The 111,823-nt window shown below is 73.8% G+C and carries 112 protein-coding genes and 1 riboswitch (2 of these 113 running past the window's edge); of the genes, 37 read left to right on the top strand and 75 right to left on the bottom strand.

The window, feature by feature from the left end:
* The 7 genes from LN652_RS16005 to LN652_RS15975 form a co-directional block, all read right to left on the bottom strand.
* Positions 1–865, bottom strand: partial view of a bifunctional uroporphyrinogen-III C-methyltransferase/uroporphyrinogen-III synthase gene (locus LN652_RS16005; protein ID WP_230441602.1) — the 5' portion only. Its footprint begins 797 nt before the window's first position; 865 of the gene's 1,662 nt are visible here — the first part of the coding sequence; it begins with the start codon at positions 863–865; the stop codon falls past the left edge of the window.
* Positions 862–1,827, bottom strand: a complete 966-nt coding sequence (hemC, locus tag LN652_RS16000) for a hydroxymethylbilane synthase (RefSeq protein WP_230441601.1) — start codon at positions 1,825–1,827, stop codon at positions 862–864. The genes LN652_RS16005 and hemC overlap by 4 nt, the downstream gene beginning before the upstream one ends.
* Positions 1,824–3,110: a glutamyl-tRNA reductase gene (locus LN652_RS15995; RefSeq protein WP_230441600.1), complete on the bottom strand. Its 1,287-nt coding sequence runs from the start codon at positions 3,108–3,110 to the stop codon at positions 1,824–1,826. Before LN652_RS15995 ends, hemC begins: the two co-directional genes overlap by 4 nt.
* A complete protein-coding gene (locus LN652_RS15990; RefSeq protein ID WP_230441599.1) occupies positions 3,107–3,781 on the bottom strand; it encodes a redox-sensing transcriptional repressor Rex in 675 nt (224 codons plus the stop codon). Before LN652_RS15990 ends, LN652_RS15995 begins: the two co-directional genes overlap by 4 nt.
* Before the next feature lie 179 nt (positions 3,782–3,960).
* Complete coding sequence (locus tag LN652_RS15985) at positions 3,961–4,929, bottom strand: MsnO8 family LLM class oxidoreductase (protein WP_230441598.1); 969 nt, start codon at positions 4,927–4,929, stop codon at positions 3,961–3,963.
* 68 nt (positions 4,930–4,997) lie between these two features.
* Positions 4,998–5,237, bottom strand: coding sequence for a glutaredoxin family protein (locus tag LN652_RS15980; protein WP_230441597.1), 240 nt, complete (start codon positions 5,235–5,237; stop codon positions 4,998–5,000).
* Positions 5,234–6,781: a class I adenylate-forming enzyme family protein gene (locus LN652_RS15975; RefSeq protein WP_230441596.1), complete on the bottom strand. Its 1,548-nt coding sequence runs from the start codon at positions 6,779–6,781 to the stop codon at positions 5,234–5,236. The genes LN652_RS15980 and LN652_RS15975 overlap by 4 nt, the downstream gene beginning before the upstream one ends.
* Before the next feature lie 31 nt (positions 6,782–6,812).
* On the opposite strand from LN652_RS15975, the gene LN652_RS15970 reads away from it, so the two are divergent.
* The 3 genes from LN652_RS15970 (at position 6,813) to LN652_RS15960 (ending at position 9,875) form a co-directional block, all read left to right on the top strand.
* Positions 6,813–7,706, top strand: a complete 894-nt coding sequence (locus LN652_RS15970; RefSeq protein ID WP_230441595.1) for an HAD family hydrolase — start codon at positions 6,813–6,815, stop codon at positions 7,704–7,706.
* Positions 7,707–7,783: 77 nt separating this feature from the next.
* Positions 7,784–8,536: a sigma-70 family RNA polymerase sigma factor gene (locus tag LN652_RS15965; protein ID WP_230441594.1), complete on the top strand. Its 753-nt coding sequence runs from the start codon at positions 7,784–7,786 to the stop codon at positions 8,534–8,536.
* A gap of 85 nt (positions 8,537–8,621) precedes the next feature.
* A complete protein-coding gene (locus LN652_RS15960; protein WP_230441593.1) occupies positions 8,622–9,875 on the top strand; it encodes a DUF5667 domain-containing protein in 1,254 nt (417 codons plus the stop codon).
* Positions 9,876–9,884: 9 nt separating this feature from the next.
* Here the strand turns inward: LN652_RS15960 and LN652_RS15955 are convergent, their stop codons facing one another.
* The 12 genes from LN652_RS15955 to LN652_RS15895 all read right to left on the bottom strand — a co-directional run bounded on the left by LN652_RS15955 (position 9,885) and on the right by LN652_RS15895 (position 19,670).
* The gene (locus tag LN652_RS15955; protein ID WP_230441592.1) at positions 9,885–11,021 is read right to left on the bottom strand and encodes a lysophospholipid acyltransferase family protein; all 1,137 of its coding nucleotides are present in this window, start codon (positions 11,019–11,021) and stop codon (positions 9,885–9,887) included.
* On the bottom strand, positions 11,014–12,009 hold the full coding sequence (locus tag LN652_RS15950) for an SDR family oxidoreductase (RefSeq protein ID WP_230441591.1): 996 nt from the start codon (positions 12,007–12,009) through the stop codon (positions 11,014–11,016). Before LN652_RS15950 ends, LN652_RS15955 begins: the two co-directional genes overlap by 8 nt.
* 13 nt (positions 12,010–12,022) lie before the next feature.
* Positions 12,023–12,124, bottom strand: a complete 102-nt coding sequence (locus LN652_RS15945; protein WP_008356322.1) for a 30S ribosomal protein bS22 — start codon at positions 12,122–12,124, stop codon at positions 12,023–12,025.
* 101 nt (positions 12,125–12,225) lie between these two features.
* Positions 12,226–12,432, bottom strand: coding sequence for a helix-turn-helix domain-containing protein (locus LN652_RS15940; RefSeq protein WP_211733653.1), 207 nt, complete (start codon positions 12,430–12,432; stop codon positions 12,226–12,228).
* A 169-nt stretch (positions 12,433–12,601) separates the two neighbouring features.
* A complete protein-coding gene (locus LN652_RS15935) occupies positions 12,602–13,783 on the bottom strand; it encodes an acetoin utilization protein AcuC (RefSeq protein WP_230441590.1) in 1,182 nt (393 codons plus the stop codon).
* 57 nt (positions 13,784–13,840) lie between these two features.
* Positions 13,841–14,641 carry a pyrroline-5-carboxylate reductase gene (gene proC / locus LN652_RS15930; protein WP_230441589.1) on the bottom strand — a complete coding sequence of 267 codons (801 nt, stop codon included), beginning with the start codon at positions 14,639–14,641 and terminating at the stop codon, positions 13,841–13,843.
* A 29-nt stretch (positions 14,642–14,670) separates the two neighbouring features.
* The gene (locus LN652_RS15925) at positions 14,671–15,606 is read right to left on the bottom strand and encodes a proline dehydrogenase family protein (RefSeq protein ID WP_230441588.1); all 936 of its coding nucleotides are present in this window, start codon (positions 15,604–15,606) and stop codon (positions 14,671–14,673) included.
* A 47-nt stretch (positions 15,607–15,653) separates the two neighbouring features.
* Positions 15,654–16,391, bottom strand: coding sequence for an ABC transporter permease (locus tag LN652_RS15920; RefSeq protein WP_230441587.1), 738 nt, complete (start codon positions 16,389–16,391; stop codon positions 15,654–15,656).
* Positions 16,388–17,104 (bottom strand): ABC transporter ATP-binding protein, encoded by a 717-nt coding sequence (locus tag LN652_RS15915; protein WP_230441586.1) that lies wholly within the window; start codon positions 17,102–17,104, stop codon positions 16,388–16,390. Before LN652_RS15915 ends, LN652_RS15920 begins: the two co-directional genes overlap by 4 nt.
* 218 nt (positions 17,105–17,322) lie before the next feature.
* A complete protein-coding gene (locus LN652_RS21955) occupies positions 17,323–17,925 on the bottom strand; it encodes a TetR/AcrR family transcriptional regulator (RefSeq protein ID WP_329958435.1) in 603 nt (200 codons plus the stop codon).
* Positions 17,922–18,722, bottom strand: coding sequence for a sugar phosphate isomerase/epimerase family protein (locus LN652_RS15900; protein WP_230441585.1), 801 nt, complete (start codon positions 18,720–18,722; stop codon positions 17,922–17,924). Before LN652_RS15900 ends, LN652_RS21955 begins: the two co-directional genes overlap by 4 nt.
* 3 nt (positions 18,723–18,725) lie before the next feature.
* Positions 18,726–19,670 (bottom strand): Ppx/GppA phosphatase family protein, encoded by a 945-nt coding sequence (locus tag LN652_RS15895; RefSeq protein ID WP_230441584.1) that lies wholly within the window; start codon positions 19,668–19,670, stop codon positions 18,726–18,728.
* 26 nt (positions 19,671–19,696) lie between these two features.
* Between LN652_RS15895 and LN652_RS15890 the strand changes: the two genes are divergently transcribed.
* The 3 genes from LN652_RS15890 (at position 19,697) to LN652_RS15880 (ending at position 21,988) form a co-directional block, all read left to right on the top strand.
* Positions 19,697–20,473 (top strand): hypothetical protein, encoded by a 777-nt coding sequence (locus tag LN652_RS15890; RefSeq protein WP_230441583.1) that lies wholly within the window; start codon positions 19,697–19,699, stop codon positions 20,471–20,473.
* Positions 20,474–20,565: 92 nt separating this feature from the next.
* On the top strand, positions 20,566–21,204 hold the full coding sequence (locus LN652_RS15885) for a VOC family protein (RefSeq protein ID WP_230441582.1): 639 nt from the start codon (positions 20,566–20,568) through the stop codon (positions 21,202–21,204).
* 82 nt (positions 21,205–21,286) lie between these two features.
* On the top strand, positions 21,287–21,988 hold the full coding sequence (locus LN652_RS15880) for a class I SAM-dependent methyltransferase (RefSeq protein WP_230441581.1): 702 nt from the start codon (positions 21,287–21,289) through the stop codon (positions 21,986–21,988).
* 3 nt (positions 21,989–21,991) lie between these two features.
* On the opposite strand, the gene LN652_RS15875 is transcribed toward LN652_RS15880, so the two are convergent.
* From LN652_RS15875 to LN652_RS15865, 3 genes are all read right to left on the bottom strand, one after another.
* On the bottom strand, positions 21,992–23,245 hold the full coding sequence (locus LN652_RS15875) for a hypothetical protein (RefSeq protein ID WP_230441580.1): 1,254 nt from the start codon (positions 23,243–23,245) through the stop codon (positions 21,992–21,994).
* Positions 23,242–23,754, bottom strand: a complete 513-nt coding sequence (locus tag LN652_RS15870; RefSeq protein WP_230441579.1) for a SigE family RNA polymerase sigma factor — start codon at positions 23,752–23,754, stop codon at positions 23,242–23,244. Before LN652_RS15870 ends, LN652_RS15875 begins: the two co-directional genes overlap by 4 nt.
* Positions 23,755–23,818: 64 nt before the next feature.
* Positions 23,819–24,862, bottom strand: a complete 1,044-nt coding sequence (locus LN652_RS15865; protein ID WP_230441578.1) for a LacI family DNA-binding transcriptional regulator — start codon at positions 24,860–24,862, stop codon at positions 23,819–23,821.
* A gap of 407 nt (positions 24,863–25,269) precedes the next feature.
* Here LN652_RS15865 and LN652_RS15860 point away from each other — a divergent pair, with 407 nt between their 5' ends.
* The 3 genes from LN652_RS15860 (at position 25,270) to disA (ending at position 28,504) form a co-directional block, all read left to right on the top strand.
* Positions 25,270–25,899: an ankyrin repeat domain-containing protein gene (locus LN652_RS15860; protein WP_230441577.1), complete on the top strand. Its 630-nt coding sequence runs from the start codon at positions 25,270–25,272 to the stop codon at positions 25,897–25,899.
* Between the two features lie 54 nt (positions 25,900–25,953).
* A complete protein-coding gene (gene radA, locus LN652_RS15855; protein WP_230441576.1) occupies positions 25,954–27,348 on the top strand; it encodes a DNA repair protein RadA in 1,395 nt (464 codons plus the stop codon).
* A gap of 73 nt (positions 27,349–27,421) precedes the next feature.
* Positions 27,422–28,504: a DNA integrity scanning diadenylate cyclase DisA gene (gene disA, locus LN652_RS15850; RefSeq protein ID WP_230441575.1), complete on the top strand. Its 1,083-nt coding sequence runs from the start codon at positions 27,422–27,424 to the stop codon at positions 28,502–28,504.
* Between the two features lie 468 nt (positions 28,505–28,972).
* Here disA and LN652_RS15845 read toward each other — a convergent pair whose 3' ends face one another.
* The gene (locus LN652_RS15845) at positions 28,973–29,746 is read right to left on the bottom strand and encodes a hypothetical protein (RefSeq protein ID WP_230441574.1); all 774 of its coding nucleotides are present in this window, start codon (positions 29,744–29,746) and stop codon (positions 28,973–28,975) included.
* Between the two features lie 68 nt (positions 29,747–29,814).
* On the opposite strand from LN652_RS15845, the gene LN652_RS15840 reads away from it, so the two are divergent.
* Positions 29,815–30,696, top strand: coding sequence for an HhH-GPD family protein (locus LN652_RS15840; RefSeq protein ID WP_230441573.1), 882 nt, complete (start codon positions 29,815–29,817; stop codon positions 30,694–30,696).
* Positions 30,697–30,713: 17 nt separating this feature from the next.
* Here LN652_RS15840 and LN652_RS15835 read toward each other — a convergent pair whose 3' ends face one another.
* The 9 genes from LN652_RS15835 to LN652_RS15795 all read right to left on the bottom strand — a co-directional run bounded on the left by LN652_RS15835 (position 30,714) and on the right by LN652_RS15795 (position 40,094).
* Complete coding sequence (locus tag LN652_RS15835) at positions 30,714–33,311, bottom strand: ATP-dependent Clp protease ATP-binding subunit (RefSeq protein ID WP_230441572.1); 2,598 nt, start codon at positions 33,309–33,311, stop codon at positions 30,714–30,716.
* 155 nt (positions 33,312–33,466) lie between these two features.
* The gene (locus LN652_RS15830) at positions 33,467–34,012 is read right to left on the bottom strand and encodes a basic secretory family protein (RefSeq protein WP_230441571.1); all 546 of its coding nucleotides are present in this window, start codon (positions 34,010–34,012) and stop codon (positions 33,467–33,469) included.
* A 14-nt stretch (positions 34,013–34,026) separates the two neighbouring features.
* Positions 34,027–34,359 (bottom strand): histone-like nucleoid-structuring protein Lsr2, encoded by a 333-nt coding sequence (locus LN652_RS15825; RefSeq protein WP_230441570.1) that lies wholly within the window; start codon positions 34,357–34,359, stop codon positions 34,027–34,029.
* Positions 34,360–34,456: 97 nt separating this feature from the next.
* Positions 34,457–35,227, bottom strand: a complete 771-nt coding sequence (locus LN652_RS15820; RefSeq protein ID WP_230441569.1) for a type III pantothenate kinase — start codon at positions 35,225–35,227, stop codon at positions 34,457–34,459.
* Between the two features lie 27 nt (positions 35,228–35,254).
* Positions 35,255–36,160, bottom strand: coding sequence for a carboxylating nicotinate-nucleotide diphosphorylase (nadC, locus tag LN652_RS15815; RefSeq protein ID WP_230441568.1), 906 nt, complete (start codon positions 36,158–36,160; stop codon positions 35,255–35,257).
* A complete protein-coding gene (locus LN652_RS15810; protein ID WP_230441567.1) occupies positions 36,157–37,824 on the bottom strand; it encodes an L-aspartate oxidase in 1,668 nt (555 codons plus the stop codon). The genes nadC and LN652_RS15810 overlap by 4 nt, the downstream gene beginning before the upstream one ends.
* Positions 37,825–37,833: 9 nt before the next feature.
* Positions 37,834–38,250, bottom strand: a complete 417-nt coding sequence (gene panD / locus LN652_RS15805) for an aspartate 1-decarboxylase (protein WP_230441566.1) — start codon at positions 38,248–38,250, stop codon at positions 37,834–37,836.
* 12 nt (positions 38,251–38,262) lie between these two features.
* Positions 38,263–39,189, bottom strand: coding sequence for a pantoate--beta-alanine ligase (gene panC / locus LN652_RS15800; protein WP_230441565.1), 927 nt, complete (start codon positions 39,187–39,189; stop codon positions 38,263–38,265).
* Complete coding sequence (locus LN652_RS15795) at positions 39,186–40,094, bottom strand: Rossmann-like and DUF2520 domain-containing protein (RefSeq protein WP_230441564.1); 909 nt, start codon at positions 40,092–40,094, stop codon at positions 39,186–39,188. Before LN652_RS15795 ends, panC begins: the two co-directional genes overlap by 4 nt.
* A 166-nt stretch (positions 40,095–40,260) precedes the next feature.
* On the opposite strand from LN652_RS15795, the gene LN652_RS15790 reads away from it, so the two are divergent.
* A complete protein-coding gene (locus LN652_RS15790; protein WP_329958434.1) occupies positions 40,261–40,638 on the top strand; it encodes a PadR family transcriptional regulator in 378 nt (125 codons plus the stop codon).
* Positions 40,638–41,363: a hypothetical protein gene (locus LN652_RS15785; protein ID WP_230441563.1), complete on the top strand. Its 726-nt coding sequence runs from the start codon at positions 40,638–40,640 to the stop codon at positions 41,361–41,363. The genes LN652_RS15790 and LN652_RS15785 overlap by 1 nt, the downstream gene beginning before the upstream one ends.
* 12 nt (positions 41,364–41,375) lie before the next feature.
* On the opposite strand, the gene LN652_RS15780 is transcribed toward LN652_RS15785, so the two are convergent.
* From LN652_RS15780 to LN652_RS15760, 5 genes are all read right to left on the bottom strand, one after another.
* On the bottom strand, positions 41,376–42,041 hold the full coding sequence (locus tag LN652_RS15780; RefSeq protein WP_230441562.1) for a methionine ABC transporter permease: 666 nt from the start codon (positions 42,039–42,041) through the stop codon (positions 41,376–41,378).
* Complete coding sequence (locus LN652_RS15775; RefSeq protein WP_230441561.1) at positions 42,038–43,066, bottom strand: methionine ABC transporter ATP-binding protein; 1,029 nt, start codon at positions 43,064–43,066, stop codon at positions 42,038–42,040. Before LN652_RS15775 ends, LN652_RS15780 begins: the two co-directional genes overlap by 4 nt.
* Positions 43,067–43,107: 41 nt before the next feature.
* Positions 43,108–44,046, bottom strand: a complete 939-nt coding sequence (locus tag LN652_RS15770; RefSeq protein ID WP_230441560.1) for a MetQ/NlpA family ABC transporter substrate-binding protein — start codon at positions 44,044–44,046, stop codon at positions 43,108–43,110.
* A 193-nt stretch (positions 44,047–44,239) separates the two neighbouring features.
* Positions 44,240–45,202: a glycosyltransferase gene (locus LN652_RS15765; protein ID WP_230441559.1), complete on the bottom strand. Its 963-nt coding sequence runs from the start codon at positions 45,200–45,202 to the stop codon at positions 44,240–44,242.
* Complete coding sequence (locus LN652_RS15760; RefSeq protein WP_230441558.1) at positions 45,199–46,314, bottom strand: sulfotransferase family protein; 1,116 nt, start codon at positions 46,312–46,314, stop codon at positions 45,199–45,201. Before LN652_RS15760 ends, LN652_RS15765 begins: the two co-directional genes overlap by 4 nt.
* Before the next feature lie 67 nt (positions 46,315–46,381).
* Between LN652_RS15760 and LN652_RS15755 the strand changes: the two genes are divergently transcribed.
* Positions 46,382–47,494, top strand: a complete 1,113-nt coding sequence (locus LN652_RS15755) for a glycosyltransferase family 2 protein (protein WP_230441557.1) — start codon at positions 46,382–46,384, stop codon at positions 47,492–47,494.
* A 3-nt stretch (positions 47,495–47,497) separates the two neighbouring features.
* Here the strand turns inward: LN652_RS15755 and LN652_RS15750 are convergent, their stop codons facing one another.
* From LN652_RS15750 to LN652_RS15740, 3 genes are read right to left on the bottom strand one after another with little or no spacing between them, the layout of a single operon-like run.
* On the bottom strand, positions 47,498–48,451 hold the full coding sequence (locus LN652_RS15750; protein WP_230441556.1) for an ABC transporter substrate-binding protein: 954 nt from the start codon (positions 48,449–48,451) through the stop codon (positions 47,498–47,500).
* A 52-nt stretch (positions 48,452–48,503) separates the two neighbouring features.
* Complete coding sequence (locus LN652_RS15745) at positions 48,504–49,268, bottom strand: ABC transporter permease (RefSeq protein WP_230441555.1); 765 nt, start codon at positions 49,266–49,268, stop codon at positions 48,504–48,506.
* A complete protein-coding gene (locus LN652_RS15740; RefSeq protein ID WP_230441554.1) occupies positions 49,265–49,963 on the bottom strand; it encodes an ABC transporter permease in 699 nt (232 codons plus the stop codon). The genes LN652_RS15745 and LN652_RS15740 overlap by 4 nt, the downstream gene beginning before the upstream one ends.
* A 3-nt stretch (positions 49,964–49,966) precedes the next feature.
* Between LN652_RS15740 and LN652_RS15735 the strand changes: the two genes are divergently transcribed.
* Positions 49,967–50,950 (top strand): ABC transporter ATP-binding protein, encoded by a 984-nt coding sequence (locus LN652_RS15735; RefSeq protein ID WP_230441553.1) that lies wholly within the window; start codon positions 49,967–49,969, stop codon positions 50,948–50,950.
* A gap of 13 nt (positions 50,951–50,963) precedes the next feature.
* On the opposite strand, the gene LN652_RS15730 is transcribed toward LN652_RS15735, so the two are convergent.
* The 12 genes from LN652_RS15730 to dacB form a co-directional block, all read right to left on the bottom strand.
* Complete coding sequence (locus LN652_RS15730) at positions 50,964–52,052, bottom strand: GNAT family N-acetyltransferase (RefSeq protein WP_230441552.1); 1,089 nt, start codon at positions 52,050–52,052, stop codon at positions 50,964–50,966.
* A gap of 183 nt (positions 52,053–52,235) precedes the next feature.
* Entirely contained in the window at positions 52,236–52,853 is a 618-nt protein-coding gene (locus tag LN652_RS15725) for a hypothetical protein (protein ID WP_230441551.1), read from the bottom strand.
* Between the two features lie 9 nt (positions 52,854–52,862).
* Positions 52,863–53,357: a DUF3180 domain-containing protein gene (locus tag LN652_RS15720; RefSeq protein ID WP_230441550.1), complete on the bottom strand. Its 495-nt coding sequence runs from the start codon at positions 53,355–53,357 to the stop codon at positions 52,863–52,865.
* On the bottom strand, positions 53,354–53,923 hold the full coding sequence (folK, locus tag LN652_RS15715) for a 2-amino-4-hydroxy-6-hydroxymethyldihydropteridine diphosphokinase (protein WP_230441549.1): 570 nt from the start codon (positions 53,921–53,923) through the stop codon (positions 53,354–53,356). Before folK ends, LN652_RS15720 begins: the two co-directional genes overlap by 4 nt.
* Positions 53,920–54,288 carry a dihydroneopterin aldolase gene (gene folB / locus LN652_RS15710; protein ID WP_230441548.1) on the bottom strand — a complete coding sequence of 123 codons (369 nt, stop codon included), beginning with the start codon at positions 54,286–54,288 and terminating at the stop codon, positions 53,920–53,922. The genes folK and folB overlap by 4 nt, the downstream gene beginning before the upstream one ends.
* The gene (gene folP, locus LN652_RS15705) at positions 54,285–55,160 is read right to left on the bottom strand and encodes a dihydropteroate synthase (protein ID WP_230441547.1); all 876 of its coding nucleotides are present in this window, start codon (positions 55,158–55,160) and stop codon (positions 54,285–54,287) included. Before folP ends, folB begins: the two co-directional genes overlap by 4 nt.
* A 41-nt stretch (positions 55,161–55,201) precedes the next feature.
* A complete protein-coding gene (gene folE, locus LN652_RS15700) occupies positions 55,202–55,804 on the bottom strand; it encodes a GTP cyclohydrolase I FolE (protein ID WP_268932274.1) in 603 nt (200 codons plus the stop codon).
* Positions 55,805–55,818: 14 nt separating this feature from the next.
* Positions 55,819–57,876, bottom strand: coding sequence for an ATP-dependent zinc metalloprotease FtsH (gene ftsH / locus LN652_RS15695; protein ID WP_230441545.1), 2,058 nt, complete (start codon positions 57,874–57,876; stop codon positions 55,819–55,821).
* Positions 57,877–57,990: 114 nt separating this feature from the next.
* Entirely contained in the window at positions 57,991–58,542 is a 552-nt protein-coding gene (gene hpt, locus LN652_RS15690; protein ID WP_211733696.1) for a hypoxanthine phosphoribosyltransferase, read from the bottom strand.
* A gap of 18 nt (positions 58,543–58,560) precedes the next feature.
* Positions 58,561–59,547: a tRNA lysidine(34) synthetase TilS gene (tilS, locus tag LN652_RS15685; protein ID WP_230441544.1), complete on the bottom strand. Its 987-nt coding sequence runs from the start codon at positions 59,545–59,547 to the stop codon at positions 58,561–58,563.
* Complete coding sequence (locus tag LN652_RS15680; RefSeq protein ID WP_230441543.1) at positions 59,544–60,557, bottom strand: zinc-dependent metalloprotease; 1,014 nt, start codon at positions 60,555–60,557, stop codon at positions 59,544–59,546. The genes tilS and LN652_RS15680 overlap by 4 nt, the downstream gene beginning before the upstream one ends.
* Positions 60,558–60,679: 122 nt before the next feature.
* Complete coding sequence (gene dacB, locus LN652_RS15675) at positions 60,680–62,158, bottom strand: D-alanyl-D-alanine carboxypeptidase/D-alanyl-D-alanine endopeptidase (RefSeq protein WP_230441542.1); 1,479 nt, start codon at positions 62,156–62,158, stop codon at positions 60,680–60,682.
* Positions 62,159–62,220: 62 nt separating this feature from the next.
* Between dacB and LN652_RS15670 the strand changes: the two genes are divergently transcribed.
* Complete coding sequence (locus LN652_RS15670; protein WP_456238068.1) at positions 62,221–62,799, top strand: inorganic diphosphatase; 579 nt, start codon at positions 62,221–62,223, stop codon at positions 62,797–62,799.
* 131 nt (positions 62,800–62,930) lie between these two features.
* Here the strand turns inward: LN652_RS15670 and lon are convergent, their stop codons facing one another.
* The 7 genes from lon to LN652_RS15635 form a co-directional block, all read right to left on the bottom strand.
* Positions 62,931–65,312: an endopeptidase La gene (gene lon / locus LN652_RS15665; protein ID WP_230441541.1), complete on the bottom strand. Its 2,382-nt coding sequence runs from the start codon at positions 65,310–65,312 to the stop codon at positions 62,931–62,933.
* Between the two features lie 78 nt (positions 65,313–65,390).
* A complete protein-coding gene (locus LN652_RS15660) occupies positions 65,391–66,260 on the bottom strand; it encodes an RNA polymerase sigma-70 factor (protein ID WP_230441540.1) in 870 nt (289 codons plus the stop codon).
* The gene (locus tag LN652_RS15655; RefSeq protein WP_230441539.1) at positions 66,257–66,838 is read right to left on the bottom strand and encodes a carboxymuconolactone decarboxylase family protein; all 582 of its coding nucleotides are present in this window, start codon (positions 66,836–66,838) and stop codon (positions 66,257–66,259) included. Before LN652_RS15655 ends, LN652_RS15660 begins: the two co-directional genes overlap by 4 nt.
* Positions 66,839–66,913: 75 nt before the next feature.
* Positions 66,914–67,438, bottom strand: a complete 525-nt coding sequence (locus LN652_RS15650; RefSeq protein ID WP_230441538.1) for a hypothetical protein — start codon at positions 67,436–67,438, stop codon at positions 66,914–66,916.
* A gap of 9 nt (positions 67,439–67,447) precedes the next feature.
* Entirely contained in the window at positions 67,448–68,131 is a 684-nt protein-coding gene (locus tag LN652_RS15645) for a class I SAM-dependent methyltransferase (protein ID WP_230441537.1), read from the bottom strand.
* A 3-nt stretch (positions 68,132–68,134) separates the two neighbouring features.
* Entirely contained in the window at positions 68,135–68,719 is a 585-nt protein-coding gene (locus tag LN652_RS15640) for an alpha/beta hydrolase (RefSeq protein ID WP_230441536.1), read from the bottom strand.
* Positions 68,716–70,719: an acyl-CoA dehydrogenase family protein gene (locus tag LN652_RS15635; RefSeq protein ID WP_230441535.1), complete on the bottom strand. Its 2,004-nt coding sequence runs from the start codon at positions 70,717–70,719 to the stop codon at positions 68,716–68,718. The genes LN652_RS15640 and LN652_RS15635 overlap by 4 nt, the downstream gene beginning before the upstream one ends.
* A 35-nt stretch (positions 70,720–70,754) precedes the next feature.
* Here LN652_RS15635 and LN652_RS15630 point away from each other — a divergent pair, with 35 nt between their 5' ends.
* Positions 70,755–71,621, top strand: coding sequence for a sulfotransferase domain-containing protein (locus tag LN652_RS15630; protein ID WP_230441534.1), 867 nt, complete (start codon positions 70,755–70,757; stop codon positions 71,619–71,621).
* Between the two features lie 12 nt (positions 71,622–71,633).
* Here the strand turns inward: LN652_RS15630 and LN652_RS15625 are convergent, their stop codons facing one another.
* Positions 71,634–72,962: a C40 family peptidase gene (locus LN652_RS15625; protein ID WP_230441533.1), complete on the bottom strand. Its 1,329-nt coding sequence runs from the start codon at positions 72,960–72,962 to the stop codon at positions 71,634–71,636.
* Positions 72,963–73,289: 327 nt separating this feature from the next.
* Between LN652_RS15625 and LN652_RS15620 the strand changes: the two genes are divergently transcribed.
* Complete coding sequence (locus LN652_RS15620) at positions 73,290–74,252, top strand: hypothetical protein (protein WP_230441532.1); 963 nt, start codon at positions 73,290–73,292, stop codon at positions 74,250–74,252.
* A gap of 95 nt (positions 74,253–74,347) precedes the next feature.
* On the opposite strand, the gene LN652_RS15615 is transcribed toward LN652_RS15620, so the two are convergent.
* The 4 genes from LN652_RS15615 to LN652_RS15600 form a co-directional block, all read right to left on the bottom strand.
* A complete protein-coding gene (locus LN652_RS15615) occupies positions 74,348–75,394 on the bottom strand; it encodes a phosphatase PAP2 family protein (protein WP_230441531.1) in 1,047 nt (348 codons plus the stop codon).
* A gap of 21 nt (positions 75,395–75,415) precedes the next feature.
* Positions 75,416–76,417, bottom strand: a complete 1,002-nt coding sequence (locus LN652_RS15610) for an ABC transporter ATP-binding protein (protein ID WP_230441530.1) — start codon at positions 76,415–76,417, stop codon at positions 75,416–75,418.
* 2 nt (positions 76,418–76,419) lie between these two features.
* A complete protein-coding gene (locus tag LN652_RS15605) occupies positions 76,420–78,081 on the bottom strand; it encodes an ABC transporter permease (protein ID WP_230441529.1) in 1,662 nt (553 codons plus the stop codon).
* Positions 78,078–79,160, bottom strand: a complete 1,083-nt coding sequence (locus LN652_RS15600; RefSeq protein WP_230441528.1) for a thiamine ABC transporter substrate-binding protein — start codon at positions 79,158–79,160, stop codon at positions 78,078–78,080. The genes LN652_RS15605 and LN652_RS15600 overlap by 4 nt, the downstream gene beginning before the upstream one ends.
* Positions 79,150–79,259: riboswitch (TPP riboswitch) on the bottom strand. Its footprint overlaps the gene before it by 11 nt.
* Positions 79,260–79,292: 33 nt before the next feature.
* Between LN652_RS15600 and LN652_RS15595 the strand changes: the two genes are divergently transcribed.
* From LN652_RS15595 to LN652_RS15585, 3 genes are all read left to right on the top strand, one after another.
* A complete protein-coding gene (locus LN652_RS15595) occupies positions 79,293–80,195 on the top strand; it encodes an alpha/beta hydrolase (protein ID WP_230441527.1) in 903 nt (300 codons plus the stop codon).
* Positions 80,196–80,328: 133 nt separating this feature from the next.
* Positions 80,329–82,902, top strand: coding sequence for an Ig-like domain-containing protein (locus tag LN652_RS15590; RefSeq protein WP_230441526.1), 2,574 nt, complete (start codon positions 80,329–80,331; stop codon positions 82,900–82,902).
* An 85-nt stretch (positions 82,903–82,987) separates the two neighbouring features.
* The gene (locus LN652_RS15585) at positions 82,988–83,425 is read left to right on the top strand and encodes a GNAT family N-acetyltransferase (RefSeq protein WP_230441525.1); all 438 of its coding nucleotides are present in this window, start codon (positions 82,988–82,990) and stop codon (positions 83,423–83,425) included.
* Here LN652_RS15585 and LN652_RS15580 read toward each other — a convergent pair.
* Positions 83,391–84,524, bottom strand: coding sequence for an aldehyde dehydrogenase family protein (locus LN652_RS15580; protein ID WP_230441524.1), 1,134 nt, complete (start codon positions 84,522–84,524; stop codon positions 83,391–83,393). The genes LN652_RS15585 and LN652_RS15580 overlap by 35 nt on opposite strands.
* Positions 84,525–84,590: 66 nt before the next feature.
* On the opposite strand from LN652_RS15580, the gene LN652_RS15575 reads away from it, so the two are divergent.
* Genes LN652_RS15575 through icmF form a run of 3 tightly spaced genes read left to right on the top strand, consistent with a single transcriptional unit; the run spans position 84,591 to position 89,104 of the window.
* On the top strand, positions 84,591–85,334 hold the full coding sequence (locus LN652_RS15575; protein WP_230441523.1) for a helical backbone metal receptor: 744 nt from the start codon (positions 84,591–84,593) through the stop codon (positions 85,332–85,334).
* Between the two features lie 9 nt (positions 85,335–85,343).
* Positions 85,344–85,835, top strand: a complete 492-nt coding sequence (locus tag LN652_RS15570) for a MarR family winged helix-turn-helix transcriptional regulator (protein ID WP_230441522.1) — start codon at positions 85,344–85,346, stop codon at positions 85,833–85,835.
* Between the two features lie 44 nt (positions 85,836–85,879).
* Positions 85,880–89,104 carry a fused isobutyryl-CoA mutase/GTPase IcmF gene (icmF, locus tag LN652_RS15565; RefSeq protein WP_230441521.1) on the top strand — a complete coding sequence of 1,075 codons (3,225 nt, stop codon included), beginning with the start codon at positions 85,880–85,882 and terminating at the stop codon, positions 89,102–89,104.
* A 317-nt stretch (positions 89,105–89,421) separates the two neighbouring features.
* Here the strand turns inward: icmF and LN652_RS15560 are convergent, their stop codons facing one another.
* The 3 genes from LN652_RS15560 to LN652_RS15550 are packed head-to-tail and all read right to left on the bottom strand — an operon-like array spanning position 89,422 to position 92,716.
* Entirely contained in the window at positions 89,422–91,449 is a 2,028-nt protein-coding gene (locus LN652_RS15560; protein ID WP_230441520.1) for an ATP-binding protein, read from the bottom strand.
* Positions 91,450–91,482: 33 nt separating this feature from the next.
* Positions 91,483–92,268, bottom strand: coding sequence for a SurA N-terminal domain-containing protein (locus LN652_RS15555; RefSeq protein ID WP_230441519.1), 786 nt, complete (start codon positions 92,266–92,268; stop codon positions 91,483–91,485).
* Positions 92,269–92,326: 58 nt separating this feature from the next.
* Positions 92,327–92,716: a hypothetical protein gene (locus tag LN652_RS15550; protein ID WP_230441518.1), complete on the bottom strand. Its 390-nt coding sequence runs from the start codon at positions 92,714–92,716 to the stop codon at positions 92,327–92,329.
* 119 nt (positions 92,717–92,835) lie between these two features.
* Between LN652_RS15550 and LN652_RS15545 the strand changes: the two genes are divergently transcribed.
* The 3 genes from LN652_RS15545 to LN652_RS15535 all read left to right on the top strand — a co-directional run bounded on the left by LN652_RS15545 (position 92,836) and on the right by LN652_RS15535 (position 93,843).
* Positions 92,836–93,009 (top strand): CsbD family protein, encoded by a 174-nt coding sequence (locus tag LN652_RS15545; protein WP_230441517.1) that lies wholly within the window; start codon positions 92,836–92,838, stop codon positions 93,007–93,009.
* A gap of 95 nt (positions 93,010–93,104) precedes the next feature.
* Positions 93,105–93,248 (top strand): hypothetical protein, encoded by a 144-nt coding sequence (locus LN652_RS15540; protein WP_230441516.1) that lies wholly within the window; start codon positions 93,105–93,107, stop codon positions 93,246–93,248.
* A 31-nt stretch (positions 93,249–93,279) separates the two neighbouring features.
* The gene (locus LN652_RS15535) at positions 93,280–93,843 is read left to right on the top strand and encodes a carboxymuconolactone decarboxylase family protein (RefSeq protein WP_230441515.1); all 564 of its coding nucleotides are present in this window, start codon (positions 93,280–93,282) and stop codon (positions 93,841–93,843) included.
* 16 nt (positions 93,844–93,859) lie between these two features.
* On the opposite strand, the gene LN652_RS15530 is transcribed toward LN652_RS15535, so the two are convergent.
* On the bottom strand, positions 93,860–94,234 hold the full coding sequence (locus tag LN652_RS15530; RefSeq protein ID WP_230441514.1) for a DoxX family protein: 375 nt from the start codon (positions 94,232–94,234) through the stop codon (positions 93,860–93,862).
* Positions 94,235–94,328: 94 nt separating this feature from the next.
* On the opposite strand from LN652_RS15530, the gene LN652_RS15525 reads away from it, so the two are divergent.
* Complete coding sequence (locus LN652_RS15525; RefSeq protein ID WP_230441513.1) at positions 94,329–94,835, top strand: MarR family winged helix-turn-helix transcriptional regulator; 507 nt, start codon at positions 94,329–94,331, stop codon at positions 94,833–94,835.
* 1 nt (position 94,836) lies between these two features.
* On the opposite strand, the gene LN652_RS15520 is transcribed toward LN652_RS15525, so the two are convergent.
* From LN652_RS15520 to LN652_RS15510, 3 genes are all read right to left on the bottom strand, one after another.
* Positions 94,837–96,264, bottom strand: a complete 1,428-nt coding sequence (locus LN652_RS15520) for a gamma-aminobutyraldehyde dehydrogenase (RefSeq protein ID WP_230441512.1) — start codon at positions 96,262–96,264, stop codon at positions 94,837–94,839.
* Between the two features lie 23 nt (positions 96,265–96,287).
* Complete coding sequence (locus LN652_RS15515) at positions 96,288–96,506, bottom strand: cupin domain-containing protein (RefSeq protein ID WP_230441511.1); 219 nt, start codon at positions 96,504–96,506, stop codon at positions 96,288–96,290.
* Positions 96,507–96,753: 247 nt separating this feature from the next.
* A complete protein-coding gene (locus LN652_RS15510; protein ID WP_230441510.1) occupies positions 96,754–98,382 on the bottom strand; it encodes a PucR family transcriptional regulator in 1,629 nt (542 codons plus the stop codon).
* 105 nt (positions 98,383–98,487) lie between these two features.
* Here LN652_RS15510 and LN652_RS15505 point away from each other — a divergent pair, with 105 nt between their 5' ends.
* From LN652_RS15505 to LN652_RS15495, 3 genes are read left to right on the top strand one after another with little or no spacing between them, the layout of a single operon-like run.
* The gene (locus LN652_RS15505) at positions 98,488–100,017 is read left to right on the top strand and encodes a CoA-acylating methylmalonate-semialdehyde dehydrogenase (RefSeq protein ID WP_230441509.1); all 1,530 of its coding nucleotides are present in this window, start codon (positions 98,488–98,490) and stop codon (positions 100,015–100,017) included.
* Positions 100,010–101,365 carry an aspartate aminotransferase family protein gene (locus tag LN652_RS15500; RefSeq protein ID WP_230441508.1) on the top strand — a complete coding sequence of 452 codons (1,356 nt, stop codon included), beginning with the start codon at positions 100,010–100,012 and terminating at the stop codon, positions 101,363–101,365. The genes LN652_RS15505 and LN652_RS15500 overlap by 8 nt, the downstream gene beginning before the upstream one ends.
* Positions 101,366–101,369: 4 nt before the next feature.
* Positions 101,370–102,776, top strand: a complete 1,407-nt coding sequence (locus LN652_RS15495; RefSeq protein WP_230441507.1) for an NAD(P)/FAD-dependent oxidoreductase — start codon at positions 101,370–101,372, stop codon at positions 102,774–102,776.
* Position 102,777: 1 nt separating this feature from the next.
* On the opposite strand, the gene LN652_RS15490 is transcribed toward LN652_RS15495, so the two are convergent.
* Complete coding sequence (locus LN652_RS15490; RefSeq protein ID WP_230441506.1) at positions 102,778–103,509, bottom strand: sigma-70 family RNA polymerase sigma factor; 732 nt, start codon at positions 103,507–103,509, stop codon at positions 102,778–102,780.
* A gap of 107 nt (positions 103,510–103,616) precedes the next feature.
* Positions 103,617–104,585, bottom strand: coding sequence for an AraC family transcriptional regulator (locus LN652_RS15485; protein ID WP_230444757.1), 969 nt, complete (start codon positions 104,583–104,585; stop codon positions 103,617–103,619).
* A gap of 209 nt (positions 104,586–104,794) precedes the next feature.
* On the opposite strand from LN652_RS15485, the gene LN652_RS15480 reads away from it, so the two are divergent.
* Together LN652_RS15480 and LN652_RS15475 are read left to right on the top strand one after the other, a co-directional pair.
* The gene (locus LN652_RS15480; RefSeq protein ID WP_230441505.1) at positions 104,795–105,139 is read left to right on the top strand and encodes an ANTAR domain-containing protein; all 345 of its coding nucleotides are present in this window, start codon (positions 104,795–104,797) and stop codon (positions 105,137–105,139) included.
* The gene (locus tag LN652_RS15475) at positions 105,136–105,846 is read left to right on the top strand and encodes a GAF and ANTAR domain-containing protein (protein ID WP_230441504.1); all 711 of its coding nucleotides are present in this window, start codon (positions 105,136–105,138) and stop codon (positions 105,844–105,846) included. Before LN652_RS15480 ends, LN652_RS15475 begins: the two co-directional genes overlap by 4 nt.
* Positions 105,847–105,873: 27 nt before the next feature.
* Here LN652_RS15475 and LN652_RS15470 read toward each other — a convergent pair whose 3' ends face one another.
* Positions 105,874–106,584 (bottom strand): GAF and ANTAR domain-containing protein, encoded by a 711-nt coding sequence (locus LN652_RS15470; protein WP_230441503.1) that lies wholly within the window; start codon positions 106,582–106,584, stop codon positions 105,874–105,876.
* Positions 106,585–106,737: 153 nt separating this feature from the next.
* On the opposite strand from LN652_RS15470, the gene LN652_RS15465 reads away from it, so the two are divergent.
* The 5 genes in view from LN652_RS15465 to LN652_RS15445 are tightly spaced (each overlapping or abutting the next) and all read left to right on the top strand, a layout consistent with a single transcriptional unit that may run on beyond the window.
* Complete coding sequence (locus LN652_RS15465; protein ID WP_230441502.1) at positions 106,738–107,886, top strand: glycosyltransferase; 1,149 nt, start codon at positions 106,738–106,740, stop codon at positions 107,884–107,886.
* Entirely contained in the window at positions 107,883–108,950 is a 1,068-nt protein-coding gene (locus tag LN652_RS15460) for a glycosyltransferase (protein WP_230441501.1), read from the top strand. Before LN652_RS15465 ends, LN652_RS15460 begins: the two co-directional genes overlap by 4 nt.
* Entirely contained in the window at positions 108,947–109,969 is a 1,023-nt protein-coding gene (locus tag LN652_RS15455) for a hypothetical protein (protein WP_230441500.1), read from the top strand. Before LN652_RS15460 ends, LN652_RS15455 begins: the two co-directional genes overlap by 4 nt.
* A complete protein-coding gene (locus LN652_RS15450) occupies positions 109,966–110,793 on the top strand; it encodes a glycosyltransferase family 2 protein (protein ID WP_230441499.1) in 828 nt (275 codons plus the stop codon). Before LN652_RS15455 ends, LN652_RS15450 begins: the two co-directional genes overlap by 4 nt.
* Positions 110,790–111,823, top strand: partial view of a phytoene desaturase family protein gene (locus tag LN652_RS15445; protein WP_230441498.1) — the 5' portion only. It continues 574 nt past the right edge of the window; only the first 1,034 of its 1,608 coding nucleotides appear in the window; its start codon is at positions 110,790–110,792; its stop codon lies beyond the right edge, outside the window. Before LN652_RS15450 ends, LN652_RS15445 begins: the two co-directional genes overlap by 4 nt.

Genomic DNA, 111,823 nt, shown 5'->3' with positions numbered 1-111,823 from the left:
GGCGGCGCGAGAGCGAGCCGGCCTGCTCCTTGGTGCGCGGGACGAGCGCGCGCCAGCCGAAGAGCGGCTTGGTCTCGAACCAGGACAGGGTCTCGCGGAGGTCGACCACGTCACCGATCACCGTGATCGCCGGCGGCGCGATGCGTGCGGCGCGGGCGTCGGCGGCGACGTTGGCGAGGGTGGAGATGAGCGTCTGCTGCTCGGTGGTGGTGCCGACGCGGGTCATCGCGACCGGCGTCTCCGGCGAGCGGCCGGCCTCGATGAGGGCGGCGGAGGTCTCGCCGATGCTCCCCACCCCGGAGAGCAGGACGAGGGTGCGGTCGTCGGCGTAGGCGCTCCAGTCGACCTTCTCGCCACAGGTGACGACGGCCATCTCCTTGTGCCGCTTGGTGGTCAGCGGGATGCCGGCGTAGGCCGGGACCGCGCTCACCGACGAGACGCCCGGGACGACCTCGAAGCCGACGCCGGCCTTCACGCAGGCCTGCGCCTCCTCGGGGCCCGAGGCGTAGAGGAACGGGTCGCCGGTCATCAGCCGCACCACGCGCTGCTTCTTGCCGTGGCGGACGACCACCTTGGCGCGGGCGGCGTGGGTGAGCGGCTGGCCGTCCTCGCCGAAGCCACCGTCGACGACCTCCGGGCCGTCCCACTCGCCGTCCGGGCCCTCGGTGAGGCCGAGGACCGAGCGGACCAGGTCGACGTGCTCCGGGGCCTCGGTGACGACGACCTCGGCGGCCTGGAGCAGCTCGACGGCGCGCAGCGTCAGCAGGCCCGGGTCACCGGGTCCGCTGCCGACGAACGACACCCAGCCCGGGGCCGCCGCCTTGGCGTCGGTGGTGCTGGCCTGCGGGTTCTGTACTCGCGTCATGCGTGCTGCTTCCTCACTGGTGGTCCCTGCTGTGGTGCTTCCATCAGGTCTGCTGCTCCCTCGGCGAGCATGTCGCTCGCGAGGCGTGTCCCGAGCCCGGCCGCGTCCGCGACCGGCCCGGAGAGGCTCATCCGTACGGTCAGGCCGCCGTCCGCGGAGAGGGCCACGGCCCGGAGCCACAGCTCCTCGCCGTCCTCGCCCTCGACCACGTCGGCGAGCGCACCCAGCGGGGCCGAGCAGCCGGCCTCGAGGGTGGACAGGACCGCGCGCTCGGCGGTGACCGCGGCGCGGGTGGCGGGGTCGTCGAGCCGGGCGAGCAGCTCGACGAGGTCGGTGTCGGCCGAGCGGCACTCGATCGCCAGCGCGCCCTGGCCGGGGGCCGGGAGCATCTGGAGCGGGTCGAGCACCTCGGTCGCCTCGTCGAGGCGACCCAGCCGGGCCAGGCCGGCGCGGGCCAGGACGACCGCGTCGACCTCGCCGTCGCGCACCTTGCGGATGCGGGTGTCGACGTTGCCGCGGATGTCCTGGAGCTCGAGGCCGAGGCCGAGCGCGGCGAGCTGGCTCACCCGTCGCGGGGAGCCGGTGCCGACGCGGCTGCCGACGGGCAGCTCGCCGAGGGTGAGCCCGTCGCGGGCGACCACGACGTCGCGCGGGTCCTCGCGCGGCGGGACCGCGGGGAGCGCGATGCCGTCGGCCGGGTAGGTCGGGAGGTCCTTGAGCGAGTGGACGGCGAGGTCGACCCGGCCGTCGAGGAGCGCGTCGCGCAGGGCGCTGACGAACACGCCGGTGCCGCCCATGCTCGCGAGCGGCGCGCGGTTGACGTCGCCCTCGGTGGAGACCTCGACGAGCTCGACCTCGCGGCCCAGGCGCTCGCGGACCAGGTCGGCGACGTGGCCGGACTGGGTCGTGGCGAGCGCGGAGGCGCGGGTGCCGAGGCGCAGGGGTGCGTGGGGGGCGCTCATGACTGGCCCTCCACCCGGGAGATCGCGTCGACCGCGTCCGGCGAGAGCCGGAACAGCTCGGCGAGCGCGGCGCTGTAGGAGCTGGCGGGCTCGGCGTCCGCGAGCTCCTTGACCCGGACGGTGGGCTCGTGGAGGAGCTTGTCGGCGACGCGACGCACGGTGTGCAGGACCTCCGCGCGGGTGGCCTCGTCGAGGTCCGGCAGGCGGACGGCGAGCCGCTCCATCTCGGCGTCGACGACGGACGTGGCCATCGAGCGCAGCGCGACCACGGTCGGGGTGACGCTGGCCTGGCGGCGCACGGCGAGGAAGGCCGCGATCTCCTGGCCCACGATGCTGCGTACGTCCTCGACGCCCGCGGTGGCCTCGAGGCCGCGGAGCTCCTCGGCGAGGCCGGCGAGGCTGATCAGCTGCACGCCCGGCAGCTCGCCGACGGCGGGGTCGACGTCGTGCGGGAGGGCGAGGTCGACGATGGTGATCGGGCGGTCGTCGCCGCCGCGGGCGGTCACCACCTCGGCGAGGCGTACGACGGTGCCCCGCGCGCCGGTGCACGAGATCACCAGGTCGGCGGTGCGCAGCTCGTCGTGGAGGTCCGCGAACGGCACGGCGGTGGCCGCGTAGTCGGCGGCGAGGCGCTCGGCCTTGGCGGCGGTGCGGTTGATCACCGCGATCCGCTCGGCACCGCCGCGGGCGAGGTGGGCGACAGCGAGGGACGCCATCGCGCCGGCGCCGACGACGACGGCGCGCGATCCCGCGACCGGTGCGCCGCTGCGGGCGAGGGCCGCGGTGACCAGCGACGGCGCCGCGCGGTCGATGTCGGTCTCGGCGTGCGCGCGCTTGCCGACGCGCAGCGCCTGCTGGAAGAGGGTGTTGAGGGCGGGTCCGACGGTGCCGTGCTCCTGGCCGATCCGCAGCGCGTCGCGGGTCTGGCCGAGGATCTGGCCCTCGCCGACGACCATCGAGTCGAGGCCCGACGCGACCTGGAAGAGGTGGGAGACCGCGCCTTCGTCGTAGTGGACGTAGAGGTGCGGCAGCAGCGCCTCGGTCGACTCGCCGGCGCGGGCGACCAGCAGGCCGGAGACGTCCTCGACGCTGCCGTGGAAGCGGTCGACCTCGGCGTAGACCTCGAGCCGGTTGCAGGTCACGATCGCCGTCGCCTCGGACACGTGCTCGCCGCCCACGACGTCGGCGATCAGCTTCGTGGTGCCGTCGGCGTCGAGCGCGAGCCGCTCGAGCACCTCGACGGGCGCGGACTTGTGGGAGATCCCGACGACCAGGACGCTCACCTCGCCACCTCCTCGGCGGGGACCACCGACTTGCGCTGCTCGTGGTAGGCGAGGATCTGCAGCTCGATCGACAGGTCGACCTTGCGCACGTCCACGCCCTCCGGGACCGCGAGCACGGTCGGCGCGAAGTTCAGGATGCTGGTGATGCCGGCGGCGACCATCCGGTCGGCGACGGCCTGGGCGGCGACCGCGGGGGTGGCGATGACACCGATCGACACGGCGTGCTCGCCGACGATCGACTCGAGGTCCTCGAACGAGCGCACGTCGAGGCCTGCCACGACCTCCTCGTGGCGCGCCGGGTCGGCGTCGAGGAGCGCCACGACCCGGAAGCCGCGGCTGCGGAAGCCGGAGTAGTTGGCGAGCGCGTGGCCGAGGTTTCCGATGCCCACGATGACCACGGGCCAGTCCTGGGTCAGGCCGATCTCGCGGGCGATCTGGTAGCGGAGGTACTCCACGTCGTAGCCCACGCCCCGGGTGCCGTAGGACCCCAGGTGGGACAGGTCCTTGCGCAGCTTGGCGCTGTTGACCCCGGCCGCCGCCGCGAGCTCCTCGCTCGAGCAGGTGGTCGTGCCGTCGTCCGCCAGGCTGGTCAGGGCACGCAGGTACACGGGTAGCCGCGCGACGGTCGCCTCGGGGATGTCCCGGGCGGAGTCGGGGGTCCGTGCGGTCACAGCGAGCTTCTCTCCAGCCAGGTGACGGGGATCGCCTGGCTCAGCCACTGTAGGAGTTTGTGAACGGGAGAACAAAACGCGGACGGAGCGGGCTAGCACATGTGAGAAGACCCACCTCAGCCGGGGTGTCCTGAACTTGCGCGACCGCCTCCCGAGGGGCTAACAGAGGGCGCGCGACCTCAGCCGACGAGCTCGCGCAGCGCCCGGTCGGAGGCGAGCAGCGCGTCGCGGTCGTGGGTCGAGCTGCTCGCGAGCAGCTCGTCGGCACCGGTGCGCTCCGCGAGCTCCTCGAGCCGGCGCCGGACCGTGGCGGGCGACCCGGCCACCGCGCGGTCGAGCGAGGCCTCCACCCGGCGCCGCACCTGGTCCGGCCACGGCTGGTCGCGGACTGCCTTCGCGCTCTCCAGGGGCGGGAACTCCCCCGTCCGGCGCGAGCGGGCCATCGCCCACGCCTCGGGGAGCGCGAGCTCGCGGGCGGTCGCGTCGTCGTCGGCGACGAGGACGTCGAGCGAGACCGTCACCCGCGCCTCGCTGCCGAGGTGCGGGCGCAAGTCGCGGCGGTACGCCGTCAGCGCCGGGGCGAGGTCGTCGGAGTCGAGGACCGGTCCGCCCACCACGACGGGGAGTCCGAGCCGGGCGGCGAGCCCGATGCCGCGTCTCGTGGCCAGCAGGTGCATGGGGACCGGTGACGGCGACGCCGGACGAGCGGTGACGTCGGCCGTGCCGGCGAGGTGCCCGCGCAGCTCGACCAGGTCGGACTCGAAGGTGTCCGGCGCGTCGAGGTCGCGGCGCAGCGCGCGGCGCACCGGGGCGGTGAAGCCGAGCGAGCGGCCGAGCCCGAGGTCGACCCGTCCCGGGTGCAGCGCCTCGAGCACGAGGAACTGCTCGGCGACGACGAGCGGCTGGTGCAACGGCAGCATCACGCCGCCGGAGCCGATCCTGATCCGCGACGTGCGGGCGCCGACCGCGGCCAGCACCACCGCCGGGCTGCCGGACGCGATGCCGGGCACCGCGTGGTGCTCGGCCACCCAGAAGCGCTCGTAGCCGACCTCCTCGGCGTGCACGGCGCGCGCGACCGTCGCGCGTACGCCGTCCGCGTCGCTCGTGTCGGCGCGGGTGCGGGACCGGTCGAGGAGGGAGAGCTTCACACCCGGTCCAACGCGGTGGGCCGGGCGGAGCATCCCGTCCGGCGTGTGGCGCTCAGCCCGACAAGGGTTCAGGCCAGGGCGGTGCGCAGGCGGGTCTCGTCGACGCGCCAGAAGTCGTGCTGGCGACCGTCGACGAACGTCACCGGGATCTCCTCGCCGAACCGGTCCTCGAGGTCGGGGTCGGTGGTGATGTCGACCTCGTCGTAGGCCTCGCCCAGGTCGGCGCACACCCGCTCGACGACCGCCCGGGCGTCGTCGCACAGGTGGCACCCGGGCCGGGTGTAGAGCGTGACGCGCGTCGTGCTCACTCCAGCAGTCCCAGCTGCCGGCGTCGCTCCAGGCCGCGCAGCCGACCCTTCTGGACCTTGCCGGTGACGGTGAGCGGGAGCGCGTCGACGACCTCGACGCGGGTGGGCTGCTTGAAGCGGGCCAGGCGCTCACCGCAGTGGGCGCGCACCGCGTCGGCCACCGCGGCTGGGTCGGCGCCGGGGGCGACGACGTAGGCCACCACGGCCTCGCCGGTCTCCTCGTCGGGCGCACCGACGACGGCCGCCTCCGTGACGCCCTCGACCTCGCGCACCACGTCCTCGACCTCGGTCGGGTAGACGTTGAAGCCGCTGACGATGACCAGCTCCTTGACCCGGTCGACGAGGTAGAGGTCGCCCGACGCGTCGAGGAACCCGACGTCGCCGGTGGCGTACCACCCGTCCTCGCGCGGGCCGTCGTCCCCGTCGGGCCAGTAGCCGCTGAAGAGGTTGTCGCCACGCACCTCGATCCGGCCGGCGTCCTCGCCGCCGGTCGGCCCGCCCGTCTCGTCGACGAGCCGCAGCTCGATGCCCGGGAGCGCCGCACCCACCGACCCGGGGCGCAGCTCGCTGCTGCACAGCGTCGAGGTGACCACCGGGGCCGCCTCGGTGAGGCCGTAGCCCTGGTGCACCGGGATGTCGGTCAGGGCGGTGAACTGCTCGACCACCTCCGGCTCCAGCGGCGCCGAGCCCGACAGCACCAGCCGCACCGGGCCGAGGCGCTCGCGCAGGTGCTCGTCGGGGAGCCAGTGGCGGAACGCCGCGGGCGCGACGGGCACGACGCTGCAGGCCTCGTCGTCGATCAGGTCCAGCACCGCCTGCGGCTCGAACTGCTCGACGAGCAGCAGCCGCGCGCGGTGGCGCAGCACCCCGCCGAGCACGGCGTTGAGGCCGTAGACGTGGAAGAGCGGCAGCACCCCGAGCACCACGTCGTCGCCGTGCATCATCGGCGGCTCGACCGCAGCGACCTGCTCGATGTTGGCCAGCAGCGCACGGTGGGTGAGCATCGCGGCGCGGGGCGTCCCGGAGGTGCCGCTCGTGTAGAGCAGGGCGGCCAGCTTCTCCGGGTCGGGCAGCGGCGGCACCGGGCGTACGACGTCGGCGCGCAGGACCGCGAACGGCAGCTCCGCGCCGTCCGGCTCCGCCCCGACCACCACGACCGGCGGCGCGGCCTCGCCGAGCTCGGCGACCGCCGCCCGCACCACGTCGAGCGACCCGGCGTCGGCGACGACCAGGCGCGTGCCGGAGTCGAGGACCATCCGGGCCACCTCGCCGGGCGCGGAGCGCGGGTTGACCGGCACGGCGACGACCTGGGCGCGCAGCACGCCGAGGTAGGTCGTGACGAACTCGATCCGGTTGCCGAGGGCGATCATCACGCGCTGGCCGGCACGGATCCCCTGCTGCCCCAGACCGGTGGCGACGCGAGCGACCTCGTCCTCGAGCACGGCCCAGGTCATCGACCGGCCCGCCGCCTCGACGAGGGCCTGGCGGTCGGGCACCTCGGCGGCTGCGTCGGCCACGAGTGCGGAGACGTCGGAGCGCGGCATGCCGCGATCCTTCCACAGCTACGCTGCACGGGTGACCCCGTCCGAGCGTCCCCGTCGGCTCAACCTCCAGCAGCGCTCGGTGCTCGCCGGCGAGGCCGCGGCCGCCTCCGCCGAGGTCGAGACCGCGCTCTCCACGCCGAGCGACACGGCCGCCGCGGCGTTCTTCGACGTCGACAACACGATCATGCAGGGCGCCAGCATCTTCCACCTCGCGCGCGGGCTGCACCGCCGCCAGTTCTTCACCACCCGCGAGATCGCGTCGGCGGCGTGGAAGCAGGCGTACTTCCGCGTGGTCGGGGTCGAGGACCCCGAGCACGTCGCCGAGGCCCGCTCGTCGGCGCTCTCCTTCATCGCCGGTCACACCACCACCGAGCTCGAGGAGCTCACCGAGGAGATCTTCGACGAGGCGATGGCCCACCGGATCTGGCCCGGCACCCGCGCGCTGGCCCAGCTGCACCTCGACGAGGGCCAGCGGGTGTGGCTGGTCACCGCGGCCCCGATCGAGATCGCCGCGGTCATCGCCCGCCGCCTCGGCCTCACCGGCGCGATGGGCACCGTCGCCGAGCACGTCGACGGCGTCTACACCGGCCGTCTCGTCGGTGACCTCCTGCACGGGCCCGCCAAGGCCGAGGCGATCAAGGCGCTGGCCGCCCGCGAGGGACTCGACCTCGCGCTGTGCTCGGCCTACTCCGACTCCAGCAACGACCTGCCGATGCTGGAGCTCGTCGGCGACCCCTGCGCGATCAACCCCGACGCCCGCCTGCGCGCCCACGCCCGCGCCCAGGGCTGGCGGGTCCGCGACTACCGCACCGGGCGCAAGGCGGCCCGCGCCGGGCTGACCGCCGCCGCCGTGGCGGGCGCGGTCTCCGGTGCCGTGGCGGCCGGCCTCGGCGTCCGCGCGGCCCGCCGCCCGAACGATGCGTAACTCGTAGTTACTCACGGGTTCACAAGAGCGGTCCGGCCGCTTATCGTGGAGGGCACGTCACTGGGAGGGGGCGAGGGATGCCACGGGAGCAGGCACGGGAGCGGACGCTCGCGGAGGGGCTCGAGGAGCTCCGCCGCGCCGTCGCCGCCGCGCTGGCACCGCAGGTGCTGCTCATGGCCACCGCCCAGGTCCCGACCGGCGGCGCCGGCACCGGGGGCGGACCCGGGCCGTACGGCGACGAGGACCGCGCCGCGTCGTCAGAGGGCGACCAGGCCGAGCGCGACCGGCTGATCGCCCTCGTCGAGCTGGCCCGCTCCGGCGACACGGAGGCCTTCGGCCAGCTCTACGACCACTACCACCTGTCGGTCTACCGCTTCCTGCACCACCGCACCCGGTCGCAGACGCTGGCCGAGGACCTCACCTCGGAGACGTTCTTCCGGGCGCTGCGCAGCATGAACGGCTTCCGCTGGCAGGGCAAGGACTTCGGCGCCTGGCTGATGACCATCGCGCGCAACCTCACCACCGACCACTTCAAGGCCGGGCGGACGCGGCTCGAGATGTCCACCGAGGACATGACGCCGCACGACGACGCGACCGAGGGACCCGAGGACGCGGTGATCGCGGGCCTGACCAACGAGGTGCTGCTGCAGGCGCTCACGGAGCTCCCGACCGAGCAGCGCGAGTGCCTGGTCATGCGGTTCCTGCAGGGGCTGTCGATCGCCGAGACCGCCCGCGCCCTCGAGCGCAGCGACGGCGCCGTCAAGCAGCTCCAGCTGCGCGGCGTCCGCAACCTCGCCAAGCTCCTCCCGGAGGGGTTGAGAGACGCGTGACACATCCCGTAACCCCTGCCACTCCTGCCTCGTTCGTCCGGGTGGGAGGAACGGCCAGCACCACCCGTGAGACAGGACGAGCGCGATGACACCCGCCTTCTCGGCACGCCGACGTGCCGACGAGTTCGAGGCACTCCTCTCCCGAGGACCCGGGGCGGACCTCACCGACCGTGAGGCCGAGCGCTTCGCGGCGCTGCTCGCGGTGGTCGCCGACCTGCGAGCGGTCCCGGACCCCGAGCCGAGGCCGGAGTTCGTCAGCGACCTGCGCGCGCGCCTGATGGCCGAGGCCGACACCGTCCTGGTCCGCCGGCCCGCCGCCCCCGAGCGGCTCGCCATGCCCGTCACGTCGCGTCCGCGCCAGCGCCGCCTCGGCGCGCTGCTGGGCGGCGTCGCGGTGGTCGGTGCGGCTGCGACCATGGCGGTCGCCTCCCAGGGCTCCCTGCCCGGGGAGTCGCTCTACGGCGTCAAGCGCGGCATCGAGTCGGCCCAGGTGCGCCTGGCCGGTGACGACGCGGCTCGCGGCCGGACCCTGCTCGCCCAGGCCGACACCCGGCTCGACGAGCTCGAGCAGCTCGCCGCCGTCGACCGCGGCGAGGAGCGCGCGGTGCCCGACACCCTCGACGCGTTCACCCGCCAGTCGAGCGAGGGCGTGCGCAGCCTCCTCACCGCCTACGACGCCAGCGGCACGACGGCCGACGCCCAGCACGTCCGCGACTTCACCTCCACCAGCCTCGAGCGCCTCGACGCGCTGGAGCCGTCGATCCCGGAGAGCGCCCGCGACCAGCTCGTGGCCGCCGGGCAGATGCTCGCCGACCTCGACCAGGAGGCCAGCGCGGCGTGCCTGAGCTGCACGGGCGGCGTCGTCGAGACGCCCCCGTTCCTGCTCACCGGTGCGGCCGTCCCGGACCTGCTCGCCGGTCTCGACGCCGACCAGCTCCAGCTCGAGGCGGCGCCGGTGCCCGGCCAGGACCTCACCGGCATCACGGTCCCGCCGGCCCTGCAGCCGTCGGCCGCGTCCCCCACCCCCACCGCGCAGCCCACCGGCCAGCCGACGGCGGCGCCGACCCCGCCCACGCCCCTCCCGCCGGTCCCGACCGCCAGCCCGACGAAGCCCGGCCGCGGCACGATCACCGACGTGACCGAGGGCCTCACCGGCACGGTCACCGGCACCACGTCGGGCATCACCCAGGGCATCGACGGCCTCACCGGCGGCGCGGTCGGCGGGTTGACCGGCTCGGTCGACGACGCGACCGGCGGCCTGATCAGCGAGGTCACCGGCACGGTCGACGGGCTCACGGGCCACACGCTGGACGACGCGACCGGCGGGCTCCTCCCCTGACCGGGGGCGTCAGCCGAAGGCGCCGCCGCGCTCGTCGAGCAGGTCGAACAGCGTGTGCTGGATGGTCTCGCGGACCTGGTCGGTGACGTTGAAGACCAGCATCGGGTCCTCCGCCTCGCTCGCGTCGTAGGAGTCGGTGCGGATCGGCTCACCGAACTCGAGGATCCACTTCGACGGCAGCGGCACCATCCCGAGCGGACCGAGCCACGGGAAGAACGGCGTGATCGGGATGTACGGCACGCCCAGCAGCCGGGCCAGCGAGGGCACGTTGCCGACGAGCGGGTAGATCTCCTCGGCGCCGACCACAGACAGCGGGATGATCGGGACGCCGGTGCGCAGGGCGGCCGACACGAAGCCGCCGCGGCCGAAGCGCTGCAGCTTGTAGCGCTCGCTGAACGGCTTGCCGATCCCCTTGAAGCCCTCGGGCCACACGCCGACGAGCTCGCCGCCCGACAGCATCCGCTCGGCGTCCTCGTTGCAGGCGAGGGTGGCGCCGCTCTTGCGGGCGAGCGAGCTGACGAGGGGCAGCTTGAAGACCAGGTCGGCACCCAGCGGGCGCAGGAACCGGCCGGCGTGGTCGTGCACCGTGAGCATCGTCATCAGGCCGTCGAGCGGCACCGTCCCGGAGTGGTTCGACACGACCAGCGCGCCGCCCTCGGCGGGGATGTTCTCCAGCCCGCGCACCTCGAGGCGGAACCACTTCTCCGCGATCGGGCGCAGCGCCGTCATGAAGAAGCGCTCGGTCAGCTCGCGGTCGAAGCCGTAGTCGTCGACCTCGTAGTCGCCCTCGAGGCGACGCCGGGCGAAGGCCATCAGCTCGGCGAGCCGGCGCTCCCAGTCGTCGCCGAAGACCTCGTGGGCGGCGCCCTGCAGCGCGGCCAGCCACTCGCCGACGGGGATGCCGGTGTCGGGAGCAGGTCCCTCGGCGGGTGCCGCGGGGGCGGGCGCGGGGACCTCCGCCTCCGGCTCCGGGCGCGGCTCGGGCCGCGCCTTCCGGCGCGGTGCGCTCCTCGCCGCACCGGGCGCGAGGTCGCGGGCGGCGGACGAGGGGCGTGAGCGACCGGTGCCGCGGCCGGGGCGGCCGCCGGTGCCGATCGGGATGACGACGGCGTCCTCCCGGGCGCGGGCGCCGGCGTCGTCAGCCACGGACCGCCTCCTCACGGCGCTGCGGCACCATCGAGCGCTGCGGCGCGATCGAGCGGCAGAAGTCCGCGAACGCCTCGGCGGTCGTGAACTCCGGCTCGAAGCCGAGCTCGGTGCGCATCCGGGTGGTGTCCACACCTCGACCGTAGGTCAGGAACCCCAGCTGCTCCGGCGAGAAGTCCGACAGGCGGGCCTGGCGCATGGTCGCGCCGAGGCGCCCGACCGCGAACCGCGGCAGCGAGACCGACGGCGTGCCGAGACGGCGTACGGCCTGGCTCAGGGTCAGCAGCCCGTCGCCGGCGACGTTGAAGGTGCCGGTCGCGCCGGTGGTGGCGGCGTGGCGCAGGACCCGCATCAGGTCGTCCTCGTGGAGGAACTGCAGGCGGGGGTCGAAGCCGAGCACCCGCGGGATGACCGGGAGCCGGAAGTAGTTCGTCAGCGGGCTCGACACGTGCGGGCCGATGACGTTGGCGGCGCGCACCAGCGTCACGTCGACGTCGGGACGCCGGCGGGCGAACCCGCGGACGTAGCCCTCGATCTCGAAGACGTCCTTGGCGTAGCCCGAGGACGGCAGCCGCTTGGGGCCCATGTCCTCGGTGAACATCGCCGGGTCGCGCGGGCCGGAGCCATAGACGGTGGTCGTCGACTTCACGACCAGGCGCTGGACGGTCGCCGACTTCTGACACGCAGCGAGCAGCTGCATGGAGCCGATGACGTTGAGCTCCTTCATCGTCCCGCGCCCGCCCGCCGAGCCCGGCGTGGCGATCACGCTCATGTGGACGACGGTGTCGACGTCCTCCTTGGCGAGGACCTTGGCGATGACCGGGCTGCGGATGTCCGCACGGACGAACGACACGTCGCCGATGTCGCCCCGCGGGGGGACGACGTCGACCCCGATGACTCGCTCGATGGACGGGTCGCCGGCCGCGGCGCGCGCGAATCGTCGCCCGATGTCCCGGGAGATCCCGGTGACCAGCACGACCCGTCCCATGGGCGAGGGGGTGTTACTTGCCGAGCTTGCGGCGCTGGACGCGCGTCTTCTTGAGCAGCTTGCGGTGCTTCTTCTTGGCCATGCGCTTGCGCCGCTTCTTGATGACAGAACCCACGGTGAGACCTTTCCTTTCGGCCGACGCTCGTCGGCCGGACCCGCACACCCTAACGGGGACGCGTGCGGAGGGTGGAATCGCGTCTCGCCGCGACCGCCGGGTCAGCCGGCGTTGTAGAAGCTCTTGCGCAGGTAGTCGTTGACGTCGTCCTCGGTGACCCGGAACGAACGGCCGACGCGCACGGCGGGCAGCTCGCCGCCGTGGACGAGCCGGTAGACCGTCATCTTCGAGACGCGCATCTTCGACGCGACCTCGGCGATCGTCAGGAAGTGGGCCTCGGACATGTCGCCGGGGGTGTTCTCAGCCATGGGGCACCGATCCTTCTCGAGCGGTGACGGCGCCGGCTTCCCCACCGGCGTCACAGGCGTACCGCTCCTCGTGAGAATAGGGCTCGCGTGACGCGTGGGGAAGAGGAATGCCAGAGAAACTTGTGGGACGACGGCGTGTCGGCTTGCCTCCCGCCCCGGACCACCCGGATCAGGGCAGCGGGTCGAGCCCGTGGAGCGGGAAGACCTCCATGCGGGTGGCGTGGATCGCCCGGTCCAGCCAGGTTTCCGGGTCGTAGCCGCCGGACCAGTCGCGGTAGGCGGGCGTGCGGCCGTCGGTCATCCGGTGCGGCGGCGTGGCGCCCAGGACGTGCTCGACGTGCTCGCGCCAGGCCGGGGGCGTCGCGGTGGTCGGGTCCAGGGGACGACCGGACGCGATGGCGAGCAGGTGGGTCCACGCCCGCGGGACCACGTCGACCACCGAGTAGCCGCCGCCGCCGGTGACGACCCAGCGGCCACCCGCGACCTCGTGGGCGAGGTCGTGGAGGGCTAGGTACGCCGCGCGCTGGCCGTCGACGCTCAGCATCATGTGCGCGAGCGGGTCGTTCATGTGCGAGTCGCACCCGTGCTGGGTGACCAGCACCTGCGGCTCGAACGCGCGCAGCACCGGCGGGACCACGGCGTGGAAGGCGCGCAGCCAGCCGGCGTCGGCCGTGCCCGGGGGCAGGGCGACGTTGACCGCGGTCCCCTCGGCGCCCGGACCGCCGCTGTCGCTCGGGAAGCCCGTGCCGGGGAACAGCATCTGGCCGGTCTCGTGCAGCGACACCGTCAGCACCCGCGGGTCGTCGTAGAAGATCTTCTCGACGCCGTCGCCGTGGTGGACGTCGATGTCGACGTAGGCCACCCGCTCGGCGCCCTCGTCGAGCAGTCGCCGGATGCCGACGGCGACGTCGTTGTAGATGCAGAAGCCGCTGGCCCGGTCGGGCATCGCGTGGTGCAGCCCGCCGGAGATGTTGACCGCGTGGAGCGACTCGCCGCTCCAGACCCGCCTGACGGCCTCGAGCGTCGCGCCCACGACGTGGGCGCTGGCGCGGTGCATGTCGGCGAAGACCGGGTCGTCCTCGGTGCCGAGGCCGCGCGCGGCGTCCTCGTAGCCCGGCGTCGCGCCGGCGCGGGTGACGGCCTCGATCAGCGCGGGGTCGTGGACGGTGGCGATCTGCTCGTCGGTCGCGACCGGTGCGTCCACGCGCTCGATCCCCTCCAGCACGCCGAGCTCGGCGGCCAGGCGCATGGTCAGGTCGACGCGCACCGGGGACATCGGGTGGGTGGGGCCGAAGTCGTACTCGCAGAGCGACTGGTCGAACACGACCGACGTGGGCCCCTCGCACTCCATGTGGCGGACGTTACTCCGACCGCACCCCCGCGCCGCGCAGCGGGCGGGGCGCGAGACTCACGTCCCCTCGGCGAGCTCGCGCGAGCGGTTGCGCGCGGCCTCCATCGCGGCGAGGAACGCGGCGCGCACGCGGTGGATCTCGAGCTCGCGCAGGGCCGACGCGGTGGTGCCGCTGGGCGAGGTGACCTGCTCGCGGAGCACGACGGGGTGGGTGCCGGTCTCGCGCAGCATCGCGGCCGAGCCGACCAGCGTCTGCACGACCAGGTCGGTGGCGGTGGCGCGGGGCAGGCCGAGGTGGACGCCGGCCTCGATCATCGACTCGACCACGAAGAAGATGTAGGCGGGGCCGGAGCCCGAGATCGCGGTGACCGCGTCCATCTGCTTCTCGGGGATGCGCAGCACCTTGCCGGTCGAGGCCATGAGCGACTCCACCTCCGCGAGGTGCGAGTCGTCGCAGTGGGAGCCGGGCGCGATCGCGGCCATCCCCTCGTCGACGAGCGCCGGGGTGTTGGGCATGACCCGCACGACGGCCACGCCCTCGGGGACGCGCGCCTCGATGAACGCGGTGGTGATGCCGGCGGCGAGCGAGACGACGAGCTGGCCCGCGCGCAGCTCGGGCGCGATCTCCTCGAGCACGTCGCCCATGTCCTGCGGCTTGACGACCAGCGCGACCGTGTCGGCCCTCGCGGCGGCCTCGCGGTTGGACACCACCGCGACGCCGTAGCGCTCCTCGAGCTCGCGGGCGCGCTCGGCGCGCTTCTCCCCGACGAGCAGCTGGTCGACGCGGCGCCCGGCCCGGACCAGCCCGGAGAGCAGGGTCTCCCCCATCACGCCGGCGCCGATGATCGCAGTGCTCATGGAGCCAATCTAGTGGGGCCCGGCAGGACTCACTTCTTGCTGATCAAGGACCGGGCGAAGAAGGCGAGGTTCTGCGGCTTCTCGGCCAGGCGGCGCATGAGGTAGCCGTACCACTCGGTGCCGTAGGGGACGTAGACCCGGACGGTCTCGCCGGCCGCGGCGAGCCGCTTCTGCTCCTCGGGGCGGATGCCGTAGAGCATCTGGAACTCGTAGGTCCCGGCGTGCCGGCCGAAGCGGCTGGCGAGCGAGGAGGCGATCTGCACCATCCGCGGGTCGTGGGTGGCGATCATCGGGTAGCCCTGGCCGCCGAGGAGCACCTTGAGGCAGCGCACGTAGGACTTGTCGATCTCGAGGCGGTCCTGGAAGGCGACGGCCTCCGGCTCCATGTAGGCGCCCTTGCACAGCCGCACGCGCGAGCCCTCATAGGCCAGCGTGCGGCAGTCGGCCTCGGTGCGGTGCAGCATCGCCTGGAGCACGGCGCCGGTCTCGGGGAAGTCCTTGCGCAGCTCGCGCAGGATCGACAGCGTCGAGTCGGTGGTGGTGTGGTCCTCCATGTCGAGGGTCACCGTGGTGCCGGCGTTGCGGGCGGCGCGGCAGATGTCGCGGGCGTTCTCCAGCGCGACCTTGTGGCCGTTCTCCGGCAGGAACTGCCCGATCGCGCTGAGCTTGACCGAGACCTCGGCCTGCCCGGACAGGCCGCGGGCCGAGAGGTCGGCGAGCAGCTCCTTGTAGGCCGCGACGGTCGCCTCGGCCTGGGCGAGGTCGGTGGTGTCCTCGCCGAGGTAGTCGAGCGTGACCCGCAGGCCGTCCTCGACGAGCCCCGCGGTGGCCGCGACGGCGTCGGGGGTGGCCTCGCCGGGGACGTAGCTGGTGACGATGCCGCTCGAGACGGGCATCGTGGAGACGAGCTTCTTCACCGCCTGGCTGCGGGCGAGCAGGAGGATCGGCTGGCGGAGCAACTGCATGGCCCGAAGGCTACGCCGGACCGGCGCGCTCCTCACATCCGAGGAGGTCAGGGCGTACGCCGCCGCAGGGTGGCGGCGCCGAGCGCCAGCGCGGCGAGCGCGAAGCACGCGACGATCCCCACCGACTGCCAGATCGCGCCCGTGTCGGCGGCGCCGGTGAGCTCCTGCATCGCGTCGACCGCGTACGACAGGGGCAGCACGTCGCTGATCGCCTCCAGCACGCCCGGCATCGCCTCGCGCGGGACGAACAGGCCGCACAGCAGCACCTGGGGCAGCACGAACGCCGGCATGAACTGGACCGCCTGGAACTCGGTGGTCGCGAACGCGCTCACCAGCAGCCCGAGGGCGGTGCCGAGCACCGCGTCGGCCACCGCGACCACCCCGAGCAGCCAGACCGAGCCCTGCACCTCGAGGCCGAGCAGCCCGACGCTGACCGCGACCGCGAGCGCGGACTGCAGCGCGGCCAGCAGGCCGAAGGCGAGGGCGTAGCCGAGCAGGAAGTCGAGCCTGGCCATCGGCATCGTCAGCAGTCGCTCCAGGGTGCCGGACGAGCGCTCGCGCAGCGTGGTCACGCTGGTCACGAGGAACATCACGATGAACGGGAACATCGCCAGCAGGCCGGGGCCGAAGCGGTCGAACAGGTCTCCGGGCAGGTCCTCGAACATCCACCACAGCAGGCTGATGAGCACGCACGGGACGACCATCAGCATCGCCAGCGTGCGGTGGTCGCGCCGGACCTGGCGCAGCACGCGGCCGGCCACGGCGAGGGTGACGCGGGCGTTCACCTCGACACCCCCTGCTCGACCAGCTGGAGGAAGGCGCCCTCGATGTCGGCGGCGCCCGTGCGGGCCCGGACCTGCTCGGGCGAGCCGTCGGCGATGATCCGCCCCTCGCGCATGAGCAGCAGCCGGTGGCACCGCTCGGCCTCGTCCATCACGTGGCTGGAGACCAGCACGGCCGCGCCGGCGTCGGCGATCCGGTGGAACAGCGCCCAGAGGTCGCGCCGCAGCACCGGGTCGAGGCCGACGGTCGGCTCGTCGAGCACGAGCAGGTCGGGGCTGCCGAGGAGCGCCACGGCGAGCCCGGCGCGGCTGCGCTGGCCACCGGAGAGCCGGCCCACCACCTGGTCGCGGTGGTCGCCGAGCGACACCGCGTCGATCGCCTCGTCGACCGCCGGGCGCCCGACGCCGAGCACGCGCGCGAAGAAGGCGAGGTTCTCCGCGACCGTGAGGTCGTCGTAGACGCTCGCCGCCTGCGTGACGTAGCCGATCCGGGTGCGCAGCGGCGCACTGCCGGCCGGCTCCCCCAGCACCCGTACGTCCCCGGACCGCACCTGCTGCGCGCCGACGAGGCAGCGCAGCAGGGTGGTCTTGCCGCAGCCGCTCGGCCCGAGCAGCCCGGTGACCCCGGGAGCAACGTCCAGCGAGATGCCCGGCAGCACCTCGCGCGCACCTCGCACGACGACGAGGTCACGGACCTCCACGACGTTTTTCATCATGTGTTGAATTGTGCGCTCGCGGGCGTGCGCCGTCAACCCCCGCCGAGCGGTGCGTGACCCACATTTCCGGGCACAGGAACGTGGGTGGGACACCGCTCCCAGCGGCGCGCGAGGTGCTTGGCGTACGAGCGGTGGCTGACCCACATTCCCGACCGCAGGAATGTGGGTGGGTCACCGCTCCCGGGGCAGGCAGGCGTTCGGCGGCGGAGGTACGCGCCTCAGGCGAGGTCGCCGGTGAGGTAGTGCTGCAGCACCGGCGCCATCCGCGCGACGAGGTCGTCGGCGGGCATCGCGGCCATCGGGGGCAGCGCGACGACGTAGCGGGTGACGATCAGGCCGACGACCTGGCTGGCGACGAGCGGCACCCGGACCTCCGGGCGGTCGGCGACGACCTGGGCGAGCACCGGCCCGACGACGACCGGGATGAAGCCCTCCTTGAGCAGGGCGCCCCCGTCCTCGGAGAGCACCGAGCGCGCCACCGCGAGCAGCCGGACCTGCATCTCCGGGTCGTCCCAGACCGAGAGGAAGGTCCGCAGGAAGCGTTCGCCCGCGCCGTCGGGCCCCTGTGCCACCACGGGCGCGAGCACCTCGCGCGGGTCGACGGGCAGCTCGAGCGCGGCGAGGAAGAGGTCGTCCTTGGAGCCGAAGTAGTGGTGCACCAGCGCCGGGTCGACGCCCGCGGCGGCGGCGACGGCGCGGATCGTGGTGCCGCGGAAGCCCTTGCCGGCGAACGACTCGCGGGCGGCGGCGAGCACCTCGGCGCGCGTGTCGGGCGCGCCGGGACGCCGACCCCGGGCGGAGCGCGTACGCCCCGCGCTCACGGCGTTCCGACGCCGAGGTGGGCGCGGGCGAACTCCAGCGACTCGACCAGGTCGGCCTCGCGCTCGGCGCGGTCGGCGCACCGACGCGTGTTGATCTCCAGCACGACGTGGCCGCTGAAGCCGGTGCCGGCCAGGTGGTTGAGGAAGCCGGCGGCGCCCATCACGCCGCGGCCGGGCACCAGGTGCTCGTCCTTGGCCGAGCCGGTGCCGTCGGTGAGGTGGACGTGGCGCAGCCGGTCGCCGAGCCGCTGCGCCATCTCGACGACGTCGGCGCGCGCGATGGCGGCGTGGGACAGGTCGATGGTGGCGTTGGCGTAGGCCTCGTCGGAGGGATCCATGCCCGGGAGGTACATCTCCATCCCCCGGCGCGACGACGCCCGCCACGGATACATGTTCTCGACCGCGAAGGCGATCCCCGTGCGCCCCTCCAGCGAGGCGATGCCCTCGACGAAGCCCGCGGCGTAGTCCTTCTGCCACCGGAACGGCGGGTGCACCACGACCACGTCCGCGCCGACCGCCTGCGCCATCTCCGCGGAGCGCTCGAGCTTGCCCCACGGATCGGTGCCCCAGACCCGCTGGGTGAACAGCAGGCAGGGCGCGTGGACCGCGCAGATCGGCACCTGGTGGTGCTCGGAGAGCTTCTGCACCGCGTCGACCTGCTGGCTGAGCGCGTCGATGCCGACCATCACCTCGACCGCGTCGTAGCCCAGGCTCGCCGCCCACGCGAAGGCGTGGGCGGTCGACTCGGGGTAGACCGAGGCGGTCGAGAGCGCGACCAGCGGCGTCGTGGCGGGCACGGGTCAGCCGCGTCCGGCGACGATCGAGATCTGGTCGAGGCGCGCGAGGATCACGCCCTCGCGCAGCGCCCACGGGCAGATCTCGAGGGCGGGCAGGTCGAAGATGTCCATGCACGCCTCGGCGACCAGCGCGCCCGGCACGATCTGGTGGGTGCGGCTGGGCGAGACGCCGGGAAGGTCGGCGAGCTCCTCGGGCGACATCTCCATCAGCTTGGGGATCCAGCCCGACAGCGTCTCCAGCTCGAGCACGCGCGGCACCAGCGGGCCCTCGCCGCTGGGCGCGGCGCCGCAGATCCGGGCCAGCGAGCGGAACGTCTTGGACGTCGCCGCCGCGGTGTCCGGCACCCCGGGTCGCAGCAGGTGGCCGGCGTCGCGGGCGATGTCGGCGCGCACCTGCCGGCGCAGCTCGCGCACCTCGTCCTCCGAGGGCCGGGCCCCGCCGAAGAACGACCGCGCCATCCGCGCCGCACCCAGCGGCAGCGACCACGCGACGTCGGGGCCCTCGTCGGTGCCGCCGGCGATCTCGAGCGAGCCGCCGCCGATGTCGAAGACGGCCAGCCGGCCGGCCGACCAGCCGAACCAGCGGCGTACGGCGAGGAACGTCAGCCGCGCCTCGTCCTCACCGGAGAGCACCTCGAGGCGGACGCCGCTGTGCTGCTCGACGTGGGCCAGGACCTCGTCGGAGTTCACCGCGTCGCGCACCGCCGACGTGGCGAAGCCGAGCATCTCCTCGCAGCCCTTGTCCTCGGCGATCCGGGTCGCGGAGGCGCAGAAGTCGGTGAGCGCCGCGATGCCCTGGTCGGTGACGGCGCCGTCCTCGTCGAGGTGCTCGGCGAGCCGCAGCGGCTGCTTGTGCGACGACGCCGGGAGCGGGGCCGCGCCGCCGTGCGCGTCCACCACCAGCAGGTGGCCGGTGTTGGATCCGATGTCGAGGACGCCCAGGCGCATGCCTGCCACGCTACTAGGGTTGCGGAGTGCCCGAAGTCGACCTCGTCTTTCCCCGCGCCTTCGTCGAGTTCGCCGACCCGGCGGACGACACGCAGGTCTTCCGCTGCGACCTGACCTGGCTGACGTCCTCCTACACGTGCATCTTCGGGCAGGGCTGCCAGGGCATCTACGCCGACGCACCCGACGTCGGGTGCTGCACGCTGGGCGCCCACTTCGCCGACAAGGGCGACGAGCAGCGGGTCGCCGGGTTCGTCGCCCAGCTCACCCCCGACGACTGGCAGCTGCACCCCGGGCGCACGGTCAAGCGGGCCGACTGGGTCGAGACCGACGACGACGGCGAGCGCAAGACCCTCGCCGTGGTGGTCGACGACCAGCAGGCGTGCGTGTTCCACAACCGCACCGACTTCGCCCCGGCCGGCGGGGGTGGCGGCGCCGGGTGCGCGCTGCACGGCCTCGCGCTGCGCCAGGGCCGCAACCCGCTGGAGACCAAGCCCGACGTGTGCTGGCAGCTGCCGATCCGCCGGCAGTTCCGCGAGGTCGAGCGCCAGGACGGCACGGCCTACACCGAGGTGTCGATCGGCGAGTACGACCGCCGCGGCTGGGGACCCGGCGGCCACGACCTGGACTGGTACTGCTCGGGCAACACCGAGGCGCACGTCGCGCCGGAGCCGGTCTACGTCACCCACGAGGCCGAGCTGGTCGAGCTGATGGGGGCCGCGGCGTACGCCGAGCTGGTGCGGCATGCGGACGCCCACGTCCGGTCCCGCTCCGCGCTCGCGCTCCACCCGGCCGACCCGCGCTGACCCCACGGGATCCGCAGGCCGGATTTCGCTCGACGTCAAGAGAATCGGACCCCGGTGTCAAGCCCGCCATGCGGGCGACACAGAATCTGGTCATGCGCCTGGACCACGTCAGCTTCGCCGCCGGACCTGATGGACTTGCCAGCACCGCCCAGCGCATCGGGGGGCTGCTCGGCACGGAGTTCGTCGACGGTGGGGTACACCCCCGATTCGGCACCCGCAACATGATCCTGCCCCTCGGCGGCGGGACCTACATGGAGATCGTCGAGGTGCTGGACCACCCGGCCAGCGACAAGGCTCCCTTCGGACAGGCCGTGCGCGCGCGCTCGGTGCTCGGCGGCGGCTGGATGGGCTGGGTCGTCGCGGTCGACGACCTCACCCCCGTCGAGACGCGGCTCGGCCGCGAGGCCGTCAAGGGCAACCGGCACCGCCCCGACGGCACCGAGCTGCTGTGGAAGCAGATCGGCGTCAACGGCCTGCTCTCCGACCCCCAGCTCCCGTTCTTCATCCACTGGGACTCCGCGCCCGACATGCACCCGAGCAACGGTGCGACCGGCGACTTCTCGCTGGCGTGCCTGGAGATCGCCGGCGACCCGCAGCGGGTCAGCGAGTGGCTCGGCGAGACGGTCGAGGCCCCGCTGGAGGACGTGAAGGTCGAGTGGGTCGCCCCCAACGGCACCCCCGGCATCGTCGCCGTGCAGATCCAGACCCCGAACGGGCTCGTCCGGATTTGAGACGAGCAGCGTCGAGCGAGGAACGAGCTCGGCGCGTGGGCTCGGCCAGATCGAGCAAGCCCCACGACCGAGGGACGAGGTCGTGACGGGCGCGTCGAGATCAAGGGCACGCCCCTCCCCCAACATCTGGAACACCCCGGAGCTCTACGAGCTGGAGAACCGGGCGGCCGACCCCCACGGTCGGATCCTCGCTGCCATGCGCGAGATCGGCGACTGGTCCGGGCGCACCGTGCTGGACGTCGGCTGCGGCAGCGGCTTCCACCTGCCCACCTGGGCGGAGGCCGCGCAACGGGTGGTCGGCGTGGAGCCGCACCCGCCGCTCGCCGCGCTCGCCCGACGACGTACGCGCCGGCTCGCGCACGTCACCGTCCTCGACGGCCTCGCCCAGGCGCTGCCGCTGCCGGACGCGTCGGTCGACGTCGTCCACGCCCGCTGGGCGTACTTCTTCGGCCCCGGCTCCGAGCCGGGCCTCGCCGAGCTCGACCGGGTCGTACGCCGTGGCGGCACGGCGTTCGTGATCGACAACGACCCGACCCGCTCGACGTTCGGCGGGTGGTTCCGCCGGGGCTTCCCGGAGGTCGACCCGGTCGCGGTCGAGCGGTTCTGGTCGGTGCGCGGCTGGCGGCGCCGGCCGATCGACATGGGCTGGTCGTTCACGACCCGCGAGGACCTCGAGGCCGTGGTGCGCATCGAGCTGCCGCACGACGCGGCCGAGGAGGCGCTCGCCTCCCACACCGGCACCACGGTCGACTACGCCGTCAACCTGTGGTGGCGGCACTTCTGAGGGTCAGGGCCGGGCGAACCTCAGCTCGGTGGTGCCCGACATCGTCGTGGTGGCGGTGACGTGCTGCTCCTCGCCCGCGCGCTCGCACGCGCCCGTGCTCATCGTGCAGCGCACCACCTGCACGTCGTGGTCGTAGGACCTCCCGATCGGCACCGCCGGGTCCCAGCGGTCCGAGACGGGGAGCAGGAAGCTGTCCCCGCCCTCCCACACGACGCCGCCCATCTGGGCATCCATCTGCTGCTTGCCGACGCCGGCGGGCATGTCGACGCGGCCCCAGCGGCCCTCCTCGAGGTCCCACACCTCCGGCAGGTCGTCGGTGAGCAGCCAGCGACGGTCGGGCGACACCGCCAGCGCCTCGCCGAGGTAGCGGCCCATGCAGGCGACCGGCAGGCGCTCGCGCCACATCAGGTCGTCCAGGACGTAGGACCTGACGCAGGTGTCGGAGTCGACGGCGGCGTAGTCGAACCCCACGGCGACGTCCGCCGGGCTGCCGTCGGGGACGTGCGCCCCGCGGGGCTCGCGGAACGGCTGCGCGGTGCCGTCGTCGCGCAGCTCCCAGGTCGTGCCGAGGCCCTTCTCGAACGGCGCTCCCTCGTAGACCAGGCCCGAGTCGGTCCAGCCGATCATCCGCACCTCGGTGACGTAGCCGCCGGACTCCTCGCTGTCGGGGGCGTGCGGGACGGTCGACCACTCCATCGTGGTCAGGTCCACGACGACGTCGCGGAAGGCGACCTGCCGCCCGTCGCCGGAGACTTCGACCGCCTCGGCACCGTAGGACGCCGGAGCGACCGGGAGGTCGCGCAGCGACCCGTCGGGCGCCAGCACCGCGAGGCCGGTCGGCCGGTCTCCCTCGCCGGTCGCGACCAGCCATCCGCCGTCGACCGCGCGGGGTGCGACCGTGCGGTCGACCTCGGCGGGCACGTCGTACCGCGTGCCGTCGCTCCACAGCCCGCCCTCGCCGAAGAACGGCAGCGCAGGGGCCTCGCCCTCCGGCAGCGAGCGCGCCCAGGCCAGCGCGGCCGTCGCGTCGACCGTGGCGGGCTCGGCGATGCGGTCGCCGTCGGCGGACCGTCCGCCGCCCGGCAGGAGCAGCGCGCTCCCCGCGACCACGGCAGCCGTGAGCGCGACCGCGGCGGCCGCGCGCCGGCGGCGACGTCGTCGACCGCCGGCGAGCGCGGCGCGGGCCAGCCCGGGCGGGACGGTGGTGTCCACGACGGCGGTGGTGAGTCGGGCGCGGAGCTGGGTGTCGGTCGTCATCGCCGCACTCCTGACAGGTCGGTGTGGTCGGAGCCGGACAGCTCCCGGAGGGTGGCCAGCGCACGCGAGGCGTGCGACTTCACCGCGCCGGCGCTGCACCCGAGCGCGTCGGCGATCTGGGCCTCGGAGAGGTCGTCGTAGTAGCGCAGCACCATCACCGCGCGCTGGCGCGGCGTGAGCGCGGCGAGCAGCGCGAAGACGTGGTCGCGGTCCTCCGGGCCCGCCTGGTGCACCGGCACGTCGGGGACCTCGTCGGTCACCACCTCGCCGCGGCGGGTGCGCTGCCGGGTCCGGTCGATCGCGGCGCGCGTCATGATCGAGCGGACGTACGCCTCCTCCGCGCCCTTGCGGCGGATCCTCGGCCACGCGACGTACGCCCTCTCGAGCGCGGTCTGCAGCAGGTCCTCCGCCGCGTGCTGGTCACCCGCGGTCAGCAGCCGGGCGCTGCGCAGCAGCGCGCCGGACCGGGCGTCCACGAAGGCGACGAAGTCGTCGTCGCGTCGGGCCACGGGCATCTCCTCGGGTCGGGTGGGCTCTCACGAGGAAGGACGACGACCGACCCGGTCCGGTTGACTAGCTGGACTCGCGGATCGCCAGCGTCGGCTCGAGCAGCACGCCCCGCTCGGCGACCGGCTGGTGCGACAGCAGGGAGCGCAGCGCCTTCACGACCTCGACCGCGACGTCCTCGAGCGGCTGGCGCACCGACGTCAGGCCGACCGGGTAGACCTGGGCCACCTGCGAGTCGTCGAAGCCGACCACGGCGACGTCCTGGCCGGGGGCGAGCTGGCGGATCCAGAGGGTGTGGAGCACGCCCATCGCCAGGGTGTCGGAGGCGCACACGAAGGCCGTCGGGGCGGACTCGTCGAGCAGCACGGCGGCCGCCTCGGCGCCGCTGTGCACCACGTCCTCGACCCGCGACGCCAGGCCCGTGGTGGGCAGGCCGTGGGCGTGCATGGTCCGCAGCCAGCCCGAGCGCCGGTCCTCCCCGATCGGGGAGTCCTTGCGCCAGCCGATCCAGGCGATGCGGGTGTGGCCGCGCTCGATGAGGTGCTCGGTGGCGAGGGCGGTGCCGGCGGCGCCGTCGACGTCGACCCACACGTGGCGCGCGGCCTCGTCGTCCCACGGCCGGCCGAACGCGACGAACGGCGCCCGCTGCTGGCTCAGCCACGCCGCCTGCGGGTTGCCGAGGTAGGTGTCGGTGACCACGAAGGCGTCGACCGCGGTGGAGCGCAGCAGGTTGTCGTAGCCGCCGACCGGGTCCTCGTCGTCGCCGGGGAACAGCAGCACGTGGTAGCCGACCTCCTCGCTGGCCTCGACCAGGGAGTGGACGAACCGGTCCATCGCGGCGTTGGCGGTGCCTTCCTGGGCCGGCGCGAAGCGCAGCCCGATCAGCGAGGACGTGCGGGTGCGGAGGTTGCGGGCCGCGCGGTTGGGCGAGTAGCCCAGCTCGGCGATGGTCTGCCGGACCCGCTCGAGCGTGTCGGGACGCAGCAGGTCCGGGTTGTTGACCGCGTTCGACACGGTCTGGCGCGAGACGCCCGCGCGCTCGGCCACGTCGGCGAGGGTCGGCGGGGTGACCGGCAGGTTGCTGCCGCGTCGCTGGTCGCTGCGACCCATGGCCCATCCCCCCTTGATCGATCCAACTCGAGGTGAGCATAAGCCTTCGCCGCCGTGCGGCCGACCCCACGACGGGTGGGAGGATCGGGGCGTGTCCCGACCGGTCGTCCTGCGCTGCGCGCGCGTCGTCGCCGCGAGCTGCGTGCTGCTGCTGACCGCGTGCTCCGGACAGTCGTCCGGGCAGTCCCCGGCGTCGGGCCCCTCGACCACCCCCACCGACCCGACGGAGTCCGCGACCGTGCCCGAGCCCACCGCCACGCCCACCCCCGCGACCCCGCTGCACGGTGCGGTCGCGACGACGGGGGCCGATCTCACCGAGGTCCGGGTGCTGCTCGCCCGCGGCGCCGACGTCACCGCGACCGACGCGGCGGGGGCGACGCCCGCGCAGGTCGCGCGCACGCGCGGGCGTGACGACGTCGTCCGGCTGCTGCGGCCGCCGACCGGCGGTCCCGCGCCGGCGGAGGCGCTGCTCGCCGCCGCGTCGGGCGGGCGACGCCGACGCGGCCGCGCTGGCCCTGCGCGCCGGGGCGGACGTCGACGTGCGCGACGAGCGACGGCGTACGCCCCTCCTGCTCGCGGTCATCGACGACCGCCTCGAGGTGGCCGCGCTGCTGGCCCGGCTCGGCGCGGACCCCGACGCCGTCGACGTCCAGCGCGACACCCCGTGGCTGGTGACCGGCGTGACCGGCTCGGTCGCGATGGGCCAGCTGCTGCTGCCGCTCGACCCCGACGTCACGCTGCGCAACCGCTACGGCGGCGTCTCGATCATCCCCGCCTCGGAGCGGGGTCACGTCGCCTACGTCCGCTGGGCGCTGCAGCACACCCGCATCGACGTCGACCACGTCAACGACCTCGGCTGGACCGCGCTGCTCGAGGCGGTGGTCCTGGGCGAGGGCACCGAGCGCTGGCAGCGGATCGTGCAGGTCCTGCTGGCCCACGGCGCCGACCGCTCCCTCCCCGACCGCGACGGCGTGACCGCGCTGGAGCACGCCCGGGCCCGGGGCTTCGACGAGATCGCGGCGCTGCTCGAGGGCTGACCCGGCGGCCGGGCGTCCCGCGGCCTGTCGGTGGCCTCGCCTAGCGTGGGGACCATGTCGACGAAGGCCAAGGCCCGCCCCTCCTACCGCTGCTCCGAGTGCGGCTGGGAGACCGCGAAGTGGGTCGGCCGCTGCGGGGAGTGCCAGGCGTGGGGGTCGGTCGCGGAGGCCGGGGCGCCGACGATGCGGGCCAGCGCGGGACCGGTCACCTCCCCCGCCGTGCCGATCGGGCAGGTGCCGATCACCGAGTCGGTCGCCCGCACCAGCGGCGTGCCCGAGCTCGACCGGGTGCTCGGCGGCGGGCTGGTGCCCGGCGCCGCGATCCTGCTCGCGGGTGAGCCCGGCGTCGGCAAGAGCACGCTGCTGCTCGAGGTCGCGGCCCAGACGGCCCGGGTGCGCCAGCGCACCCTCTACGTCACCGGCGAGGAGTCGGCCGCCCAGGTCCGGCTGCGCGCCGACCGCACCGGCGGCGTCCACGACGAGCTGTTCCTCGCCGCCGAGACCGACCTCGGCGCCGTGCTCACCCACATCGAGCAGGTGCGACCGACGCTGCTCGTCGTCGACTCGATCCAGACCATCGGCGCCTCCGGGATCGACGGCGTCCCCGGCGGGGTCACCCAGGTCAAGGAGGTCGCGGCCGCGCTGATCCGCGTCGCGAAGACCCGCAACATCACCACGGTGATCGTCGGCCACGTCACCAAGGACGGCTCGATCGCCGGCCCGCGCGTCCTCGAGCACCTCGTCGACGTCGTGCTCCACTTCGAGGGCGAGCGCAACTCGCGCTTCCGGATGGTGCGGGCGATGAAGAACCGCTACGGCCCGATCGACGAGGTCGGCTGCTTCGACCTGTCGTCCGAGGGCATCGCCGCGGTCGCCGACCCGACCGGCCTGTTCGTCGAGCACCACACCCAGGACGTCTCCGGCACCTGCGTCGCGGTCACGATGGAGGGCCGGCGGCCGCTGCTCGCCGAGGTCCAGGCGCTGCTCACCCCCTCCCCGCTGGAGCGGCCCCGCCGCACCGTGTCGGGGGTGGAGTCCTCCCGGGTCGACATCGCCCTCGCCGTGCTCCAGCGCCACGCCCGCCTCCGGATCGCGGGGAGCGACACGTTCGTGGCCACGGTCGGCGGCGCCAAGCTCCACGACCCGGCGGCCGACCTCGCGATCGCCGTCGCGGTCGCCAGCTCCCACCTCAGCGTCCCGCCGCCGCGCGGGGCGGTGGCGATCGGCGAGATCGGCCTGGCCGGCGAGCTGCGGCGCGTGCGCGACCTGCCCCAGCGGCTCGCCGAGGCCGCGCGGCTGGGCTTCAAGGTGGCCGTCGTGCCGCGCGGGCGGGCCCTGCCCGGAGAGCGCGGCATCCCCAGCCACCGGATGGTCGACGGGCTGAAGGTGGTGGAGGTGGACGACATCGTCGGCGCGCTCCTCACCCTCGGGCTCACGCCTCCGCTCTGAGATCAGGCTCCCGCGCCCCTACACTTCACCCGACGGCGCCGGGGGCGCCCCGACACAGCAGGTGGAGGATCCGGTGGCAGAGCGCATCGACGAGCAGCTGCGCCTGCGCGCGACCCTGGCCTCGATCGCGCCGGGCACCCCGCTGCGCGACGGCCTCGAGCGGATCCTGCGCGGACGCACGGGTGCCCTGATCGTCCTCGGCCAGGACAAGCTCGTCGACTCGATCTCCACCGGCGGCTTCACCCTCGACGTCCCGTTCACCGCGACCGGGCTCCGCGAGCTGGCCAAGATGGACGGCGCGATCGTGGTCGACAAGGACATCACCCGCATCCAGCGGGCCGCGGTGCACCTGATGCCGGACCACACGATCCCCTCGGAGGAGACCGGCACCCGGCACCGCACGGCCGAGCGCGTCGCGAAGCAGACCGGCCACCCGGTCATCTCGGTGTCGCAGTCGATGCAGATCATCGCCGCCTACGTCGGCGACATCCGCCACGTGCTGGAGGACTCCGGCAAGATCCTCTCCCGCGCCAACCAGGCGCTCGCCACCCTCGAGCGCTACAAGCTGCGCCTCGACGAGGTCTCCGCGACCCTGTCGGCGCTGGAGATCGAGGACCTGGTCACGGTGCGCGACGTCGCCGTCGTGGCCCAGCGCCTGGAGATGGTGATCCGGATCGCCCGCGAGATCGAGGACTACGTCCTCGAGCTCGGCACGGACGGCCGGCTGCTCTCGCTCCAGCTCGAGGAGCTGGTGACCGGCGTCGACGCCGAGCGCGAGCTGGTCGTGCGCGACTACCTCCCCGGCAGCCGCCGCCGCAGCTCCACCCCCGAGGCACACCTCGCCGACCTCGAGGCGCTCTCGTCCACCGAGCTCGTCGACCCGGCCGCCGTCGCCCGCGCGATCGGCCTCGGCGGCGCCGAGCACCTCGACGGCGCCGTCGCGCCCCGCGGCTACCGCCTGCTCGCCAAGGTGCCGCGCCTGCCCGCCGCGGTCGTCGACCGGCTGGTCGAGCACTTCGGCGGCCTGCAGCAGCTGCTCTCGGCGGGGGTCGACGACCTCCAGGCCGTCGACGGCGTCGGCGAGCTGCGCGCCCGCAGCGTCCGCGAGGGCCTCTCCCGCCTCGCCGAGTCGAGCATCACCGAGCGCTACATCTGAGACACGCAGCGGCGACCGAGGAACGAGGTCGACGCGGGCGGCCACGGCCGGGAAGAACTGCGGCCGCGCGACCGCACGGGACGTCCGCGGCGCGTCGTACGGCCGCAGTTCTCCGACGACACACCTCCGGACCCGCGGACCCACGCCTCCGTCCGCACCCCGACGACCACCTCGCGCCAGCGGTGCCCCACCCACACTCCGGCCGCGCAGAACGTGGCTCAGCCACCGCCCGTACGCGCGGCCGCGCCTGAGGTCCCCGGATATCCGGGGACTTCCGAGGGAGCGTGGAACATCCGAGCCACCAGGTGACCCCGGAGCTCCACGATCTTCGGGGACCACCGCCGGCACGATCACTCCGACCTTGGCGGTGAGTGAGGGGGACTTCGCACGCCCAGAACCCCCCTCACGCACCGCTCCGGGACGGCAGCCGGCGGCAGGCCCACCCACACCGTGCGCGCAGACGGAGCCTCAGCCCTCGGGGTTGCCCTGGACGTCCGGGGCGCCGTCGCGCTTCTTCTTGCCCTTGCCGTCCTGCTGCTGCGGCTGGGCGGTCTCGGTGACCACGCCCGGCTGCGGGGCGACCAGCTCGAACTGCACGTCGGTGCCGTCGCCGCCCAGCGCGGCGGTCTCGACGTGGTAGAAGCCCGGGAGCGCCCAGTCGGTGCGGCCCGAGCAGGTGTCGTCGGAGCGCTTGGCGCCCTTCCAGGTGACCACGACCGGGGTGTCGACGGCCTGGCGGACCACGACGTCCTGCGGGGTGATCGACGCCGGGCACTGGCGGGTGCTCCAGATGAAGTCGTCGCCCGAGGTGATGGTGACCGTCAGCGTCTGCGGCGACACCTGCCAGGTGCAGGCGGCGGCGTCGAGGGTGCGGAGGTTGATCGTGATCGGGACGTCCGCACCGCCGGTCGCGGAGACGAGCGTCGGCGTGGCGACGATGTCGGCGTCGGAGCAGGGCCCGCTCGGCTCGGCCAGCACCGGCTCGGGCGGCACGGTCTCCTGCCCCTTCTTGCCTGCGGGCACTTGCGCGGTGGGTCCGGCGGTGGGGCCCACCGGGGGCGCCTGCACCTCGGCGCCGGCCTGCCGGGCGGCGCCGGTCGCGCCGTCCGAGCCGTCGGAGGAGCCGGTCAGCACCCGTGCGAGCACCACGACCAGGAGCAGCGGGACCGCGAGCACGACCAGGCGGCGGCGCCAGTAGACGCGCGACGGGAGCGGTCCCCGGGGTCGCACCTTCGTCGCCATGGGGTCAGGTTAGGGAGGTGAGGGCCCATCGCGGCGGAGGCGCACCGGCCTCACCTACGATCACCGCGATGGAAGCCGCCACGACCGCCGCCCTGCACGCGTGCGTGCTCGACTGGTACGACGACCACGCGCGCGAGCTGCCCTGGCGGGGCCCGGAAGCGACGCCCTGGTCGGTCATGGTCAGCGAGTTCATGCTGCAGCAGACGCCGGTGGCGCGGGTGCTGCCGGTGCACGAGGCGTGGCTGGAGCGCTGGCCCACGCCCGCGGACCTCGCCGCCGAGCCGACCGGCGAGGCGGTGCGGATGTGGGGCCGGCTGGGCTACCCGCGCCGCGCGCTGCGCCTGCACGCCGCCGCCGCCGCGATCGTCGAGCGGCACGGCGGCGAGGTGCCCGCGTCGTACGACGACCTGCTGGCGCTGCCGGGCGTCGGTGACTACACCGCGTCGGCGATCGCCAGCTTCGCCTTCGGGCAGCGCCACGTCGTGCTCGACACCAACGTGCGCCGGGTGCTGGCGCGGGTGGTGTCGGGCGTCGAGTTCCCCGCCACCGCGGTGACCCGCGCCGAGCGTGACGTCGCGACCGCCCTGCTGCCCGACGACGACGCGACCGCCGCGACGTGGGCGGTGGCGACGATGGAGCTCGGCGCGCTGGTGTGCACCGCGCGCCAGCCGGCTTGCGGGGCCTGCCCGGTCGCCGACCTGTGCGCGTGGCGCGGCGCCGGCTTCCCGGCGTACGACGGCCCGCCCCGCCGCGGCCAGGCGTGGGCCGGCACCGACCGGCAGTGTCGCGGCCGGATCATGGCGCTGGCGCGCGAGGCCGACTCGGTCGGCGCCGCCCAGGTCGAGGCCGCGTGGCCGCAGGCGGAGCAGCGCGAGCGCTGCCTGGCCGGCCTGGTCACGGACGGCCTCCTGACGCAGATCACCCCGGGGCGCTGGGCGCTCCCGGGGTGATCTGGTGACTCAGCGGGTCAGGACGGGTCGCGGGGCACGTCGACCGGCCCCTCGGTGTCGTCCGGCCCCTCGAGGTTGCCCTCGTCGTCGCGCTGCGGCTCGAGCGCCAGGTCGGCGGTCTCCAGCGGCGGCATGTCCGGCACGGCCGAGTTCTTCTGCCCGCGGAAGGTGAACGTCGCCGTCGGGCCCTCGCCCTCGACGTCGACCAGGACGATCTGTCCCGGGCCGACCTCGCCGAAGAGCATCTTCTCGGCGAGCACGTCCTCGATCTCGCGCTGCACCGTGCGGCGCAGCGGACGGGCACCGAGGACCGGGTCGAAGCCGCGCTCGGCCAGCAGGTCCTTGGCGGGCTGCGTCAGCTCCAGCGACATGTCGCGGTCCTTCAGGCGCAGCTCGACCGCGGCGATCATGTTGTCGACCATCGCGATGATCTGCTCGCGCGACAGCGGCGGGAAGACCACGATCTCGTCGACGCGGTTGAGGAACTCGGGACGGAAGTGCTGCTTGAGCTCCTCCGACACCTTGCTCTTCATCCGCTCGTAGGAGCCCGCCGGGTCCGCACCGACGGCACCGAAGCCGAGGTTCACGCTCTTGGCGATGTCACGCGAGCCGAGGTTCGTGGTCATGATGATGACGGTGTTCTTGAAGTCCACCACCCGGCCCTGCGAGTCGGTCAGGCGACCCTCCTCGAGGATCTGCAGCAGGCTGTTGAAGATGTCGGGGTGGGCCTTCTCGACCTCGTCGAAGAGCACCACCGAGAACGGCTTGCGCCGCACCTTCTCGGTGAGCTGGCCGCCCTCCTCGTAGCCGACGTAGCCGGGGGGCGAGCCGAAGAGGCGCGAGACGGTGTGCTTCTCGGAGAACTCGCTCATGTCGAGCTGGATGAGCGCGTCCTCGTCGCCGAAGAGGAACTCCGCGAGCGTCTTGGACAGCCACGTCTTCCCGACGCCGGACGGGCCGGCGAAGATGAACGAGCCACCGGGGCGCTTGGGGTCCTTGAGCCCGGCGCGCGTACGACGGATGGCGCGGCTGAGCGCCTTGACGGCGTCCTCCTGGCCGATGACGCGCTTGTGCAGCTCGTCCTCCATCTTGAGCAGCCGGGTCGACTCCTCCTCGGAGAGCTTGACGATCGGGATGCCCGTGGCGACGGCCAGGACCTCGGCGATCAGCTCCTCGTCGACCTCGGCGATCTCGTCGAGGTCACCGGCGCGCCACTGCTTCTCGCGCTCGGCACGCTTCGCGGCGAGCTGCTTCTCCTCGTCGCGCAGGCGGGCCGCGGCCTCGAAGTCCTGCCCGTCGATCGCGGCCTCCTTGCGCTGGCGCACGTCGCCGATCTTCTCGTCGTACTCGCGCAGGTCCGGCGGCGCGGTCATCCGGCGGATCCGCAGGCGGGAGCCGGCCTCGTCGATCAGGTCGATCGCCTTGTCCGGCAGGAACCGGTCGGAGATGTAGCGGTCGGCCAGCGTCGCGGCCGAGACGAGCGCCTCGTCGGTGATGGTCACCCGGTGGTGCGCCTCGTAGCGGTCGCGCAGGCCCTTGAGCATCTCGATGGTGTGCGCGATCGACGGCTCCTGCACCTGGATCGGCTGGAAGCGGCGCTCGAGCGCGGCGTCCTTCTCGAGGTACTTGCGGTACTCGTCGAGGGTGGTGGCGCCGATGGTCTGCAGCTCGCCGCGGGCCAGCATCGGCTTGAGGATGCTGGCGGCGTCGATCGCGCCCTCGGCCGCGCCGGCGCCGACGAGGGTGTGGATCTCGTCGATGAACAGCACGATGTCGCCGCGGGTGCGGATCTCCTTGAGCACCTTCTTCAGGCGCTCCTCGAAGTCACCTCGGTAGCGCGAGCCGGCGACCAGCGCACCCAGGTCGAGGGTGTAGATCTGCTTGTCCTTGAGCGTCTCGGGCACGTTGCCCTTGACGATGTCCTGCGCGAGGCCGGCCACGATCGTGGTCTTGCCGACGCCGGGCTCGCCGATCAGGACGGGGTTGTTCTTCGTGCGGCGCGACAGGATCTGCATCACGCGCTCGATCTCCTGCTCGCGCCCGATCACCGGGTCAAGCTTGCCCTCGCGAGCGGCCTGGGTGAGGTTCTGGCCGAACTGGTCGAGCACCAGCGAGCTCGAGGGGGCCTCGCCGCCGGAGCCGGCGGCCTGGGCGCCGGCCGTGGTCGACTCCTTGCCCTGGAAGCCGCTGAGCAGCTGGATGACCTGCTGGCGGACCCGGTTGAGGTCGGCGCCGAGCTTCTGCAGCACCTGCGCCGCCACGCCCTCGCCCTCGCGGATCAGGCCGAGCAGGATGTGCTCGGTCCCGATGTAGGAGTGCCCGAGCTGGAGCGCCTCACGCAGGGAGAGCTCGAGCACCTTCTTGGCACGCGGGGTGAACGGGATGTGGCCGGACGGGGCCTGCTGGCCCTGGCCGATGATCTCCTCGACCTGGGCGCGCACGGCCTCCAGGGAGATGTCGAGGGACTCGAGGGCCTTGGCTGCGACGCCCTCGCCCTCGTGGATGAGGCCGAGCAGGATGTGCTCGGTCCCGATGTAGTTGTGGGAGAGCATGCGGGCCTCTTCCTGGGCCAGCACGACAACTCGCCGGGCTCGGTCGGTGAACCGCTCGAACATGTGCGCTCCTCTACGTCTGCGTGGTCCGCTCGCCTCCCGCGGGGACGGGAGAGCGGACACTGGGCTCAACGCCCGAGATCAGCCTACGTGTTCCCGCTCCGCTCACCAGAGCGTCCGCTGACAGCGAACGGGCGACGCCGCCACCGACGGGGCTCTCACCCGGCCTGCGCCGCCTCGTAGTCCGCCACGACGTCCGCCAGCGCCCGCCCGTCGGGCGTGAACCGCTGCTCGTCGTGACGACCGCGGCGGGCCTGCTCCACCGCGTGGGCGACCGTGCCCGGCGACCGTTCCTCCAGCCAGGCCAGGAAGTGGGCGGTGGTCTGGTAGCCGGCCGTCGCGGCGCCCGGCTCGTGGTGCGGCGCGGACCAGGGGGCGTGCAGCCCCACGTGGTTGCGCGCGAGGTCGGCGACGCCCTCGAGCAGCCACGACGTGCCGGGCGGGATCCGGGTGAGCGCCAGGAGCGCGTGGGAGAGCTCGTGGACCACGGCCCCCGCGTCGTCGGGGTGCTCGGCGAACCACGGCTCGGACAGCAGCACGTGGTTGCGCACGCAGTACGCCGCGACGTCCGCGCGCCGCACCACGTGCACGCGCACGCGGGGCAGCGGTTCCCGCAACCCCATCAGCCCGGCCACCGCCGGCGTGTGCTCACGGACGACGTCGCGGCCCCACGCGCGCATCGCGGCGCGCCGCCGGAAGCCCACGGGGTCGGCAGTGATCAGTGCGCGGCGTCGTAGGCCTGCTGCACGTCCGCGGAGATCCGGCCGCGCTCGGAGACCTCCATGCCCTGCGCCTTGGCCCACTCGCGCACGTCCTTGGTGTTCGACGACGAGGACGAGGAGCCGCCCGACGAGCGACGGGTGCGGCGCGCGCCGCCGGTCACCTTGCGCGCGTGGCCGACGTAGCCGCTGAGCGCCTCGCGCAGGGCCGCCGCGTTGGCGTCGTTGAGGTCGATCTCGTAGGAGGTGCCGTCGAGCCCGAACGTCACCGTCTCGGTGGCCTCGGTGCCGTCGAGGTCGTCGACGAGAACGATGTTGACCTTTTGAGCCATGGCGAATTCCTTTGCTTTTCACAATTGCGGACGAAAAGCAGTGTGGCAGCAAACAAGCGCGCGCACAAAAGGGTCAGGAAAGACCTGACAAGGCAATTCAGGAATTGCGCTCGAATACCAGTCGTAAACCCTGGAGCGTGAGCCACGGGGAATGGTCGGTGAAACACCCGCAATCGTCGACGACGAGGGGCGCGAGGTGCCCGGTGGAAATGACCGAGACGTCGGCGACAGGCTCCGCGAGCTCGGCGATCATGCGCGCCACCAGGCCCTCCACCTGCGCGGCGACGCCGAAGACCATGCCGCTCTGCAGCGCCTCGACGGTGTTCTTCGCGATCACCGACCGCGGTCGCGCGAGCTCCACCTTGCGCAGCTGGGCGCCGCGGCGGCCGAGCGCCTCGAGGGAGATCTCGATCCCCGGGGAAATCGCCCCGCCGACGTACTGACCGCGGCGGTTCACGACGTCGAAGGTGGTCGCGGTGCCGAAGTCGACGACGATCGCCGGACCCCCGTGGAGGGTGGCGGCGGCGAGCGAGTTGACGATGCGGTCGGTGCCGACCTCGCGCGGGTTGTCCATCAGGACGGGGATCCCGGTCCGGATCCCGGGCTCGACCACGATCGCGCGGACGTGGGAGAGGTGGCGCTCGATCATCTCGCGCCACTCGTGCAGGACCGCGGGGACGGTCGCGCACACCGCGATGCCGTCGACGGAGTCGAGGGCCGGGCCGAGCAGGCCCCGGATCAGCACCGACCACTCGTCGGCGGTGCGGCGCTCGTCGGTCGCGACCCGCCAGTGGGCGGTGACCTCCTCGCCGTCGAGCACGCCGAGGAACGTGTGGCTGTTGCCGATGTCGGCGGCGAGGAGCGTCATGTCAGTGACTCCTGGTGGGTGCGGTGCTCATTCGACGAGGTCGAGGCCGAGGTCGAGGACGACGACGGAGTGGGTGAGGGCGCCGACCGAGACGAAGTCGACGCCGGTGGCCCCGATCCGCGCGGCCCGCTCGAGGGTGATGCCGCCGCTGGCCTCGAGCGGCACCCGACCCGCGGTCCGGCGCACCGCCTCGGTCATGGTCGCGTCGTCCATGTTGTCGAGCAGCACCCGCTCGGGCACCTCGGGCAGCGCGAGCAGCTCGTCGAGCTGGTCGAGGGTGGTCACCTCGACCTCGACGGGCAGCCCGGGGTAGCCGGCGCGGATCGCGGCCAGCGCCGGCACCACCCCACCCGCGGCGATCACGTGGTTGTCCTTGACCATCGCCATGTCGGTGAGGCCGAAGCGGTGGTTGACCCCGCCCCCGCAGCGCACCGCGTACTTCTGCAGCGCGCGCAGGCCGGGCAGCGTCTTGCGGGTGTCGAGGACCCGGGTCGGCGACCCCGCGAGCGCCTCGACCCAGCGAGCGGTCGCGGTGGCGATGCCGGACAGGTGGCTGGCGAGGTTGAGGGCGGTGCGCTCGGCGACGAGCAGCTGGCGGGTCGGTCCGGCGACGCGCAGCACCACGTCGCCGCGCTCGACGCGGGTGCCGTCTGGCAGCCGGTGGGTGACGTCGGTGCCGAGGAGGTGGAAGACGAGGGCCGCGACCGCGAGCCCCGCCACGACGCCCGGCTCGCGGGCCGCGAGGACGGCCTCTGCGGTGGCGTCCTCCGCGATCGTGGCCCAGCTGGTGGGGTCGGGCGGACCGTCGGGGAGGTCCTCGGCCAGGGCTCGGCGGACGACGTCGCGGACGTACGCCTCGTCGAGCCCGGCCGCGGCCAGGTCGGCGCGGACGTCGGCCGGGAGCGCGGCCGTGGTGTCGAAGGGGGTGCTCATGCCGGGGCCTCCGTCGTGGTCGGGTCGGTCGAGGGTGCGTGCGACCACTCGACGCGGACCGTGCCGTCGGGTTCGAGCCACGCGTCGACGTGCCCGGCGCGGGTGTCGTCGCGGTCGGGGAAGTCCTCGCGCCAGTGCGAGCCGCGGGTCTCGGTGCGGAGCGAGGCGGCCTCGGTGAGGGCGGTGCTGACCGTGACCAGGTTGGTGGTCTCCCAGGCGGGCGTGCCGACCACGGGGTCGCCGTGCTCGAGGGCCGCGAGGACGTCGAGGGCCTCGGCGAGGCCGTCGGCCTGGCGCAGCACCCCCACCCGTGCGGTCATCACCTCCTGGAGCGCGCGGCGCCGGTCGCCCGAGACCAGCCCGACGGGTCGCGCGTCGTCGGCGGGCTCGGCCCAGGGCCGCAGCTCGGTGGGCAGCACGTCGGCGATCCTGCGGGAGAAGACCAGCCCCTCGAGCAGCGAGTTCGAGGCCAGCCGGTTGGCGCCGTGGACCCCCGAGCAGGCGACCTCGCCGGTGGCGTAGAGCCCGGCGACGCTGGTGCGGCCCCACAGGTCGGTGGCGACGCCGCCCGAGGCGTAGTGCTGCGCGGGCGCCACCGGGATCAGCTCGGTCACCGGGTCGACGCCGTGCTCGCGGCAGACGCGGAGGATGGTGGGGAACCGGCGCTCCCAGAACGCGGCTCCGAGGTGGCGGGCGTCGAGCCACATGTGCGGCCGGCCGGTCTCGAGCATCCGGCGGGTGATCGCCTTGGCGACGACGTCGCGAGGTGCGAGGTCGGCCAGCTCGTGCTGGCCCTGCATGAAGCGGGTGCCCTCGAAGTCGACGAGGAACGCGCCCTCGCCGCGCACCGCCTCCGAGATGAGCGGCTGCTGGCCCTGCGACTCGGGACCCAGCCACATCACCGTCGGGTGGAACTGGACGAACTCGAGGTCGCGCACCCGCGCGCCCGCGCGGAGCGCGAGCGCCATCCCGTCGCCGGTCGACACGCTCGGGTTGGTGGACTGGCTGAACACCTGCCCCAGTCCGCCGGAGGCGAGCACGACCGCCCGGCAGTGGACGGCGCCGACGCCGTCGTGCTGCCCCTCCCCGAGCACGTGCAGGGTCAGCCCGGCCACCCCTCCGTCGGGGGCCGTCAGCAGGTCGACGGCGAGCGCGTGCTGCACGACCTCGATCGCGGGCGCGCGCTCGACCGCGGCGATCAGCGCGCGCTGGATCTCGGCGCCCGTGGCGTCGCCCCCGGCGTGGGCGATCCGGTCGCGGTGGTGCCCGCCCTCGCGGGTCAGGGACAGCTCGCCGTCGGGGTGGTGGTCGAACTGGGTGCCGAGCGCGATCAGCTCGCGCACGGCGTCGGGCCCCTCGGTCACCAGCACCCGCACGGCCTCGACGTCGCAGGCCCCGGCGCCGGCCACCAGCGTGTCGCGCTCGTGCTGCTCGGGGGTGTCGCCCGGACCCAGCGCGGCTGCGATCCCACCCTGGGCCCACTGCGTCGAGCCGGCGGCGAGCACGTCCTTGGTGACGACCAGCAGTCGCAGGTCGGGGTCGGCCGCGTGGATGCGCAGCGCGGCCGTCAGCCCGGCGATGCCGGACCCCACCACGACGACGTCGGCCCGGGTCGTCCACCCGGGGGCCGGCGCGCGCAGGCGACCGGGCAGGCTCTCGCTCATCCCGGCAACCTATCGAGCCAGCGCGTCGCCCCGCCGCAGGGTCTCGTCGTCGAACGTCTCGGCCGGGTCGAAGCCGGTGCCCATGATCGCGTTGTCGGCGTCGACGAACACCACGTGCGGCTGGTGCTCGCGCGCCTCCTCGGTGGTCATCTGGCCGTAGGCGATGAGGATCACCACGTCGCCGGGGTGCACGAGGCGTGCGGCGGCGCCGTTGATCCCGATCACGCCGGAGCCGCGCTCGCCGGCGATCGTGTACGTCTCCAGGCGGGCGCCGTTGGTGACGTCGACGATGTGCACGAGCTCGCCGGGCAGCAGGTCGGCGGCGTCGAGCAGGTCCTGGTCGACGGTCACCGAGCCGACGTAGTGCAGGTCGGCCTGGGTGACGGTGGCCCGGTGGATCTTGGACGTCATCATGGTGCGCAGCATCAGCCGCTCCTCTCAGGGTGTGGTCGAGGCCGCAGGTGCGGTCCCCGCCTGTCTCGCATCGGGGGCGATGCGGTCGAACACGATCGGCAGGTTGTCGATCAGTCGCGTGCTGCCGAGCCGGGCGGCGACGAGGATCCGGCCCTCGCCGGTCTCCGGCGGCTCCCCGAGGTCGACCGAGGTGAGCGCGAGGTAGTCGAGCTCGAGCGACGGCTCGTCCTTGAGCACCGACATCGCCGCCCATCGCGCGGCGGGCACGCCGTAGGCCGCGCGGTCCTGCGCGGCACGCAGCGCCCGGGACAGCACGACAGCGGCGCGGCGCTGGTCGGCGTCGAGGTAGGCGTTGCGGCTCGACAGCGCGAGGCCGTCGGCCTCGCGGACCGTCTCGGCGCCCACGACCTCGATGCCCAGGCACAGGTCCTGCACCATCCGTCGCACCAGGACGAGCTGCTGGTAGTCCTTCTGGCCGAAGACCGCGACGTCCGGGCGGACCAGCCCGAAGAGCTTGGCCACCACGGTGAGCACGCCGTCGAAGTGTCCCGGCCGCGACTCCCCGTCGAGGATCGTCGCGAGCGCGCCGGGCGCGACGGTGACGCCGTCGTGCGCGGAGTCGTGGCGGAAGCCGCCGGCGTACATCTCCTCGACGGCGGGCGCGAAGACGACGTCGACGCCCTCGGCGGCGCACACCTCGAGGTCGGCGTCGAGGGTGCGGGGGTAGCGGTCGAGGTCCTCGGTCGGGGAGAACTGCATCGGGTTGACGAAGATGCTGACCACGACCGGTCCGTCGGTCGCGGCGCGGGCGGTGCGCATCAGGCTGGCGTGCCCCGCGTGCAGGGCGCCCATGGTCGGGACGAACGCGACCCGTCGTCCGTCGCGACGGGCGTCGGCGAGCAGCGCGGCGAGCTCCTCGCGGGTGCGCGCGAGGACGGGCGTCGAGGTCACCGCCGGTCGGTGCCCGCGGCCACGAACGCCTCGGCGGCGTCGAGGACCTGGGCCATCTTGGCGGCGCGGATCGGCAGCAGCCGACCGTCGGTGGCGGCCCGGCCGAGCGTCGCGTGGGCGAGCGCGAGGTAGGACGGCAGCGTCTGCGGCGCGTTGGCGAGGAGGTCGGCGAGGTGGGCCCGGACGGTCTCCACGTCGCCGCGCACGATCGGACCGGTGAGGGCGGCGTCGCCGTGGCCGAGGGCGTTGTCGAGGGCCGCGGTCAGCAGCGGGCGGAGCGTGGCGGCCGGGTCGTCGGCGCCGGCGGCGGAGAGGATCTCCATCGCCTCCGAGACGAGGGTGACGAGGTGGTTGGCGCCGTGCGCCAGACCGGCGTGGTAGAGCGTGCGACGGTCCTCGGGGACCCACATCGGACGGCCGCCCAGGTCCGCGACGAGGCGCTCGGTCAGCTCCCGGTCGGCGTCGTCCGCCGTCACGCCGAACACGCAGCCGGTCAGGCGCGGCAGGTCGACCGCGGTGCCGGTGAAGGTCATCGCCGGGTGCATCGCGACGGTCGGGGCGCCGAGCGCACGGGCCGGCTCGAGCACCGCGAGGCCGTGCCGGCCGCTGGTGTGCACCACGACCTGGCCCGCCCGGATGGCGCCGCTGTCGCTGAGCACGCGCACCACGTTGGCGAGCATGTCGTCGGGCACCGTGAGCAGCAGCAAGTCGCTGGCGCGCGCGACCTCGGTGGGCTTGGCGCCCTCCACCCCGGGGAGCAGCGCCTCGATCCGCCCGCGGGAGGCGTCGGACTCGCCGGCGGCCGCGACCACGTCGTGGCCGGCGTCGCGGAGCACCCGGGCGAGGACGGCGCCGACACGGCCGGCTCCGATCACGCCCACCCGGAAGGCAGGGTCATGCGTCATGGTGTGACCTCTTCGTTTCAGTCCCTCGCGGGTACCGATCTACTGCGATCAACACCGAGCCTACGCCCGCCGATTCCGGGCGGTAACCCGCCGCAGGGGTGACGCACGCCACGCCGACGGGCCGCAGAGGGTTGACGCGCCGACTAGTTGGCGTGACGATCTAGTCATGGCGACAACCTACTCCAGCGAGACCAGCTGGCCGACGGAGTGGCTCCGGGGTGCGCTCAGCGTCTGCGTGCTCCACGTGATCGCCGACGGACCGACCTACGGCTACGCGGTGGCCAGCACGCTGGCCGACGCCGGCCTCGGCACCATCAAGGGCGGCACGCTCTACCCGCTGCTCGGACGCCTCGAGGAGGCCGGCCTGGTCTCCGTCGAGTGGCGCGCCGGCGACGGCGGCCCGGGGCGGAAGTTCTACTCGCTCACCGACGCCGGACGCGCGGAGCACGAGCGCCAGGCCGAGCACTGGCGGGCCTTCGCCGACTTGACCACCTCGTTCCTCGACAGCCCTGCGCACGCCGCGCCGACCCGGAAGGCTCCCTGATGACGATCGACACCCGTACGCCCCACGTCGAGACCGACTGGTCCGAGGCCTTCCTGCTCGAGCTGCGCCTGCGCGGCGTCGACGGCCGACGGATCGGAGCCGCCCTCGCCGAGGTCGAGGCGCACTGCGCCGAGAGCGGCGAATCCGCGCGATCGGCGTTCGGCGACCCGGTGACCTACGCCGACGACCTCGACCTCGCTCCGGCAGCCCCGTCCTCCGACCTGGCGCGCGAGGTTGCGACCACCGGGCTGGGACTGGTCTCGATGCTGCTCACGCTCGGCGCGGTGGCGGCCTGGCGCACGGGCGACGACCTCGAGCTCACCACGGGGCTGGTCGCGGTCGTGGCGCTGGCCGCCGCCGGGTCCGCTCTGCTCGTCCGGTTCGCAGAGGCGCTGCTGCGTGCCCTCGTGCGCCGCTGGTGGGTGGCACTGGTGGGGTGCATCGCGCCGATCGCGCTGTTCGTCGCCGTCCTCGTCCTCGCCCGGCAGACCCTGCTCACGGTGCCGGCGGTCCCCGCTCTGGGAGCGGGCGTCGCCCTCTTGGCCGTGCACACCGCACTGGCCCTGCGCGGTCCCGACCTCTCCGACCCCGTGATCGGCCCGGACGAGGCCGGCGGCGCGGGCACGATGCGCGAGGACGCGGCGTCGCGCGGACTCGATCGACTGGGCCCGTGGCTGACACTCGTGCTCACCGTCGTCATGGCGCTGCCGCTGCTCCTGCTCTGAAGCGAACGGGGCTCAGCGGCGCAGGATCCGCCGCGCCGCGGTGTTGCCGGCAAGCTGGCCGACCTGCACGAGCGCCACGATCACCACGACGGCGGTCCAGGTGACGACGGTGTCGAACTGGCGGAAGCCGTACTGCAGGGCGAAGTTGCCGAGCCCGCCGCCACCGATCACGCCGGCGATCGCGGTCATGTCGACGATCGCCACGAACACGAAGGTGTAGCCGAGCACGAGCGGGCCGAGCGCCTCGGGGATGACCACCGTGCGCACGATCCGGGCCCGGCTGGCCCCGACCGAGCGGGCCGCCTCGATGACGCCGGGGTCGACGGTCACCAGGTTCTGCTCGACGATCCGGCTGATGCCGAACATCGCCGCGACGGTCAGGCCGAAGACGATCGCCGGGTTGCCGATGCCGGTGCCGACGACGACCCGGGCGAGCGGCTGCACGGCCGCGATGAAGATGACGAACGGGATCGGCCGGAAGAAGTTGACCAGCACGTTGAGCACCGCGTTGACCGGGCGGCTGGCGTAGAGACCGCCGCTGCGGGTGACGTAGAGCGCGAGCCCGAGGAGCAGCCCGAGCAGGCCGCCCATGGTCAGGGTGAGGGCGACCATGTAGAGGGTCTCCCAGGCCGCGGTCCAGAAGAGCGGCCAGAGCTGGCCGATGTTGCTGTCGCTCATCGCTGGAGCTCCTTCACCGGGACGAGTGCCCGTACGTCGTCGAGGGCGGCGTCCACCGCCCCGTGCTCGCCGTCGAGGGCGAGGGTCAGGTTGCCGAATGTGTCGCCCTGCACCTCCTCGATCCCGCCGTAGACGAGCTCGAAGCGCACGCCGTGCTTCAGCAGCAGCGCGAACACGTCGCTCTGGCGCACCTCGTCGCCGCGGAAGGCGAGCTTGACGAAGCGGCCGGGGTGGCGCGCGTGCAGCGCGGCCAGCGCCTCCGCGTCGGGCTCGTCGTCGACGATGGTGCCCACGAAGCGGCGGGTGACGGGCTGCTGCGGGTCGGACATCACCTGCAGGACCGGCCCCTCCTCCACGATCCGCCCCGCCTCCATCACGACGACGCGGTGGGCCAGGCTGCGGACCACGTCCATCTCGTGGGTGATCACCACGATGGTGATGCCGAGCTCGCGGTTGACCCGGCGCAGCAGCGCCAGCACCTCCTGGGTGGTCTCCGGGTCGAGGGCGCTCGTCGACTCGTCGGCCAGCAGCAGCTTCGGGCTGGTGGCAAGCGCGCGGGCGATGCCGACGCGCTGCTTCTGCCCGCCCGAGAGCTCCTCGACGTGGGCGTGCGCCTTGTCGGCGAGGCCGACGAAGTGGAGCAGGTCGGAGATCCGCTTGTCCCGCTCGGGCTTCGCGACGCCCGCCACCTCCAGCGGGTAGGCGACGTTGCCCCACACCGTCCGGGAGCGGAACAGGTTGAACTGCTGGAAGATCATCCCGATCCCGAGGCGCACCTCGCGCAGCTCGCGCTCCTTGAGGCCGGTGATCTCGCGGCCGGCGATCCGCACGCTCCCCGAGGTCGTGGTCTCGAGGGCGTTGACCAGCCGCACCAGCGTCGACTTGCCGGCGCCGGAGTAGCCCACGATGCCGACGATCTCGCCCTCCTCGACGCTCAGGTCGACCCCGCGGATGGCCTCGACCGGCGCGCGGCCGCGACCTCCCGGGAACGTCTTGTGCACGTCGGTCAGCTCGACGAGCGGCATCGTGGACTCCTCCTGTGGTTCTGCTCGGACTGCTGGACGGGCTACTGCTGGGCCGCGGTGTCGGCCTCGACCTTGTCGAGGGCCGTCTGCAGCTCGTCCTGCGGGACCTTCACCAGCTCGGCGGTGCCGCCGGAGACGTCCTGCACGCCGTCGAGCACGGCCTGGGTGTCCTGGTAGATCTCGACGAGCTTGAGCAGCGTCGGGTCGTCACGGTCCTCGGCGCGGACCGCGAAGACGTTGACGTAGGGCAGCGCGTTGGGGTCCGAGGCGTCGTCGGTGGCGAGGGCGTCCTCGAACTCCAGCCCGGCCTTCTCCACGAAGTCGTTGTTGACGATCGCGGCGGCGACGTCGGGCAGCGAGGTCGGGGTCAGGTCGGCCTTGATCGCCTTGACCTCGACGCGGGAGGCGTCCTCGTCGATGTCGGCGAGGGTGGAGTAGATCGTGCCGCCGTCCTTCAGCGTGATGAGCCCGGCGGACTGCAGGATCAGCAGGCCGCGGGCCTGGTTGCTGTCGTCGTCGGGCACGACGACGGTGTCGCCGTCCTGGATCTCCTCGACCGAGTCGTACTGCGTCGAGTAGAGGCCGAGCGGGTAGATCGCCGTCGAGCCGAGCGGCACGATGTCGCCGTCGTTGGCGGTGTTGTACTCGGCCATGTAGACGAGGTGCTGGAACTGGTTCACGTCCAGCTCGCCCTCGGTCAGCGCCGGGTTGGGCTGGGTGTAGTCGGCGAAGTCGCGGACCTCGAGGTCGATGCCCTCCTCGGCGGCGGCGTCGGCGAAGGTCTGCCAGTACGGGTCGCTGGCGCCGACCGTGCCGAGCACGACCTTGCGGTTCTCGGCGCCGGCGGTCGCACCGGCGTCGTCGCCGCGGGTGAGGAACACCGCCGCCACGACGGCGAGGACCACCACGACGGCGGCGCCCACCAGGAGCGGGGTGCGACGCGAGGAGGGCGGCGCGATCTGCGGGAGGTTCTCGGACATGGCGGTGAGCCTTTCGTCGTACGTCGTCGAGTGCGGGGCGTCAGGCGTCGGGAGACGTGCCCGGGCCGTCGCAGACACAACACTAAGTCAATCGACTAACAACAGTTGAATCGCGACGGCCGCCAACCGGTGGAACCGGCGGGCGGCGCGGGGCTATCCCGATGCGGGTGTGAACCGCCTCACGGAGCGCGGGTCAGGCGCGCAGGTGCAGCCTGGCGTGGTCGGGGTCGTCGACGACGAACGGGCGCGGCGCGCGCGGCAGCCAGGTGTGGGTGACGTGGTCGACGACGTGGACGCCCTCGGGGGCGACGATCTCCACCACGCCCTCGGGCACCTGGCCGTCGTGGAGCGCGTTCCAGACCAGCCACTCGCGGCGCTTGCGCCGGTTGCGGATCGAGGTCGCGAACGACTCGGGGTTGGTCCAGTGGGCGAACTCGTCGCCGTCGAGCCACTTGAGCTCGACGCACAGCCCCTGCGGGAGCGCGAACATCTCGATCCGGTCCGGCGTGGTGCGGATCTCCCACTCCGGTGCCTTGGCGTAGACGTAGTCGGGGCTCATCGGGAAGCCCCACTCCTCGATGTTGCGCAGCCCCAGGTCGAGGAACGCGCGGCGGTCAGACTCGATGTAGAGGCCGTGGCGCGGGAAGCGGATCACGGCCTCGGCCATCCCGACCTGCCAGGACAGGTCGGACATCGACACCTCGCCCTCGGTCGTCAGCACCATGTCGCCGTCCCACTTCCAGGAGTAGCGGGTGCGGACGTGGGAGAAGCACCAGTTGTAGAAGTAGGCCAGCGAGTGCACCGAGCGCTCGTTGACCGCGAGGTGCTCGGCACCGGCGCGGGCGACCGCGAAGGGGTACTCCTTGAGCGTGAACCGGTCCGACAGACCGTGCTCGGCGGCGACGCGCAGGGCCTCCTCGCCGGTCCCGTCGTCGGAGCCGTTGTCGACCAGCAGCACGTGGTCGCAGGCGCGCAGCAGCGGCGGCAGCACGAACCGCAGGCCGGGGGCCTCGTTCTTCACCCGCAGCACCGCGGTGGCGCCACGCCGCAGCGCGCCGGGCCCACCGCGCTCGTCGGCCCAGGGCCAGACGATGTCGTAGTCGGCGTGGCCCTCGAGGTTGGTGATCCCCCGGCCGGCGCCGACGGGGACGCTCACTGCTCGTTCCCCGTCCCCGCAGCGTCCCGCTCGCGGCCGAGCGCCTTGCGCACGCCGCGGCGCACGCCCGGGGGGATCGCGGCGCGCACGTCGTGGGGCACCCGGTCGGCGAGCGACCTCGACGGCGCCTCGGCCGCGGCCTCGGCGGACGCCTGGCGGCGGCCCTGGAGGCGGGCGTGGACGGCCGACGAGCGGCTGATCGCCGCCGCCTCGTCGTAGAGGTCGACGTACTCGTCGCGCAGCTGGTCGAAGGTCGCGTGCGCGGCCGGGGTGTCGCCGCCCTCGTCGGCGAGCTTGTTGAGCTCGTCCCACGTGGTCGCGGTCAGCTCGTGGAGGCGTCGCGGCAGCCCGAGGTCGTCGAGCGTCGAGGTCACCCGCCGCAGCGTCGGGTCGATGAAGCGGTGCACCTCGCGGATCTGGTCGCTGCGGGTGTGGATGATCGTCTGCAGGTCCAGCGCGTGGCCGAGCCCGGTCACCGTCCGCACCCAGTCGCTCAGCAGGTCCTCGTAGCGCACGAAGACGCGGCCGCCGTCGCCCTCGGCGGGCCGCGTGGCGCGCTCGGTGTGGAGCAGCATGTTGACCCAGCTCGCCGCGAGGTGGGCCGAGCCGAGCTTGTTGGCGTAGTACTTCTGCTTCGACCCGACCACCTCGGCCGGCGGCCGCAGCATGGTGGCGAAGACCGGCGTGGCGCCGGTCCGGATCGCGGCGACCCGCCACAGGCCGAGGAACCAGCTCAGCCGCGGGTCCTTCACGACCAGCTCGGGGTGCTCGGCGAAGTGCGGCTCGAGCCACTCGCTGACCCGGATCCGCGCGGGCTCGCGGCTGCAGATGCGGCCGGTGTCGAACCACGCGTTCGGGCGTGCGTCGCTGACCTGGACCAGCGCCTCGGCGAGCCACTCGTCGTGGACGTCCACGACCCACTGCGGCTCGCTGAAGCCGCGCGGGTTGGAGTCGTCCGGCGGGACCTCCGGCAGCGGCACGTGCATGCCCAGCTTGGACACGATGCCCGCCAGCGTGCTGGTGCCGCTGCGTCCGGCGCCGGCGACGAAGAGGACCTTGCGGGACACTCCGTCGGGGTTCATCTCGTCGATCGCTCTGGGCTGCTCGGTCACGGCGGGCAGCCTACCGGCGCCACGCCCGGCGCCCGGTGCCCGCGGCGGTCCCCTAGGGTCGTCGGTCATGAAGCGGCTGTTCTCCCGGGCCCCGCTGCTCGGGGTGGTGATCCCTGCGTGGGGGGTCGAGGACTACCTCGACGACTGCGTGCGCTCGCTGCTCGCGCAGACCCACACCCGCTGGCAGGCGGTCATCGTCGACGACGGCTCGACCGACCGCTCCGGCGACCTGGCCGAGGCCTGGGCGGCCCGCGACCACCGGATCACGGTGGTGCACCAGGCCAACGCGGGACTCGGGGCGGCCCGCAACACCGGCGTCGCCCACGTGCGCGGCGACTACGTCGCCTTCCTCGACTCCGACGACGTGCTGCCCCGCACCGCGTACGCCGACCTGGTCGGGTCGCTGCAGGAGTCGGGCTCCGACCTCGCGACCGGGTCGGTCGTGCGCTGGGAGCACGGCGCGCTCACCGAGCCGCCGTGGATGCGGCGCCTGCACCGCCCGCTGCGGGGCGCGCGGGTGGAGGACCGGCCCGAGATCCTCGGCGACGTGTTCGCGTGGAACAAGGTCTGGCGCCGGTCGGCCTGGGACGCCGCGGGGCTGACCTGGCCGGAGGGGGTGCGCTACGAGGACCAGCCGACGACCACCCGCGCCTTCCTCGACGGCACCTTCGACGTGCTCGAGGAGGTCGTCTACCACTGGCGGATCCGCGCCGGGTCGATCACCCAGACCCGCGCGTCGTCGGTGGCCGACCTCACCGACCGGTGGGAGACCAAGCGGATGGCGCTGTCGTCGGTGCAGGCGCACGGCGACGCCGAGGTGGAGCGGGTCTTCCGCGACCGGGTGCTGGCCGGCGACCTGTGGCGCTACTTCCTGCTCGTGCCCGGGTGCACGCCCGACTGGTGGCGGCTGCTGCGCTCCGGCGTGCTGGAGCTGTGGGGCCGCCGCTCGCTCGTGCACAGCGGGCTGCCGCCGGTGCACCGCCTCGCCGGCTGGCTGGTCGAGCAGGACCGCCGCGCCGACGTCACGGCGCTGATGGGGTGGGTCGCGACGCTCGACGGGCCGGCCCCCCGGGCCCAGGACATCGCGACCGGCGCCTGGCGGCTCTCGATCCCGCCGTCGGTCCTCGACGAGACGACCGTGGCCCCGGAGGCCTTGGCACTCCGGGACCACGAGGTCTGACGATCAGCCGAGCAGGCCCTCCGAGGTGAGGAAGTCGTTGGCGACGTCCTCGGGCTTGGCACGGTCGACGGCCATCTGGCCGTTCATCTCGGTGAGGTTCTCGGTGGTGAGCGCGGCCATCAGCGGGTTGAGGATGTCGGCCACGTCGGGGTGGTCGGCGAGGAACTCGGCGGAGACGGCCGGCACCAGGTTCTGGGCGGGCTGGATCTCCTTGTCGTCCTCGAGGACGACGAGGCCCTGCGACTCCAGGGTGCCGTCGGTGGTGGAGGTCTCACCGAGCTGGGACTCGCCGCTGAGCACCGACTGGTAGGTCTGGTCGGAGGCGTAGCCGAGCTCCAGCACCTTGGTGACGTCGATGCCGTACTGGTCGGACAGGCCGCCCTCGCAGTCGAGGCGACCCTCGCAGTCGGGCGCCGCGGCGAGCACGACGCTCGTGCCCTCGAGGTCGGAGAGCGTGGTGACGCCCTCGGACTCGGAGTACTCCTGGGTGACGAAGAAGGCATTGGTGTCGGTGGCCGGCGAGATGTCGAGGAGCTCGATCCCGGCGTCCTCGAGGAGGCTGGCTCCGTCGTCGGCGAGCTGCTGGCCGTCACCGGCCTCGAACGGCTCGGCCTGGTCGCCGTTGGCCTGGGTGTTGAGGAAGTTGACGATGCCGCCGACGTACTCCGGGACGATGTCGACGTCGCCGGGGAAGGTCGGCATGTAGGCGTCGCGCGAGTCGACGAGCTTGGTCTCGACGGTGTAGCCGGCGTCCTCGAGCAGCTGCTCGTACATCGACGCGACGAGGGTGGCCTCGGGGAAGTTCTGACCGGCGATGGTCAGCGAGCCCTTGTCGGCGGAGCCGGAGGTCGCGTCGGAGCCGGAGTCGGTGTCGCTGGACAGGTCGTCGCCGGCACAGCCGGTGAGCGTGAGGGCGCTGGCCGCGAGGACCGCGGCGAGCGAACGAACCAGGTGCATGGTGATCCTTCTGTGTCCCGCAGCGTCGCTGCGCGTGTCCGGAGGTGGGTCGTCAGCCGACGGATTCGGCGGGCTGGTCCACGGTAGCCGGGTTCACCGACAGCGCGTCCTTCCGACCACGGGGCGGCGCACCCCTGCGGGTGGGGTCCGCGGCGCGCTGGACGAGCGCGGCGAGCAGCTCGAGCACCAATGCGACCACGGCCACCACGAGGGCGCCGGCGATGCCCTTGCCGTAGTTGGAGCGGAAGAACCCGTCGGTGATCACCTGGCCCAGCCCCGGGCCGGCGACGAGCGCGGCGATGGTCGCGGTCGCCCACACCTGCACCAGCGCCAGCCGAAGGCCGGACACGACCAGCGGCAGGCCGAGCGGCAGCTCGACGCGCCAGAACCGCTGGGTCCCCGTCATGCCCATCCCCCGGGCGGCCTCGCGCACCTCGGCCGGGACCTCGCGCATGGCGACGTAGGCGTTGGTGATGATCGGCGGCAGGGCGAAGAGCGTGAGCGCGATCAGGGTGGCGAGCCCGGCGCGGCCGTACGGGCCCAGGCCGTCGGTGCCCGGCCACGGCGCCACGACCAGGAGACCGAGGAGCGCGAAGGTCGGGATCGCCCGGCCCACGTTGGAGATGTTGATGGCGAGGAACCCGCCCCGCCCGAGGTGACCGAGCCACAGCGCGAGCGGCAGCCCGACGACCATCGCCATCAGCAGGGCGGTCACGGTCAGCAGCAGCTGCTGGCCGAGCAGCGCGGCGATCCCGTCGCTCCCCGACCAGCTCGCGCCGTCGGAGAGGTATGCCCACATGTCGCTGAAGACCCTCATGCGCGCGCTCCCCTCGTCCACGGCGTCAGCGCTCGCTGCGCCAGCACCAGGACCACGTCGAGGAGCACCGCCAGGACCACGCACAGCACCGAGGCGGTGAACAGCTCGGCGCGGAAGTTGGTGAGCACGCCGTCCTTGATCAGGTTGCCGAGCCCGCCGTAGGCCACCAGCGAGCCGACCGTCGTCAGCGCGACCGTCGACACCGTCGCGACCCGGAGCCCGGCCATCACGACGGGCAGCGCGAGCGGCAGCTCGACCTTGAGCAGCAGGCCGCCGCGGCCGTAGCCGAGGCCGGTGGCCGACTCCCGCACGTCGGCGGGCACCGCGCGCAGGCCCTCCAGCAGGCTGCGGACCAGGATCGTGAGGGCGTAGAGCGCCAGCCCGATGACGACCGTCGTGGCGGTCAGCCCGGTGAACGGCACCAGCAGCGGGAACAGCGCGAGCGAGGGGACGGTGTAGATGCCGGTCGTGATCGCCAGGACGGTCGACTCCAGGCGCGGCAGCCGCCGCGCGAGCAGCGCGAGGGGGAAGGCGATGACCAGCCCGAGGAGCACCGACACGACCGTGATCCCGAGGTGCTGGAGGGTCGCGTCGACGATCTCGGAGCGCCGGTCGGCGACGTAGTCCGCGCAGATCCAGTCGTTGACGAGGCGGCTGTAGCAGCTCGGGTCGTCGGCCACCCCCAGTAAGGTCACCGCATGGACGCTACACGGAGCGGCGAACCGATGATCCGGCTCGAGGGCGTGGGCAAGACCTATCCGGACGGGACCGTGGCCGTCCACGAGCTCGACCTCGACGTCGGTCGGGGCGAGATGGTCTGCCTCGTCGGTCCGTCGGGCTGTGGCAAGTCGACGACGTTGAAGATGATCAACCGGCTGATCGAGCCGACCGCCGGCCGGATCTGGCTCGACGGCCAGGACGTCACCGACGCCGACCCGGTGGAGCTGCGCCGCGGCATCGGCTACGTCATCCAGCAGATCGGCCTGTTCCCCCACCAGCGCATCGAGCAGAACGTCATGACGGTGCCGCTGCTCTACGGCGAGTCACGGCGGACCGCCCGCGAGCGCGCCCACGAGCTGCTCGCGACCGTCGGCCTCGAGCCCGCGCAGTACTCCCGCAAGTACCCCCACGAGCTCTCCGGCGGCCAGCGCCAGCGCGTCGGCGTCGCCCGCGCGCTCGCCGCGAACCCGCCCGTGCTGCTGATGGACGAGCCGTTCGGCGCCGTCGACCCGATCGTGCGCGGGCGCCTGCAGGACGAGTTCCGCCGGCTCCAGGACGAGCTCGACAAGACCGTGGTGCTCGTGACCCACGACATCGACGAGGCGATCCGGATGGGCGACCGCGTCGCGGTCTTCGCCACCGGCGGCCGGCTCCTGCAGTACGCCACGCCCGCCGAGCTGCTGGCCCATCCCGCCGACGAGCAGGTGGCCGACTTCGTCGGCGCCGGCGGGCTGCGCACGCTCACCGTCACCCGCCTGCGCGAGGAGCACCTCGAGCCGCTCGACGGCGTCGCGACCGGTGACCTGGGGGCCGCCATCGACCTCGACTCCTCCCTCGAGGAGGCGCTGACGGCGATGCTGCGCGACGACCGGCCGATGATCGGCGTGCGCCGCGGGGCGCAGTTCGTCGGCGTCCTCACCCCCGGCGGCGTGCACCGCGCGCTGCGGGAGTCCCTGCGCTAGCGGCGACGCCCGCTCATGGGGCCACGGTCACGTCGCGGTGCCAGGACTCCGTGACGTACTTGGTGCCCCAGCCCATCGAGGTGTAGAGCCCGTCGGCGCCGGTCGGTGAGTCGGCGTCCACCTCGAGGCCCACGCGGTCGCGGCCGCGCGCGGCGGCGTCGGCGACGATGGTGCGCAGCAGTCCCGTCGCCACGCCGCGCCCGCGCGCGGACGCGAGGACGCCGAGGTAGGAGACGTACGACCCGTCGGGGCCGGTGGCGGACTCGCTGACCGTGCCGACGAGCGCGCCGGCCGGCTCGGGGTCGCCGTCGCCGTCGACGATCTCGGCGAGCCACCAGTGGTCCCAGCGGTGGCCGGGGTCCTCGCGGAGGCGGTGGATGAACTCCTGGAAGGTCTCCTCCGCGGAGTTGAAGTGGTCGGTGAAGGCACCCTCGAGCACCTCGTGCACCGCGCGCAGGTCGGCGACGTCGGGCATCCCGTCCTCGGAGCGTCCGACCAGCCGGAACACCACGCCCTGCCGCTCCCAGCGCGCCGGGTCGGGCACCAGCTCGGCCTCGGCGGCCTCCACCGAGCGGCTCATCTGCCACCAGGTGCGGACCCGGTCGAAGCCGGCGTCGGCCAGCCAGGCGTGCTGCCGCTCGTCGTCGGCGAAGGCGCCCGTGTCGATCTGCTGCACGGCCAGGCCGCGGGCCGCGCCGACGGACCGGGCCTGGGCCTCGGCCCACTCGAACAGCACGTCGCTGCACCGGTCGGCCAGCCGCTCGTCGACCTCGCGGTCGACGATGTGGACGAAGAGCATCCGCCCCTCGGCGCGGTCGTGCACGCTCCCCCAGGCCCGGATCACGCCGTCGGGGTCGCGGACGACCAGGTTCTCGCGCATCGCCAGGCCGTGCTCGGAGACCTCGACGAGGACCTCCTCCTCGCCCGAGCCGGCCCATCCGCGGCCGGCGCGCTCGTGCCCGCGCAGCAGCGCGGTGAGCCGCTCGACGGTGGCGGCGTCGGTCCCGTCGGGGGCCTCGGCGCTCCAGCCTCCCGGCAGTCCGGGATCCTCCGGGAGGGCGTCGGTGGGGTCGCTCTCGAACCTGTTGTCCTCGGGGATCACGCCCCCATCCTTCCGCATCGCCCCGGCCCGCCGCCCGAGCGGTGCGTGAGGGGGATTCCCGAGACGCGAAATCCCCCTCACTCACCGCTGGCCGGCGGCGTACGACCGGGGCGGTGGGTGAGGGGGATGTGAGCGGCGCGAAAGCCTCCTCACGCACCGCTCAGGGTGCGCGGGTGGCAGGCGTCAGGCGCTGCGGTGCGCGCGGCGCGCCGCGGCGGCGCGCAGCGAGTCGACCTCGGCGCGCAGCACGTCGAGCTCGGCCTCGAGCTCGGCGACGCGGACGATCGCCTCGGCGGCGCGCTCGTCGGCGTCGTCGCGGAAGCGCTGGGCGTCGTCGCGCTGGCGCTCGGCCTGGTCGGCGCGGCGGGCCTCCTGGCCGCGCTTGAGGGTCTGCTCGGCGGCGTTCTTCTGCGCCGACGACAGCGCCTGCTCGAGCACGTCGATGGCGTGCTCGCGGTCGGCGATCTTGCGCTTCATGTCATCGGCGAACGCGATCGACTCGGCCGTGCGGCGCTCGGTGAGGACGCGGTACTCCTGCGCCTGCGCGGCCCGGTCGCGGGCCGCCTCGTGGCGCGTCTGGACGAGCTCGGAGTGGGTGATCTTGGTCGCCGCGGCACCGATCACGACGGCGACGACGGCCGCGACCGCGGTCAGCACGCCGGAGGCGGACGCGAGGGCGGCGACGACGAGGGCAGCGCCGGCCACGAGGAGGGCGACGGCCACGGCCAGGCGCGTGCTGCGCTGGCGGCGGCGAGCGGGCGTGCGCGACGCCTGTGACTGCTGGGGCTGCTGGGAAGGCATGGGGCCACCCTAGGGCTGCGGACGTCCCCCGTCGGTGCGACACGCTCGCTCCAGCGCGAGGGAGGCGAGCGTCACCCCCGCCGCGCCGGCCGCCGCCACCAGCGCCCGGGCGATCCAGCGGTCGGCGACCGCCGACCCGTCACCGAGCCAGCTCACCGCGTAGCCGACGTAGGCCGCCGCCACCAGGGTGCCGATCAGCGCGCACGCGCGGGCGAGCACCAGCCGGTTGACGGCCTGGTGCACCTCGAGCCGCGCCCGGCGGACCTGCACCGTCTGCCAGGTCTGCCAGGCCAGGAACGCCATGATCCCGGCGACCAGCACCAGGGCCAGCCCCGGCACCCACGACAGCGGCGGCGCGTGGCCGACCAGCCTGACCGACACCGGGTGGACCGCCCAGCCCCCGACGAGCCCGACCACGGCGCACACGCCGAGGGCGCGGGCCGACGTGGGCCGGAGGGAGCCGCGCGGACCCTCGTCCGGGTCGTCGTCGTCCGGAGGAGTCACTGGAAGTCGAGAGAGAGGTCCTCGCGTCGCTTCACGCCCGAGCCGTCGACGCCGTCGAGCAGGTCGGAGATCGGTCCGCGCTCGGGGAACACCGCGTCGGGCTCGAGGTCGTGCCAGGGCTGGAGCACGAAGGCACGCTCGTGCGCCCGCGGGTGCGGCAGGCGCAGGAAGTCCTCGTTGGACCGGCGGTCGCCCACCACGATCAGGTCGACGTCGAGGGTGCGGGGCGCGTTGCGGATGTCGCTGCGCTCGCGCTCGTAGGCGTCCTCGATGGCCAGGGCCCGCTCCATCAGCCGGGCGGCCGGGAGCGTGGTGTCGGCGAGCACGACCGCGTTGAGGTACGGGCCGGCGTCCTCGGGCGAGTCGACCGGCTCGGTCTCGTAGACCGGCGAGACGCCGGTGACGAAGAAGTCGGGGGTGTCGGCGAGCGCGTCGACCGCGCCCTGCAGCGAGGAGAGCCGCTCCCCCAGGTTGGACCCGAGCGCGACGACGACCCGGCGGATCGGGTGCATCTCCCCGGTGAGGGAGTCGGTGTCCACGATGTGCGGGTTGGGGGTCTCAGTCATGAGCTACCTCGCGTTCTGGTGATCGTCAGCGCGACGTCCGAGTACGTCGCGTCGATGGGCGCATCAGGTTTGTGCAGCGTGACCCGGGCCCATTCAACACGACTGTCCAACAGGCACACGTCCGCGATGCGTTGAGCGACGGTTTCTATCAGGTCGACCGGATCCCGCTCGACGGCGGCCTTCACGTCGGTGGTGAGGCTGCCGTAGTTGACGGTGTCGGCGAGGTCGTCCGACGCGGCCGCGGCGCGGGTGTCCATCCCGAGCACGAGGTCGACCACGAAGACCTGTCCCTCGCGCTTCTCGAAGTCGAAGACACCGTGGTGCGCGAAGCACTCGATGCCGCTCACGGCGAGCTCGTCGGTCACTGCCCCTCCTCGGGGGTCCTCGGGTGGTCCGGGTGGGTCTCCCGGTCATGCGACGGCCAGCCGGGGGTGGCCGGTTCCGTGGTGCCCAGCGCGGCGGCGACCGCGAGCGCGTCGCACGTCGCGCGTACGTCGTGGACGCGCAGGCAGGCGACCCCGCGGCCGGCGAGCAGCGCGACCAGGCCGGCGTGGGCGTGCTCGCGCCCGTCCACCGCTCGGGGGCCGTCGTCGTCGGCGAGCAGCTGGCCCAGGAACGACTTGCGGCTCGCGCCGACCAGCAGCGGGCGGCCGAGGCCGAGCAGCGCGTCGAGCGAGGCGAGCAGCTCCCAGTTGTGGCGGGGCTCCTTGGCGAACCCGAGACCCGGGTCGAGCACGACCCGCTCGGCGGCCACCCCGGCCGCCGTGATCGCCTCGAGCCGCGCCTCGAGCTCGCGGCGCACGGAGGCCACCACGCCGTCGGGGCCGTAGTCGGTGAAGTCGCGCATCCGGTCGGCGTGGGCGCGCCAGTGCATCGCGACGTAGGTGGCGCCGGTGTCGGCGACCACGTCGAGGACCCGCGGGTCGGCGAGGCCGCCCGAGACGTCGTTGACGACGCGCGCGCCGGCCGCGACCGCCGCCGCGGCCACCTCGGAGCGCATCGTGTCGACCGAGACGACGGCGCCCTCGGCGGCCAGCTCGCGGATGACCGGGACGACCCGGTCGAGCTCCTCGGCGACCAGCGGCCGGGTCGCGCCCGGTCGGGTCGACTCGCCCCCGATGTCGAGGACGTCGGCGCCCTGCGCGCGCAGCAGGCGGCCGTGGGCGACGGCGGCCTCGGTGGTGTCCCACCGTCCGCCGTCGGAGAAGGAGTCGGGGGTGACGTTGACGATCCCCATGACCCGGGGCTGACCGGGCGGGCGCGGCTGGGCCCGCCCGGTCACCTGGTGCCTGAGCGGATCAGCGCCATCGCCTCGGCGCGGGTGGCCTGGTTGCTCAGGAACGTCCCGCGCACCGCGGACGTGATCGTGCGGGCGCCGGCCTTGCGGACGCCCCGCATGGTCATGCAGAGGTGCTCGGCCTCGATCACGACGATCACGCCGCGCGCGTCCAGGATCTCCACGAGGGAGTCGGCGACCTGGGTGGTCAGCCGCTCCTGGACCTGGGGCCGCTTGGAGTAGACGTCGACGAGGCGGGCCAGCTTGGACAGGCCGGTGATCTTGCCGGTCTCCGCGGGGATGTAGCCGACGTGGGCGACACCGGTGAACGGCACCAGGTGGTGCTCGCACATCGACCACAGCTCGATGTCGCGCACCAGCACGATCTCCTCGTGGCCGAGGTCGAACGTGGTGGTCAGGACGTCGCGGGCGGTCTGCCGCAGGCCCTGCGTCATCTCGGCGTAGGCCCGGGCGACGCGCGCCGGGGTGTCCAGCAGCCCCTCGCGCTCCGGGTCCTCGCCCATGGCCGCCAGCAGCTCACGGATCGCCGCCTCCGCGCGGGCGTGGTCGAACTGGGGGACGTCCTCGGGGGACCGCTCGGGCATCGTGATCGGGTCGGTCACGGTGCGTCCGGACGGGGCGGGGTGGGGGCGTCGGGGCCCACCGCGGGACCGCCGTGGACGTCGCCGCCCGCGCCGGGCGGGGTGAGCACCGCACCGGCGGTGGACTCCTCGGCGGTGCCGCCGGCCAGGGCGCGGTCGCGGATCTCCTGCGGGATGTCGACCGGCGGGATCGACGAGGGCACCCGCTCCGGCGAGCCGGTCCACGCGGGGCGGGCCGGTCGGCGGGTGAGGGGCTCGAAGATCTTCGCGATCTCGGCCTTGTCGAGGGTCTCCTTGTCGAGCAGCGCGAGCACCAGGGCGTCGAGCACGTCGCGGTTGGTCTCGAGGATCTCGAAGGCCTCCTGGTGGGCGTGGCCCAGCAGGGTCTTGACCTCACCGTCGACCGCCGCGGCGGTCTCCTCGGAGTAGTTGCGGGTGTGGCCCATGTCGCGACCGAGGAACGGCTCGGAGTTGCTGTCACCGAGCTTGACCGCGCCGAGGCGCTCGGTCATGCCGTACTGGGTGACCATCGCCCGGGCCAGGTTGGTGGCCTTCTCGATGTCGTTGCCGGCGCCCGAGGTGACGTCGTGGAAGATCAGCGCCTCCGCGGCCATCCCGCCGAGCATGTAGGCCAGGGAGTCGAGCATCTCGCTGCGGGTCTGGCTGTACTTGTCGCGGTCGGGCAGCACCATCGTGTAGCCGAGCGCGCGACCGCGCGGGAGGATCGTCACCTTGTGCACCGGGTCGGTGCCGGGCAGGGCCGCCGCGACGAGCGCGTGGCCGCCCTCGTGGTAGGCGGTGATCAGCTTCTCGCGCTCGCTCATCAGGCGCGTACGCCGCTGCGGGCCGGCGATCACGCGGTCGATGGCCTCGTCGAGCGAGGCGTCGGTGATCAGCTTGGCGTTGCCGCGCGCGGTGAGCAGCGCGGCCTCGTTGAGCACGTTGGCGAGGTCGGCGCCGGTGAAGCCGGGCGTCCGGCGGGCGATCGCCAGCAGGTCGATGTCGGGAGCGATCGGCTTGCCGCGCGAGTGCACCTTGAGGATCTGGTGGCGACCGTCGAGGTCGGGGGCGTCGACCTGGATCTGGCGGTCGAAGCGGCCCGGGCGCAGCAGCGCCGGGTCGAGCACGTCGGGACGGTTGGTCGCGGCGATGAGGATGACGCCGCCGCGCACGTCGAAGCCGTCCATCTCGACGAGCAGCTGGTTGAGGGTCTGCTCGCGCTCGTCGTGGCCGCCGCCCATGCCGGCGCCGCGGTGGCGGCCGACGGCGTCGATCTCGTCGATGAAGACGATGGCCGGCGGGTTCTCCTTCGCCTGCTCGAACAGGTCGCGCACCCGGCTGGCGCCGACGCCGACGAACATCTCGACGAAGTCGGAGCCGGAGATGGAGTAGAAGGGCACCCCGGCCTCGCCGGCGACGGCGCGGGCGAGCAGGGTCTTGCCGGTGCCGGGCGGGCCGTAGAGCAGCACGCCCTTGGGGATCTTGGCGCCGACGGCCTGGAACTTGGCCGGGTCGGTGAGGAACTCCTTGATCTCGCCGAGCTCCTCGATCGCCTCCTGGCAGCCGGCGACGTCACCGAACGTCGTCTTCGGCATGTCCTTGGTGATCAGCTTGGCCTTGGACTTGGCGAACTGCATGACGCCGCGTCCGCCGCCACCCTGCGCCTGGTTCATCAGGAAGATGAACAGCAGGATGATCAGCGCGAAGGGCAGCAGCGTGGCCAGCAGCGAGCCCAGGAAGCTCGGCTGCGGCATCTCGCCGTTGTAGCTCTTCAGGTCGCCGGACGCGAGCTGCTCGTCGATGGAGGCGAAGAGCCTCTCCTGCTCGCCCTCGGCGTAGTGCGAGACGACCTTGTCCCCGGCGTCACGGGTGCCCTCGTCGAGGGTGGCCCGGATCTCGAAGTCGACGCCGTTGAGCTCGATCTCGTCGACCTGGCCCTTGTCGATGTAGGAGGTCATGGTCGAGGTCTTGACCTCGTCGTAGCCGTCGTTGGGCGCGAGGAACTGGATCGCCAGCAGCACCACGAAGGCGGACAGGACGATCCACAGCCAAGGGCCCTTGAATATGCGCTTCACAGGCAACTTTCACCGGTTCGGGGTTGAGGAGGCGACGCTACACGCCGCCCGGACCCACATTCTTCCAGCCGGGGTGAAGCGGGACGACCCGTTCGCACCACGGCCGGCTGGGCATCAGGAGTAGACGTGGGGGGCGAGGGTGCCGATGTCGCGGAGGTTGCGGTACTTCTCGCGGTAGTCGAGGCCGTAGCCGACGACGAACTCGTTGGGGATGTCCCAGCCGACGTACTTCGGCTCCACCGGCATCGACAGCGCCTCGGGCTTGCGCAGCAAGGTGGCGATCTCGACGCTCGCGGGGTTGCGGCTCGACAGGTTGTTGACCAGCCAGCTGAGGGTCAGGCCGGTGTCGATGATCTCGTCGACGATCAGCACGTCGCGACCGCTGATGTCGGTGTCGAGGTCCTTGAGGATCCGGACCACGCCGCTCGACTTGGTGCCGGAGCCGTAGGAGCTGACCGCCATCCAGTCCATCTCGAGGTGGCGCGGCATCGACCGGGCGAGGTCGGCCATGACCATCACGGCGCCGCGCAGGACGCCGACGACCAGCAGGTCGCGTCCCTCGTAGTCGGCGGTGATCTGCAGGGCCATCTCGGCCAGTCGCTGCTGGATCTGCTCCTCGGTGAAGAGGACGTTGACCAGCTCGTGCTCCACGTGGGACGAGTCCATGGGCTGCAGCCTAGGGTCTCAGGGCCGGGCGAACACCAGCAGGCCGTCGCGACGCATCGCGCGCAGCGGCCCGGGGAGGTCGATCCACTTCTGGCCGCGCCAGGCGGTGACGAGGCCGTCGACGGCGAGCACGTGGTCGCGGGTGAGCTCGGACGGGGGCGACCCGGCCGCGACGACCGCGCCGTGCAGCACGCGGTGGCGCAGCGCCGGCGGTGCGTCGGCCAGCACCGCGACGTCGAGGCCGGCCCCGGACCCGTCGGCGCGGCGCGCCTCCCCCGCCAGGTCGTCGGCGAGCCGCTCGAGCAGCGCGGTGTCGTCGCGGAGCTGGTCGGCCGTGCGCGCGAGCGCCGTGGCCACGCCCGGGCCGAGCTCGTCCTCCAGCACCGGCAGCACCCGCGTCCGCACCCGTACCCGGGTGAAGCCGGGGTCGTGGTTGTGCGGGTCGTCCCAGGCCTCGAGGCCCTCGACCTGGCAGGCGGTGACGGTGTCGTCGCGGCGTACGCCGAGGAGCGGGCGCGCGAACGGACCGAACGCCGGGCGCATGCCGCGCAGGGACCGGGCGCCCGACCCGCGGGTGAGGCCGAGCAGGACGGTCTCGGCCTGGTCGTCGAGCGTGTGGCCGAGCAGCACCACCGCGGCGCCGAGGTGGGCGGCGACCTGCTCGAGGACGGCGTACCGCGCCTCGCGGGCGGCCGCCTCGGGGCCGAGCCCCGACCCGCCGTCGACCGCGACCCGCGCGGTGAGGGTCTCGTCGACGCCCAGCGCCGCGAGCTGGGCGACCACCCGGTCGGCCTGGTCGGCGGACCCGGGCTGGAGGCCGTGGTCGACCGTCACGCCGACGACCCGCAGGCCCAGCTTGTGGCCCTCGAAGACCGCCGCGGACGCCAGCGCCAGCGAGTCGGCGCCACCGCTGCACGCCACGGCCGCGACGGACCCGGGCGGCAGCCCGCCGAGCAGGGTGCGGACCGGGACCCGCACCGCGGCGACCGACGGGTGCAGGCTCACAGCACGCGGGCGACCCAGGCGTCCGGGTCGGCGATCTCGGCCTTGGACGGCAACGTCTCGGGCCCCGTCCAGACCGCGTTGAACTCGTCCATGCCGACCTTGTCGAAGACGTGGCGCACGAAGCCCGCGCCGTCGCGGTACTGCGCCATCTTCACGTCGAGGCCGAGCAGGCGGCGCAGCACCCGGTCGAGGCCACCGACACCCTTGCGGCGCTGGTCGAACTTGCGGCGGATGTCCTTCACCGAGGTCACGACGGTCGGGCCGACCCCGTCCATGACGACGTCGGCGTGGCCCTCGAGCAGCGACATCACGCCGGTGACGCGGTCGAGGACCTCGCGCTGCGCGGGCGTCGAGACCAGGTCGATGATGCTGCCGCCGCCGCGGACGACCTCCGCGCCGCGGCGCAGGCCCTCGAGCACGGCGGCGGGCTCGACCGAGTCGGCGAGCGCCTCCATCTGGGCGAGCAGGTGCTGGGCCAGCCAGGGGTTGGCGGTGAACTGCACGCGGTGGGTCTCCTCGTGCAGGCACACCCACAGCCGGAAGTCGTGGGGCTCGGCCCCGAGCTCGCGCTCGACCTGGACGACGTTGGGCGCCACCAGCAGCAGCCGGCCGTGGGGCTCGGCGAACGGGTCGAACTGGCCGAGCACCTTGCTGCTGAGGAACCCCAGCATCAGGCCGACCTCCGTCCCCGTCACCCGGGAGCCGATCGCCTCGGCCATCGCCGAGGGCTCGCCCTTGCGCTCGACCACCTTGCGCGCGACCGGCGCCATGATCCGCGCGAAGCCGTCGGCGTTGGCCTGCACCCACCCGGGCCGGTCGACGACCAGGACCGGTGCCGTGCCGCCCTGGGTGTGCAGCCCGGTGAACTCGCGGACCAGGGGCGTCGAGCGGTCGGCCGCGTCGCGCAGCTCGGCGACCACGGCGTGTGCCTCGTCGGGCTCGACCTGCGGCCCCGGACCGGTGAGCCGTGAGCCGACGGTGACGGCGAGGTCCCAGTCCACGAGGTTCATGTCACGACACTAGCCGGGTACGAGGAACGAGTGCCCGGCGTGTGGCGGGAGGTTGAGCAAGCGCGCGACCGAGCCTGCGAGGGCGCGACCGCGCGTCGAAACCCGCGAGTGGCGGGGGTCGGTCAGGCCGAGCAGCGGCAGGTCGCGAGCCGGCCGGCGGCCCGGTCGAGCGCGTCCTGGGCGAGGTAGCCGTCCTCCGCCGCGACCCGGTCGGCGCCGAGGACGAAGACCATCGGCAGCCCGTCGCGGCCCACGACGACGCCGGCGAGCGCGTGGACGCCGGTGAGCGTGCCGGTCTTGGCGCGGACCAGCCCGCGGGCGACGGCGGGGCCGTCGTCGAAGCGGTAGGTCAGCGAGCCCGACCAGCCGGCCACCGGCATCCCGGTGACCAGGCTGCGCAGGTCGTCGTGGCCGGGCCCGGCCGCGAGCTGCAGCAGCGCGAGCATCGACGAGGTCGTGACCCGGTTGCGGCGCGAGAGCCCGGAGCCGTCGAGGACGGTGTCGCCGGACAGGTCGATGCCGAGGTCCTGCAGCGTCGAGACCACCCCCGCGGCGCCGGCCTCGAAGGACCCGGTGCCGGACACGGCCAGGCCGACCTGGTGGCCGAGGACCTCGGCCGCCTCGTTGTCGCTGACGTCGAGGACCCGCTCGACGACGTCGGCCAGCGGGGCGCCCTGGACCGACGCCAGCTCCTCGGCGCCGGGCGCCGCGGTCGCCGGCTCGGGCGTCCCCGCCACGGTCAACCCGGCGGCCGCGAGCGCGTCGGCGAAGGCCCGTGCGGCCGCCAGCGACGGGTCGTCCGCCCGGGTGTCGCCGTCGTCCTCGCGGCCGCCGTCGACCATCAGCGCGGTGATCGGGCTGACCACGTCGTCGGGGACGTAGTCGCGCCGCCAGGCGGGGTTGTCGGAGGGGCCGGTGAAGAGGGTGTCGTCGTAGCGCACCCGCACCCGGCCGCTGCCGCCCAGCGCCTCGGCGGTCGCGACGGCGAGGGTCGAGACGTCGGCGCGCTCGGGGTAGGCGGTCCCCTGCTCGGCGACGGTCAGCGGCTGGCTGGCGAGCAGCGGGTCGCCGCCGCCGACCAGCACGACCTCGCGGGGCCGGTCGCCGCGGACGACCGTGGTGGTGAAGCGGTGGTCGGGGCCGAGGGTGGCGAGCGCGGCGCCGAGGGTGAGGAGCTTGGTGGTGGAGGCGGGGACGTACGTGCCGTCCGGCGAGGTCCAGGTCGCGGAGCCCGGGGTCAGCGACGACACCGCTCCGACGACGTGCGGCCCGAGGTCGGGGTCGGCGAGGTCGGCGCGCAGCGCGGCCGCCACCCGGGACGGGTCGACCGTGCCCGCGGTGTCGACGGGCGCGGCGACGGGGGCCGGCTCGCTCCACTCCGGCAGGTCGAGCCCGGCGGGGGGCAGCACCTGCTCGGGCTCGGTGACCGGGTCGGCGGCAAGGCCGGGGAGGTAGCGCGGCCCCCAGTCGTAGCGGTAGGCGCCGACCCCGGCGCCCAGGAGGCCGAGCACGAGCACCACCGGGAGCCCGGTGCGGACCCACCGCCGACGGGAGTGGCGTACGTCACGTCGCCGCCGTTCGGACCCTCTCGCTTCGCGCATCGGGGCCATTGTGCGCGACACTGCCCCGAGACCAACGCGTCGGGCCCGTTGCCGGACGTGCGATGAGGCCGGAGGGGCTCCGGAGAAGTGTGGAGGAAGACGTGCTGACGTTCGACGTGGTGGTGGAGATCCCCAAGGGTGAGCGCAACAAGTACGAGGTCGACCACGAGACCGGGCGGATCCGCCTGGACCGGATGCTCTTCACCTCCACCGCGTACCCGGCCGACTACGGCTTCATCGAGAACACCCTCGGCCAGGACGGCGACCCGCTGGACGCGCTGGTGATCCTGCAGCAGCCGACCTTCCCGGGCTGCATCATCGAGTGCCGCGCGATCGGCATGTTCCGCATGACCGACGAGGCCGGCGGCGACGACAAGGTCCTGTGCGTGCCGAGCCACGACCCGCGCCTGGAGCACCTGCGCGACATCAACCACGTCTCGAAGTACGACCGCCTCGAGATCCAGCACTTCTTCGAGGTCTACAAGGACCTCGAGCCGGGCAAGTCCGTCGAGGGCGCCGACTGGGTCGGCCGCAGCGAGGCCGAGGCCGAGGTCCACGCCTCCTTCGAGCGCTTCAAGACCGAGGGCCACGGCGACGACCTCGAGAACCTCGCCGACGACAGCCTGGGCGAGGACGCCTGAGGCTCCGGACGCCCACACCGTGGGTCGAGCGGACCTGTGGACGCTCGACGTACGCCGTGGTCGCTGGTCGCACGGCATGACACGACTCGAGCGGACAATGGTCCGCTCGAGTCGCGCCGTTTCCGGGGGCGTCAGGCGGCGCTGACCTCCGGAGCCGCCCCGTCCGACGCGGCCGGCTCGAGCGCCTCGGCCAGGATGTCGGTGACCCGGCCCACGGGGCGTACGTCCAGCTCGGCGAGCAGCTCGGCCGGCACGTCGTCGAGGTCGGGGCGGTTGCGCTCGGGCACGTAGACCGTGGTCAGCCCCGCACGCTGGGCGGCCAGCAGCTTCTGCTTGAGCCCGCCGATCGGCAGCACCCTCCCGGACAGCGACACCTCGCCGGTCATCCCGACCTCCGAGCGCACCGGTCGCCCGGTGAGCAGCGAGACCAGCGCGGTCACCATCGTGACGCCCGCCGACGGGCCGTCCTTGGGGACGGCGCCGGCCGGGAAGTGCACGTGGATCGACCGGTCGAACGCCGACGGCCCGATCCCGAGCTCGGTGGCGTGGGCCCGCACCCAGGACAGTGCGATCGAGGCGGACTCCTTCATCACGTCGCCGAGCTGACCGGTGACGGTGAGCCCGGCGGTGCCGTCGGCCACGGACGTCTCGACGTAGAGCACGTCGCCGCCGAGGCCGGTCACGGCCAGGCCGGTGGCGACGCCGGGCACGTCGGTGCGCTCGTGGCTGTCCGGCGTGAAGCGCGGCCGGCCGACGAGGTCCACCAGGTCGGGCTCGTCGATGTCGAGCCGGTCGACCTCGCCGGTCGCGAGCCGCGTGGCCGCCTTGCGGAACGCCTTCGCCAGCAGCCGCTCGAGCTGGCGCACGCCGGCCTCGCGGGTGTAGCTGGCCGCGAGCGCGCCGAGCGCCGCGTCCGACACGGTGACCTCGTCGGGCGTCAGGGCCGCCCGCTCGAGCTGCCGCGGGACGAGGAAGTCGCGCGCGATGGCGACCTTGTCGTCCTCGGTGTAGCCGTCGACGGTGACCAGCTCCATCCGGTCGAGCAGCGCCGAGGGGATCTGCTCGACGACGTTGGCGGTCGCGATGAAGAGCACGTCGGAGAGATCGAGGTCGAGCTCGAGGTAGTGGTCGCGGAAGGTGTGGTTCTGCGCCGGGTCGAGGACCTCGAGCAGGGCGGCCGCGGGGTCGCCGCGGTGGTCCGCGCCGACCTTGTCGACCTCGTCGAGCAGGACGACCGGATTCATCGAGCCGGCCTCCTTGATCGCGCGCACGATGCGGCCCGGGAGGGCGCCGACGTACGTCCGCCGGTGGCCGCGGACCTCCGCCTCGTCCCGGACGCCGCCGAGCGCGACGCGGACGAACCTCCGGCCCATCGCCCGGGCGACGGACTCCCCGAGCGACGTCTTGCCGACGCCGGGCGGACCGGCGAGCAGCACGACCGCGCCGGAGCCGCGGCCGCCGACGACCTGCAGCCCGCGCTCGGCCCGGCGCGCGCGCACGGCGAGGTGCTCGGTGATCCGGTCCTTGACCTCGTCGAGGCCGTGGTGGTCGGCGTCGAGCACCGCGCGGGCGGCGGCGACGTCGTGGGAGTCCTCGGTGCGCTCGTTCCACGGCAGCTCGAGGACGGTGTCGAGCCAGGTGCGGATCCAGCCGGCCTCCGGGTTCTGGTCGCTCGAGCGCTCCAGCTTGTCGACCTCGCGCAGCGCGGCCTCGCGGACCGCCTCGGGCAGGTCGGCGCCCTCGACGCGGGCACGGTAGTCGTCCGAGCCGTCGGGCTCGCCCTCGCCGAGCTCCTTGCGGATCGCGGCGAGCTGCTGGCGCAGCACGAACTCGCGCTGGGTCTTCTCCAGCTCCTCGCGCACGTCCTGGCTGATCGTGGAGGTGACCTCGTCCTCGGTGTCGTAGGCCCGGGTCCAGTCGACCAGCAGCCGCAGCCGCTCCCCGACGTCCGGCGTCTCGAGCACCTGCCGCTTCTGGTCGGCCGAGAGGTACGGCGCCCAACCGGAGGTGTCGGCGAGCGCGTCGGGGTCGGCGATGCGCCGGACGGTGTCGATCACCTGCCACGCCTCGCGGCGCTCCAGGATCGACACGACCAGGGCGCGGTAGTGCTCGGCCAGCTCCCGGACCTCGTCGGTGGGCGGCGACGCGGGGACGGGCTCGGCCTCGACCCAGAGCGCGGCACCGGGACCGGTCACCCCGGCACCGATCGCGACCCGGCGCTCGGCGCGCAGCACGGCCGCGGGCTTGCCGCCGGCGAACCGACCGACGCGGTCGACCACGGCGACGACGCCGTGGGTGGCGTAGCGGTCCTCGAGCCGCGGGGCGACCAGGACGCGGGTGGGCTCGGCGTCGCCGGCGCCGTCGCGGGCGGCGTCGTGCGCGAGCCGGGCGGCGTCGATCGCCGCGCGGGAGGAGTCGTCGAGCTCGATGGGCACGACCATGCCGGGCAGCACGACCGTGTCGTGGAGGAACACCACCGGCAGCTGGGCCGGGAGGGACTGGTTCTGCGTCATGCCCGGTCCAACGCCCGGCCCGGCCCGATCGGTGCCGGATCGGGTTTCGCCCACCGCGAACGCCGAGCTGGCCGCACGTCAGCGCGCGAGGCCGACCTCCGTCGCGACGGCGCCGAGCTTGTCGGGGTTGCGGACGAGGAACAGCCGGGTCACGACGCCGTCCTCGACGAGCATGGTGCCAACGCCGTCGCGCTGCCCGGCGACCACGAACTGGATCGCCGGCGAGCCGTTGAGCCAGACCGGCTCGAGCTCGAGCGCGTCGGGGGCGACGGCGGTGAGGAAGCGCAGGACCTTGTCGCGGCCGAAGATCGGGTTGAGCGCGGCCTTCACCTTGCCGCCGCCGTCGGTCATCAGCACGACGTCGGGGGCCAGGACGTCCATCAGCGCCTGGAGGTCGCCGCCGGCGGTGGCGGCCCGGAACCGCTCGATCACCGCGTCGCGCTCGGCGGTGCTCACCGAGGACCGCGGACGCCGCGCGGCGACGTGGGTACGCGCACGGCTGGCCACCTGCCGCACCGCCGGCTCGGACTTCCCGACCGCCTCCGCGATCTCGGCGTAGGGCACGTCGAAGACCTCGCGCAGCACGAAGACGGCCCGCTCGGTGGGCGGCAGGGTCTCGAGCACGAGCAGCATGGCGGTCGAGACGCTGTCGGCGAGCTCGACGTCCTGGGCGACGTCGGGGGCGGTGAGCACCGGCTCCGGGAGCCAGGTGCCGACGTAGTCCTCGCGGCGCCGCTCCAGCGTGCGCATCCGGTTGAGGCTGAGCCGGGCGGTGACCCGGACGAGGTACGCCCGCGGGTCGCGCACCTCCTCGACCGGCACGTCGGCCCACCGCAGCCAGACCTCCTGCAGGACGTCCTCGGCGTCGGCCGCCGAGCCGAGCATCTCGTAGGCGACCGTGAAGAGGAGGCGGCGGTGGGCGGTGAACGCCGCGGTCGGGTCGCTCACGCGCGGGCCGTCCCGGCCGGCGCCAGGGGCAGCTCGCACACGTCGCTGAAGCCCTGCGACGCCAGGCCCATCGCCGAGTTGAAGCGCGAGCGCTGGTTCTCCACGGCCACCATCATGGTCAGCTCGACGACGGCGGCGTGGCCGAGCCGTTCGTCGAGGCGGGCCACCATCTCGTCGGTGACCTCCGGTGGCGTGGCGGTCATCGCCTCGGCGTAGGCCATCACCTCGCGCTCGAGGTCGGTGAACGCGTCGGACTCGCGCCAGCGCGGCACCTCGCGGACCTTGGCCTCGTCGAGGCCCTTCGTGTGGGCCATGAAGTAGCCGAAGTCGAGGCACCACGAGCACCCGATCGCGCCGGCGCTCGCCATCTCGGCGTACGCCTTGAGGTGCGGGTCGAGCGCGTGCCACCTCGCGACCTTCTGCTCGAAGCCGAGAACGGCGCGCATGAGCGGCTTGTGGTGCCACAGGACGTGGGCGTTGTCGGGCACCTGGCCCCAGGTGCGGCGCGCGAAGCGCGTCATGAGGGCGCCGTAGGCCCCGTCGATGGTGGCCTTCGGGATGCGGAACTGGCTGGGCATGTCGTCTCCTCGTGGTGGGTGGTCGACATGGAGACACCGCCCGGGACCGATCTGTGACGGACCGCCCGGTGCGCGTCAGGTCGCGGTGCGCAGGAACAGGTCGCGGTCGTCCGCCCCGGGCTGCCAGGGCGTCTCCGCGTAGCCCGGGATCGACCGGGGGTCGGCGGACGAGTCGCCGACCTGATGGTGCGCGGCGGCCTCCAGCGCCTCGACGAACGGTGCCGTCCTCCCGATGCCCTCCCCCTCCCAGTCCGTCTGGTAGCGGTAGCAACGGGTCAGGGCGAGCACGGATCCCGGGGCGGGGTCGCCCGGCAGCTCCTCGAAGGAGTACGCCACGGGCTTGAGGTCGCCGTCGTCGATCCACTCCTGCTCGAGCTCGGCGACCTCTTCGGGGCTCAGGCCGGGATCGTTGCCCGTGACCACGGTGTTCCAGTTGGTGAGCAGCAGCAGGAGGCCGAGCCGGTCGGCCTCGTCGTCGGTCAGGTCGAGCCGGTGGGCCACCGCGGGCGGTAGCTCGAGGGCGAGCGGGGAGGCCGACCACCGGCGGGCGGCCGTGATCAGCGCGTCGACCAAGGTGGTGGACACCAGTGCGTAGCTCATGGCCGCACCCTAGGCCGGGAGTCCCTTGACCGCCCGGAACCAGCCGATCCCGCCGCTCATCTCGACGCGTACGTCGCGCGCGCCGGCCGCAGCGAGCCAGGCGGCCGCGTCCGCCGAGCTGCACATCGGGCCGAGCACCCGCCCGGCGCGACCGGCCGCGTGGACCAGCCGGTAGCGGCGCTCGAGGCCGCGGAAGTCGTCGGCGAAGAGCGCGCTGCCGCTGATCGTCGCGCCCGGCCGCAGCACCCGGACCATCTCGTCGATCGCGCGGTGCGGGTCGGGGAAGACGTGGAGGCCGGTGAAGGAGACGACGAGGTCGAAGGTGTCGTCGGGGAACGGCAGCCGGCCGACGTCGGCGAGGGACGTGGTGACCTGGTCGCGCACGCCGAGCCGGACGGCCGCCGCGGCGGTGCGCTCGAGCATCCGCGGCGAGATGTCGGCGGCGACCAGGTCGACGTGGGCGCCCGGCCGCAGCCCGCGCAGCGCGATCCCGCCGCCGGCCGGCACGTCGAGCACGCGGGCACCGTCGGGGAGGTCACCGATCTCGGCGGCCGCGGCCTCCAGCCGGGACAGGTCGGTGCCGAGGCCGAGCCGCCACAGGGGCGCCCCGAGGACCGGGTGCTCGACGAGGTGCGGGTAGATCCGGGCCCAGAGCGGGTCCTCGCTCCACTCGCCGATCGCCCGGAGCCGCACGCGTCAGGCCCCGTCCAGGCCGGACAGGTACGTCTCGACGGCCCGGGCCACCTCGAGGTGGATCTCGGCGGTGCGGACCGCGTCGCGGGTGCCCATGCCGTGGTCGGCGTCCGGCACTGCGAGCACCTGGCAGCCGCCCTCCTCGAGCTCGCGCGCGACGGCGGGGTCCCACAGCTCGTCGGCCAGGCCGCCGACGACGAGCTGGCGGCCGGCGTTGGCGCCGAGCGCCTCGACCACCGCCGGGGTGGTGAGCAGCGGGGTGAGCCAGATCGCGTCGAGCCCGCGCTCGGCGGCGTACGACGCGGCGAGGGTGCCGAGCGACTTGCCGACGACGAGCACGTGGTCGGCGTCCTCCTGTGCGTGGGCGGCCGCGACGTGGCGGCGTACCCACGGCTCGGACTCCTCCTCGCCCCGCGTCAGGCTGTCCCACCAGATCTGCTGGACGGTGAAGCCGTGCTGCAGCAGCGCGACCTTCGCGAAGTCGAGCAGCGGCGCGGTGGGCGGGTAGGACCGGCCGGGGGCGACCAGCGCCACCCCGCGGCTCGCGCCGGCCGGCTCCCATCGGGTCGGCAGCCCCCCGAACGTCATCGGACCGGCCCCGCGTCGGTCCAGCCCAGCAGGTCGGGGCTGCGCAGCACCTCGTCGGGCACCCCGAAGGCGTCGACGAGGTCGACCGCGAGCGGTCGGACCCGCCGGCACAGCGCCCCGACCTCGCGGCTGATCGCCTTGGAGCGGGCGCTGGAGAGCCGGCCGTGCTCCATGAACCAAGCCCGGTCGGCCTCGATGGTGGACAGGGCGTGCAGGTCGCAGAGCAGTCCGAGGGTCGCCTTGAGGTCGTCGTCGGTGACGGCCCGGACCTGCGCGACGAACGCCTCCAGCACCAGCCGCTCGGTGTGGGCGCGGGCCGCGGCGATGACGTGGTCCTGCACCCGCGAGAAGACGACGCCGGGGTCGTCGCCCTGGTCGATCCCGCGCTTGAGGCGGCGCGCGACGCCGGCGATCATGTGCTCCTCGCGGAAACGCAGCATGGCGAGCTGGTAGTTCGGGTCGAGCAGCCCGGCCTCCTGGTCCCAGGAGTCGCCGCCGGGGAGCAGGTCGCGCACCGACTGCACCAGCTTGTGGCCCGAGGTGCGCTCGACGACGGTGTCGACGGCGACGCCGGCCACGAAGCGGGCCATCCCGAGCTGGTCCATGTCCTCGAACGCGCCGGCGTAGTCGGTGAGCAGGCCCTTGGCGACGAGCTGGAGCAGCACGTGGTTGTCGCCCTCGAAGGTGGTGAAGACGTCGGTGTCGGCCTTGAGCGCGGCGAACCGGTTCTCGCTGAGGTAGCCCGCACCGCCGCACGCCTCGCGGCACTCCTGGATGGTGCGGGTCGCGTGCCAGGTCCCGAGCGCCTTGGTCCCGGCGGCCCGCGACTCCAGCATCCGGCGCGCGTGCTCGTCGGCCCCGTCCTCGACGGGACCCGGGCCGGAGAAGACGTCGTGGAGCTGGCCGGCGACGACCTCCTGCGCGGCGTGGAGCGCGTAGGTCCGGGCCAGCAGCGGCAGCAGGCGGCGCTGGTGCATGCCGTAGTCGAGGAGGACCTGCTCCTCCCCCGTCGCGCTCGCCTCGAACTGCCGGCGCCGATCGGCGTAGCGCACCGCGATGGTGAGGGCGACCTTGGCGGCGTTGATGCCGGCGCCGCCGACGCACACGCGACCCTGCACGAGGGTGCCGAGCATGGTGAAGAAGCGCCGATTGGGGTTGTCGATCGGCGAGAGGTAGCGGCCCTCGGGGGTCACCTCGGCGAACTGGTTGAGCAGCGCGGTGCGCGGCACCCGCACGCCGTCGAACCAGAGCCGTCCGTTGTCGACGCCGTTGAGGCCCATCTTGGGTCCGTCGTCCTCGACCCGGACGCCGTCGAGCACCCGGTCGCCGTCGCGGACCGGGACGACGAAGGCGTGCACGCCGTGCCGCTCGCCGCCGACCTCGAGCTGGGCGAACACCACCGCGAGCTCGGCGTGGGCCGCGGCGTTGCCGATGTAGTCCTTGCGGCTGGCGTCGTCGGGCGTCGTGATGACGAACTCCTGCGCCTCGACGTCGTACGACGCGACGGTGCCGAGGGCCTGGACGTTGGAGCCGTGGCCGGACTCGGTCATCGCGAAGCAGCCCATCGTGCGCCCGGCGACGAGGTCGGCGAGGTACGCGTCGTGGTGGTGCTTCGTGCCGAGCTGCAGGATCGCGCCGCCGAACAGGCCGAACTGGACGCCCACCTTCACCAGGACCGACAGGTCGCCGTAGGCCAGGGTCTCGAACGCGGCGATCGAGGCACCGAGGTCACCGCCGCCGCCGTAGGCCGCGGGGAAGCCCATGCCGGTCTGGCCGGTGCCGGCCATCGTGACCACGACGTCCCTGACCCGCTCGCGGTAGGCGGCGCGGTCCAGCACCTCGGCGTCCTCGAGGATCCCCGCGTGCTCGGCGAGGTTGGAGCGCACGAGGTCGCGGACCTCGCGGTGGCGACCGTCGAGCAGGGTGCGCAGCGCGGCGACGTCGACGTCCGGGTCGAGGCTCGGCAGGTCGGAGACGGGCGGCACCTCGTGGGTGGTCATGGCCCCAAACTAGCCGGGCCGGTAGGTTCGCGGCGATGAACGAGCCCGCCCCCTCCACCCCCCTGGGCGTGATGGCCTACGACTTCGCGATCGTCGGCGTCCAGAAGGGCGGCACGTCGACCCTCGCGGTCACCCTCAACCAGCACCCGCTGGTGTGCCAGCCCCCGGACAAGGAGCGGCACTACTTCGACGACGAGAGCGTCGACTGGTCCGCCCCGGACCACGCCCGCGACTACGTCGCGCCCCGCCGGGCCGCGATCCACCGCCGCGTCGGTGACGCCTCGCCGACCTACCTGTACTGGCCGCACGCGATGGAGCGGATGCGCGCCTACGACCCGCGGATGCCGCTGGTCGCGGTGTTCCGCGACCCGCTCGAGCGGTTGTTCTCCCACTGGGTGATGCTGCGCTCGCGCAACCTGGCCTGGCCGGACTGGCCGGACTTCCTCACCGAGTGGCCGCACACCTCGCTGCCCGACGAGGTGCCCGACGGCGTGCGACCGATGCGGTGGCGGCACATGACCGGGCTGGCGCGCGGGTTCTACGGCGAGCAGCTGCAGCGCGGCTTCGAGCTCTTCGACCGCCGCCAGTGGCTGCTGCTCGAGCTGCGCGCGATGCTCGCCGACTTCGAGGCGACCATCCACCGCACGACCGACTTCCTCGACCTGCCGCGCTTCGAGCGGGTGCCGCCGCTGCGCAACTGGCACGCCGGCGCCGAGCAGGTCCCGGGCACGGCGCCGACCGCGGACGACGTCGCGCGGCTCGCAGCGCTCTACGCCAAGGACCTCGCGCTGTTCGAGGAGCTCTCCGGCATCGACACGTCTGCCTGGCCGACCCGCCTGGTCCTCGACGGCGACCTGGCTCCCGGGGAGCTCGCTGCGCGCTTCGCGCGCAAGGTGCGCTGAGGCGGTCGTCGGTCAGGGGCGGGCGAAGAAGTTCGGCGCCCGCCAGTAGTACATCGACTCCTCGGTGACGTCGCGACCGGTGCGCGGCGCGTGGACGATCCGGCCGTCGCCGACGTACATCGCGACGTGGTAGATCGAGTCGGCGCTGCTGGACGCCCCCCAGAAGACGAGGTCACCGGGCTGGAGCTGGCTCGCGGAGATCGGCGTCGACTGCGTGTACTGCGCCACCGAGTAGTGCGGGAGCGTCTTCCCGCCGGTGGCCCACGCGGCCGCGGTGAGCCCCGAGCAGTCCCACGCGTCGGGTCCGGCGGCGCCGTAGGCGTACGGCTCCCCGATCTGGCCGCGGGCGAACGCGACGGCCGCCGCCGCGTCGCCGACGGTGGGCGTGGGGGTGGGCGTAGGTGTCGGCGTGGGGGTCGTGGGGGTGGGCGTCGGCGTGGGAGTCGCAGTGGGGGTGGCCGTGGGGGTCGGGGTGGGCGCGGGGGTGGGCGTCGGGGTCGCGGCGGCCTCCTCCTCTTCCTCCTGCGCCTCCTGCTCGGCCTGGGCCTGCGCGGCCGCAGCGGCTGCCTCGGCGGCCTCGCGCTCGAGGGCGCGCTGGCGCCGCTCGGCGAGCCGGACGCTGATGCCCTGCAGGTCGGCGAGCTCGGCGAGCAGGTCGGACTTCCGGGCGGCGACGTCCTCGGCCTGCGCCCCGGCCTCGGCCTCGGCGTCCGCGGCAGCGTCGCGGGCCGTCTCGGCCTCGGCCGCGGCGCGGTCCGCGCGGGAGGCGGCGTCCGCGGCGGTCGTGGCGGTGACCTCGGCGACCGCGGAGGCGGCGGTGTAGGCGTCGTAGCGGCTGTCCAGGGCGTCGGACGTGTTGCCCATCGTCACCGACTGGTCGACCAGCGACTCGATCCCGTCGGCCTCGACGACGGCCGCGAGGCCCTGCACCTGGGAGGCGTCCTCGTAGGAGGCGACGACGGTGTCGGCGTAGAGCTCACGCTGCTCGGCCAGGTCCGCGCTCGCGCGGTCGGCCGCGGCCCGTGCGTCGGCGGCGTCGGCGCGGGCCTGCTCGGCGCGCCAGCGCGCTCCGTTGAACGCCTCGGCCGCCTGCGCCGCGCGGTCACCGGCCGCCTCGAGGGCGAGGTTCGCGCGGATCAGGTCGGCCCGGACCGCGGCGACGTCGCGCTCGGCGGCATCGGCCCGCTCGCGGGCGGCGGTGACGTCGGACTCGGTCGGCACCGGCTCGTCGTCGGCGAAGGCGGCGCCGCGGCCACCGCCGAGCGCCAGTCCGGCGACGAGGAGGGCAGCGGTGGCCCAGCGCGCCGGCGTACGCCGTGGTGCGGGTGTCTCGTCGGGCACGGGGGTTCCCCTTGAGGTCTCGGAGGCCCGTGCGACTTCCCCATCGCACGGGCAACTCGAGGCACGCTAATCAACTTTCGTCACACGGGGAACAGTTTCCTCAACTTTTTCACCTTCAGTCGGCGCGTCGCCTTGACGAACTACATCTGTGTAATTCCACCACGAATCCCCGGATATCCGGGGACTCTCCCGCTTTGCACCCGAGATCTCGGGTGCAAAGCGGGAGATCTGGGCGCTCAGCACGCGCGAACGCTCCCGGACGCACTGTCCACAGGCCGCATCCCACGGGATTGAGAGGGCTCGAGCACGGGCACCCCGACTCGCATGATGAAGCCACCGCTTGCCCTCGCCGGCGTCGTACGACTTCGCCGCGACCTGATCGCCGAGGGCATGACCGACGACCAGATCGCACGCCTCGTCCGCGCGAGGGCGCTGACGAGGGTCCGCTACGGCGCGTACGTGCCGACTCCCGTGTGGGTGCAGGCCTCGGAGGAGGAACGCCATCGCCTGCTCTGCCGCGCCGTCGTCGCCCGCGCCGACCCGATGACCGCGCTCACCCACGTCTCGTCCGTGGTCGAGCGGTGCGTCCCTGTGTGGGGGTTCGACCTCAGCGTCGTCCACACCACCCGGCTCGGCGCCGACCGTGCCGGCCGCAAGCTCGCGGGCTGGACCCCGCACCGCGGCGTGCTCGGCGACGACGACGTCGAGGAGCTCCACGGCGTCGTGGTGAGCACCGCGCCCCGCTCCGCCTTCGAGGTCACGACGGTCACGGGTGTCGAACCCGCACTGGTCGTGGTCAACCGCCTGCTGCACGCCCGCGCGATGACGCTGCAGGACCTCGAGCACCAGGTCGAGGCGCACGCCGACTGGCCCGGGAGCCTGACCGCGACGATCGTGCTGCGGTTGGCCGACGCGCGGCTGGAGTCCGTCGGCGAGGACCGGTTCAGCTACGTGACCTACACCCAGGGACTACCGCGACCGGAGCCGCAGTGGACGGTGTGCGACGAGAGCGGCACGGTGGTGGCGAGGCTCGACTTCGCGTGGCCGGACCACGGGGTGTTCGTCGAGTTCGACGGGCGCGTCAAGTACGAGCGCCACCGGCGCGACGGCGAGACGCTGGAGGAGTTCCTCATGCGCGAGAAGAGGCGCGAGGAGCTCGTGTGCCAGCTCACCGGCTGGACCTGCGTCCGCGTGACGTGGGCCGATCTGGCCCGTCCCGAGCGCCTCGCCGCGCGGATCCGCGCTGTGTTCGAGTCGCGTCGGCGCGAGGGGCGACGCCTTGGCGCGTGATCTTCGTACCCGGAGCTCGTGGTTCGCACCCGGGATCTCGGGTGCCAACCACGAGAGTCCCCGGATATCCGGGGACTCCAGGCGCAGGACCGGGGTCAGTCGACGTCGACGGGCACCTGCGACGTCGTCGACGTCGGGTGCGAGGCCAGGCCGTGCCGGTCGAACTTCTGGCCGCTGGCGAGGCCGCCGAGCCAGAAGGAGAAGAGGGCGATCACCACACCGGCGAGGTCGTCGGCGATGTAGTGCCAGCCGAAGTAGAGGGTCGCGACGACGGTGATCGCGAAGTTGGCCCAGAAGACGATGTGCAGGATGCGGTTGCGCAGCGTGTACTGCACCATCAGCGCGACCAGCAGGGTGATCGCGGTGTGCAGCGACGCGAAGCCGGCGACCGACTGGACGGCGCCCTCGACCCCCTCGCGCAGCACCGTGGACCGCCCGTAGGACAGCGCCTCCATCAGCGCGCTCGACCCGGTGTCGGGGAGGTCGGTGTAGAGGTAGCTGTACTGGAAGCCGGGGCCGAGCGTGGGCAGCGCGTAGTACGAGGCGGTCCCGAGCGTCCACGCGAGGCACTGCGAGGTGGCGAACCAGTAGCCGAAGGTGATGTTGCGCGACCACACCAGCCAGGCGGCCAGCGCCAGCGGCACCAGCGGCAGGAACCACAGGTAGATCGTGGAGAAGAAGTGCGCCTGGATCCCGGTGCCGAGGACGGTGTGCAAGATGGTGGCCGGCTCGTGGCCGAACATCAGCGTGCGGTCGATGAGGTGCAGCTCGCGGTCGTACTTGTCCTCGCCCATGATGAAGGGCAGGAACGACTTGAGGTTCCGGTAGCAGACGTAGGTGATGTAGAAGCAGACCAGGCCGAGGACGACCAGGGTGATCCGCTCACGGTTCCAGTGCGTGCGCACCCGGTCGCGGGCGACGGCCGGCATCGCGGCGGGCTTGAAGCGCGACTTCCACAGCGTGCGCGGCAGCATGTCGAGCAGGAACGCCCCGAGCACGAGCAGCGGCAGCCGCAGCCACGACGGCCCGAGGAAGCCCTCGGGGTCGACCAGCGGGCGGTCGAGCGTGATCGACGCGGTCACGGCGAGGGCGCCCATGAGGGCGGCGACTCCGATGAGGAGGGCGTAGGCCGATCGATACACGCACGTCAGTGTAGGGACGGGTCACGATGCCGGCACGATCGGCAGGACCGCGAGGCGGGTCACGTCGACCCGCAGCCGCACCTCCTCGCCCGGGGCGACCCGGCTGCCCAGCGGGGCGACCGCGTCGAGGGTGCCGAGGCCGTCGACCTCGACGAGCAGCCGGACCTGCTCGGGCGTCGCGCGCGCCGACGACACGCGCGCCGTGACCGGCCCCTCGGCGTCGACCACGAGGGCGGAGCGCCGCAGCGCGACGGCGGGCGCCGCCGGCAGGCCGCCCGCGGCGAGCAGCCGCGCCGCGGCGTCGTCGCGCGCCACCCGGGCGTAGCCGAGGAACAGGGCGGTCTCCTCGTCGACGGGAGCGCGCCACACCTCGTCGATCGCACCCTGCTGGACCACCCGGCCCGCGCGCATCACGGCGAGCCGGTCGGCGAGCGCGAACGCCTCCTCGTGGTCGTGGGTCACCAGCAGCGCCGTCGTGCCGGCCGCGCGCAGGATCTGGCGCAGGTCGCCGGCGAGCCGCTCGCGCAGCGTGGCGTCGAGGGACGACAGCGGCTCGTCCAGCAGGATCAGTCGCGGGTCGACGGCGAGCGCCCGGGCCAGGGCGACCCGCTGCCGCTCGCCGCCGGAGAGGGTGCCGGGCAGCCGCTGCTCGTAGCCGGCGAGGCCGACCAGGTCGAGAAGCTCGCGCACCCGGGCGGCGGTCCGCGCCGCCGGCGTGCGCCGCAGCCGCAGGGCGTACGCCACGTTGCGCGCGACACTCAGGTGGGAGAACAGCTGGCCGTCCTGGAACATCAGCGCGAACCCGCGCCGGTGGGTCGGCGTGCCGCGCAGGTCGGTGCCGTCGTGGGACACCGACCCGGAGGTCAGCGGCTCCAGGCCGGCGACGGCGCGCAGCAGCGTCGACTTGCCGCACCCGGACGGGCCGAGCACGGCGAGGACATCGCCGTCGGGCAGGTCGAGCGAGACGCCGTCGACCGCGGTCGTCTCGCCGTAGCGGACGGTGACGTCGGACAGGGAGAGCATCGTCAGAACGCTCCCACACCCGGCACCCGGAGCCGCTCGACGGCCAGCATGACGACCGCGGTGGTCGCCGCCAGCACGACGGACGCGGCCAGCGCCATGCCGTAGTTCATCTCGCCCGGGTGCCCGATCAGCCGGAAGATCACCACGGGCAGGGTCGGGCTCTCGTCGCGGGCGAGGAAGGACGTGGCGCCGAACTCGCCGAGGGAGGCGGCGAACGCGAAGCCGCTCGCGGCCAGCGCCGGCTTCCACACCACCGGGAGGTCGACGGTGAGCAGCGTGCGCCCGGGCGACGCGCCGAGCGACGCGGCCGCCTGCCGCTGCCGGTCGTCGACGCCGGCGAGGACCGGGGTGAGGGTGCGCACCACCAGCGGCAGCGCGACCAGCGCCTGGGCGAGCGGCACCAGCAGCGGCGAGTCGCGCAGGTCGAGCGGCGGCCGGTCGAGGGTGATGAGGAAGCCGAAGCCCAGGGTCACCGCGCTCACCCCGAGCGGCAGCATGAAGAACCCGTCGAGAGCGGACCGGACCCGGCGCTCGGCGCGCGAGCGGGAGCGCCGGGTCACGACGAACGCGACGAGGCCGCCGAGCAGCAGGGCCATCCAGGTCGCGTCGACCGCGGTCCGCAGGCTGGTGAGGAGCGCGGCGCTGACCGGCACGAGCAGCGCCTGGCCGTCGCCGGCGGAGGACAGCGCGCGGTAGTTGGCGAGCCCCCAGCCGTCGCCGACGCTCAGCGAGCCGGCGACGAGCGCGGCGATCGGCGCCAGCATCGCCCCCAGCACGACGAGCGTCGCCAGCACCACGGGGACGTCGCCGCGCCGCAGCGGCCGCGCGGCCACCACGGTCCGCTGGGCGGTCGGGTCGGGGACCGCGCGCAGCCGGGCCGACAGCGCCAGCAGGGCCACCACCACGACGATCTGCAGGACCGAGAGCGCGGCGGCGGCCTGCAGGTCGAAGACGGTCGTGGTGAGCAGGTAGATCTCGGTCTCGACCGTGGCGTACCGCACCCCGCCGAGGGTCAGCACGATGCCGAACGCGGTGGCGCAGAACAGGAAGACCACGCTGGCGGCGCCGACGACCGCGGGCCGCAGCGCCGGCAGCGTGACGGTGCGCAGGACCTGCCACGGCGAGGCGCCGAGCGCGGCGGCGGCCTGGCCGGGTCGCGGGTCCAGCGACTCCCAGGCCACGCCGACCGTGCGGACCACGACGGCGACGTTGAAGAAGACCAGCCCGGCGATGATCGCGACCGGGGTGCCGTCGAGGCCGAGGAAGCCGAGCGGGCCGCCCTCCCCCAGCAGCTGGCGGAACGCCACCCCGACGACGACGGTGGGCAGCACGAACGGCACCAGCATCGCGGCGCGCACCGCGTGCCGACCCGGGAGGCGGAGCCGGTGCAGGGCGTACGCCGCCGGCAGGCCGAGGGCGACCGCGAGCGCCGTCGCGACGGCGGAGGACCACAGCGTGAACCACGCGACGCGGTGCACGCGGGGCCGGGCGAGCACGTCCAGCACGGCGCCGGGGGCGAACCGGCCGTCGACGACGAACCCCTCGGCCAGCATGCCGCCCACGGGCAGCACGAAGAGCACGCCGAGGACCAGGACGGGGCCCGCGGCGAGCGCCAGCAGCGCGAGCAGTCGCCGCGCCTGGGGCCTCGTGCCGGGCGCGGTCACCGGGAGATGACGTCGGTCCACTCGGTCAGCCAGTCCTCGCGGTTCGCCGCGATCTCGGCGGGGTCGACCTCGTAGGGGTCGGTCGGCTGCTGCGCGAACCGTGCCCAGTCGTCGGGGACCGTCGCGCCCGGCATCACCGGGAAGACGTACATCGACTCCGGCAGCGCGGCCTGCACCTCGTCGGAGAGCATCCAGTCGACCAGCGCCGCCGCGCCCTCGGGGTTGGCGGCCCCCTCGAGCACGCCGGCGTACTCGACCTGCCGGAAGCAGGTGTCGAGCAGCGCCGCGGTCGTGGTGCGGCCGTCCTCCACCGTGAAGGCGGGCGAGGAGTCGTAGGACACCACGATCGGGCGGGTGCCGGTCTTCGAGCCGGCGGTGAAGTCGCCGTAGTAGGCGTCCTCCCAGCCGTCGACGACCTTGGCCCCGTTGGCGAGGAGGTCGGTCCAGTAGTCGGGCCAGTCGTCGCCGAACTCGGCGACCGTCGCGAGGAAGAAGGCCATGCCGGGGCTGCTGGTCGAGGCACCCGGCGTGACCACCAGGTCGGCGTAGGCCGGGTCGGTGAGGTCGTCGAGGGTCTTCGGCGGGGCGAGGCCCTCGGCGTCGAACCAGTCGGTGTCGACGTTGACGCACACGCTCGCGGAGTCGACCGGCACCAGCCGGTCGCCGCCCTCGGGCAGCGCGTACTCGGCGGGAGGCTCGGTGGTCGGCGCGAACGGCGCGAAGGCGCCCTCGCCCAGCGGGCGAGAGGCGAAGGTGTTGTCGATCCCGAACGCGGCGTCCGCGATCGGGTTGTCGGCGGTGAGGCTGAGCTTGGTCGCCAGCGTGCCGGCGTCGCCGGCGGCCCGGACCTCGAGGTCGTAGCCCGACTCCTCCTCGAACTGCCGCACCAGCCGCTTGGGCAGCTGGAACGACTCGTGGGTGGCGAGCACGACGGTGCCGCCGCCCTCGCCCCCGGTCGCGGAGGTGGAGGGCTCGGACGCCGTGTCGCCGCCGGTGAGGCTGCAGCTGGTGAGCAGCAGGACGGCGGCGGTGGCCGTGCCCAGGGGGCGGGCGAGGGCACGGACGGGTGCGCGGTTCATCGTGACTCCCTATCGCCGGTGCTAGCCGGATCAGGTTCGGAGGGTCTGCGGCTGGTCCGCACTCTCAGCACGTCGGCACGTGCTCCCCTGTCTTCGCCGCCAGCCTACCCGCGGCCGCCCTAGGCTGCGCGCATGCCCAGCCGCCGCCACGACCTGCTCGCCGTCCTCGTCCCGCGGCTCCGGCGCTCGCGCGAGCTCGACAGCGAGCCGGCCGAGCGGGAGCGTGTGGCGGCGTGGCACCGCACCCTCGACCGGTCGCTGCCCACGCGCGCGGTGCCCGGCTTCGCCCAGCGGTGGGACGTATCGGTGGCCGACATCGGCTTCCCGTCCTACGTCCTGACCCCGCGCGAGCGGCGGGTGCACCGCACCCTCTACTACGTCCACGGCGGCGGCTACATGGCGCCGATGGACGCCTTCCACGTCCGCTACGCCACCCGCCTCGCCGACGCCATCGGCGCCCGGGTGGTCATGCCCGACTACCCGTTGGCGCCCGAGCACACCTGGCACGACTCCCACGACGCGCTGGTCGCGGACGTGACGACGTGGGCCGACGAGCCGGGCGGGGTGGTGCTCGCGGGCGACTCCGCCGGCGGCGGCCTCGCCCTCGCGCTCGCGGTGTCGGTGCGCGACCGCGGCCTGACGCCGGCCACCCACCTGGTGATGCACGCGCCGTGGGTCGACCTCACCACCTCCACCCGCGAGGAGACCGAGGCCGCCGACGCGATCGACCCGTGGCTGTTCATCGGCAAGCTCCGGGCCTACGCCGGGTGGTGGGCCGGGACGCCCGACGACCTCGGCCGACCCGAGGTCTCGCCCGCCCTCGCCGACCTGACCGGGCTGCCCCGGAGCCTCGTGCTGTACGGCACCCGCGACCTGCTCCACCCCGGCTGCCGGCTGCTGGTCCGCCGGGCGCGCGAGGCCGGGTGGGACCTCACCGCGGTCGAGGAGCCGGACCTGATCCACGTCTACGGCCTGCTGCCGGGCGTGCCGGAGGCGCGGCGCGCGTTCGACCAGGCCGTGGCGTTCGTGTCCTGAGGGCTGGACGGACGTCACCAGATCTACCACGGGAGATCCACAAGACGGTCGTTCGGCTCCGGCCGACGGGCGAGGCGCGTGTGATGCCGACGGGGGTGGGCCGTGGGGGCGCGCCCACGACCGAAGGGCGCACATGTCCATACTCTCCGCACGCGTCCCGCGTGCGCTCCTCAGCGGCACCGTCGCACTCGTGGCGTCGGCCAGCACGCTCGCGGTCACGCCGGGCGCCGCCGCGGCGCCGGACTCCGCCGTGATCACCGACGCCGGCTGCGCGGCCAACAGCCTGCCGCTCAACGACGACGACAGCTCCGGATCGATCCCGCTGTCGTCGCCGCTGGCGTTCTACGACCGCACGGTCACCGAGGCGTTCGTCAACAACAACGGCAACATCACCTTCGACGGCTCGATGTACAACTACTCGGGCCACATCTCGACGCTGCCGCGGCCGCTGCTCGCGCCGTTCTTCGCCGACCTCGAGACCACCTACACCGGCACGCCCGTCACCTACGGCACGGTGGAGTGGCAGGGCCGTCCGGCGTTGTGCGTGAGCTGGCGCGACATCGGCTTCTTCGGCTCCGGCACGGCGCCGACCAACGACTTCCAGGCGCTGCTGGTCGACCGGTCCGACGTGGCGGCCGGCGACTTCGACGTGGTCCTCAACTATGCCCGCGTCGACGGCGACCAGAGCGGCTCGGTCCAGATCGGCTTCAGCGCAGCGGACCAGAACCCCGAGCACGTCTACGTCTTCCCGGGCTCCAACGTCCCCGGCGCGTTCCTCGACACCAACCCGGCGGGCCTGGTCCACGGCTCGCGCGAGTCCGACGTGCAGGGGCGCTACGTCTTCCGCTTCCGTGACGGGTTCCCGGTCGGCGTGACCCCGCCCGACACGGCGATCGCCTCCGGCCCCGCGGCGCGCTCCACCGACGCTGCGCCGGCCTTCACCTACACCACGACCGCCGCCGAGCACCGCCGCTTCGAGTGCCGGCTCACCGCCGACGACCAGGTCGCCGGCGGGTTCAGCACCTGCCCCGACGACGGCACCTCCTACCCGGGCCTCGCCGACGGCGGCTACACGTTCGAGGTCCGTGCGGTCGACGCGTACTACAGCACCGACAGCACGCCCGCGTCGCAGTCCTTCGAGGTCGACACGACCGGACCCACCGCGATCCTCGACTCGGTCCCGGCGCTGCTCGGCAACGACACCACCCCGTCGTTCGCGTGGAGCTCCGAGGACGCCGACGCCGCCTCCTTCGAGTGCCACCTCGACCGGGTCCCCAGCGCCGAGCCGTCCCCCTGGTGGGACTGCGCCGACGCCGAGGACCTCGGCCCGCTGGGTGACGGCGACTGGACGTTCTCGGTCCGCGGCACCGACGACCTCGGCAACACCGGAGGCGCCGCGTCGTACGACTTCTCGGTCGACACGGTCGGCACGGGCGCGACCATCGAGACCGGCCCGGCCCGACTCGGCAACGACGCGAGCCCGGCGTTCACCTACGCCTTCGACCCGTCCGAGGACGTGGCCGGAGTCGAGTGCCGGGTCTCCGGTGCCGAGCCGACCGCCTGGACCGAGTGCGACGCGTCGACCTTCGAGGCGACCGACCTGACCGACGGCGACTGGACCTTCGAGGTCCGGGCGACCGACCGCGCCGGCAACGTCGGGGACAGCGCCGCCTGGGCGTTCACCGTCGACACCGTGGCGCCCGCCGTCGCGATCACGTCCGGGGTGCGGACCCCGGGCAACGACAGCACCCCGTCGTTCGCGTTCGCCGGCACGCCCGCCTCGGACGTCGACCACTACGAGTGCGTCGTCGTGCCCGTCGGCGCCCAGCTCGCCTCGCCGGAGACCTGCACGTCCGGCTGGACGTCCGCCCCGCTCGAGGACGGCGACCACCGCTTCGTCGTGGTGGCCGTCGACGGCGCGGGCAACGTCAGCGAGCCCGCCCGGCAGGAGCTGACCGTCGACACCGTGGCCCCCGTGACCACCGTGACCCAGGCTCCCCCGGCCGTCGTCGACACCGCGTCCGCGGCGTTCGGCTGGGCGTCCGACAGCGAGGGCTCCACGTTCGAGTGCCGCCTGGTGGCCGACGGACGCAGCGCCGCCTGGGAGCCGTGCCCCGGCACCTCGCGCACCTTCACCGGCCTCGCCGACGGCGGCCACGCCTTCGAGGTGCGGGCGACGGACGCCGCCGGCAACACCGACGCGACGCCCGCCGGCGCCAAGGTGCAGGTCAACGTCGGCCGCCCGACCATCACCGCCGCGCTCTCCAGCCCGACGCCGATCAGCGAGTTCGGCTGGTACCGCGACACGGTGACGATCACCTACACCTGCGCCGGCAACGGCAGCGCGGTCGTGGCCTGCCCCACGCCCCGCGTGGTGCCTCGCGCCCAGCAGGGCCGGGTCGTCTTCCGCGCGACGGTCCGCACTGCCGACGGCGACACCGCGTCGGTGAGCACCACGCTCCACGTCGACAAGGGCAAGCCGCAGGCCGCGATCAAGGGCTTCAGCGGCAAGCGCGCCTACGCCTCGATGCCGAAGCCGACCTGCCGCGCCTCCGACCCGCGCTCGGGCCTGGACGACTGCAAGGTCTCGGTCACGAAGGTCGAGCGCAAGGACGGCCGGACCTACGTCGTGGTGAAGGTGACCGCGACCGACAAGGCCGGCAACGTCCGCGTGGTCCGCAAGCAGGCGCCCTTCCGGGCCGCCTGAGGCCAGCGCGACGACGCACCCCGGCGCGGGGCCGGACGGAGACGACTCCGTCCGGCCCCGCGCTGCTGTTCGTATGCTCCGGGTCATGACGACGCGGGTGCAGGTGGCCTCCTTCGACGACCTCGACCCGCGCACGGCGTACGCCGTGTGGCGGCTGCGCCAGCAGGTGTTCGTCGTCGAGCAGGACTGCCCCTACCCCGACCTCGACGGGCGCGACCTCGAGGACACCACCCGGCACCTCGTGCTGCTCGACGACGACCGGGTCGTCGGGACGCTGCGGATCCTCGACGACGGCGACTGGGCCCGGATCGGCCGCGTCGTCGTGGCCCCGGAGGCGCGCGGGCGCGGGCTCGCTGCGCTGCTGATGGACGAGGCGATCGCGCTCGTCGCAGACCGCGAGGTGCGCCTGGACGCGCAGACCGGGCTGACCGGCTTCTACGCCGGCTACGGCTTCGAGGTGGCGGGACCGGAGTTCGACGAGGACGGGATCATGCACGTGCCGATGCGTCGGGCACCAGCATGAGCACCGGGCCGAGCACCTCCTCGACCACGAGGCGCGAGTCGGCGGCCACCCCACCGATCACGGTGGGCTCGACCCACCACCCCGGCCGGTCGAGGCGCCGGCCACCGAGCGCGACGTCGGCGCGCTCGGCCTCCGCGAGCGCGACGTAGCGCAGCACCCGGTCGCGGGCCACGGGCGAGCGCAGCGGGCCGCACAGCGTCTGCGGGGACAACGGGTCTCCGACCACGACCGAGCCCATCGCCTCGGCGGCCGCCGCCACCGCCTCGGCGTATCGGAGGGCCGGCACCACCACGCTGCTCGGCACCCACGGCGCCTGGCCCGCGTTGGCGGCCACCGCCCGCGCCGCTCCCGCGACCACGTCCGCCATGTCGGCACCGCCCGCCCGGACCTGGCGCGGACCGCCGGTCGTCACCCGGACCCGCGTGCCGGGTCGGTGCGCGGACGCCCGCACCCGCTCGCCCACGAAGGCCGACCCGACGACCACGACCTCGTCGACGCGCTTGTCGAGGGTCAGCGCGATCGCGACGTCGACGTCGCGGGTCGTGACGACGTTGAGCACCCCGCGGGGCAGGTGGGCGAGCGCGAGGCGGCCGATCTCCAGGGCGGCGCTCGCGGCCTCGACGGCCGGCTTCAGGACGACGGTGCCGCCGGCGAGCAGGACCCGCCCGATCTCCTCCAGCGCCACCGCGAGCGGCGAGGTCGCCGGCGTGACGACCACGGTGACCCCCGCCTCGAGGCGCCGCGGCACCGCCCGCAGGTCCGCGATCGGGCGGTCGACGTGGGCCTCGCGCAGGGCCACCGGGACGCCGGTCTCGGCCGCGAGGAGCAGCGCGAGGTTGTCGGCCTCGTCCTCGAGGGCGGCGCGGAAGGCGCGCACGGCGGCGACGCGCATCGTCGAGTCGGTGCTCCACGGGGTTGCGTCGAACGCCCGCCGGGCGGCGGTCAGCGCGGTGTCGACGTCGGCGAGACCGGCGTCCGGCACCTGCCAGAGCACCTCGCCGGTGGCCGGGTTGCGCGCCGGGAAGGTCCAACCCTCCACGGTCGGCTGCTCGCGGCCGTCGACGGGCAGGCCCACCGGCGCCGGGACGTGCTTGCTCATGGGACAACTCCACCACGTCCGACCCAGCAGCGACACGTCGTGGCGCCGCTGGCCTAGCCTCGGACCATGCTCGACGACCTCGGCGCCGCCGTCCCCCTCACCGGTCCGGCGACCCGCGTGGTGTCCCTCGTGCCGTCGCTCACCGAGGCGCTGGCCGCGACCGCACCCGAGCGGCTGGTCGGCGCGACCGACTGGTGCACCCACCCCGCCGACCTCGACGTCGCCCGGGTCCGGGGCACCAAGAACCCCGACCTGGCGGCGGTCCGCGCGCTCGAGCCGGACCTGGTGGTCGCCAACCAGGAGGAGAACCGCGAGCTCGACGTCCGCCGGCTGCGCGACGCGGGCGTGGCGGTGTGGGTGACGCGCATCGAGACGGTCGAGGAGTCGCTGGCCTCGATGGCGCGGCTGCTGGAGGAGGCGCTGCAGGTGCCGGAGCCGGGGTGGCTGGTCGAGGCGCGGCGGCTGTGGGGCTCGCCGTCGCCGGCGAGGGTCCGGGTGGCCGTCCCGATCTGGCGCGACCCGTGGATGGTGGTCGGCGCACCGACCTACACCGACGACCTGCTCGCCCGGGCCGGCCTGGTCAACGTGCTCGCCGGCCGCGAGGGCCGCTACCCGACGGTGACGCCGGGCGACGTCGACGCCGCCGGCCCCGACCTCGTGCTGCTGCCGGACGAGCCGTACGTCTTCACCGCCGACGACGGGCCCGAGGCGTTCGCGACGCCGTCGCGCCTCGTCTCCGGGCGGCTGCTGACCTGGTACGGCCCCGCGATGGTGGAGGCGCACGGCGAGCTGACGACCCTGACTGGCTAACCTCCAGCCATGACCCGCGACCCGATCGGCGAGGCCCACCGCCAGTGGGTGGCCCACGGCTGGGCCGACGCCGCCGACGGGATGGCGATGGTGACGTCGGTGGTGCGCGCCCAGCAGCTGCTGATGGAGCGCATCGACGCCGTGCTGCGCCCGCGCGGCCTGACGTTCGCCCGCTACGAGGTCCTGCGGCTGCTGTCCTTCTCCCGCGGCGCCGCGATGCCGATGTCGCGGCTCGGGTCGCTGCTGCAGGTGCACCCCACCAGCGTCACCAGCGCCGTCGACCGGCTGGTCGCCCAGGACTACGTGCGGCGCGAGCGCGGCGACGGCGACCGACGGGTGGTGCTCGCCGTGCTCACCGAGGCCGGCCGCGAGGCCGTCGAGGAGGCGACCGCCGCGCTCAACGGCGAGGTGTTCGAGCAGCCGGGCATCCCGAGCCCCGACGTCCGCGAGCTGACCGACCGCCTGACCGCGCTGCGTACGGGCCTCGGCGAGAGCCTGTAGCAGGTGACTCGCGGGTAGGTACTTGGACGTCCTACTATCGAGGCATGGCCGACCTCCACACCCCGTCGAACCCGATCCGCCTCGTCACCTCGTCCGCCCTGTTCGACGGCCACGACGCGTCGATCAACATCATGCGGCGGATCTTCATGAGCCAGGGCTGCGAGGTGATCCACCTCGGGCACAACCGCTCCGTGCGGGAGGTCGTCGACGCGGCGCTCGAGGAGGACGTGCAGGGCGTCGCGGTGTCGTCCTACCAGGGCGGCCACGTGGAGTACTTCGAGTACCTCGTGGAGTCGCTGCGCGCGGCCGGGGCCGGCCACGTCCGGGTCGTGGGCGGCGGTGGCGGGGTCATCGTGCCCTCCGAGATCACCCGGCTGCGCGAGTCCGGCGTCACCATCTTCTCCCCCGAGGACGGCCAGAAGATGGGCCTCGTCGGCATGATCAACTCCGTCGTGCGCGACTGCGACGTCGACCTGTGGGCCGACCGCCAGGTCTCGGTCGAGGACGTGCTGTCGGGCGACCGGTTCGCCGTGGCCCGGGCGATCACCGGCGCCGAGGGCGGCCGCCTCGACGACGCCACGCTGGCCGAGGTGCGCGCCGCCGCGAAGCGCCGCGTGGTCCCGGTGCTCGGCATCACCGGCACCGGCGGCTCCGGCAAGTCGTCGCTGACCGACGAGGTGGTGCGCCGCTTCCGCACCGACCAGCAGGACAAGCTCCGGATCGCGGTCATCGCCGTCGACCCGACCCGCCGCAAGGGCGGCGGGGCGCTCCTCGGCGACCGGATCCGCGCCAACTCCCTCGACGGCGACCGGGTCTTCTTCCGCTCGCTCGCCACCCGCGGCGCGCACGAGGTGCCCGAGCACCTCGGCGACGTGATCGACGTGCTCAAGGCCGCCGGCCACGACCTCGTGATCGTCGAGACGCCCGGCATCGGCCAGGGCGACGCCGGCATCGTGCCGCTCGTCGACCACTCGCTCTACGTCATGACGCCCGAGTTCGGCGCCGCCTCGCAGCTCGAGAAGATCGACATGCTCGACTTCGCCGACACCGTCGCGATCAACAAGTTCGAGCGCCGCGGCGCCAAGGACGCGCTGCGCGACGTGGGCCGACAGCTGGTCCGCAACCGCGAGGCGTTCGGCAAGCAGCCCGACGACATGCCGGTCTTCGGCACCAGCGCCGCGACCTTCAACGACGACGGCGTCACCGCGCTCTACCAGCACCTGCGCGACGCGCTCGCCGGGGCCGGCCTCGAGGTCGCCGAGGGCGCGCTGCCGCACGTCGACGTGCGCCACTCCTCCGGCATCCGCCAGGTCGTGCCGCCGGAGCGGGTGCGCTACCTCAGCGAGATTACCGAGACCGTCCGCGGCTACCACGCCCGCACCGAGGAGCTCGCCGAGGCGGCGGCCCGGCTGCAGCGGATCGAGGCGGTCGCGGCCGAGCTCGACGAGGCGGACGCCGGCGGCGTCCCCGCGCTGCTGGAGCAGGCGCGCAAGGCCGTCCCGCACGAGGTCGCCGACCAGGTCGCGGCGTGGCCGGCCGTCGTGGAGTCCTACTCCGGCGACGAGCAGGTGGTGCGGGTGCGCGACAAGGAGATCCACACCCGCCTGACCCGCGAGTCGCTCAGCGGCAACAAGATCCCGCGGGTCGCGCTGCCCCGCTTCACCGACCACGGCCAGCTCGTGCGGTTCTGGCGCCGCGAGAACCTCCCCGGCTACTTCCCCTTCACCGCGGGCGTCTTCCCGTTCAAGCGCGACAACGAGGACCCCGCCCGGATGTTCGCCGGCGAGGGCGACCCGGCCCGCACCAACCGCCGCTTCAAGATCCTCTCCGAGGGCAACGACGCCACCCGCCTGTCGACGGCGTTCGACTCCGTCACCCTCTACGGCCGCGACCCCGACCCGCGCCCCGACGTCTACGGCAAGGTCGGCACGTCCGGGGTGAGCGTCGCGACCCTCGACGACATGAAGGTGCTCTACGGCGGCTTCGACCTGGTCGCGCCGACGACCTCGGTCAGCATGACCATCAACGGCCCGGCGCCCACCGTGCTGGCGTTCTTCCTCAACACCGCCATCGACCAGCAGGTCGACGCGTTCCGCGAGCGGGAGGGCCGCGAGCCCGACGAGCAGGAGCGCGCCGACCTCGAGGCGTACGCCCTCGCGAACGTCCGCGGCACGGTGCAGGCCGACATCCTCAAGGAGGACCAGGGCCAGAACACCTGCCTGTTCTCCACCGAGTTCAGCCTGCGGATGATGGCCGACATCCAGGAGTGGTTCATCCAGCGGCAGGTCCGCAACTTCTACTCGGTGTCGATCTCCGGCTACCACATCGCCGAGGCCGGGGCGAACCCCATCAGCCAGCTCGCCTTCACCCTCGCCAACGGCTTCACCTACGTCGAGGCCTACCTCGCGCGCGGCATGGACGTCGACGACTTCGCGCCGAACCTGTCGTTCTTCTTCTCCAACGGCATGGACCCCGAGTACAGCGTGCTCGGCCGCGTCGCCCGCCGCGTCTGGGCGGTCGCCATGAAGGAGAAGTACGGCGCCAACGACCGCTCGCAGAAGCTGAAGTACCACGTCCAGACGAGCGGCCGCTCGCTGCACGCGCAGGAGATGGACTTCAACGACATCCGCACCACGCTGCAGGCCCTGATCGCGATCTACGACAACGCCAACAGCCTGCACACCAACGCCTACGACGAGGCCGTGACGACCCCGACGGAGGAGTCGGTGCGCCGCGCGCTGGCGATCCAGCTCATCATCAACCGCGAGTGGGGCCTGGCGATGAACGAGAACCCGCTCCAGGGCTCGTACGTCATCGACGAGCTCACCGACCTCGTCGAGGCCGCGGTCCTGGCCGAGTTCGACCGGATCAACGAGCGCGGCGGCGTGCTCGGCGCGATGGAGACCGGCTACCAGCGCGGCCGGATCCAGGACGAGTCGATGCTCTACGAGCACCGCAAGCACGACGGGTCGCTGCCGATCATCGGCGTCAACACCTTCGTCAAGGAGTCGGCCGCCGACGCCCAGCCCCAGGAGATCGAGCTGGCCCGCGCGACCGAGGCCGAGAAGGAGTCGCAGCTCGCCCGGGTGCGCGCCTTCCAGGCCGCGCACGGCGCGGAGGCGCAGGAGGCCCTCGCCCGGCTCAAGGACGCCGCGGTGTCGGGCGACAACGTCTTCGCCGTGCTGATGGACGCCGCGCGCGTGTGCTCGCTGCAGCAGGTGACGGAGGCGTTCTTCGAGGTCGGGGGCCAGTACCGCCGCAACGTCTGAGCCGGCGGACGAGCGGAGCGAGGACGCCGACGCGAAGAGGTTGAGGGAGCCCCGCGACCGAGGTACGAGGTTGCGACGGGCGGCTCGAAACCTGAGCCGGCGGACGAGCGGAGCGAGGACGCCGACGCGAGGAGGAGCCCTCGACCAGCGGTGAGCCACCCACATTCCGGTCGCGCGGAATGTGGCTCAGCCACCGCGCCCGAGGCCCGCAACGCCCAGCAGCTCGAGGGCGAGAGCTCGGACACGTGTACGCCGCTGCCGCACCGGCTGCCTCCGGAGCAAGCGCGACCGCCCGGGCAGTGCCTGCGGCCTCGGCCTCAGCCCACCGGGACGTCGGCGGTCTCGCTGACGGCGGCGGGGAGGTCGAAGCGGAAGACCGAGCCGGGACCGGGGTCGGCGGCCAGGCACTCGATGGTGCCGCCGTGGCGCTGCACCACGGTCTGGCAGATGCTCAGGCCCATGCCGGTGCCCCGGAAGTGGGCGCGCACGGCACCGCTGCGGTGGAAGCGCTGGAAGATCAACGTGCGCTCGGACTCCTCCACCCCGACGCCGTTGTCCTCGACCTCGACGACCACCCGCGCACCCTGGCGGCGGGCCGTCACCACCACGCGGGCCGGGACGCCCTCGCGGGTGTACTTCGCGCCGTTGCCGATCAGGTTGGCGAACAGCTGGCGCACGGCCACCGGGTCGGCGTGCACCGCCGGCAGGTCGCTGCCGATGACGAGCTCGTCGTCGGGGCCGAGGAGGTCGCCGGCGTGGGCGAGCAGCCCGTCGGCGCCGGCGAGCGGCACGTCGACCGGGACCAGGTCACCGGCCTCCGCCAGCGCGTGGGCGAGGAGGTCGTCGATCATGTCGGCCATCTGGAGCGACGCCCGCTCGGCGCGCTGGAGGCCCTCGTGGGCCTCGTCGTCGGGGTCCAGGGTCTCGGCGGCGAGCGAGATCCACGACCGGATCGCGGTGAGCGGTCCCCGGAGGTCGTGGGCCGCCGTCGAGGCGAAGCCCGCGAGCGGACGCAGGCCCTTGCGGTGCTCGGTCACCTCGCGCAGCACCAGCAGGGTGCCGGAGCGGCCGTCGCCGTGCTGCTCCGACAGCGGCGCTCGGGACACCGCGAGCACCAGCTCGTCGCCGTCGGCCAGCCGGATCGGCACGTCGCCCACCCCGAGCTCCGGGCGCGGGGCGGCCGCGCGGTCGACGACCGGGTGGAGCACCTGGGCGACGAGGTCGCTGAGCGCGGACCCGTCGTCGGCGCCGGGTGCGACCCGGTGGGCGAGCCGCCGGCTCGCGCCGTTGCTGCGCACGACCCGCCCGGCGTCGTCGAGGACCACCAGTCCCTCGCCCATGCTCTCGGTCATCTCGGCCAGCAGCTCGGCCTGCTCGGCGGCGTGCTCGCGCGAGCGGGTCAGGCTGGAGACGAGCTCGTCGATGCGGTCGCCGAGGGCGCCCACGCCGAGTCCGGTGAGGAGCACCGCGACCAGGAAGACCTGGATGAGCAGGGCCTGCTCGACGGGGTCGCCCAGCTCGGCGAACGGTCCCTGGCCGGCCAGCGTGAGCACGAAGCCCACCGAACCGACCGCTGCGGCGTGGAGCGCGGCGAGGAACGTCGGGTAGCGCGCGGCCGACCACACGCTCAGCGCCACCACGAGGAACACGAGCGGCAGCGGCTGGAGGAAGACCAGGCTCGACGCCGCCAGCGAGATCGCCCACAGCAGCGCCAGCTCGAGCCGGCTGCCGCCCTGCGCGCGCGGCGGGACCGACTGCGTACGCCACTCCCACGCCAGGTGCCCCAGCCCACCGAACACGAGCACCCCGGTGAAGTGCCGCGCGAACCACGCGGCCGGCGTCCAGGCGTCGACCTCTGCGCCGGACGCGGCGACGCCGACCGTGCCGATCACGGCGCCGACCAGGCAGCCGAGGGCGATCGCCGCCGAGGCCTGGGCCAGCACGCGTGGGGAGCGGAAGCTCTGGGTGCCGCCGGCGCCGAGCAGCGAGGGGCACCAGCGTCGCACCAGCCAGACCACCACGGCCGTCTGCACGGCGAGCGACACCGCCCCGAACACGACGAGCGACCACGCGCCACCGGTCGCCCACGAGACGGCGCCGTGGATCAGCAGGAGCGGGACGAGCGCGCGCCACCACAGGCGCGGTGCCTCGGCGAGCAGCCAGATGACGGCTGCTCCGGCGCCCGGCCACACCAGGCTGACGGTCTGCCCCTGCACGACCGTGAGCCGCCCGAGCACGGCCAGGAGGGCGTACGCGACGGCGGCAGCAACCACCCAGGAGAGGGGCAGCGCCGAGCGACCCGTGCCGGTGGGGGCGGGGTCCTCGAGCTCCAGGACCTCGGACACGGCGCCCACCCTAGTGGGTCGGTGCGGCCCACCTCACAGGTTGATCGTGATGTCCGCACCCTTGCGCAGCTGCTCGACCAGCTCGCCGGCGACCTTGCCGACCTGCTGGTTGCGCGCCTGCTCCTCGAGCTGGTCGTGGACCTGCGCGAACGGCGGGATCTCCTGGCCCTGCTGGCCCGACTGCGCCTGCTGCTGCTTGACCCGGTCGTAGAGGGCGCGCAGCTCCTTCTCGGTCGGGTCGACGGACCCGTCCTCGTCGGCGGCGAGCTGCTCGACCATCACCTGGGTCTCGATCTGCGAGCGGGCCTGCTCCTCGGTGACGCCCTGCTGCTCGACCGCGGCGAGCAGCTCGTCGGCCGAGCCCATCTGGTTCTGCTCCGCGAGCGCGGTGAGCTCGTCGTCGACCTGCTGGTCGCTGACCTCGATGCCGCGCGACTCGGCCTCCTGCGTGAGCAGCTCGGTGTCGACGAGGTCGTCGACGGTCTGCTTGCGCAGCGCCTCCTCGTCGGGAGCCTGGCCGCTCATCTGCGAGGTCGCCGCCGCCTGCTGGAACGCCGCGGTGTAGATCGGGACGAACTCCTCCTTGGTGACCTCCTCGCCGTTGACCTCCGCCACCACGTCGGGGATGCCGTCGAGGTCGGGCTCGGGAGCCGCTGAGGCGTCCGTCGAGCCGCTCTCGGAGGGGCTCGACGATGCCTTGTCGTCGGAGGCGCCGGAGGCGTCGGACCCGCCGTCCCCTCCGCCGCAGGCGGACAGGGTGAGGACCGCGACCACCGCGAGGGAGCCGAGGACGGAGCGGGTGCGGGAGGGGGTACGCATCGTGTGAGTCATCGTCCTCGACGCTACGCGTCCAACCTGAGTGCCTCCTGAACGGGCCTCAGAGGTGGTCGGGGACGGTCAGCGCGTCCGGGTCCTGGCGCACCGGCAGCTGCGCGAGGGCCGTCCGCACGAGCGTCACGCGGGCGGCGACGGCGACCTTCTGCCGCATCCGGCCGACACCGGTCTCGCCCAGGGTCGCCTCGACGGCCTCCGCCACCTGCTGGTCGGTGAACGTCGGGCGGGTGCCGGGCTCGACGTCGACGTCCGGCAGCGCGAGCAGCACCGGGAGCACCTGTCCGCCGACCGCCTCGAGCAGGTGGTAGCGGTCGATCCGGCTCATGGCCTCCCAGGCCGCCTCGCCCTTCGCGCGCCGCAGGGACCGGGCGCCGGCGACGGTCTTGGCGGCGGAGGTCACGGCGACGGTCAGCTCGTGCTCGGTGAAGCGCATGGGGCCAGCATGCCCGACGAGCACCTGACGAGACGTGGCTCACATCGGCGTGACGAACCGGCCGCTGCGCACGACCAACCCTCGAAGCACCACGAAGACCAACGAGAGAGGAGCCCACCATGGGTATCGCTGACAAGGCCAAGAACGTCGCGCAGGACCTCGCCGGCAAGGCGAAGGAGGTCGCCGGTGAGGTGACCAACGACGACAAGCTCAAGGCCGAGGGCAAGAAGGACCAGACGGCGTCGGACGTCAAGCAGGCCGGCGAGAACGTCAAGGACGCCTTCAAGAAGTGAGCGTCCCCCAGTGAACCCCGTCCGGGGGCCGGCAGCGGGCCGGCCCCCGGACGGCTTCCCACCACCACGTCCCACCACCACGTCAGGAGCACCCGATGGCACGCACCAAGCGCAACCTGTTCGCCCTGCTCGGCTGGCTGTTCTGGAAGGTCCTGACCCTGGTGGGCCTCCCGGTGGCCAAGCGCAAGCTCGCCGAGCGAGGATCGTCCCCGTCCCGGGACGCCGGCAACGCCGCCTGAGTCCCCCGTCCGAGCACCACCGGAGGACCGCGTGCGCCTGCCCGACCTGACACCCGAGCGGCTCGACGAGGCACAGCGGGCGCTGCGCGAGCGGATCGTCGGCGGCCCCCGCGGCTCCGGTCCGCAGCACTTCCCGCTCACCACGCCGGACGGTGCGCTCACCGGGCCCTTCGGCGTGATGCTCCACGAGCCGGCCCTCGGGGCTCCGCTGCAGGAGCTCGGCAGCGCGATCCGCTACGCCACCGGCCTCGACGACCGCACCCGCGAGATCGCGATCCTCGCCGTCGCCGCCGCCACGGGCAGCGACTTCGAGCAGTACGCCCACGAGCGGGTCGGGCGTGCCGTCGGGCTCACCGACGACGAGATCGCCGCCCTCGCGGCCGGGGCCTTCACCTCCGCCGACCCGCGCGAGCAGGCGGCGTACGACCTGTGCCGGCGGCTGCTCGCCGGCGACGCGCGCCTCACAGACGAGGCCTACGCCGCGCTCGCGGCGGACCTCGGCGCGACCACCACGACCGAGCTCGTCGTGCTGGTCGGCTACTACCGCACGCTCGCCCAGCTCCTCGACGTCTTCAACGTCGGGGTGCCGGGCTGAGCGTGCGTCGGCCGGATCAGAAGGGCTCGACCCAGAAGCGACCGACCACGACCACCAGCGCGAGCACCAGCAGCACCGCGTTGACGACCACCATCTGCTGCTCGCCCCGGCGCAGGTGCACGACCGCCGCCCCGACCATCGTCAGCGCCAGGCCGAGCGCGGCCAGCGGCACCAGCACCGGCGCCACCCCGGTCAGCCCCGGCAGCACCAGGCCGACGGCACCGAGCACCTCCAGCAGGCCGATCCCCTTCACCGCGCCGGCGGAGAAGTCGTCGACCCATCCCATGCCCGACGCGGAGAGCTTCTCCTTCGGCTGCGCCAGCTTCATGCCACCGGCGGCCACGAAGGCGAGCGCCAGCACCCCCGCCACGATCCACAGCACGACGTCCATCAGGTCCTCCTCGCTTGTTGCTTCACGCTTGAAGCATCGATGAGGGCAGAACACTTCACGCGTGAAGTTATTCCCGCTCCCCTAGGCTGGCCGGGTGGGTGACACGGGGCAGGCGGTGGACGATGCGGCGACGCCGTGGCTCGACGACGACGAGCAGCAGGCGTGGCGCGCCTTCAGCAGCGTCGTGGCGCGCCTCGAGCCCGCCCTCGACTCCCAGCTGCGCCGCGACCACGACCTGCGTCACTTCGACTACGCCGTGCTCGCCCTGCTCTCGGAGCAGGAGGACCGCACGCTGCGGCTGAGCGCGCTCGCCGACGGCGCCGACGGCTCCCTCTCCCGCCTCTCGCAGGTGGTCACGCGGCTCGAACGGCTGGGGCTCGTCGCCCGCGTGCCCGACCCCGACGACGGGCGGGCGACGCGGGCCAGCCTCACCGACGCGGGCCTGGCGCGGGTCGTCGACGCCGCCCCCAGCCACGTGCGCGAGGTCCGCCGGCTGGTCGTCGACCGGCTGACCCGGACCCAGCTGCGCCAGCTGGCGGCCATCTCCGAGCGGCTCTCCGAGGCGCTCGACGACGACCCGGGGTGCGCCGGCGGGCCGTGAGTCAGTAGTGGGCGCTCATCACGTGCTTGATGCGCGTGTAGTCGTCGAAGCCGTAGCCCGAGAGGTCCTTGCCGTAGCCCGACGACCCGAACCCGCCGTGCGGCATCTCGGAGACGAACGGGATGTGGGTGTTGACCCACACGCACCCGAAGTCGAGCTCGCGGGTGAGCCGGTCGGCGGTGCCGTGGTCGCGGGTCCACACGCTGCCGGCCAGGCCGTAGTCCACGCCGTTGGCCATCGCGACCGCCTCGGCCTCGGTGTCGAAGGGCTGCACGGTGAGCACCGGCCCGAAGACCTCCTGCTGCACGATCCGGTCGTCCTGGCGCACGCCGGTCACGACGGTGGGGGCGAAGTAGAAGCCGGTGTCGCCGTGCCGGGCGCCCCCGGTGCGTACGTCCGCGTGCGCGGGCAGGTCGGTCAGGAACGCCTCGACCTTGGCCAGGTGGGCGGCGTTGTTCAGCGGGCCGTAGTCGGCGTCGGGGTCGGACGGCGGGCCGGGACGGGTGCCCTCGGCCTCCTTCACCAGCAGCGCGACCAGCTCGTCGTGCACGCTGCGGTGGACGATCACGCGCGTCGCGGCCGTGCAGTCCTGGCCGGCGTTGAAGTACGCCGCGGCCGCGACCATCTCCGCGGTCCGCGACAGGTCGGCGTCGGGCAGCACCACGACCGGCGCCTTGCCGCCGAGCTCGAGGTGGGCGCGCTTGAGGTTGCGGGCGGCCGAGGTGGCGACCTCGATGCCGGCCCTCACGGAGCCGGTGATCGCGACCAGGCCGGGGGTCGGGTGCTCGACGAGGTGGCGACCGGTGGTGGCGTCCCCGTTGACGACGTTGAGCACCCCTGCCGGGAGGACGTCGCCGGCGATCTCGGCGAGCAGGACCGTCGAGCGCGGGGTGGTGTCGCTGGGCTTGAGGACGACGGTGTTGCCGGCGGCGAGGGCCGGGGCGACCTTCCAGATCGCCATCGCGAAGGGGTAGTTCCACGGCGTCACCTGGCCGACCACGCCGATCGGCTCGCGGCGGATCGAGGAGGTGTGGCCCTCGAGGTACTCCCCCGCCGACTTGCCCTCCAGCAGCCGCGCCGCGCCGGCGAAGAAGCGCAGCTGGTCGACGCCCTGGTCGACCTCCTCGCTCGCGATGTGGCGCACCGGCTGGCCGGTGTCGCGCGCCTGCACCGCGCTGATCTCGTCGCGCCGCTCGGCGACGGCGGCGGCCAGGTCGAGCAGGTGGCCCTGCCGCCGACCGGGGGTGAGCCGCTTCCACGACTCCGACGCCGCCGCCGCGGCTGCGTACGCCCGGTCCACCTCGGCCGCGGTCGACACCGGCGAGCGACCGTCGAGCTCACCGGTCGTGGGGTCCACGAGGTCGATGAAGTCGGTGGCCTCCGACTCGACGAGGGCGCCGTCGACGAAGTTGCGGACCGTCTCGGTCATGGGGGTTCCTCCGGCTCTCGGGATCAGGCGACGTAGATCTTGCGCAGGGTCTCGTGGACGACCCACGTGGTGTGCTCGCCGGCCCGCAGCCGGACGACGGTGCCGGGGCCGAGGTCGACGCGCTCGCCGTCCTCGAAGGTCACCGTGGCCGAGCCCGAGAGGACGACGAAGACCTCGTCCACCTCGACGTCGGTGGCGGTGCCGGGGCTCATCTCCCAGACCCCGACCTCGACGCCGGACACGGCGGCAAGCGCGCGGGAGCCCGCCTCGGCGACCCCGCCAGGACCGTGGCGGGGTCGAGCGGGGCGATCGGGACGGACGCCTCGACGTCGAGCACTCGGAACACCCGCCCATCGTGCCCCGGTGGGCGTGGGACCCGCTGCCGACGATCTGTCGGGATGTCGGTCGCTCGTCGGACGATCCGACGGTCCGTGGACGGAACGGTCAGGCTCTCGCTGAACTTGTCAGGCCGTGCACGGGCCGACAAGTTCAGCGATCCCCGGCCGGCCGGGGATCGCTGAACAGCTCGTCGGCCAGGAGGGCGACGTGGAGCGAGACCCGCACGTCGGGGTCGTCGAGGTCGGCGTCGAGCAGCGCCTCGATCCGCGCGAGCCGGTCGTAGAAGGCGGCGCGGGAGAGGTGGAGGCTCGCGGCGGCCTCGGTCTTGCTCGCCGGGTGGAGCAGCAGCGCGCGCAGCGCGGCGAGCAGGTCGGTGCGCGAGCCGTCGGCGCTGTCGTGGCGGCGCAACGGCGCCAGCTCGCGCTCGACGTAGAGCCGCAGCCGGTCGTCCTCGCCGAGGAGCGCCAGCAGCCCGCGCAGGTGCAGGTCGTCGAGCCGGTGGACGTCGGGGTCGGACTCCCGGCGGACCTGCGGGGCGGCGTCGGCCACCTGCCCCGCCTCGGTGACGGTCCGCGCGATCGCGGACCGCTCGGCGACCGCGCGGCCGGCGGCGAGCACCACGTCGTGGTGGGCGAGGACCCGCGCGGCCACCCGGTCGACCAGGTCGTCGGCGTCCGCGGTCGCGGGGGCGGACACCAGCACCCGCAGGTCGCGCTCCACCTCGCACACCAGCGCCGGCAGGCGCAGCCCGTGGGCGGCCCGGACCACGGTCGCGGCGACCTCGTCGAGGTCGGCCGGCGAGGACGCGCCGATCCGCGGTCGGACCACAAGCGCCGCGAAGCACCGACGCCGCAGCGCGAAGCCGGCGAGCTCGCAGCGTCGCTGCACCTCCTCCGACCCCGGCTGCTCGACCAGCCCGGTGAGCAGCTCGAGGTGCGTGCGGCGCATCAGCGTGCCGCGGTCCCGGTCGTGCAGCCGGTGCAGCGCGAGCGCCGCCGCGGCCCGCTCGGCGACCGCGACCAGCCGCTGGGAGGGCGCGGCGGCCGAGCCGATCACCAGCCGGCCCCACCCCTGCTCGGCCGTGCCGAGCCGGGTGACCAGCCAGCCGTTGCCGGCGTCCCAGCCGGTGCGCCCCGCGACCTCGACGCGGCGCGACCGGGCCGGCCAGCCGTCGAGGAAGCCGCCCTCGTCGTCCGGGCCCGGGAAGTAGTCGAGCGGCCGGTGGTGGGCGTTCTCCACCACGACCGGCCCGCCGGCGAGGCGCTGCACGGCCTGGAGGATCTCCACCGGACCGGCCTGGCTGAAGCTCAGCTCGGTGAACGTCTCGTGCACCCGCTGCGCCTCGCGCAGCTCGGCGACCTGGTGGTCGACCACGCGCTCCCCGATCTCCTGCGCCAGCGCCGCGAAGCGGGTCTCCTGGCCGAGCACGACCAGTGGCAGCCCGTGCTGCTCGCACGACTCGACGAGCGCCGACGGCAGCGCGTCGGACCAGCGGCGGCCGAGCTCGACGACCACGCCCGCGCTGCCGACCTCGACCAGCTCGTCGACGAACGCCGCGAAGCCGGCCGCGTCGTCGTCGACCGGCAGCCCGGTGCCCATGGTGAGCAGCAGGTCACCGGCCCGGAGCAGGTCGCGCACGTCGGCGCGCTCGGTGGCGTGCACCCACCGGATCGGACGGTCGGCGGCACCCGCGCCGGCCACGACCCGCGGGGCGGCCCGCCGGAAGGTGGGCAGCGCGAGGGCCTCGGTCAGCGTCACGCCCGGCGTCGTCTCGGCCACGGGTGGAGCCTACGCGCGCCCGGGGTGACGAAGTGTCCGACCAGGGCCTCCAAACCCTACGATCCGACACCCGCTTCCGCCGCGCGCGACGAGCAGGATGACCGCATGACCGACACCGCTGAGATCGTGCACTGGGCCGACGGTGCGCCCCTGACCGGCTCGCCCACCGGTTGGGCCGACGTGACCAACCCCGCCACCGGCGAGGTGACCGGCCGGGTCGCGCTGGCCAGCGAGGCCGACGCGGCCGAGGTGATCGCGGCCGCCGCCCGCGCCGCCCGCGGCTGGGGCACCACCTCGCTCGCGCGGCGTACGCAGGTGATGTTCGCCTTCCGCGAGCTGCTCAACGCCCGCAAGGACGAGCTCGCCGCGATCATCACCGCCGAGCACGGCAAGGTGCACTCCGACGCGATGGGCGAGATCGCCCGCGGCCTCGAGGTCGTCGAGTTCGCCTGCGGCATGTCCCACCTGCTCAAGGGCGGGCACAGCGAGGAGGCTTCGACCGGCGTCGACGTGCACTCCAAGCGGGTGCCGCTCGGCGTGGTGGGCATCATCAGCCCCTTCAACTTCCCGGCCATGGTGCCGATGTGGTTCTTCCCGGTCGCGATCGCGGCCGGCAACACGGTCGTGCTCAAGCCCAGCGAGAAGGACCCCAGCGCGGCCACCTGGCTCGCCGCCCTCTGGAAGGAGGCCGGTCTCCCCGACGGCGTCTTCAACGTGCTCCACGGCGACAAGACCGCCGTCGACGCGCTGCTCACCAGCCCCGACGTGCAGGCGATCAGCTTCGTCGGCTCGACGCCGATCGCGGAGTACGTCTACGAGACCGCCAGCCGCCACGGCAAGCGCGTCCAGGCCCTCGGCGGCGCGAAGAACCACATGGTCGTCCTCCCCGACGCCGACCTCGACCTCGCCGCCGACTCGGCCGTCAACGCCGGCTACGGCAGCGCCGGCGAGCGCTGCATGGCGATCAGCGTGCTGGTCGCCGTCGACCCGGTCGGCGACGAGCTGGTCGCCCGGATCGCCGACCGCACTCGCACCCTGCTGATCGGCGACGGCGGACGCTCGGCGACCGGGGACGGGAAGGAGGCCGACATGGGCCCGCTCGTGACGAAGGCCCACCGCGACCGGGTCAGCTCGTTCATCGACTCCGGCGAGGCCGCCGGCGCGAAGGTCGTCGTCGACGGCCGCGACGTGGCGGCCCGGGGCGGGCAGGACGGCTTCTGGCTCGGCCCCACCCTCTTCGACGACGTCACCCCCGACATGGAGATCTACACCGAGGAGATCTTCGGCCCGGTCCTGTCCGTGGTCCGCGTGAAGACCTACGACGAGGCGGTCGCGCTGGTCAACGCCAACCAGTACGGCAACGGCACGGCCGTGTTCACCAACGACGGCGGCGCCGCCCGTCGCTTCGAGGCCGACGTCGAGGTCGGCATGATCGGCGTCAACGTGCCGGTCCCGGTGCCGGTCGCCTACTACTCCTTCGGTGGCTGGAAGCGGTCGCTGTTCGGCGACACCCACGCCCACGGCACCGAGGGCGTGCACTTCTTCACCCGCGGCAAGGTCGTCACCACCCGGTGGATCGACCCCGCCAACCGGCCCGCGGGCGGTCTCGAGCTGGGGTTCCCGCGCAATGACTGACGTCGTGACGAAGAGCGACCTGACCGACACCCACGACGCCGAGCGGGCCTACGCGCTCGACCGCGCCCACGTCTTCCACTCCTGGTCGGCGCAGGCCGAGATCTCGCCGATGGTGATCTCCCGGGCCGAGGGCAGCCACGTCTGGGACGGCGCGGGGAAGCGGTACCTCGACTTCAGCTCCCAGCTGGTCTTCACCAACCTCGGCCACCAGCACCCGCGGATCGTCGCGGCCATCCAGGAGCAGGCAGGTCACCTCGCCACCGTCGCGCCTGCGTTCGCCAACGGCACCCGCTCGGAGGCCGCGCGCCTGATCGCGAGCCACACCCCCGGCGACCTCGACCACGTGTTCTTCACCAACGGCGGCGCCGACGCCAACGAGCACGCCGTCCGGATGGCGCGCCTGCACACGGGCCGGCACAAGGTGCTCACCACCTACCGCAGCTACCACGGCGGCACCCACCTCGCGGTCAACATGACCGGCGACCCGCGCCGCTGGGCCAGCGACCACGGCTCGACCGGCACGGTGCACTTCTTCGGCCCGTTCCCCTACCGCTCGCCCTTCCACGCCACCACCGAGGCCGAGGAGTGCCAGCGTGCGCTCGAGCACCTCGAGCAGGTCGTCGCCCTGGAGGGCCCCGCCACCGTCGCCGCGATCGTGCTCGAGGCGATCCCCGGCACCGCCGGGATCATGGTCCCTCCGCCGGGCTACCTCGCCGGCGTGCGCGAGATCTGCGACCGGCACGGCATCGTGCTCGTCGCCGACGAGGTGATGTCGGGATTCGGCCGCTCCGGACGGTGGTTCGCCGTGGAGCACGGCGGGGTGACCCCGGACCTGCTGACCTTCGCCAAGGGCGTCAACAGCGGCTACGTCCCGCTCGGCGGCGTCGCGATCAGCGACGCGATCCACGCCACCTTCGCCCACCGCGCCTACCCCGGCGGCCTCACCTACTCCGGCCACCCGCTCGCGTGCGCCGCCGCCGTCGCCACCATCCGGGCCATGGAGGACGACGACGTCGTGGGGGCCGCCGAGCGGCTCGGCACCGACGTCCTCGGACCCGGGCTCCGGGCGCTCGCCGGGAAGCACCCGTGGATCGGCGAGGTGCGCGGCACCGGCGCGTTCTGGGCCGTCGAGCTGGTCCGCGACCCCGCGACGCGGGAGCCGCTGGCGCCGTACGGCGGCTCGAGCCCCGAGATGGGCGCGATCGTGAAGGGCTGCCAGGAGCGCGGCCTGCTGCCGTTCTCCAACTACAACCGGATCCACGTCGTGCCACCGCTGACCACCACCGCCGAGGAGGCCCGTGAGGGCCTCGCGATCCTCGACGAGGCGCTCACCGCCGCGGCACGCTGACCCCGTGGCCCATCGCACCGCCTTCGAGCGGCACGCCCCCGACCCGGCGCTGGTCGAGCGCTCCCTCGCGGGCAGCCGGCAGGCGGTGTTCTGGCTCGAGGACGCCGGGGCGGGGCCGACGTACCCCGCCCTGACCGCGAGCACCACCGCCGACCTCACCGTCGTCGGCGGCGGCTACCTCGGCCTGTGGGCGGCCGTCCACGCGAAGCGGCGCGACCCCGGCAGGCGCGTGGTCCTGCTCGAGGCGCAGACCGTCGGCTGGGCGGCGTCGGGCCGCAACGGCGGCTTCTGCGAGGCGTCGCTCACCCACGGCGAGGACAACGGCCGCTCGCGGTGGCCCGAGCAGCACGACGACCTGGTCCGGCTGGGCGCGCAGAACCTCGACGCGTTCGAGGCGGACGTGCGCGACCTCGGGCTGGACTGCGAGTGGGAGCGCACCGGGACCCTGGAGGTCGCGGTCGAGGAGCACCAGGTCGGGTGGCTGGCCGACGAGCCGGGCTTCCTCGACCGCGACGGCGTGCGGGCCGAGGTCGCGAGCCCGCTGTTCCTCGCCGGCGCCCTCGACACCGACGGGACCGCCCTGGTCCACCCCGCGCGGCTGGCCCGCGAGCTGGCGCGGGTCGCGGGCGACCTCGGCGTCGAGGTCCACGAGCACTCCGCCGTCAGCGGGCTGCGGAGGGTGGCGGGCGGCGTGGAGGTCGCGACCGACCGGGCCACCGTCACCTCGGGCGACGTCGTGCTGGCCACCAACGTGTTCCCGTCGCTGCTGCGACGCAACCGGCTGATGACCGTCCCGGTCTACGACTACGTCCTGGTGACCGAGCCGCTCACCGCCGAGCAGCGCGCGGCGATCGGGTGGGAGCGCCGCTGCGGGCTCGGCGACCTCGCCAATCAGTTCCACTACGCGCGGCTCACGTCCGACGACCGGGTCCTGTGGGGCGGGTACGACGCGGTCTACCCACGCGGCGGGCGGCTCCACGTGCGCCACGAGGACCGGCCCGCGAGCCACGCCCGGCTGGCCGCGCACTTCCTCGCGACCTTCCCCCAGCTCGAGGACGTGCGCTTCAGCCACCGCTGGGCGGGTGCGATCGACACGTGCACGCAGTTCACCGCGTTCTACGGCACCAGCCACGGCGGGCGGGTCGCCCACGCCGCCGGGTTCACCGGGCTCGGGGTGGGTGCGACGCGGTTCGCCGCCGAGGTCCTGCTCGACCTGCTCGCGGGGCAGGAGAACGAGCGCACCGCGCTCCGGATGGTGCGCGAGCGCCCGCTCCCCTTCCCCCCCGAGCCGGTGGCGGGCATCGGGATCAACCTCACCCGCTGGTCACTGGACCGGGCCGACCACCGCGGCGGACGGCGCAACGCCTTCCTCCGGGTGCTCGACCGGGCCGGTCTGGGCTTCGACTCCTGAGTCAGGCGGCCGGGGCCAGGGCGCCGAGACCCTTGCGGAGGTCGGCCAGGATCCGCGTGAGGATCCGCGAGACCTGGGCCTGCGTCAGCCCGACCTCCGTGGCGATCTCCTGCTGGGTGAGCTCCTCGACGAACCGCAGCCGCACGATCCGGCGGTCGCGGCCGCCGAGGCCGCCCACGAGCGGCGCCAGCATCATGCGCGCCTCCGCGCGGCCCATCGCGGGGTCGACGTGCCCGATCAGGTCACCGAGGGTGGCCGGTCCCTCCCCGGCGGCGCTGTCGAGCGAGGTCGGGGTGAAGCAGCCGTCGGCGGTCAACGCCTCCACCACGTCGTCGCGCGACACCTCGAGGTGGGAGGCGATCTCGGTCGGGCGCGGGGAGCGTCGCAGGGACGCCTCCAGCTCGGCCTGGGCCCGGCCGATGCGGGCCTGCAGGTCCTGGATGCGGCGCGGCGGGCGCACCGTCCAGCCGTGGTCGCGGAAGTGCTTGCGCAGCTCACCGCGCACGGTGGGGACGGCGAAGGACATGAAGTCGTGGCCGGCGTCGGGGTCGAAGCGGCGCGCCGCCTTGGTGAGGCCGAGCAGGGCGACCTGCTCGAGGTCGTCGAGGTCGATGCCGCGGTTGCGGTAGCGCGAGGCCATCGACCGCGCGACGTCGATGTGGGCGTGGATCAGCTGCTCGGACGCGGTGGCGTCACGGCGGGTGGGCTCGGGTGCGAGCGACAGGCGGACCACGAGAGTTCCTTCCTGCAAGGGGGCGAACTCACCGTGGTCTCCAGCAAGTCGTACCTCCACCGTCGCAGGCGGCCGGGACCGGCAACAGCCGGATAACGAAGCGTGGTCTAGTCGGCCGCGCGACGCAGGGTCTCGCGCGGGTTCTCGCCGAACACCTGGCGGTACTCCGCGGCGAAACGCCCCGGGTTGAAGAAGCCGAGCCGCACTGCGGCGTCGGCCACGGACACCACCGACCCGTCGCGCAGCGAGCGGCGGACGAGGTCGAGCCGCACCCGGCGCAGGTAGGCCAGCGGGGTGCAGCCGAGGTGCTGCTGGAACGCGTACTGGAGCGCACGCGGCGAGACGCCGGCGGCCTGGGCGATGACCGCGATGGACAGGTCGTCACCCTCGCGTCCCTCGATGAAGGCCTGGGCCCGCCGCACGGCCGACTGGCTGGCGTCGCGGCGGTCGCGCCCGACGTCGAGCCGGCTCGCCTCGCCCACCACGTTGTTGGGGAAGGTGTGCAGGAGCGTGTGCGCGAGCAGGCGGGTCGCCGACCCGCGCGCCACGTCGCTGTCGTGCGTCGCGATCGACGACCGGTACTCCTCGACCGTCACCCGCCACCGGGCGCCGGCGGCGGCGGAGCGGGGGACGAAGCGGGCGAAGACGAGCTCGTCAGGGCGCCGGTCGGGGTCGATGTCGCGGATCGCGTCGGCGAGGACCGACGCCGAGATGCGGGTGTTGTCGACCTCGTAGCCGTTGCCCCGGCCGCTGAAGGCCATGTCCCATCCGGTGGCGAGCAGGCTGTCGCCGTCGACCCCGCCGTCGGTGGTCCCGTTGCGGGTGTACTCGATCTGGCCGCGCCGGACGTCGACCACGACCAGCCCGGGCATCGGGTCGGCGTCGAAGGTGATCGGTGCGTCGATGGTCAGCCGGTCGACCGCGACGCCGTCGGACTCCGACCGTCGGTGGCGCACCGCGCCCATCCGGCCGGACAGGCCGAGGGACGAGCCGTAGGCCACGTCGAGCCAGTTGCGGGCCTCGTCGCCGGTGCCCTCGAAGTCGAAGTCGGCGGGGGCGAGCCGCCGGGCGTCCATGTGGGCCACGGGTCCCCCTTTCCAGGAGGCGTGGGGCGACCCGTGTGCTCGAGCCACCTCGAGGGTACTCCTCCGCGGCCCGCTCCACCCCTAGGGAGGTTGGGTGCCGGACGGAGGGGCACCCCGTTGTCGGTGACCTCTTGTAGGCTCGCTCAGCACGTCAAAGTCTCCGCCCTGTGTCCGCGGACCTGCGTCATGAAAGGTGACGGATGTCAGGAACGGACCTACCCACCGGCGACCCCGGACACCCCGACGAGCTCCGCGACGAGGTCGCCCAGCTCCACGAGGCGATGAAGTCGCAGCGCGACATCGGCATGGCCATCGGACTCGTCTCGGCGCGCTACCGCTGCAGCACCGAGCAGGCCTGGCGCACGATGCTGCGCGTCTCGCAGGACAGCAACACCAAGGTGCGCAGCGTGGCGCGGGTGCTGGTCGCCGTCCACGACGGCACCGCGAGCGCGGACGAGCAGCGCGTGCTCGCCTCGTTCCTCGACCACCTCCCCGCGTCCGGGTGGCCAGCAGGGCCCTCGACCGGCGAGGATCCCTCCCCATGAGCATCGACGACCTCGCCCTTGCCCAGAGCCTGCGCCGCCTGCACCTCTCGCGCGAGGACGGCGGCACCGTCGTCGCCGCCCTCGACCAGGTGGTCCACGCGTGCGTCGACCTGTTCGGCCTCGGCGGGGCCGGTCTGCTCGTGGCCGACGAGCAGGACATGCTGCGCTACGTCGCCGCGTCCGACGGCCCCGGCCGGGTGCTGGAGGAGACGGAGGCCAGCGCGGGGCAGGGCCCGTGCACGGAGGCGTACGTGACCGCGCAGGTGGTCACCTCCCGCGACGTCACGGCCGAGGAGGACCGCTGGCCGATCCTCGCCAAGGCGATGGCCGACCTCCCGGTGCGTGGCGTGCTCGGCGTCCCGGTGCGCCTCGGCGGTGTCCCGATCGGGACGCTCGACGTCTACTGCGAGGAGCCGCACGACTGGGACGACAGCGAGGTCGCCGCGCTGTCGCGCTTCGCGGAGGTCATCACGACCACCCTCGGCGCGGCCCTCCAGGCGCACACGGCCGGCGAGCTCGCCCGCCAGCTGCAGTACGCCCTCGACTACCGCGTGGTCATCGAGCGCGCCGTCGGCTTCCTCATGGCGCGCCACGCGGCCGACGCCGTCACCGCGTTCAACTCCCTGCGCACCGCGGCCCGCAGCCGCCGCACCAAGATCGGCATGGTGGCCGAGCACGTCCTGGCGACCGGCGCCCTGCCCGACTGACCGACTGCGCGCGGGCGACCGACCCGGTCAGTCGCCCGCGCGCACCTGCTCGTGCGGGAACTCGCGGGTCTCGGCGACCTGCGTCGCGACGTCGCGCAGCTTGGTGTTGCTGGTCGACGACAACCGGCGCAGCAGCTCGAAGCTCTGCTGCTGGTCGATGCCGAAGCGCTCCATCGCGATCCCCTGGGCGATCCCGATCACGTGGCGGGAGTCGACGGCCGCGCGCAACGTGGTGGCGCGCCGCGTCGCGGCGAAGGCCGTGGCGGCGTGCACCGCGTAGAGCCGCGCCCGGTCGACGACCTCGCGGTCGGCGAAGCCACCGCGCTCGGCGGCGTAGAGGGTGATCGCCCCGAGCGGCTCGTCGCGGTCGTGGACGCCGAGGGTGAGCGCCGAGCGGACCCCCCGCTCGACCGCAGCCGCGCCCCACTCCGGCCAGCGGGCGTCGTCGCCGACGTCGCCGCTGCGCACCCAGGACCCGTCGCCGACGACCACGACCGCGGGTCCCTGCTCGAGGTCGCACTGCAGGTCGTCGAGCTCCTGGGCCAGCGGGTCCGTGCCGGCGAGGCTCGTCAGCCCGCCGCGCGGCGAGCGCAGGACGAGGCCGACGTGCCCGGCCTCCGGCACCAGGTCGCGCATCCGGCCGACGATGGCCCGGGCCGTCACGGCCTCGTCGGGCTCCTGCTGCTGCAGGTCGGCGGCCAGCGCGGCGAACACGGTGAGGGAATCGTGGAGCGACAATGGAGATCCTTGGGGCCAAGCATCTTGAGACCCGTGTTCTGGAGTCGTCGGCGATTTTATCGAGGGGTGCTGACCGGGTCCATGCGACCCTCCCTAGGGAGGTGTGCGGGGACCGCTCCTGCATGAGTGGCGCGGCGGCGGGTACGGCGCGCCGTGACCCTCTCCGCATCAGGTGCCGGCCTGCCCACGGCACCCGCCGTCCCCCGTCCGCGTGCGTCCCGGGTCGTCGTCGCCTCCGTGCCGTCCGGGCACGTCTACGTCCGCCACCTCGCGCCCGAGGACGGCTCCGGACCCCGCCGCCTCCCCGACCCCCGGCCGACCGGTGTCCCCGCCGCCTCGCAGCAGTGGTGGCCGCCGGTGATGCTCGACCCGCGGTGGGTCGAGACCCACGACGCGGACGTGTTCCACCTGCACTTCGGCTTCGACGCGCGCTCGGTGGGCGACCTCGAGGAGCTGGTCGCCGCGCTGCGCCGCCGGGGCGTGCCGCTGGTGTTCACGGTCCACGACCTGCGCAACCCGCACCACGCCGACCGTCGGATGCACGACGCGCAGCTCGACGTGCTGGTCCCGGCCGCCGACGCGCTCGTGACCCTGACGACCGGAGCGGCCGCCGAGATCCGCCGTCGGTGGGGGCGCGAGGCCGTGGTGCTGCCGCACCCCCACGTCGTGCCGTTCGACGTGATGCAGCGCACCGCCAAGATGCGCGAGGTGCGTCGGCGGGGCGTGCGCGACCGCGAGTTCCGGGTCGGCCTGCACGTGAAGAGCCTGCGCGCCGGGATGCACCCGCACCCCCTGCTGCCGGTGCTCGTGGACACGCTGCGCGACCTCCCGGGTGCGGTGCTGCAGGTCAACGGCCATCGCGACGTGCTCGAGCCGGACGGTGCCCGCCACGACGCGGCGCTGGCGGACGCGCTGCGCGAGCACGAGGCCCGGGGCGAGGTCGACCTGCGGGTCCACGACTTCCTGGACGACGACGCCCTGTGGTCCTACCTCGCCTCGCTGGACGTCTCGGTCCTGCCCTACCGGTTCGGGACCCACAGCGGCTGGCTCGAGGCGTGCCGCGACCTGGGCACCACCGTCGTGGCGCCCACCTGCGGCTACTTCGCCGACCAGGCGCCGGTGCTGACCTACACCCACGACGAGGAGCACTTCGGCGCGACCGCTCTCGCCGACGCCGTGCGGGCGGCGTACGCCGGTCACGTCCCCCCGAGCCCGACGGTCGAGGATCGGAGGCAGCAGCGCGCGCTCCTCGCGGCCGCGCACGACGAGCTCTACCGCTCGCTCCTGGGCGGTGCGCGGTGAGGATCTGCCTCGTCGCGTCCAACCGGTTCCCGGTCCGCGAGCCCTTCGCCGGCGGCCTGGAGTCGATGACCGCCACCCTGGCCCGCGGCCTCGCCGAGCGGGGGCACGAGGTGACGCTCGTCGCCGGGCCCGGCTCCGAGGTGCACCCGGCGGTCCGCCTCGCCCCCCTCGCGACGGTCCAGGTCAGCGCCGCGGCGATGGCCGACCGGTTCGCCCCCGGCCCGGAGTGGCTGGCCGACCACCACGCCTACCTCGGCCTGATGCTGTCGCTGGCGCGCACCGGCGCCCGGGACTTCGACGTGGTGCACAACAACAGCCTCCACCACCTGCCCGTGTCGATGGCGTCGGCGCTCGACGTGCCCGTCCTCACCACGCTGCACACGCCGCCGCTGCCCCTGCTCGAGTCCGCCCTCGCGCTGTGCCCCAGCCCGCCGCGCTTCGTGGCGGTGAGCCAGTGGACCTCGGACGCCTGGCGCCACGTGGTCGAGAGCGACGTGGTGCGCAACGGCCTCGACCTCGACGCCTGGTCGCCCGGACCGGGCGGCGGGCCCGCGGTGTGGTCGGGGCGGCTGGTCTCGGAGAAGGCGCCGCACCTCGCGATCGACGCCTGCCGCGCGGCGGGCGTGCCGCTGGTGCTGGCCGGTCCGGTGCAGGAGCCCGCCTACTTCGCGAGCGAGGTCGCCCCGCGCCTCGGCGGCGAGGTGACCTACGCCGGCCACCTCACCGGCAGCGCCCTGGCCCGGCTCCTGCGGGACGCCTCGGTCGCGGTCGTGACCCCCAGCTGGGACGAGCCGTACGGCCTGGTCGCCGCCGAGGCGATGGCCTGCGGCACGCCCGTCGCGGCGTTCGCCCGCGGCGGCCTGACCCAGGTGGTCTCCGCCGGGTCGGGGGTGCTGGTCCCGCCCGGCGACGTCGCCGCCCTCGCGGCCGCCGTCGTGACCGCCGCCGGGCTCGACCGGCGCGCCGTCCGCGCCCACGCCGAGGCCACGTGCGGCCAGGACGCGATGGTCGAGGGCTACCTCGCCCACTACGCCGATCTCCAGCACCGGGTCGACGCGGCATGAGCACGGTCGTCGGGTTCTACGTCCACCACGTCGGCAGCGGGCACCTGCACCGGGCCACGGCGCTCGCGCACCGGATCGCGTCGCCGTCGGTCCGGGTCGTGGGGCTGTCCTCTCTGCCGCGCCCGGAGTCCTGGGCGGGCGAGTGGGTCCGGCTGCCGCGCGACGACGACGGGACGACCACCGGCGTCACCGCGCGCGGCCACCTGCACTGGGCACCGCTGCTGCACGCCGGCGCCCGGACCCGCGCGGCCCTGCTGTCCGCCTGGATCGAGGCGGTGCGCCCCGACGTGCTCGTGGTCGACGTGTCGGTCGAGGTGCTGCTGCTGGCCCGGCTGCACGGCGTGCCGACCGTCGCGGTCGTGCTGCCCGGGCGGCGCGACGACCCCGCCCACCTGCTCGGGCTCGGCACCGCCGAGGCGCTGGTCGGCTTCTGGCCGGCGCGGGCCACCGGCATGACCCCGGGCCTCCCGCCGGTCCTGCGGGACCGGCTCGTCGCGGTCGGCGCGATGTCGCGCCACCCGAGCCGTCCGTCCCCCGCCCCGTCGCGCGGAGGGCCGACGGTCACCCTGATGCTCGGCACGGGTGGCCACGACGTGTCCGCCGCGCAGGTCGACGCCGCCCGCGCAGCGACGCCGGGCTGGCGCTGGCAGGTGCTGGGCGCCGACCCCGCCAGCTGGGTGCCCGACCCGTCGAGACACCTCGCCGCGAGCGACGTCGTGGTCATCCACGCCGGCCAGAACGCCGTGGCGGAGACGGCCGCCGCGCGTCGTCCCGCCGTGGTCCTGCCGCAGCGCCGCCCGCACGACGAGCAGCTCGCCACCGCGCGCGTGCTCGCCGACGGGTGGCCCGCCGTCGTGCGCGAGAACTGGCCGGCCGACGGCTGGCCCGCGCTGCTCGCCGAGGCGGCCGCGCTGGACGGCTCGGGCTGGGCGGGCTGGTGCGACGGGGAGGCCGCGGACCGGTTCGCCGACCTCGTCCTCGCCACGTGCGCCCGCACCCGCGCGGAGGTGTCGGCGTGAGCGGGGTCGCGGTCGTGACGATCGCCCACGGCCGGCACGACCACCTCGCCGCGCAGCACCGCGCGCTCGCGCTCGGCTCGCGCCGGCCCGACCACCACGTCGTGGTGGCGATGGACGACCGGGCGATCCGGGCCCGCACCGAGTCTGGCCTGCACCGCACGGTGGTCCACACCGCGCGCTCGCGCGACGGTCGGCTCCCCCTCGCCGCGGCCCGCAACCTCGGCGTCCGCGCCGCGCTCGACGCCCGGGCGCGGGTGGTCGTGCTGCTCGACGTCGACTGCCTCCCGGGAGCCGACCTCGTGGCGGCCTACGCCGGCGCGGTGGAGGCCGAGCCGGGCGTCGTCTGGTCCGGTCCGATCACCTACCTCCCGCCTCGACCGGCGGACGGCTACCCGGAGCACCCGGCGGACCTCGCGGAGTGGGACGACCCGCACCCTGCCCGGCCACGGCCCGCTCCCGGCGAGCGGGTGCGGGACCTGCACCCCGACCTGTTCTGGTCGCTGTCGTTCGCGGTCGCCGCACCGACCTGGCGCCTGGTCGGCGGGTTCTGCGAGGACTACACCGGCTACGGCGCCGAGGACACCGACCTCGCCCGCAGCGTGGTCGCGGCCGGGGTGGGGCTGGGCGTGCTCGGCGGCGCGCGGGCCTACCACCAGCACCACCCGGTGAGCAGCCCGCCGGTCGAGCACCTCGACGACATCCTGCGCAACGGACGGACCTTCCGCGACCGCTGGGGGACCTGGCCGATGGCCGGGTGGCTCGAGCAGATGGAGCGGCTCGGCCTGGTGCACCGGGTCGGACCCGACTGGGAGCGGACGGCATGAGCGGGCGGACGTACGACGCCGTGGTCGTGGGGGCCGGGCCCAACGGGCTGGTCGCCGCCAACGTGCTGGCGGACGCCGGTCGGTCGGTGCTGGTGCTGGAGGCGCAGCCGACGCCCGGAGGCGCCGTCCGCAGCGACCGCGAGGTCCACCCCGACTTCGTGCACGACACGTTCAGCGCGTTCTACCCCCTGGCCGTCGCGTCGCGCGCGATCGCCGACCTGCGCCTCGAGGACCACGGCCTGGTGTGGGAGCACGCCCCGGCCGTCCTGGGCCACCCCTTCGGTGACGGACGGTGGGCGGTGCTGCACCGCGACCGCGAGGACACGGCCGCCGGCCTCGACGCGCTCCGGTCGGGCGACGGCGATGCGTGGCTCGAGCTGTGCGCGACCTGGGACCGGATCGGGTCGCCGCTCGTCGACGCGCTCACCTCGCCGTTCCCGCCGGTGCGGGCCGGCGCCCGCCTGCTGCCGTCCCTCGTGCGGTCCGGGGGGCTGGAGACGGTGCGCCACCTGGCCACGCCGGTCGCGTCGCTGGGGCGCGAGCTCTTCGCGGGTCCGGCCGGTGGCCTGCTGCTGTCCGGCAACGCCGGTCACGCCGACTTCCCGCTCTCCTCGCCGGGCTCCGGGGTCTTCGGGGTGCTGATGACGATGCTCGGGCAGACGGTCGGCTTCCCGGTCCCCCGCGGCGGCGCGCAGGCCCTCACCGACGCGCTGGTCGCCCGGCTCGCGTCGCGCGGCGGCGAGCTGGTGACCGACGCGGAGGTGACGGGGATCGACGTGCGCGGCGGGCGGGTCACCGGCGTGCGCACGGCCGACGGCGGCCACGCGACGCGCACCGTGCTGGCCGACGTGTCCGCGGTCCACCTGTTCGGACGGTTGCTCGCGCCGGCGGACGTGCCGCCGGGCGTCGCCCGCGGCATGCGGGCCTTCGAGCTCGACCCCGGCACCGTCAAGGTCGACTGGGCGCTGTCGGCCCCCGTGCCGTGGCGCAACGCCCCCGACCGGGTGCCCGGCACCGTCCACGTCGCCGA

This window comes from Nocardioides okcheonensis (assembly GCF_020991065.1).
Classification (GTDB): Bacteria; Actinomycetota; Actinomycetes; order Propionibacteriales; family Nocardioidaceae; genus Nocardioides; species Nocardioides okcheonensis.
This window is presented reverse-complemented; position numbering and strand designations above follow the sequence as displayed.

Bases quoted from the DNA above. Each gene is read 5' to 3' on its own strand.
- dacB (WP_230441542.1), bottom strand. From the start codon at position 62,158: ATGCGCGAAGCGAGAGGGTCCGAACGGCGGCGACGTGACGTACGCCAC.
- LN652_RS15810 (WP_230441567.1), bottom strand. From the start codon at position 37,824: ATGAGCGAGAGCCTGCCCGGTCGCCTGCGCGCGCCGGCCCCCGGGTGG.
- LN652_RS15950 (WP_230441591.1), bottom strand. From the start codon at position 12,009: ATGGGACGGGTCGTGCTGGTCACCGGGATCTCCCGGGACATCGGGCGA.
- LN652_RS15570 (WP_230441522.1), top strand. From the start codon at position 85,344: ATGACCCGCGACCCGATCGGCGAGGCCCACCGCCAGTGGGTGGCCCAC.
- LN652_RS15610 (WP_230441530.1), bottom strand. From the start codon at position 76,417: ATGCTCTCCCTGTCCGACGTCACCGTCCGCTACGGCGAGACGACCGCG.
- hemC (WP_230441601.1), bottom strand. From the start codon at position 1,827: ATGAGCGCCCCCCACGCACCCCTGCGCCTCGGCACCCGCGCCTCCGCG.
- LN652_RS15505 (WP_230441509.1), top strand. From the start codon at position 98,488: ATGACCGACACCGCTGAGATCGTGCACTGGGCCGACGGTGCGCCCCTG.
- LN652_RS15455 (WP_230441500.1), top strand. From the start codon at position 108,947: ATGAGCACGGTCGTCGGGTTCTACGTCCACCACGTCGGCAGCGGGCAC.
- LN652_RS15475 (WP_230441504.1), top strand. From the start codon at position 105,136: ATGAGCATCGACGACCTCGCCCTTGCCCAGAGCCTGCGCCGCCTGCAC.
- LN652_RS15790 (WP_329958434.1), top strand. From the start codon at position 40,261: ATGGCGACAACCTACTCCAGCGAGACCAGCTGGCCGACGGAGTGGCTC.
- LN652_RS15965 (WP_230441594.1), top strand. From the start codon at position 7,784: ATGCCACGGGAGCAGGCACGGGAGCGGACGCTCGCGGAGGGGCTCGAG.
- LN652_RS15550 (WP_230441518.1), bottom strand. From the start codon at position 92,716: ATGCGCTTCACCGAGCACGAGCTGACCGTCGCCGTGACCTCCGCCGCC.
- LN652_RS15650 (WP_230441538.1), bottom strand. From the start codon at position 67,438: ATGAGCTACGCACTGGTGTCCACCACCTTGGTCGACGCGCTGATCACG.
- LN652_RS15975 (WP_230441596.1), bottom strand. From the start codon at position 6,781: ATGCCGCGCTCCGACGTCTCCGCACTCGTGGCCGACGCAGCCGCCGAG.
- LN652_RS15620 (WP_230441532.1), top strand. From the start codon at position 73,290: ATGAAGCCACCGCTTGCCCTCGCCGGCGTCGTACGACTTCGCCGCGAC.
- LN652_RS15935 (WP_230441590.1), bottom strand. From the start codon at position 13,783: ATGGAGTGCGAGGGGCCCACGTCGGTCGTGTTCGACCAGTCGCTCTGC.
- LN652_RS15725 (WP_230441551.1), bottom strand. From the start codon at position 52,853: ATGCCTTCCCAGCAGCCCCAGCAGTCACAGGCGTCGCGCACGCCCGCT.
- LN652_RS15840 (WP_230441573.1), top strand. From the start codon at position 29,815: ATGGAAGCCGCCACGACCGCCGCCCTGCACGCGTGCGTGCTCGACTGG.
- LN652_RS15745 (WP_230441555.1), bottom strand. From the start codon at position 49,268: ATGAGGGTCTTCAGCGACATGTGGGCATACCTCTCCGACGGCGCGAGC.
- LN652_RS15780 (WP_230441562.1), bottom strand. From the start codon at position 42,041: ATGAGCGACAGCAACATCGGCCAGCTCTGGCCGCTCTTCTGGACCGCG.
- LN652_RS15640 (WP_230441536.1), bottom strand. From the start codon at position 68,719: ATGACGTTCGGGGGGCTGCCGACCCGATGGGAGCCGGCCGGCGCGAGC.
- hpt (WP_211733696.1), bottom strand. From the start codon at position 58,542: ATGGACTCGTCCCACGTGGAGCACGAGCTGGTCAACGTCCTCTTCACC.
- LN652_RS15600 (WP_230441528.1), bottom strand. From the start codon at position 79,160: ATGAACCGCGCACCCGTCCGTGCCCTCGCCCGCCCCCTGGGCACGGCC.
- radA (WP_230441576.1), top strand. From the start codon at position 25,954: ATGTCGACGAAGGCCAAGGCCCGCCCCTCCTACCGCTGCTCCGAGTGC.
- LN652_RS15770 (WP_230441560.1), bottom strand. From the start codon at position 44,046: ATGTCCGAGAACCTCCCGCAGATCGCGCCGCCCTCCTCGCGTCGCACC.
- LN652_RS15595 (WP_230441527.1), top strand. From the start codon at position 79,293: ATGCCCAGCCGCCGCCACGACCTGCTCGCCGTCCTCGTCCCGCGGCTC.
- LN652_RS15925 (WP_230441588.1), bottom strand. From the start codon at position 15,606: ATGCAGTTGCTCCGCCAGCCGATCCTCCTGCTCGCCCGCAGCCAGGCG.
- LN652_RS15785 (WP_230441563.1), top strand. From the start codon at position 40,638: ATGACGATCGACACCCGTACGCCCCACGTCGAGACCGACTGGTCCGAG.
- LN652_RS15590 (WP_230441526.1), top strand. From the start codon at position 80,329: ATGTCCATACTCTCCGCACGCGTCCCGCGTGCGCTCCTCAGCGGCACC.
- folK (WP_230441549.1), bottom strand. From the start codon at position 53,923: ATGACTGAGACCCCCAACCCGCACATCGTGGACACCGACTCCCTCACC.
- LN652_RS15480 (WP_230441505.1), top strand. From the start codon at position 104,795: ATGTCAGGAACGGACCTACCCACCGGCGACCCCGGACACCCCGACGAG.
- LN652_RS15865 (WP_230441578.1), bottom strand. From the start codon at position 24,862: ATGGGTCGCAGCGACCAGCGACGCGGCAGCAACCTGCCGGTCACCCCG.
- folE (WP_268932274.1), bottom strand. From the start codon at position 55,804: ATGCCCGAGCGGTCCCCCGAGGACGTCCCCCAGTTCGACCACGCCCGC.
- LN652_RS15895 (WP_230441584.1), bottom strand. From the start codon at position 19,670: ATGCGCCTGGGCGTCCTCGACATCGGATCCAACACCGGCCACCTGCTG.
- proC (WP_230441589.1), bottom strand. From the start codon at position 14,641: ATGAGCACTGCGATCATCGGCGCCGGCGTGATGGGGGAGACCCTGCTC.
- LN652_RS15885 (WP_230441582.1), top strand. From the start codon at position 20,566: ATGCGCCTGGACCACGTCAGCTTCGCCGCCGGACCTGATGGACTTGCC.
- LN652_RS15575 (WP_230441523.1), top strand. From the start codon at position 84,591: ATGCTCGACGACCTCGGCGCCGCCGTCCCCCTCACCGGTCCGGCGACC.
- LN652_RS15485 (WP_230444757.1), bottom strand. From the start codon at position 104,585: ATGGACGCCCGGCGGCTCGCCCCCGCCGACTTCGACTTCGAGGGCACC.
- LN652_RS15580 (WP_230441524.1), bottom strand. From the start codon at position 84,524: ATGAGCAAGCACGTCCCGGCGCCGGTGGGCCTGCCCGTCGACGGCCGC.
- icmF (WP_230441521.1), top strand. From the start codon at position 85,880: ATGGCCGACCTCCACACCCCGTCGAACCCGATCCGCCTCGTCACCTCG.
- LN652_RS15585 (WP_230441525.1), top strand. From the start codon at position 82,988: ATGACGACGCGGGTGCAGGTGGCCTCCTTCGACGACCTCGACCCGCGC.
- LN652_RS15960 (WP_230441593.1), top strand. From the start codon at position 8,622: ATGACACCCGCCTTCTCGGCACGCCGACGTGCCGACGAGTTCGAGGCA.
- nadC (WP_230441568.1), bottom strand. From the start codon at position 36,160: ATGAGCACCCCCTTCGACACCACGGCCGCGCTCCCGGCCGACGTCCGC.
- LN652_RS15755 (WP_230441557.1), top strand. From the start codon at position 46,382: ATGAAGCGGCTGTTCTCCCGGGCCCCGCTGCTCGGGGTGGTGATCCCT.
- LN652_RS15940 (WP_211733653.1), bottom strand. From the start codon at position 12,432: ATGGCTGAGAACACCCCCGGCGACATGTCCGAGGCCCACTTCCTGACG.
- LN652_RS15915 (WP_230441586.1), bottom strand. From the start codon at position 17,104: ATGATGAAAAACGTCGTGGAGGTCCGTGACCTCGTCGTCGTGCGAGGT.
- panD (WP_230441566.1), bottom strand. From the start codon at position 38,250: ATGCTGCGCACCATGATGACGTCCAAGATCCACCGGGCCACCGTCACC.
- LN652_RS15775 (WP_230441561.1), bottom strand. From the start codon at position 43,066: ATGCCGCTCGTCGAGCTGACCGACGTGCACAAGACGTTCCCGGGAGGT.
- folP (WP_230441547.1), bottom strand. From the start codon at position 55,160: ATGGGGATCGTCAACGTCACCCCCGACTCCTTCTCCGACGGCGGACGG.
- LN652_RS15540 (WP_230441516.1), top strand. From the start codon at position 93,105: ATGGCACGCACCAAGCGCAACCTGTTCGCCCTGCTCGGCTGGCTGTTC.
- LN652_RS15825 (WP_230441570.1), bottom strand. From the start codon at position 34,359: ATGGCTCAAAAGGTCAACATCGTTCTCGTCGACGACCTCGACGGCACC.
- LN652_RS15630 (WP_230441534.1), top strand. From the start codon at position 70,755: ATGAACGAGCCCGCCCCCTCCACCCCCCTGGGCGTGATGGCCTACGAC.
- LN652_RS15750 (WP_230441556.1), bottom strand. From the start codon at position 48,451: ATGCACCTGGTTCGTTCGCTCGCCGCGGTCCTCGCGGCCAGCGCCCTC.
- LN652_RS15520 (WP_230441512.1), bottom strand. From the start codon at position 96,264: ATGACCGAGACGGTCCGCAACTTCGTCGACGGCGCCCTCGTCGAGTCG.
- LN652_RS15845 (WP_230441574.1), bottom strand. From the start codon at position 29,746: ATGGCGACGAAGGTGCGACCCCGGGGACCGCTCCCGTCGCGCGTCTAC.
- LN652_RS15500 (WP_230441508.1), top strand. From the start codon at position 100,010: ATGACTGACGTCGTGACGAAGAGCGACCTGACCGACACCCACGACGCC.
- lon (WP_230441541.1), bottom strand. From the start codon at position 65,312: ATGACGCAGAACCAGTCCCTCCCGGCCCAGCTGCCGGTGGTGTTCCTC.
- LN652_RS15635 (WP_230441535.1), bottom strand. From the start codon at position 70,719: ATGACCACCCACGAGGTGCCGCCCGTCTCCGACCTGCCGAGCCTCGAC.
- LN652_RS15530 (WP_230441514.1), bottom strand. From the start codon at position 94,234: ATGGACGTCGTGCTGTGGATCGTGGCGGGGGTGCTGGCGCTCGCCTTC.
- LN652_RS15735 (WP_230441553.1), top strand. From the start codon at position 49,967: ATGGACGCTACACGGAGCGGCGAACCGATGATCCGGCTCGAGGGCGTG.
- LN652_RS15545 (WP_230441517.1), top strand. From the start codon at position 92,836: ATGGGTATCGCTGACAAGGCCAAGAACGTCGCGCAGGACCTCGCCGGC.
- LN652_RS15835 (WP_230441572.1), bottom strand. From the start codon at position 33,311: ATGTTCGAGCGGTTCACCGACCGAGCCCGGCGAGTTGTCGTGCTGGCC.
- LN652_RS15795 (WP_230441564.1), bottom strand. From the start codon at position 40,094: ATGACGCATGACCCTGCCTTCCGGGTGGGCGTGATCGGAGCCGGCCGT.
- LN652_RS15820 (WP_230441569.1), bottom strand. From the start codon at position 35,227: ATGACGCTCCTCGCCGCCGACATCGGCAACAGCCACACGTTCCTCGGC.
- LN652_RS15655 (WP_230441539.1), bottom strand. From the start codon at position 66,838: ATGCCCAGCCAGTTCCGCATCCCGAAGGCCACCATCGACGGGGCCTAC.
- LN652_RS15670 (WP_456238068.1), top strand. From the start codon at position 62,221: ATGAGGCCGGAGGGGCTCCGGAGAAGTGTGGAGGAAGACGTGCTGACG.
- LN652_RS15680 (WP_230441543.1), bottom strand. From the start codon at position 60,557: ATGAACCTCGTGGACTGGGACCTCGCCGTCACCGTCGGCTCACGGCTC.
- LN652_RS15875 (WP_230441580.1), bottom strand. From the start codon at position 23,245: ATGACGACCGACACCCAGCTCCGCGCCCGACTCACCACCGCCGTCGTG.
- LN652_RS15555 (WP_230441519.1), bottom strand. From the start codon at position 92,268: ATGCGTACCCCCTCCCGCACCCGCTCCGTCCTCGGCTCCCTCGCGGTG.